Here is a 115,343-nt window from a genome sequence, read left to right as displayed (position 1 = left end):
TACAGGTGATATTGGTTATATGGACGAGGAAGGTTATTTGTTTGTAATAGATAGACGATCTGATTTAATTATTTCAGGTGGGGAAAATATTTATCCAGCTGAAATTGAATCAGTTCTGTCGGAACATCCAGCTATAAAAGAGGCAGGTGTTAGTGGCATTCATGATGACCAGTGGGGAGCTGTTCCGGCGGCTGCAATTGTTCCGGTTTTAGGTAGTCATTTAGATTCAAGAGAGGTTATCCAGTTTTGTGAATCGAGGTTGGCCGGTTATAAAATCCCTAAAAAAGTGGTAATGGTTAATGAGTTGCCCCGTAATGCTTCAAATAAATTAATGAGAAAAGAGTTAAATAAGTTTTTTTAGTTAATTCTGAATATTGGGTGTTGGACTTATTCAATTCAGCTTTCAAATCATGTATAATGAAAAAAAGACATAAGAAGGCGGGGAAGAAATGGCTCGTTCGAATAAGCAATACTTGATTGCTGAGATCTTGTTGCGTCGCGGACTCCCATTATCAGTTATTACCGCAATTACAAATGTGGCTGAAAAAGAAGTTGTTGAATTAATAAAAAAGAGTTTATAGAAGAAAAGCGCCCTGTATCATCGGGCGCTTTTCTTCATTCATTTTCCAGTAAACCCAATTCCAATCCGCGCTTTGCTATAAGATGGTCTACTTCCTTTGGTAATTCATCCAGGGAGCCGAATTCCGTACTCCAATAATTTGTAAAGGAATCCACGCAAATCGGAAAGGTTAAAGCATTGGTATCCTGTAAATCTTTTTGAAAATCATGGAGTTTGTGATTGATATCCATTTATGAATGACAGCCTTTCTTTTATAAAAAATCAGATGGACGAAAGGTTTTACACCCAGTATCGCCGCTTCTTAAAGCGCGTTCCTCAGAATACATATTTACTTGTATTTTTTCTGCTGCACATTTATTACCCTGTTTCCAAAAATGGCAGCTGTTTACGGAGCACTTAACACCATTAGGCATAGAAAAAATCCCTCCTTTACTTTGTATCATGTATCAATTGCTCTCTCATATGTAAAGTAAATATAGGAAGAAAAAAACCCGAATCATCAAGATTTCGGGCTATCACATATTATTAGTAGTTCAAGGCTTTTTGAAGGGAGTCTAGATTGTCTTTCGCAATAGAAAAATAATCGCGCCCTTTATCGATATCATCCTGTGTTAGAATAGATAAATTATGAATAGGCAATGATGTCAGTTTAGCCTCTTTTTGTATAATGTCAGTTAATTTACTGTTAACATTTTGTTCTACTAGTATATATTTAAGTTCATGTTCCTTGGCAGTATCCACAAGTTTCTCAAGTGATTTTTGAGTTGGTTCTTCAGAAGTGGATAGACCAGCCACGCTTATTTGTTCCGTACCGTACCGTTCTCCCCAGTAACCAAAAGCTGCATGAGAAACAAGGAATTCATTATGTTTTGACTTGCTGAATACGTTTGTATATTCTGTATTCAACTCATCAAATTTTTTAACTAATGCTTCGTAATTTTTTTCGAATGCTGGTTCTTGTTCTGGCATTTTCTCAATCAATGAATCTTTAATGTGTTTTGCCATTTCCTTTGCGTATAGCGGATCGATCCAAAGGTGTGGGTCGACTGTTCCGTGATCATGACCGTCATCTTCGTGTTCATGAGCATCAAGTTCTACCTTTTCGCCAATGGCAATCATTTCAACGTTTTCGTTAGCAAGTGTTTTGGTTACATTGTTTGCAAATCCTTCGAGATTATATCCAATGTAATAAAATAAATCAGATTCAGCGATATTAATAATATCCTGTTGTGTTGGTTCAAACGTGTGCTCATCTACACCTGCTGGATAAATAGATGAGACATTTACATAGTCTCCGCCAATCTGTTTGGTCATATATTCTAATGGATAGACAGTTGTATAAATGGAGAGTTGATTTTTATTTTGGGTGTTAGCCGTGCTATTGTCACCCTTGCATCCAGTAAGAAAAATAGATGCCCCAAGTATGAGGGCGAATATAAATGATGTTTTTTTCAAAGCAGTATCCTCCCATTAATCGTATTCATTACGATTTATTTAACAAAAAAATAAATCGAAAAGATTACGATTTACATATCTATAAAGTATGATACACGGCTTTTTCCGGTAAATCAAGAGTCTTTTTTTTCTTGTTTTGGAGGTACAGGATCAAAACCGCCAGCATGAAGAGGATGGCATTTAGATATACGTTTAATGGTGAGCCAGGTACCCTTCATTGGGCCGAAACGTTCAATTGCTTCTATGCCATATTGGGAACATGTTGGATAAAATCTGCAACTGGGCGGCTTTAAAGGTGAAATGGCTATTTGATAAAAGCGGACTATTTTTAATAATATTTTTTTCATTATATAGGCTTCCTTTTGGAGATTCATTTCATACAATCATATCATAATGCCTTATGTGGCAAACTTCAAACTTTAGGGATGAAATATCAAGCAATAAAAGGTAAAATAAGGAATAGTTGAAAGGGAGGTTTTATTATGCCATCTGTTGAAAGTTTTGAATTGGATCATAATGCTGTTAAAGCCCCGTATGTTCGTCATTGTGGAGTTCATAAGGTTGGAAGCGATGGAGTTGTTAATAAATTTGATATTCGTTTCTCCCAGCCTAATAAACAGGCTATGAAGCCGGATGCTATTCATACTTTAGAGCATCTATTAGCATTTAATATCAGGAAGTATTCTGAAGGTTATTCTCACTTTGATATAATTGATATTTCTCCAATGGGATGCCAAACAGGTTTTTATTTGGTGGTCAGTGGTGAACCAACAGTCGAGGAAATTATTGACGTACTCGATAAAACGATGAAAGAAGCTGTTGAGATCACAGAAATTCCAGCAGCAAATGAAAAGCAATGCGGTCAAGCTAAGCTTCATGATCTCGAAGGTGCAAAAAAGTTAATGAAATTTTGGTTAACACAAAGCAAGGAAGATTTGAAACAAGTATTTGCTTAAAAGAACTAGAATCCCCATTTAATATGGGGATTCTTTATTGTCATTTACTCCGGAGGTTCTAGATTGATGAATCTCTTCCCCGTCTATATGTGAATTTTGATCTAATGGGTCAATGGTGTGTTTGTATTCGTATGCTTTAGTCGTAACAAGTGCAGTAATTCCTATTACCAGCACGATTATAATTGAGCCTATCACAAATATACCTGTCATTCCCATGTGCTTCCCCCCAGTCTTTCATTTTCATTATACCATTGCCGTTAAAATCATCTTCCAATATGTAGATGTCCATGTCTGTTACTGATCGAGCTAGTAATGCTTTATAAATAGGAATCTTCAGAAATAAAAAAAACCTCCTGTACAGAAGGTTTGTCTATGTATTCGTTTATATTAATGTAAATATTTTGAGGTGGGTGATTGGATATCTTCCTTTGCAAATCGTTTTTTTAGGCTATCAATTATGTATATCCCCATTAGATTATAAAGCTCCCGATCTTCCAGTTCGTTAATTAATTGCATAACATCCTTACGATCGAGTTGTTCCAATACGGCTAAAGCTAGTATATCAATATCCTCGTCATCGCCAGTTAATTTATCACGATACAATTGGTACAATTCATCAATAAAATTCACTGAAAAGAACTCCTTTCAAATTTGAAAATCACGATTCATATAGTAATTATTTACCCCAACCTTTATAAATGTACTCTTGTTAAGTAGAAATTATTATCAATTCAATCTGTATGGGCCCAATATTTGATAATTGTTCAAGATTTCAGGAGATGAGAGTTAAACGCTTAGCTGACCAGCTCTGTAATAAATGAGTTACCTTTTTGATATAATTGAGCTAACTAAAACAAGAAAGGCGGAGAAACGGGATGGAAATATTTGAAGATAGTAACGGTAATGAGGTCCACTTCCATGAAGAACAAGGTCATTTTGAAAATGAAGCTGGCCATGTATTAGTCATATGCCGGTATAAAGGAAAATGGGTTCTTACTAATCATACCAAAAGAGGTATCGAATTTCCTGGAGGGAAGGTAGAAAAAAATGAAACCCCTGTTCAGGCTGCCCTTCGCGAGGTACATGAAGAAACAGGGGGAGAAGCAAATCAGCTGACTCCAATTGGTGAGTATAAAGTATTCGATCCAGCCGGTGCTTTTATAAAGGCTGTTTTTTATGCAGAGCTAACTGCTATTACGTCGAAAGAGGATTATATGGAAACGGATGGACCCGTTATACTGTCCGAACTGCCGTGTGAATTTCAAAAGAGCGCACGATTCAGTTTCATCATGAAAGACCAGGTAATTTTGATATGCCTGGATAAAATTAATCAATTACATTTACAGTAAACGGTCACGTATCAATTTAGCTTCGATAAACTCGACCATTTTATACATAATCGTTGCAAATACAGCTATAAGGAGTAAAGCCATTAAAACAAGTGTGAAATTAAACACCTGGAAACCATAGATAATTAAATATCCAAGTCCCTGAGAAGAAACGAGGAATTCTCCGACAATGACACCAACCCAAGCCAGACCGACATTTACCTTCAGTGTGGATATGATGACTGGAAAGGAATACGGCAAGACCGCTTCCTTAAAGATTTGCATACGGCCAGCATTAAATGTTTCCAGTACCTTTATATAATTAGAATCAATTTCCTTGAAGCTCGTGTAGACGACAATGGTTGTAACAATGACTGAGATAATGATTCCATTGGTGATGACAGATGACAATCCCGGTCCCATCGCTACAATAATAATAGGTCCAAGCGCAACCTTTGGCATAGCATTAAAGATAACTAAATAAGGGTCCAATACTTTGGATAGCATTGGAGACCACCACAAGGCAACTGCTAGAAGTGTCCCTAATAATGTTCCTAATATAAAGCTGACTACCGTCTCAAACAACGTCAATCCGAGATGGCTGAGCAGGCTGCCATCCTGTATTTTTTCAATCAGCATCTGGGCGATACTGGAAGGAGAGCTGAACAGGAGGGGGTCTATCCAGTTAAAGTGGCTTGCCATTTCCCAAAAGGCAAAAAATAAAACGAATATAACAGCCTGATAGAGCCAAACTTTATGTTGAGTGCTTTTTAATTGTTGGATATAGTTTTTGTGGAGAAGGTTTATTTTATGGTTATGATCCGCCAAACTGTTCCATCTCCTTCCATATAAGCTGAAATACATCTGAATAGTCTGGATGATTTCTTGCTTCAAATGGGGACAACGCTCTTAACTCTATTGGGATATCAAACTCCATATGAATCTTTCCCGGTTTAGGAGAAAGCAGGAAGACACGATCACTCATGGCTACGGCTTCTCCTATATCGTGTGTAACTAGAATGGCGGTTTTTTTAAAGGATTTCAATGTGCTTGCAACAATATCCTCGAGTTTGAGTTTGGTTTGCAAATCCAGAGCAGAAAAAGGTTCATCGAGCAAGAGAAGGGTTGGATTTGTTGCCAGGGTTCTTACAAGAGCGGCCCGCTGTCGCATTCCGCCTGATAGTTCTCTTGGGAATTTGTTTAATACATCTTTTAGGCCGATTTCATCTAATAAGGAGATTGCTCGTTCCTCTTGCTTCGGATCTAGCTGCTTTAATAATTTTAGTCCAATCAGAATATTTTCTTTAATCGTTTTCCATGGAAATAAATAATCCTGCTGCAGCATATATCCGATATCCTGACGATTAGTAAGGACATCTTTTCCATATAGCTTTACCTTTCCTTCGCTAGGCTTAAAGAGACCGGATATAATGGACAGCAATGTAGTTTTGCCACAGCCGCTTGGGCCAAGGAAAGAAATAAAATCTCCTTCCTCGACCGTTAGCGATATATTTTCTAACGCTATAGATGCTTGTGTTTTAGATAAATAGAGATGTGATACATTCTCTATTGTTAATAAAGGCATATCTTCTGCCTCCTTACCTTATTTGGAAACTTCCTCTGCAATTTTTGTATTGACCAGGGTTTTGTGATCAATAAATGAATCTATTTCACCAGCTTCTTTCATGATATCCTGTAGATTTAGCCATTCTTCTTCGTCGAGAATTGGATTTAGGGCAAAGGATTCCTGTGATTTATATCGATCAATAGCCATTTCAATAATTTCAACATCTGTATCTTCAAAATACGGATGGATCGCTTTTGCGACTTCACCGGAATCTGTTTCTTCAACCCATTTTTGTGCTTTATAAATTGCTTTTGTAAAACTTTTAACTAAATCTCCATTTTCCTTCAAATAGCTTTCTTTTGCCATAAAGGTGGTGTATGGCACATGCCCTGATTCTTTTCCGAAGGAAGCAACGATATGTCCTTTTCCTTCTTTTTCGAAAACACTTGCCTGAGGTTCAAATAACTGTACATAATCGCCTGTTCCTGAAGCAAAGGCATTGGCAATATTGGCAAAATCAATATTTTGAATTAATTTCAGATCTTTTTGAGGATTGATATCATGTTTTTTTAGCACATATTCTCCAACCATTTGCGGCATACCGCCTTTTCTCTGCCCGAGAAATGTACTGCCTTCTAGCATATTCCAGTCAAAGTTATCGATTTTCTCTCTTGAAACAAGGAAGGTGCCATCTGTTTGTGTAAGCTGGGCAAAATTAATAACAGGATCTCTTGAATTTTGTCCATGAACATAAATCGAAGTTTCCGATCCGACAAGCGCGATATCAGCGCCGCCAGAGAGAAGCGCAGTCATTGTTTTGTCACCGCCCCATGCGGTCTGCAGGTCTACGTCGAGTCCTTCATCCTTAAAAAAACCTTTTGCCAGAGCAACATATTCAGGTGCATAAAAAATGGAGCGAGTGACTTCTGATACTTTAACTTTTGTCATTTTTTCAGTTGGTTCACTATCTTTGCAAGCCGATAAGCTAAAGATAAGCAGAATAGAGATCATACAGAAGAAGCTGGTTTTAAGATAATGTTTCAAGGGAATTTCCTCCTTAGTAGGCAGTATGTATGCCAAAGTTTAGTTAATCGTATTGTATGTATAGGGTATATATGTGTGAATGCCCATAATACATCGTAGAGGAGTCCGGGTTATGCAGAAACTACAATCGTCACTGGGAAGTATCATAGATAAACGTCGATATCCATCACCGCATCCGGATATAGACTTATTTTTGGTCACCTATTTATCGAATGGGCTGCTGGTTAAGGGCCTCTTAGCTGAGCCTAAAGCAAATGAAATAATAGATGGATTTTTATATTTACGGGGAGGCATTAAAAACGTTGGAAAAGTCCGTCCAGGCCGTATCATTCAGTTTGCCAGTCAGGGATTTGTTGTGTTTGCTCCATTTTATCGTGGTAATCAGGGGGGAGAAGGAGAAGAAGATTTTGCCGGAGAGGATCGATGGGATGCCATTGCGGGATTCGAACTCTTGAAGCAGCACAAAAAAGTAAATCTAAAAAGGGTACATATCTTCGGCTTTTCTCGTGGAGGCATTATGGCATTGTGGACCGCTATATACTGCCAGGATGCAGCTTCACTTGTGACATGGGGAGGAGTATCAGATATGGTTTTGACCTATCTGGAGCGAATAGATCTGAGAAGAATGTTAAAAAGAGTCATTGGAGGTACGCCGAACAAGCTGCCGGATGAATATAAATATCGTACTCCCTTATATAATATTGATAAAATCACATGTGATGTTCTGATTATTCATGGTGAGAAAGATGAGAATGTTTCAATTGAACACGCCAATACATTGAGAACGCGGTTGAAGGATCAAGGAAAGAGTGTAGAGGCGTGGTACTTTAAGGATTATACTCATTATTTCCCTCCTAAAATGAATCGACAGATCGTAGCTGATTTGACGAAATGGATGAAAGAAGCAGCCTCAAATGGTACTATTGAAATAAAAACATGAAAGAGGGGAGTGGGAGACTTGGGTATGCCAATGGAATTGAATACACTCATTGTGACAAAGGCAAATGAAAAAAGAATCGGGGAGAATCTCTTTATTCTAAAAAAAGAAGGATATCGCTTATATCCAATCGAGATTCCGATAGAGGTCAGAAGAACGCTTGACGGAGAATCGCGAGGAACAGCGCTGATAAGAAAAGTAGAATGGGAAAAAAAGTATACAACTGTTACATATGAATTGATTTCTCTAAATTCCAGTAATTAAAATTCAATAAAGAATGCAATAACGAACCTTTCCCTGAACTTTGTTTGGCATAAGGTTTGTTTTTGTTTTAAGAAATTACCGGATCGTTAGTATTAAGACGTGAATAAAAAATGGTGCCTTGAAAGCCATATGTAATGACTTTAAGACACCATTGCTTATTAAATCGTAACCGGTCCGCCTTTTGATTCTATTTCAGGACTGATATTTTTGAATTCCTTGAAATTTTCTCTGAACTTATTAGCCAGCTCATTGGCTTTTGTATAATAGGCTTCTTGATTTTTCCAAGTTTTCTGTGGTTGTAAAACTTCATCAGGAACCCCAGGAACATGTAAAGGAATCGCGAGTCCGAATATACTGTCCTGAACCGTTTCGATATTGGTCAGTTCGCCCTCTAATGCAGCCTGAATCATCAATCGTGTATAAGAAAGCTTCATACGGCTACCGGTTCCATATTCGCCTCCGGTCCAGCCTGTGTTAACCAAATATACCTGAACTTGATGTTCCTCAATATTTTTACCCAGCATCTCAGCATACTTTGTTGGATGCAGCGGAAGGAACGGTGATCCGAAGCAGGTAGAAAAGGTTGCCTGCGGTGAAGTAATTCCGAGTTCAGTGCCGGCTAACTTACTTGTATAACCGCTTAGGAAATGATACATGGCCTGTTCCTTTGTTAATTTACTGATTGGAGGCAACACACCAAAAGCATCAGCTGTTAAAAAGATGATTGTATTAGGATGTCCTGCAATACTTGGTTTGACGATGTTTTGCATGGCTTCTATAGGGTAAGCTGCACGTGTATTTTCTGTCAGCATCCCATTATCATAGTCTGCAACTCTCGTATGTTCGTCCACAATTACATTCTCCAGCACAGAACCAAACCGGATTGCGTTAAATATTTGAGGTTCTTTTTCCTGTGAAAGATTAATGCATTTGGCGTAACATCCGCCTTCAATATTAAATACACCTTCAGGTGACCAGCCATGTTCATCATCACCAATTAAACGACGGTTTGGATCGGCTGATAAAGTGGTTTTTCCTGTCCCGGACAGACCGAAGAAAAGAGCAACATCGCCTTCGAATCCTACATTAGCCGAACAATGCATGGAAAATACATTCTTCTCTGGGAGCAAGTAATTCATAATAGAGAAAATGGATTTTTTCATTTCTCCAGCGTATTCAGTGCCTCCGATTAAAACGACCTTTTTCTCAAAAGAAATAATGATAAATGTTTCTGAATGTGTACCATCCACTAGAGGATCTGCTTTAAAGCCAGGGGCTGAGATAATTGTAAACTCAGGTGAATGATGACTGAGCTCTTCTTCAGTAGGTCGGATAAAAAGTTGATGAACAAATAAATTATGCCAGGCATATTCATTAATGACTTGAATGGGAAGGCGGTAATCTTTTGAAGCACCGGCAAATCCATTAAAGAGGAATAATTCATCTCTTTGTTCGAGGTAATCCATTACTTTCTCATATAGTTTTGAAAAAACAGCTTCTGATATAGGCTGATTGACGCTCCCCCAGGCTATTTTATCTTTAGTGGAAGCTTCTTCTACAATATATTTATCTTTTGGGGATCTACCAGTATATTTGCCTGTTTCTGCTTTAACAGCTCCGGTAGATGTAAGGATTCCCTCTTTTCGGGTTAATACTTTTTCAACTAACTGTGGCACAGAAAGCTGAATATGAATATTATCATGAGTAAGTGATTGCTTCAATTCATTGGAAACTCCTATATAGGTCATACGAGATCATCCTTTTCCAGAATTTTGGTAAGTATATTATATGAAAATTAGTATAACACATTTAATTTAATTATCCATACTAATTATATTATTTTTCAAGATAAAGGCTATATCATTATAATTGGATAATAAATAAAGTGTATAATGACGTATTTTTTGATAATTTATCTAAGAATGAAGCGGAATATATCTATCTGGTTATTTTGAATTTTCATAAATTAATTATATCAATATTATTTTTAGAATGCGAATTTTATACTTTGAGTTATTCTGTTCCTCGGTCATTCTAAATGCCATGTGTCAACCTAACAATATATTCCTATTTATTTATTGACAGGATTTATTGGATAAGATATCATATACATTTGATATGGATACTCTTATCAAGACTCGGTGGAGAGACGAGCTCTATGAAGCCGGGGCAACCTGCAGTTTGATTCATTTGTAATCACGCAAAGGTGCTAACTTGATGCAAGGTTATATTGCCTTGAACGATGAGAGTGAAAGGCAGATTTCTGAGACTTCGACCTTTCCTCTTTTTAAAGGAGGAAAGGTCTTTTTTTATATAATCAGGAGATAATTAATGATAATGAGTAGCCATTAAACAGGGAAGTTGAAGGAGGAAAAAATATGTCTAATAAAAGACATTTGTTTACATCAGAATCTGTAACAGAAGGTCATCCAGATAAAATTTGCGATCAGATCTCAGATTCTATATTGGATGAAATCTTAGCCAAGGATCCAAATGCAAGGGTAGCTTGTGAAACCTCTGTTACTACTGGTTTAGTTCTAGTTGCTGGGGAAATCACTACATCTACGTATGTTGATATTCCAAAAATAGTTCGCGATACCATCAAAGGGATTGGTTATACGCGAGCTAAATATGGATTTGATGCAGAAACTTGTGCTGTCTTAACCGCGATTGATGAACAATCCGCTGATATTGCCCAGGGTGTAAATCAGGCTTTGGAATCAAGAGAAGGTACAATGTCTGATGAAGAGATTGAAGCTATTGGAGCGGGGGACCAGGGACTTATGTTTGGATTTGCCTGCAATGAGACAGAAGAATTAATGCCTCTTCCAATCTCTCTTGCTCACCAATTATCCAGAAGGCTGGCTGAAGTTCGTAAACAGGATATTTTGCCATATTTGCGCCCGGATGGAAAAACACAAGTTACGGTAGAATATGATGAAAACAAAAAACCAGTTAGAATAGATACAATCGTTATCTCCACTCAACATGACGCGGAAACAACACTTGAACAAATTAAGAAAGATCTAAAAGAACAAGTGATCAAGCCGGTTGTTCCTGCTCATCTTATAGATGAAGAGACGAAATACTTTATTAACCCAACAGGCCGTTTTGTTATTGGCGGACCACAAGGGGATGCTGGCCTGACGGGACGTAAAATTATTGTTGACACATATGGTGGATATGCACGCCATGGTGGAGGAGCATTCTCTGGTAAAGATGCTACGAAGGTAGACAGATCTGCAGCTTATGCAGCCAGATATGTAGCTAAAAATATTGTCGCCGCGGGTCTTGCTGATAAAGCCGAAGTCCAATTGGCTTATGCAATCGGTGTGGCAAAGCCGGTATCTATTTCAATAGATACTTTCGGTACTGGTAAAATTGATGAGGAAAGATTAATTGAATTAGTACGTGCTAACTTTGATCTGAGACCTGCTGGCATCATTAAAATGCTTGATTTAAGACGTCCAATTTATAAGCAAACAGCAGCTTATGGCCATTTTGGTCGCAATGATTTGGATCTTCCATGGGAGAGAACAGATAAAGTGGCGGTTTTACGTACTGGGGCTGGTTTATAAGAAGTAGAATGAAAGAGGTAATATAATACCTCTTTCAGACTGTAGACAAAATCCTTATTTTAGGGGACCTTGTCTGCAGTTTTTTTGTTTTTGCTATTCTCTCCTTTCCGATTCATGCTCTTTTCCGCGGGCATACTGAAGATAATAGGACAAATGAATTCATAATATGGCACCTATAGAGCCATTCTGAATTCATTTTGTCTACAATCCGTAAGAGGCATAAAAATGCCTCTTTTTTTTTTTGTCGAACAGTGGTAGAATTTAGGTGTGTTATATTTTGGAAATTTAGTGGTTATATTTTCTATAAGTATTTTTACCGATAGAACTGTTTATAACATACTGTCTTTTGATAGGATTTTATTGTCTGAAAAGTATGAACTATCTTTAAGTGAAATGAGTAGGTGAAAAGTAATGTGTGGATTTGTTGGATGTATGCATGATCGACTGCTGAAAAATCAGGATGCCGAACTATTAAAGAGTATGAATGATTTAATTACACATAGAGGACCGGATGATGAGGGCTTTTATATAGATGAACATATTCAGCTTGGATTTAGAAGGTTGAGTATTATTGATATTGAAAGTGGTCATCAGCCTTTAACGTATGAAAATGAACGCTATTGGATTATTTTTAATGGGGAAGTTTACAACTACCTGGAATTAAAAGAAGTTCTGGTAAAAGAAGGTATGAAATTTTCTACAAACTCAGATACTGAAGTAATCTTGGCAGCTTTTGTTCAATATGGAGAGAAGGCAGTCGAATTGCTTCGTGGGATGTTTGGATTTGTAATATGGGATAAACAGGAAAAATCTGTTTTTGGTGCTCGTGATCCATTTGGTATTAAACCATTTTTTTATTTTGAAGATGGGGAAAAAACATATTTTGCGTCAGAGAAAAAGAGTATATTGCATGCACTGGAAAACTCTGAATTAGATCCCGTGTCTTTACAACACTATCTTACCTATCAGTTTACTCCAGAACCGGCTACTATGACGAAGAATATAAAAAAATTGATGCCTGGACATTGCTTTACCAAGAGCATTGGCAAGCCAATGAAAATTCGTCAATATTGGAAAGCTGATTTTAAACCGGTTCACCGCAGTGAACAGGACTGGATAAAAGAGATTCAGGATGTTTTGTATGACAGTGTTAAAATGCATATGCGCAGTGATGTTCCAGTAGGTTCGTTTCTCTCTGGAGGAATTGATTCTACGATTATCGCTTCTATTGCAAAAGAATATCATCCTGGAATAAAAACATTCTCTGTTGGATTTGAACAAAATGGATTCAGTGAAATTGATGTGGCGAAAGAAACAGCTGATAAACTAGGGGTAGAAAATATCAGCTATATCATTACGCCAGAAGAATATATGAAAGAATTGCCAAACATTATGTGGCATATGGATGATCCATTGGCAGATCCCGCATGTGTTCCTTTATATTTTGTGGCAAGGGAAGCGCGTAAGCATGTAACAGTGGTTCTTTCAGGTGAAGGGGCAGATGAATTATTTGGGGGCTATAATATTTATCGTGAGCCTCAATCCCTGGCTATGTTTAATAAAATACCTGTGTTTATGAAAAAAGCACTTAAACAAATTGCAACCATGATGCCTGAAGGAGTAAAAGGCAAGAGCTTCATCGAGCGCGGCTGTACTCCACTAGAAGAGCGTTATTTGGGAAATGCCAAGATGTTTATGGAGGAAGAAAAGAAGAGACTTTATAAGCTTTATAAAGAAGGTCGGGACTATACGAGCATTACACATCCGTTTTATGCAGAAACATCCGATTATGATGATGTGAGCAGAATGCAGTATATTGATATTCATACGTGGCTGCGCGGAGACATATTATTGAAAGCAGATAAAATGACGATGGCTCATTCCCTGGAGCTTCGTGTCCCATTTCTTGATAAAAAAATATTTGAGGTAGCGTCAGGTATACCTACGGATTTAAAAACGGCGCATGGAACAACAAAATATATTCTTAGAAAAGCGGCAGAAGGAATTATTCCGGATCATGTGTTGAATCGTAAAAAACTAGGTTTCCCAGTACCTATTCGTCATTGGTTAAAAAATGAAATGTATGATTGGGCAATAAAAATCATTAATGAAAGCCAAACTGATCATTTGCTTGATAAGCAAGTGGTTATGAACCTAATGAACGATCATGTAACAGGCAGGGCTGATAATAGCCGGAAGTTATGGACCGTTTTAGTATTCATGATATGGTACTCGGTTTATGTCGAAGAAAAATATCCTTTTCAGGCTGAAGCTGAAAAGGATATGCTGAGAGAGCAGTTCATTTAATTTTTATAGGTTATGGCTTGTTTACCCATTTGCACCCACGCTTCTTCAAAATCAGCGGCGGGTGCTTTTTTATTTTTGATTCCGGTCAATGGGTCATTAAAATAGATAAAATCCTGATCAAATCCTGTCACTACAACCGAATGCTCTTTATATGTAATAGATATTTTTCCATTTGGTGTTGTCCAAGTATGGAAGTACGATGGGTCTAATTTTCGATAAGCCGTATTAATGATGACCCACACAGGTCGTTTAGTTGAGAGATATTTTTTGATTTGATTGAAATCACTATTGGTAAAATCAATTATATTGCCGGGCATATAACTTTCTGCCAGTTCTTTAATGGGGGTATGATACACTCCAAGCCCGGGTTTATTAGTGGAATACATATCTCCAATAAATCCATCATTGGGATCACCGTAATAAATTTGTCCGTTTATATTTTTCATTTTGGCAGGATTCTTTTTTATTTGCTTGGCAAGCGTTAGTTTTTCCGCATCCATACCGGCGTACTGAAGAAGCATGGCCAAGCTGGTTACTTCACAGCCTCTAGGAAGCTCAGGCAACTGTTTGACTATAGGTACATCAAGCAGCACCTTGGTTTTTATGGATGGATTAGATGCCGGCAAATGATCTTTGGTTTTAGAAACTGTGTAATTTACCGGTTTTATCACCATTTTATAAAGCTGATTTGCAAATGAGAAACTAGAGTTATAGCTTTTCCAGCCTGTATACAATAAAATAATCATTATGAGAAAACTGATCGAGATTGTTAAAGGGCGAACTCTGCGTAGGAGATAAACACCTGTTGAAACGAGAATAAACAACAAGAACATTAAAATGAAGAGATTCATTATTTTACTCCTGATATTAGATTAATAAAGATTCACCATTTATAGCTAAACAAATGAGGGAAAGGGTATACAGTAAAGAGTATACCCTTTTCAAAAACGATAATTAGTTATTCTGTTTTAAAGGTTGTATACTTGAATAGTAGCGGGCTTTTTGTGCATATTCTTTGTTGATTCTTTCCATGTCTTTACGATCTTTATCCGTTAATTCACGAATTACTTTAGCAGGGCGGCCAAAAGCGAGTGTGTTGGGAGGGATTTTTTTATCCTGAGATACTAAACTGCCAGCACCGATAAAGGCACCTTCTCCAATTTCTGCTCCGTCAAGGATAATGGAGCCCATCCCAATTAAAGCATTTTTCTTTACATGACAACTATGTAGAATCACTTGATGTCCGATTGTAACAAAATCTTCAAGTATTAATGGGTTGTTTGGACTCTGATGGAGAACTGAATTATCTTGAATATTCACATTTCTACCTATTATAACAGGCGCGACATCACCTCTGATAACCGTGTTAAACCAGACACTTGAATTTTCGCCAATTGTGACATCGCCGCTGACAATTACATGATCAGCTAAATAAGCAGATTGATCGATAGAAGGAATTTTATCTATATATTGATATAATTTCATTACATAACCTCCGCTTTCTACTGTAAAATAGATAGTTAATCAAAGTGTACATATAAAGCGAGGATGTGTAAATAAAATATAGCTAAACATCATACAGGAGGAGTTCATCTATGAAAAAGTGGGAAGCTGAGGGGAAAGCCTATGGTGTAATCGTTATTGTTCACGGTGCCATGGAGCATTCAGGGAGATATAAATGGTTAGTTGAGAGCTGGCTGGCGGAAGGATATCACGTAATTATTGGGGATTTACCGGGGCAAGGCATGACTTCACGTACAAACCGCGGTCATATTAATTCATTTGATGAGTATATTGAAGAGGTCGATTCATGGGTGAATGAAGCTTATACATTTGGTTTGCCGGTATTTATGCTGGGCCATAGTATGGGTGGACTAATTATTATTAATATGCTGCAACATAAGGAGTACAATTTAGCAGGTATAATTCTGTCTTCGCCTTGCTTTGGAACATTAATTCACCCTCCAAAATTTCTCGAAACTATGTCTCGTGTGTTAAATCTTGTTTATCCTACATATAAAAAACCATCAGGTCTAACGGTTCAGATGGCAACGAGAAATCCTGAGGTCATTGAGTTTGATTTAAATGATTCACTTTACGTTACAAGTGTATCTGTCAGGTGGTATCGTGAATTGGTAAAAGCTATGAAGGATGCCTTTGATTTTTACGAGGATTTCCCGGATATACCTGTTCTGGTCATGCAGGCAGGTGAAGACAAAATAGTGGACAAGGCTATGGTAAGAGAATGGTTTAACTATTTTCCGGCATCCGAAAAGCATTATAAAGAATGGCCGAAGTTATACCATGAAATATTTAATGAGCCAGAGAGAGAAGATGTATTTCTATATGCAAAGAGTTTTATTGAAGCACGTTTGCGAAATATAGGGTATATCGTTTAAGGTTTAAGGAGATGGAACATACATGAAGTTACCCCAAAGTGATATTGGCCTGGTCAAGGAAGTATACCAAGGTATATTTCCTGTTGTTCATCGTGAACTTATGGGTTGGCAGTCAAAAGCTGAAAAAATCCCCAATGAAGAGCTGCGTACTCAGGCCCTCGCCAGTATCGCTCATAAAACGTTTCATTGCGAGGGAGGATCTATATTAGCTCTCGCGGCAGGTTCAGGAAAAGAGGATGTCATCCGTTTTATTGTAGCATACCAAACCATCAGTGATTATCTTGATAATTTATGCGACCGCAGTACATCTCTTGACCCTGAAGATTTTGCTTTATTACATCAATCCATGAAGGATGCCCTAAATCCGGAGAGCTTGACAAGGAATTATTATGAACTTAGAGAAGATCAGGATGATGGAGGGTATTTAACAGATCTGGTACATACCTGTCAGTCTATTTTAACGAAATTGGAGCATTACAGGTATATAGAGCCATATTTAAAAAAACTTTGCACCTATTATTGTGATTTGCAAATACATAAGCATGTTAAGTGGGATGAACGGGTACATAGATTAGAAACCTGGTTTAATGAAAATAAACGGGACCTTCCAGAAGATTTATCATGGTATGAATTTAGTGCCTGTGCAGGATCAACGTTAGGAATCTTTTGTTTAGTTTCTTATGCATATCGTAAAGAGTTTACGGAACAACTGGCAGAGAATATATATGAGTCATATTTTCCATATGTTCAAGGATTGCATATTATGCTGGATTATTTCATTGATCAGGAGGAAGATCGTCTTGGTAATGATCTAAATTTCTGCTTTTATTATGAAACCGAAGAGCAAATGATTGAAAGGCTCTGTTATTTTGTTGAACAAGCCAGTGAGAATGTCACGAAAATACCGGACAGTAAGTTTCATAGGATGATTAATCAAGGGTTAATGGGTATTTATTTAGCCGATTCCAAGGTTAAAAGTCAGAAGGCGGTTAATCAGTACACGAAAAAACTATTGAAACTGGCCGGCAGATCAGCGTATTTCTTTTATTGGAACAGTAAGCTGTATCATGCATTTAAGAGGATGAAAAAAAAGAGTCGAGTATAGCATTAAAACGTTAGGGGATGGTACGGATGGGATAAAGTTAAGTATTCTAGACCAATCACCACGCTCTGTCGGAGAACCTTCGGAGCAGACGCTTGCTAATACAGTCAACTTGGCAAGATTGGCTGAGGAGTTGGGGTATTCAAGATTTTGGGTGAGTGAACACCATGATAGCCAAGGATTGGCTGGATCGTCACCTGAAGTTCTTGCCGCATGGATTGCTGCTCAAACAAATAAGGTAAGAGTCGGAACAGGCGGAGTGATGCTCACTCATTACAGTGCTTATAAAGTGGCTGAAAATTTCAGGGTATTGTCCGGCTTAGCTCCAGGAAGAATAGATTTGGGTATTGGCAGAGCTCCTGGTGGGATGCCGAGAGCAACACAAGCATTACAGGAAGGCAGAGTACGTGATCTTCATCGGTTTCCTGAACAGGTGGATGAATTAACTTGGTATTTATATGATCACCTGCCTGAGTCACATCCTCTTTATGGATTATCTGCCACTCCTGTTATTCAAGATCCTCCGGAAATGTGGATGCTAGGGTCAAGTTCATCAAGTGCTGCTCTTGCCGCATATAAAGGCTTGCCTTATAATTTTGCCCTGTTTATTAACAGTGAATATGCTGAAGAAAATATGAAGCATTATTATGATACTTTTCGTCCATCTGATTTAAGACAGAGGCCATTGGGCATGGTTACCGTATTTACAGTATGTGCCGATACAGATGAAGAAGCAGAATATCTGGCTGGATCTTTGGATTTATCCTTACTATTTCTTTCACAGGGAATTATACGGGAAGGAACACCGCATCCGAAAGAAATCCATGAAATGGCTTTGTCTCAATTTGAAATGGCACGTATCGATTACAATAGAAGAAAAATGATCATTGGATCTCCGAAGACGGTTTTGCGAAAAATCGAAGAGCTTAGAAAACGGTTTAACGCGAATGAGATTATGCTCGTGACGATTACCCATTCATATGAGGCAAAAGTAAAATCTTTTGAATTAATTGCCAAAGAAGCTGGCTTATACAGGGACAATTGAAATTGCCAATAGTCAATCCTTCTATTATTATGAGAATAAAATTATATACTTTAAAAGTGCCTCGAGTCACGAGGATAAAAGGGAAAACGGTTCAAGACCGTTGCAGCCCCCGCTACTGTAATTACTAAATCAGGTTGATTAGTAAAAGCCAGGAAACCTGCTTTTAAAGTTTCAGTACTTATTTTTCGGTGGGAAAAGTAGGCTTATTGCATTCACAATGATAAAAAAGTGAATCCTTAGCTCAATACCTCCAGAGCTAAGGATTTTTTGTTTTAAAGTTATTTATCCGATTTTGAAAAAGTGTAAGAATAATCCGAGGTTCGCTGCCATTGGAGTAAAGAGGAATTGAAGTTTACAAATGAAAAATAAAAAAATAACAACCGGTATTTATGCAGTAAGTGTCCTTTTTATGCTGTTCGCTGCATTGCTCGGCCTGTTTATAGGCAGTGTGGACATGTCGATTAAGGATATTCTTGGAATCCTCTTAAAAAACATGACAGGTCAGGAATCCTTCTATACAGGACCCAAAAATATCGAAATGATTATTTGGAATATCCGCTTACCGCGGGTGTTGATTGCTTTATTTGTTGGAGCGGCACTCGCACTGGCCGGAGCTGCTTTCCAGGGGCTTCTGCAAAACCCGCTCGCTGATCCATATACTATTGGTGTTTCATCCGGCGCATCGGTTGGTGCAGTGGTTGTCCTATTTTTTAACATTGAAATAGCACTTTTTGGTTCTTTTACCTTACCGCTTGTTGCAATCTTATTCAGTTTTATAGCCTTGCTGATTGTGTTTGGTATCACAAAGGCGGCGAGTGTGACCTACGCAAATGAAACCATTATTCTTGCGGGAATTATTATGAATTCATTTATTGGAGCGGTAGTCTCTCTTATCATTGCCCTCTCATCAGGAGATCAGATGAGAGAAGTATTAAACTGGCTTATGGGCAGTGTTGCCATGAAAAACTGGGGACACTTCAGTATACTGATTCCTTTCTTTGTTATAGGGGCATCTATCATTATGTATCATTATCGAGAACTAAATGGGTTGGCACTTGGTGATCAATCTGCTCAATACAGTGGGATTAATGTAAAACGAAAAAAAATCATGATTATTATAGGTGCTGGCCTATTAACAGGAGCGGCAGTTGCCGTTTCAGGAGCAATCGGCTTTGTGGGATTGGTCATTCCTCATCTGGTTCGCCTTATATCCGGCGCTGATCACAGGCATCTACTGCCTTTATCCATGATTATCGGTGGTGGGTATCTGGTATTGGCTGACATGATTGCACGTATCATAATCAATCCCCAGGAGTTGCCAATAGGTGTGATTACAGCCTTAATTGGTGCACCTGTATTTACCATTTTACTGATTAAAGAACGGATAAAGAGAAGGAATATGACATGTTAAATGTAGAAAACCTCAGTGCAGGCTATCATAAAAATAAACGAGTTCTTCAGGATTTTTCTTTAAAGGTAGAAAGAGGAGAATTTTTTGCACTTCTTGGACCAAATGGAAGCGGAAAGACGACACTGATTAAGAGTATATTGGGGAAAATGGAATATAAAGAGGGAACCACAACAATTCAAGGTAGAAAAACATCATCCTATAAAGCTGGAGAATTAGCTAAAATAGCCGCAGTGCTAAGCCAGGAACATGTAGTGAGTTTGGATTTTACGGTGGAAGAAATTGTTTTACTGGGCCGATATCCATATCAGGGGAAAGGGTTCTTTAATCATTATCAATCTGAGGATTACTCTATTGTAGATAAGTGCCTTGCCCAGACAGACGCGCTGAAATTCAAACATGACTACTTTTCGTCATTGAGTGGCGGAGAGAAACAACGTGTTCTTTTAGCAAAAGCGTTAGCCCAGCAGCCCAAGCTCCTGTTTCTTGATGAACCTACGAATCATCTGGATGTAAAGCATACTATTGAATTATTGAATTTACTAAAGAGACTTCAGGTTGAGGAAGGACTGACGATTGTTGCCATCCTGCACGATTTAAATATGGCGGCTTTGTATGCAGATAGATGTGTATTGCTTAAAAATGGAAGGAAAGTGGCGGACGGAGGAATAGAATTACTCTTTGATGAAGCGTTGCTTTCATCTGTATATGAGGTAGAATTGGTGAGTCGCCCTCATCCAATCGCCGGAAAACCGCAAATCTTTTTTACTCCTGAGATCTATAAATGATTCTACAAAAAAGTGTGAGCTCTCGCAGCTCACACTTTTTTATCGTTTTTCGATGGCGATGATAAATGGCGGGTTGTTTTTTTGATTCATAAATCGGTATTCCAGCACATGTGCAGTATCCTGTGGAAGCTCTGTAACAAATTTAATTAATTCGTCACGCTCAATATCTCCACCCGGATGACCATGATAAATAACAAGGACAATAATACCCTCCGGTTCCATGACTTCGAGCAATTGAGTGACAGCCTGGATAGTCGTAGGTGCCGTGGTGATAATTTCTTTGTCACCGCCTGGCAAGTAGCCTAGATTAAAGATGGCACCTGTCACAGGCTTATCAGGTTGTTGGATAAATTCCTGTAAGCGTTCATGGCCAGCGTGAATCAATGTTACCTGATCCTGAAGCTCGTTTGTAATCAGCCTCTCGTTTGTTTTAAGCAAGGCAGACTGTTGAATGTCAAAGCTGTATACATGTCCATCTGGACCAGTTAAATTTGCTAAAAAAATGGTATCATGTCCATTGCCCATTGTACAATCAATGGCAATATCACCTGGTTTAACTGCTTTTTCCAGTAGAATTCTTGCAAAGGGGAGAATACGATCAAGCTTCATATGTCACAACAGCCTTATTAGGTATATAGAACTTTCCTTGATAGCTATTACGGCGTTTCAATTCAGCATCAATGGCATTCAACACTTCCCATTTATTAACGCTCCACATCGGTCCAACCATTAAATCAATCGGTCCATCACCTGTAATACGATGGATAATCATCTCAGGAGGAAGAATTTCCAACTGATCACAGACAAGTTTGACATAATCATCGAATGATAAAAATTCAAGCATTCCTTTTTCATATTGTTTTACCATCGGAGTACCTTTTAACAGATGCAATAAGTGGATTTTAATCCCCTGAACATCAAGTTTAGCTACTTCTTTAGCTGTCTCCATCATCATTTCAGGAGTCTCAAGCGGTAAGCCATTTATAATATGGCTGCAAATGCGTATACCGTGTTTGCGGAGCTTGTTTACACCTTCTACATATGTTTGATAATCATGTGCACGGTTAATGATATTAGCCGTTTTTTCATGAACAGTTTGCAGGCCAAGCTCAACCCATAGGTATGTTCGTTCATTTAATTCTGCGAGATATTCTACGACATCATCAGGAAGACAATCCGGTCGAGTGGCAATGGATAAACCCACCACACCTTCCTCATTCATAACGGTTTCGAATTTCTCCCGTAATACTGGGGCGGGAGCATGGGTATTTGTATAAGCCTGGAAGTAGGCCATGTACTTGCCATCTTTCCATTTTTGATGCATTTTTGCTTTTATATCGGCAAATTGTTTTTGCAAATCCTCGGCACGATTACCGGCAAAATCACCGGATCCTGCTGCACTGCAGAAGGTACACCCGCCAAATGCTACTGTACCGTCACGGTTTGGGCAATCAAATCCACCATCAAGAGCAACTTTAAATACTTTGTGGCCAAAATGATTGCGAAGATGATAATTCCATGTATGATAGCGTTTATCATCACTTGCATATTGAAAAGGGTTAACCTGACTCATTACAAAACCCCCTGTTTAGATTTCAAGAACATAAACTCCATTTTACCATGCTGATGTATACTTTCCAATTGACTATTATTAGCAGCTATTAAAATCACTAATCTTTTTAATTTCAAAGGGGCATAATGGATAATGGATGAGCTTTTGTAAACCAATCCAATGAAAAAAGGAGAGGGTATCTTTGGCTACACGAAAATCTATGGGTGAGTGTATGGAACGATGTGCTAATGCAATTGAATTCGCAGAAGAGCAATACAAGGAGTCTGCAAAACAGGAGCATTACAATGAAGCAGGATATACCGAGGCATTGGTCAGATTGGAAAACTCATTTAATGAGTTAGAGGCTATGGACGCCAGTGCAAATGATCAACAGCGTGATATGTTGAACCGTATGAAAATACAGGTTCAGGATATTCAGCATGCAATGGTTGTGCGCAGACGCTAAGGGGGTATTCACTATGCGATAACGTTCTAAACATAATCATCCGCAAAAGACTCGTAATGGAATTAATAATCAAGATATCGAGGCCGGTAAGATCAAGATATTATAAAGAGGGCTAAGAAGATGAACGAAGCATCTGGAGGCCAACAAACTAAAGCAACAGTTCATCCAAAGCAATATAAAAAAACAGCAGGCACAGTCTATATGGCTGTGCTTGTTGGTTTTTTTGTAAGAGGTGAGTGGTGGGGGAATGCGGCGGAATCTAGCTGAACGACAAGAGAATAGAGCAAAATCTGACCGATTACCAGCCGAATGAAGGATTATTCCGTCCAAAACTGAGATTAATCCAGCCCCCCAGTTTCCCCCTAAAATCACACATAAATTTTTATTAAACTGTATAATAAAAGCTCATCTTGTCAATGATTGAAAAAACAGACTGAATGGACTTGAACTTTTTACCTGATTTACATACAATGTATGTATATATCTTCTAAATAACATTGATAGGGATCAGTAGTAATTGTGTTTCTTTTAGAGAGTTGACGGGTGGTGCAAGTCAACAGAGCACATTATGAACTCACCCTGGAGTTGCAGACCTGAACTAAAAGTAAGGTTTGCCGTATATCTGCGTTAAAGAGTTGAGCCGGATGCGAATGTGTGCATCAATCAGGGTGGTACCGCGGGAAGTTAATGACAGCCTCTCGTCCCTTTCGTAGGGATGAGTGGCTTTTTTTATTGTTTTAGAAGCTTTAGGTACAACAAATTTTAAACAATGTAGGAGGAATTAGGATGAGTTTCAATCATGTAGAGATTGAAAAGAAATGGCAATCTTATTGGGAAGAACACAAAACATTCAAAACGACTGATCATGTAGGAAAGCGTAAATTTTACGCTTTGGATATGTTTCCTTATCCATCAGGAGCTGGCCTTCATGTAGGGCATCCTGAAGGATATACTGCAACAGATATTCTATCTCGCATGAAACGTATGCAAGGATATAATGTACTTCATCCAATTGGCTGGGATGCATTTGGTTTGCCTGCGGAGCAGTACGCTCTTGATACAGGAAATGATCCGGAAGAGTTTACGGCTAAAAATATTGGCACATTCACGCGCCAGATTAAATCACTTGGATTCTCCTATGACTGGGACAGGGAAATCAATACTACTGATCCAGAGTACTATAAATGGACGCAGTGGATTTTCTTGAAGCTATACGAAAAGGGACTTGCTTATATGGCTGAAATACCGGTTAACTGGTGCCCGGCACTGGGGACAGTTTTGGCTAATGAAGAAGTTATTGATGGAAAAAGTGAGCGAGGCGGACATCCAGTTATTCGTAAGCCTATGCGTCAATGGATATTGAGAATTACAGCGTATGCGGATCGTTTAATTGAGGACCTTGATGAATTGGATTGGCCTGAAAGCATTAAAGATATGCAACGTAACTGGATTGGACGTTCAGAAGGAGCATCTGTAACTTTTAAGATTAAGGATACAGAAGAATCCTATACGGTATTCACAACACGTCCAGATACATTGTTTGGGGCTACGTATTCTGTCTTGTCTCCTGAACATCCACTTGTGGATAAAATTACAACACCAGAGCAAAAAGAGGCTGTTGAAGCATATAAAAAGGAAATTCAATCTAAGAGCGATCTTGAGAGAACAGAGCTTTCTAAAGAGAAAACAGGTGTATTCACAGGAGCCTATGCTATCAATCCGGTAAATGGGGAAGAGATTCCAATCTGGATTGCTGATTATGTATTAATGAGCTATGGTACAGGTGCCATTATGGCAGTTCCGGCTCATGATGAACGTGACTATGAATTCGCTAAGAAATTTGAGTTGCCAATTCGTGAAGTTGTGGCAGGCGGGAATATTGAAAAAGAGGCTTATGCAGGAGAAGGAGAACATGTAAACTCTGAATTCTTGAATGGCTTAAATAAAGAAGAAGCAATTAGCAAAATGATCGATTGGCTTGAAGAAAAAGGAATCGGTGAGAAGAAAGTAACTTATCGCTTGCGTGACTGGAACTTCTCCCGTCAGCGTTATTGGGGAGAGCCTATTCCAATTATTCATTGGGAAGATGGTACGATGTCAGCTGTACCTGAATCTGAGCTTCCGCTTATGCTTCCGAAAACAACGGAAATTAAACCATCCGGTACAGGTGAATCTCCACTTGCCAATATTGAAGAGTGGGTAAATGTAGTGGACGAGAACGGCCGTAAAGGAAGACGCGAAACAAATACAATGCCTCAATGGGCGGGCAGCTGCTGGTACTTCCTGCGCTATATCGATCCGAAAAATCCAGAGGCAATCGCTGATCCTGAAAAGCTTAAGCATTGGATGCCGGTAGATACGTATATTGGTGGAGCGGAACATGCGGTACTTCACTTGCTTTATGCGAGATTCTGGTACAAATTCTTGTATGATATTGGTGTTGTTCCAACAAAGGAACCTTTCCAAAAGCTATTTAACCAAGGAATGATACTTGGGGAAAATAACGAAAAAATGAGTAAATCCAAAGGGAATGTAGTAAATCCGGATGATATCGTAGAAAGCCATGGGGCTGATACACTTCGTCTATATGAAATGTTCATGGGTCCGCTTGATGCATCGATTGCCTGGTCTGCAAACGGTCTTGACGGCTCCAGACGTTTCCTTGATCGTGTTTGGAGATTGTTTATCAACGATGACGGTACAGTAAATGATAAAATCACTGAATCCACTGATACTCATCTTGAGAAAATGTATCACCAAACTGTTAAAAAAGTAACGGAGGATTTGGAAGCTCTCCATTTTAATACAGCTATTTCACAGATGATGGTATTCATCAATGAAGCATATAAAGCGGAAATACTTCCAATTCAATATATGGAAGGCTTTGTGAAACTATTATCACCTATTTGTCCTCATATGACCGAAGAACTTTGGAGCAGACTTGGCAATAATGAAACACTTGCTTATGCTTCATGGCCTGCATATGATGAGTCCAAATTGGTTGATGATGAAATTGAAATTGTTATTCAAATAAACGGTAAAATGAGAGCTAAACTTCAGGTACCTGCCGGCATTACGAAAGAAGAGATGGAAAAAATCGTAATGGAAAATGGGAAGGTGCAAGAACAAATCGATGGCAAAACAATCCGCAAGGTGATTGCTGTTCCTGGAAAATTAGTTAATATCGTAGCAAATTAATGAATGTGGCCGTCTTACGATTATCATAAGCGTAAGGCGGCTTTTTAATAAGGGGGATTTTTAGATGGAAGATATAAAGATTATTAAACCGGAAGAGCTGCGGATAAGAATAGAAAATGGCGAAGAGTTATCCATCATTGATGTTCGGGAGGATTATGAAGTTATAAATGGAATGGTTCCCGGAGCAATTCAAATCAAAATGGGAGAAATACCAGATTGGCTTGGTGATCTTGATAAAGATATTGAACATATTCTCATCTGCCATGCAGGGGTCAGAAGTGAGGATGTAGCACACTATCTCAAGGAGAGAGGATACAAGGCAGCCTCTATGGAAGGCGGCATGATAAAATGGCAAGGGGAACTTGAATTCTGAATAGTATAAAAATAGAAAAACTCGGCAAAGATAGTTAAAAACAGGAGGTGTCTTTGCTGTGATCCAAGTAAAAATGTTTGATTATGAACACGAAAGAGATTTGGAAAAGGGTATGAACCATTTCCTTGAACATATAGATGATGACAGGATTGTAGATATCAAATATAATATTGCCGCTTTCGGTGAAGAGGATGAGGATGACCAAATATATTGTTTCAGTGCCATGGTCATTTATAAAAAATGAGTATAATAAAAGGGGTTTGATTCTTAGAGTCTAACTTTGATCTCATGAGTGCGCATTTCCTTGAAAATACGGCTATCTCCAATAAAAATTAAAAAACAGATAAAGAAAACCAGTCCGTTTTCTCTATCTGTTTTTAATTATGGTCTGCTTCAACAGAATTCCTCTTGCCTACTGGTTTACTGGTCTACTGGTCTTTTAGATAGCTTGTAAATAAGCTTGAAAACCAGGTATCCGAAGAAACCGCCGACTGTATTTAATAGAATATCATCCACATCAAAACCACCGACATGAAACGTTAGCTGCATCGTCTCCACAAATAAAGAAAACAGGAAAGACAGAAAAGTAATAAGCAGAAAATTCCTTAGCTTTTTAAAGGCAATTGGCAGAAAAAATCCAAATGGCATAAAAGCGAGAACATTCCCGAATAGATTCGTGAACCATACTTTGAAGTGGAAGTAATCAGCAAAAGTGATGTACATATTGATCGTTTTAAAAGGAACAAGATTATAAGATTCTATTCTATCCTCTTGTCTGTAATATCCAAAAAACAACAGATAGGAAAGGATGGCTAAATAGAGTATAAATATGGTATAAATAAGCGGACTAAACAGCTTATTATTTTTAATCGTTTGGGCTATATCCTGCATATGCACCATCCTTTCTATTTCTTTTAAATACTCATTTTTTCCCTGCAGCATTTAACCCTGCTAAGCGGCCCGTAACTAAAGCTGAAGTAATATTATAGCCGCCCGTATATCCATGGATGTCCAAAATCTCTCCGCAGAAATATAGGCCATTCATTAATTTACTGGCCATAGTTTTGGGTTCAACTTCTTTAACGGAAATTCCACCGCCTGTTACAAAAGCCTTCTCTAAAGGAAGCGTACCATTGATGCGGACAGGGAACTTTTTAATATCGCTGCTTAAAGCACGCCATTTCTCATGAGCTATAGTAGCACCTTGTGCGGAGGGATCAATTTGATTCCGCTCTAATAAGTATAATAAATACCTTTCAGGCAATAGACCTTTTAAGCTGTTCTTTATTGCTTTTTTGTCGTCAGATTTAATTGTTTTAATAATCTGCTGAAATATTTGTTCTTCATTTAGGTCAGGCAGAGCATCGATTTGAACAATAACCTCTTTAAGGTTCCATTTTTTTAGAGCTTTGACAACGAATTGGCTGCATCTGAGAATACCTGGACCAGATAAACCAAAATGTGTGAAGATCATATCCATTCGATGGGTAATTAAAGCTTTTCCTTTAGGATTAAGCACACTGATCGCAACGTCGCGCAGGGAGAGACCCTGCAATGTTTTTTGTCTGATAAAATCCTCAGCAGACGTTAGAGGGACTTCAGTTGGGAACAACTCTGTTACAGTATGTCCGGCTTTTTCAGCCCAGGCATAGCCATCCCCAGTTGATCCTGTGTGCGGAACAGATTTACCGCCAACGGCAATGACAACGGAGTCTGTCTCTATGATCTCGCCTGCTCTAGTCTGTATGCCTATTACTTTGTCGGAATCATACAGAACATCTGCTACTGGTGAGTCAGTGCGTATATCGGTCCCCAATTCCTTTAGACGACTGAGCATCGCATCTACAACAGATTGGGCTTTATCATTAACTGGGAACATTCTGCCATGGTCTTCCTCTTTTAATTCGACTCCCAGGTTTTTAAAGAAGGAAATAATTCCTTCATTATCAAATTCAGAGAATGCTCCGTACAAAAACTTACCGTTTCCGGGAATATGCTTGATAATTTCATCAATTGGCAGGCGATTGGTTACATTGCACCGGCCGCCGCCTGAAATGGCCAGTTTTCGGCCGAGTTTGGTTCCTTTATCTAGAAGTAAAGTGGAAGCACCACTTTCAGCAGCCGCAATCGCAGCCATTAAACCGGAAGGGCCTCCTCCTATAATAATCACATCATATCTCATTATTCCATCTCATTTCTAAAACATGCTAATATGGTTCTATTATAAGTGATTTTACTAATAAGGCAAAAGTCGTGAACAAATTGATGTTCAATTGTCAAAAAGAGAAGAAAAGAGTAAACTACAAAATAGTGAACAAATATATATAAAGAATCATAAAAATATATTTCTTACAGATTAAGGGAAAGAGTGAAAGGGATTGTTACATGTCATCGAAACTTATTAGAGGAACTTTTATACTAACAATTGGTATGGTTTTATCAAAAATGCTTGGACTGTTATATGTTATTCCTTTTAATAAAATCGTAGGGACGGAAGGGATGGCATTATATGGTTTTGCGTATACACCCTATACCATTTTTATCAGTATAGCAACAGCAGGTATTCCTTTAGCAGTCGCTAAATTTGTTGCTAAATATAATGCGTTGGGTGAATATGCGGTAGGGCGCAAACTATTTGAATCGGGCCGCAAGATTATGATGTTGACGGGGATTGCAGCTTTTCTCCTTATGTATGTGAGCGCACCGGGACTTGCAGCCATGATGGATACACAAAAATATTCCATTGAGGAAGTTACATCAGTTATTCGAGCGGTAAGTTTTGCCCTTATTCTGGTACCGTCGCAAAGTTTACTGCGTGGTTTTTTCCAGGGATATGAGTCTATGGGGCCGACAGCCGTTTCGCAGGTTATAGAGCAAATCATTCGGATTGTTTTTATGCTGGCAGGTGCATATATCGTCCTAAATGTAATTGGCGGGGATGTCGTACAGGCTATGAGTGTGGCTACATTTTCAGCTTTTATCGGAGCAATATCCGGATTGATGGTTCTATTGTGGTATTGGAAAAAGCGGAAACGCCATCTCGATTTACTAATGAGTGAAGGGAATAATGAAATAGATATATCCCTTAAGGAAATCTATAAAGAAATCATCGTTTCCTCCATACCATTTATTTTCGTAGGATTGGCAATGCCTCTATTCCAGATGGTCGATACGGTTACATTTAACAGAGCAATGGTTTCAATTGGAGAACAAGGAACGACGGATGTGGCATTTGGCGTTTTGAATGTGACAACACAAAAGCTTGTCCTTATACCGATGACACTGGCTACGGCATTTTCACTGTCGATTGTTCCAAGTGTAACGAAATCATTTTTTGAAAAGAATTGGAAGCTTTACAAACAACAATTAACAGAAACATTCCAAACGCTGTTGTTTATCCTGATTCCGGCTGTTGTCGGTATAAGTGTGTTATCTGATAGCGTATATGGTTCGTTTTATGGATTTTTTGATTTAGGATCCGAAGTACTAAAGGTCTATGCGCCGGTTGCGATTCTATTTGCTTTATTTTCTGTTACAGCAGCGATCTTGCAGGGTATTAACCAACAACGCTTTACAGTCCTTAGTTTACTAACAGGAATACTTATAAAGCTAAGCCTCAATATCCCTTTAATAAAAATGTTTGAAACAAGGGGAGCGGTTTATGCCACTGCTATCGGCTATGCGGTCTGTACGTTGATCAATTTATATGTTATCTATTACTTTACTGGTTATCGAATTAAAAGCGTGCTGAGAAGAGCGTTATTATCACTTATATTTGCCTTAATTATGGCTCTTGTTATATGGGGACTGGATTATATGCTGGCTGAATGGGTTGGTTCAAAAGGCCAAATGGTTGCCGTCTTCAGGGTGGCGATTACTGTTCCAATAGGTGTTCTGATTTACTTTTACTTATCCGTGAAAAGTGGATTATTACATGTTATTTTCGGAGAGCGGACGGATGGATTGTTACGCAGGCTGAAATTGAATCGCTTCAGCAGAAGCAAATAATTAAACGATAATGTTGAAATCTTTTTTGGAAGGCCTGCTTATTTTTAAAAGCAGGCCATTCTAATAATTAGTACCGCATTCCAAGTGCCCGTTCTATGCGGGATACACGTCTATCAAGTCGTTCAAATTGTCGTTCCAGACGCTCAAAGCGGTTTTCAAGCCGATCTATACGGGCATTAACTCCACCTAAACCAGGAAATATGCCTCCTGGACCAGGAAACCCGGCTGGTTGAGGTAATTGCTGTCTATTATCATGATCGTAAGGGGGTTGTTGCTGATAATCCATAAATTTCGACCACTCCTTAATTTCATATTCAGCAACAGTCTATTCAAAAAAGAAAAATAGGTGATTTATAGATGAGAATTGATAAATTATTGGCAAACTCCGGTTATGGAAGCCGGAAAGAGGTTAAACAATTGCTTAAATCTGGTTCTGTTCTTTGTAATGAAGTGAAAGTAACCGATGCTAAAAAGCATGTCGATCCGGATAAAGATTTCATTACGGTTTATGGGGAGCAAGTTATCTATAAGGAATATATCTATCTGGTAATGAATAAACCGGCTGGATATATCTCTGCAACAGAAGACGAAAGGCTCGAAACTGTACTTGATTTATTGGAGCCGGAAGATGCAATCAAAAAGCCGTTTCCAGTTGGAAGATTGGACCGGGATACTGAAGGGCTGCTGGTTCTTACGAATGATGGGCATCTCGCTCATGAGGTACTTGCTCCTAAGAAACATGTTCCTAAAACCTATTACGCCATCATTCAAGGGAATGTAACCGAAGAAGATATTGAACAATTTGCCAATGGAGTTACGCTGGATGATGGGTATATAACGAAGCCTGGAAAATTAACGATTCTCTCAAGCGGTCTTAAATCAGAAATAGAAGTCATTATTACAGAAGGAAAATACCATCAGGTTAAACGGATGTTTGAAGCTGTAGGCAAAAAAGTAGTATATTTGAAAAGGATTAAGATGGGCGAGCTTAGCTTGGATGAAGGATTAGAACTAGGAGAGTATAGGGAAATGACAGACGAAGAGATCAGATTATTAAATACACGTACTCCGGAAAAAGAAGACCGTTAAAAAGCGGTCTTCTTTTTTTAAGGGAAAACTGTGTAAATCATTACGAAGTTAATTTTACTTTCTTTTGAGTGGTGGTCCACTTTCCACGACTGGGGCTGACAACAAGTTCGTTATAAGCCAACACATTTAAGTCCCTCTGAATAGTACGTGGAGTGATTCCAAATTCATCCACTAACTCCTGAGTTGTTACTGTACCGTTATGAACGATAAACATATAAATGGACTTAATTCTGGTAAGCATACGGTTTGTTGAAGGTTTCAAAAAACCACTCCTTATGGATAGTTTCCAATGGCAACATCATCTAACCTACAAGGTATAAAGGTTGTTAACCATCCCACTTCTTTAAGTAATCACTTATACAGCACTCCTTTATCGCAGTGGACTTCAAAAAGTTAGTCCTTCTAGTAATATAATACCCCTCTCCACATTTTAAATCCATAATTTACAATAAAATTAAATGAAAATTCATTTAACTAATATCTATTTTTGCAATGCAGATGCTATGACAATCTCTGTGAAATTTTTCATCCCTTCAATCTATATGATAGAGAAAACGCAGTGATATGGACCAACAAAAAATGCTAATCATATGTAAATTAGCTATAATAACGGTAATGAGCACTATAAAAAATAGAAATGAGGATACATTGAATGGAATTTAATTGGAAAAAAGAAGTGGAACTAAGAAAAAATGATTTGATTGCGGACACTCAAAAACTTCTCCGGATTAAAAGTACGCTTGATGAATCCACAGCAACTCCTGATATTCCTTTCGGTAAAGGAATAAAAGAAGCACTTGATTTTATGCTTCAGCTCGGAGAAAAAGATGGATTTGTTACTAAAAATATTGATAACTACGGAGCCCATTTGGAAATGGGGAGTGGAGATGAATTACTTGGTATTCTTGGACATTTAGATGTAGTACCTGAAGGAGAAGGTTGGACAAGCAACCCTTACTCAGCAGAAATCCGAGATGGAAAAATATTTGCGCGCGGTGCTATCGATGATAAAGGTCCCACCATGGCTGCTTATTATGCTATGAAGATCATGAAAGATCTGGGAATTGATTTAAACAAAAGGGTTCGATTAATTTTGGGGACAGATGAAGAAAGTGATTGGCGCTGTATGGATCATTACTTCGAAAAAGAAGAAATGCCAACAGTTGGATTTGTGCCAGATGCAGATTTTCCAATTATCTATGCTGAGAAAGGAATAGCCGATTTCACCTTGGACATGATACCCAAAAAAGCAACTGCTGATTCCTTAGTGGTAAAAAGTTTTGAAGCAGGTCAGCGTTTTAATATGGTCCCTGAATCAGCAAAGGCAATCATTTCTCTAACTTCCGATGAAGCAAACGAATGGAAAGAAAAATTTCAACTTTACCTGAAAGAAAATGATTTAAAAGGTTCGTATGCTGGTTCAAACGAGGAATTAACATTTATAGTCGAAGGGATTTCTGTACATGGTATGGAACCTGATTTTGGACTAAATGCAGGTCTTAAGCTAGTGGATTTTCTTTTCACTATGCCTATACAAGGGGATGACCGTGTATTTTTCGAGTTCATCCATCAGTATTTAAGCGGTGAATCTAGAGGGAAAAAGCTGGGAGTTGCTTACTCTGATGATATTACCGGAGATTTAACAATCAATTATGGAATCATTGCCTATAAGAATGGGCAGTTCGGTAAGATTGCTTTTAATTTGCGCTATCCTGTTACATATGATTTTGAGAATGGATGGAAAACAATTGAACAGATTGCTGCCAAGCACCAGTTTACAGTCAATATGAAAACCCATTTGGGGCCTCACCATGTTGATTCTAAAAGCGAATTGGTTAAAACATTGCAAAAAATTTATCAGGAACATACTGGTGAGGAACCAGAATTACTGGCTATTGGCGGCGGAACGTATGCACGTGCGTTGAAAAATGCAGTCGCTTTTGGTCCTTTATTTCCTGGGAGAGAAGATGTAGCTCATCAAAAAGACGAATACATCCTGATTGATGATTTATTAAAAGCAACAGCTATGTATGCACAAGCCATCTATGAATTAACAAGATAATCTAACACAAGGGGAGTTGGGGAAATGGATTATATTGTTTACAATGGCACACTTTCAAAAAGAGAAACGATTGCAATTGATATAGAAGATCGGGGCTATCAATTTGGTGATGGTATTTACGAAGTTATTCGTGTTTATAATGGAAAGCTATTTGCGTGGGAGGGGCATAGTAGGCGTTTATATGAGAGTGCGCAAAAAATCAGTATAACGATTCCCTACAGCTCCGAGCAGGTTAAAGAGATTCTAGAAGAGCTGGTCTCAAAAAACGGATTACATTCAGGTACAATATACCTTCAATTTAGCCGGGGAGTATCACCGAGGAATCATGCTTTTCCAGGTAAAGACGTACCACCGACATTTGTAGCCTATACAAGAGAATCTGACCGCCCATCACTACTGATGGAATCGGGTGTTGAAGCCTGTATTATTGATGATAAACGTTGGCTTCATTGTGACATCAAAAGTTTAAATCTTCTTGGCAATATCCTCGCTTATGAAGATGCCGTTAGGCGAGGGTGTAGGGAAGCTATTTTACACAGAGATGGGATCGTAACAGAAGGCAGTCATACGAATGTATCAATCATTGTGGATGGCACACTGATTACACATCCTGCAAATAATTTGATTTTAAATGGAATTACCAGGCAGATGGTTTTGACACTTTGTGAGGATCTTTCGATTCCCTATAAAGAAAGGACATTTACGACAGAGGAATTATTGTCTGCAGATGAGGTTTTTTTGACCAGTACTACATTAGAAATTACACCTATTGTGAAGATCAATGGCCAAGTGGTTGGGAAAGAGACATATGGTACAACAAGAAAGCTTCAAGAAGCTTTTCTTGTTGAAATAGAGAAAGAATGTGGAGAACTGAAGTAAAGTGAAAAGAGTTTGGGGAATAATATCCCTGAACTCTTTTCAAATGGAAGTAACTTTCAGACGAGGATGAAAATTTATTCTAAACTGTCAAAACAGTTAAAATAGCATAGCTACCATTATGTTAAAATATAGGGGAGATGAACCGATGAATAGACAGAACCACTATTTTTTTGCGATTGAGTTACCTAGTGAAGTAAAAGAAGGGCTGAGTCATTGGGCCGATGAATTAAGTCGTATCTATTCATACAAAAGTTGGGTTCATCCGAGTGACTATCATATTACATTAGCCTTTCTCGGCAGTGCATCTCAGGAATTACTGGAGAATGCTGTACAACAAATGCAAACTAGGGTTAAACATCATACTTCATTCCCGCTAACCATAACAGGATTGGGTACTTTTGGCGTTGAGAAAAGACCAAGAATCCTATGGGCGAGGATGAGGAAGCAGTTGTCTTTATATGAAATGCAGAAGGATGTATGGCATGCCTGCTCAGAGATCGGTTTCAAGCTGGATACAAAGCCATTTAATCCTCATATTACGATAGCGAGAAAATGTCTTGAAGATATGGACAGAGATCGTTTTGGACAGGTTGAGAAATCTCTCCCTGTCCTACCGGAATTTAAGGTACAACATCTTGTACTTTATCAAACTAATAGCCACTCTGTTCCTAAATACGAACCTATTGTACGTTTTCCATTGACATAAAGGCATAATAATTAATTAGATCAATAATATTTGTGAAAGCTTTACAGCCTATTATACAAATCATTTTAGTCAAAAAAGACAAAAAGAGCATGGGGGGAAACGGGATGGCACAATTAATTAAACTGCAGGATTATGTATCCCGTTACGAACAGGATATTTATCATTATTCTTCTCAGTTTGTACGTTTAAAAAACCAACAGTGGATCAAATTGAAAAAAGCCTATGAAAATAGCGATATTAATGATTGGATAATTGGTGCTGAGAATTCTGACACCGATGAACAACAGAATGAACCAGTTAGAAAAAATCAGCTCTCGGAAAAGTTCATGAAAATTTTTAATAGAGTTAAGGGGATAGAGTCTGTCTCTCTTCAGGAAGAACAAACGATTGCAAAACCTGAACAGGAACTGGGGCGATTTTTAAAATCCGTTCCACGTACAGAAAATGATTTAAAACAGCAATTTTTAGACCGGATTTTTCATTTTCAACTGAAATGGGCCAGTTCTACACTGAGAGAGAAGTCCGTAGTGAATGCTAATTATATATATGACCAGAAGCTGCGTTATTTTTTGCAACGCTTTCCTGATAATTGCTTAATTCTATACAAGCCTGTCTTCCAGTTTGAAAATGCATCGGTTGAATTGGATATCCTGCTGATGACACCTACAGAAATATGGTGTTTAACATTTCTTGAAGCGGAAGAGGATGCTGTATTTCTGGCGGAAAAAGGAAGGTTCTGGACCAGAAGACATCATAATCGGGTTGACAAAAAAGTATTGAATCCGTATATATCCATAAATCGTATGGAGAAAATCATTAATCGGATTTTGAGCAGTAAGGGAATCGATATGCCTATCAGGAAAGGAATCCTTTGCCGTAATGGGTATATAGATGATGTAAACGCCATACATACAGAGATGATGATCGATAAGCGTTCTTATACAAAATGGTTTGAAGGTATGCGCAATAACCAGTCCCCTATTAAGAACAAACAGCTTAAGTCAGGGCAAACTTTATTGGACTATTGCAGCGCTTCCTACAAAATTAGAATGGATTTGGAAGAGGAGTTGGAGGAGCTTGATAGAGAGAGCGGTTTATAGGGAATCTTTAATGAGTAAGGAAAAGTTTCATTTCATTATAAATCCTGCCGCGAAGAATAAAGGAAGCTTGAAAATCTGGAAAAAGCTAAAGAAATATTTGGATCGGGAAAGAGTCGATTACCAATTTAACTATACAGAATATGAAGGGCATGCGCAGAGGCTTACAAAGGAAATTTTGGAGAAAAAGAATGATTCATTGATTATCGCTGTAGGGGGAGATGGGACGATTCATGAAGTAATAAATGGTGCTGCCGAATATAAAAATGCCAGAGTATCATATATTCCTGCAGGATCCGGAAATGATTTTTCGAGGGGATACCATATTGATAAAAATCCTATAAAAGCATGGAAGAAATTATGCCAAAATAGTGGGAAAACGACATCTATTGATCTCGGATTCTATAAAACTAATCAAGAGGGTTACTTTATTAATAGTTTGGGTATGGGATTGGATGCAGCTGTTGCGAAAGCTGTAAATGAGTCAAAATTCAAATATTACTTTAATAAAATAGGTGCTGGTAAGCTTGTTTATTTATATTTCTTTTTTATTAAATGGTTAACGTATAAACCGACTCATATTTCTCTTTCAATAGATGACAGGGACCACCATTTTACGAATGTTTGGCTTGTGACGATATCCAATCAGCCCTTTTTTGGCGGAGGAATAAAGATTTCACCAAACTCGAAACCGGATGACGGGCTTTTTCATATCATAATCGTACATAATATCTCCAAAATAAAACTTATTTTGATGTTCGTAACGGTATTATGGGGCGGTCATCTTAAAATAAAGGGAGTACAGGAGTTAAAAGGGAAACAAATAAAACTTTCATCTGAACAACCAGCACTTATCCATGCAGACGGCGATTATATAGGCACTAACAAGATAACCGTTGAGATGCATCATCACAAAGTAAATATTGCAGCTATAGGAGAGTGAGCATTGTGTATTCAGATAGGTTTTCAGCTTTTTTGGACAAATTAAATCAAATTACGATTTTAATTCCGCTAAATTATCGCAATAACGATACTCCCATATTTACGATCTTTTTCGAAGGTCAGAAAATTGGGGTATTAAAGGTTGAGGAAGTCATTCAACTAGAGCAATATATAAAATATATATGTATGGCTCCATTTGAAATACCGCTGGGTGAAGAATATCAAATAGAAGACGATAAAGGAATGGCTTTTAGCCTGCGTACAGGAGCTGTTATCAGAACTCCGGAATTTGATGAATATTATCATTATGATGGGGATGATCTAGGAGCTGTCTATACAAAAGAAAAGACGGTTTTTAAGCTATGGGCACCAACTGCTACCAGTGTAAAGGTTAAGCTGATTAATCATTTTGGAGCAGAAAAAGGAACAGTAGCTATGCAACGCGGTGAACGTGGCGTATGGTCATTAACTATTCATAATGATTTAAAGGATTATTTTTATTCCTATTTAGTTCGTGTCAATCATATTTGGAGAGAGGCAACCGACCCATATTCAAAAGCAGTATCTGTAAATGGTCAGTACAGTGCCATTATAGATCCGGAAGAGATTGAAAGACATACCTATCAAATTCCACCATTAGAAAGCCATGTGGATGCAATTATCTATGAAACGCATGTACGTGACTTTTCTCATCATCATAATAGTGGGATGAATGCTAAAGGAAAATACTTAGCGTTTACTGAAGAAAACACGAAAACAAATAAAGGCTATTCAACTGGGATTAGTTATTTGAAAGAACTTGGTGTAACCCATATCGAACTCTTGCCAGTCAATGATTTCTCCGGTATTGATGAGACCATCATTGGCAAAGAGTATAACTGGGGTTATAACCCCCGTCACTTTAACTCCCCTGTTGGATTCTATAGCACTAATCCGCATGTGCCATTTAATCGAATAGAAGAATTAAAGGAACTGATAAAAAGTCTCCATAAAAATGGTCTCGGTGTCATTATGGATGTGGTATATAATCATTTGTTCAAAAAAGAATTATCTAATTTCGAAAAAATAGTTCCAGGCTATTATTTCCGCTATGACGAAAATGGAATGCCAGCCAATGGAAGCGGATGTGGAAATGATGTGGCCTCAGAAAGATTTATGGTGCGGAAATTCATCGTATCATCTGTTAAATATTGGCTGGAATATTTTCAGGTAGATGGATTCCGTTTTGATTTAATGGGCTTAATTGACATTGACACAATGAAAGAAATCGAACAGGCTGTCAGGGAAGTTAAACCGGATGCAATCCTCTTGGGAGAAGGTTGGGATTTACATACTGCACTTCCAGCTGAACAAAAATCAACGATTGCAAATGCCTCTAAATTGAGAGGAATTGGATTTTTTAATGATCGATTCAGAGACACCATTAAAGGAAGTAATTTTGATTTAAAAGATGTTGGTTATATCTCAGGTAAAAAAGTTGAGCCAGGTGACTTCTTTCAGCTTGTCACCAATACAGGATCTGAATATCCATTAATGCCTGAACAATCCGTTAATTTTGTGGAATGTCATGACAATCATACATTATGGGATCGACTCCAGCTGGCCAATGGGATGGAATCAAATGAAATAAGGCAGAGCCGCCACAGGTTTGCGACAAGTATTGTCTTACTTTCACAAGGCATCCCATTTTTGCATAGTGGACAGGAGTTTTTTAGAACCAAACAAGGAATCGAAAACAGTTATTGTTCACCGGATTGGATTAATGAACTGAATTGGGATCTAAGAGAGCAAAATGATGAAACGATTTCCTATATAAAATGCTTGATACAGATTCGAAAAAGCCATGGTGCATTCCGCTTCCGGACACGTGAAGAAATTGAGCACTACACGAAAATAGTGGATATTGATCCAAATTGCCATGCGCTAATGTATGAGAATGTCGGAGATTATGGAAAGTGGAAAAATATATTGGTTATTTTCCATCATGCTGAAGCGGATACTACGATTACACTGCCAGGTGATACCGAATGGAATACTCTTTGTGATAGGTGTTATGAAGGGCAGGAAGACCTGGTAATCCAAAAGAGTATAAGAGAATATACCCTTAAACCATTAAGAACATATGTATTTGTACAGGAATAATAGTCAGGAACACTTGACGAATGTATCCTAAACCTACTAAAATTTAAAAAGATGGCTATTGGAGAGAAAAGCAGTCAATGGCTGTCTTTTTTATTTATACATACAACCATGCCACAAAAGAAAAGACTATTGAAGGTGAATACCATGGATTATTTAGGGCGAGAGTGGGAGATAACCCCTGCTGGAGGGGCAACAGGTGAAGCATTTATTGCCAGGCATGATGAGCAAAGGCTATTTTTAAAAAGAAATTCATCTCCTTTCTTAGCTGTGCTTTCAGCTGAAGGAATAGTACCAAAACTAATTTGGACCAAAAGGCTTGAAAATGGAGATGTGATTACGGCACAGGAATGGATGAATGGAAGGGAATTATCTCCTACTGAAATGAGTGAAGAAGCTGTTGCTGAATTACTTCAGAAAATCCATCTTTCCAAGCCGTTATTAAATATGCTCGAGCGCCTCGGTAAAACAGCCCAAACGCCTACACAAATCCTAATATCCGTAAAAAACTCCCTTGATACGGAATTAGGAAATCATCCAAGTATTCAAGATACGCTTGCGTTTATGGAAAGACATATACAAGAGGTCAATAGTGATCAGCAAGTGGTATGCCATGGTGATATTAATCATAATAATCTCCTCATAAACGACAATGGTGAGTTATATTTGATTGATTGGGATGGAGCAATCATTGCAGATCCAGCTATGGATTTTGGTATGCTTTTGTATTCTTATGTGAAACAAGAGGACTGGAAGGAGTGGCTATCCAAGTACGGATTGCAACTCACGGAAGACCTTAAGCTAAGAATGAAATGGCATGTGTTGGCGCAGATTATTCAAAATATAGTGTTGCACAAACGAAAAAACCGGTTACATGAAATGAACCGGTATATCGAGTATTTGAAATTTGCTCAGGAATATTGATCAATATCTTGAACCCAATCTGAAAGTTTTTGCTGATGTGCTTCTATATGACTTTCCAGGTTTGCGGCATGGATGCCGCTTTGGCTGTATTGGTAAATCTCATCGAGTACGGCTTTTGTATTATCATCAAGACCGGGTTGAACCATCAGGGATTTAACGGTTCTCTCCAGCTGTTCAACTTCAGATTGTGAACCGCAGCAATCCTCTTGATGGTTATTTAAAATATCTTTTACTAACATCCAGTGATGATTTTGTGATAATGGCAAATTATCCACAACCCTTCTCTTCATATTCAGTTCTAGGTTGTGAAGGTTTGGCTAAATTTATTCATATGTTAACCGGCATAGGCCGGTTTTTATTTTGTTTTAAAAGAAGAGTGGTATTTTATAAAATGTTATGCTACTCTTTTTTTACGTATTTTAGCGGAGGTGCACAAAATTGAGACAACGTTATAAACCATGGGCTAAGGATAAGCTTATGGCTAATCCTTATTATTGCATTCAGGAGCCAGCTACAAAAAAAGGTTCATGGAATGAAGTGTTTGGAAATAATAATCCCATTCATATAGAAGTAGGTACTGGTAAAGGGCAATTTATTAACGGCATGGCGGCACAGAATCCAACTATTAATTATATTGGTATTGAATTGGCAGAGCGTGTCATAGTAACGGCACTTGATCGATTGTTAGAATCCAATCTTCCAAATGTTAAGCTGCTGAATATTAATGCAGAAGAGCTGCCAAATATATTTGCAGAGGGAGAAGTTTCACGTGTCTATTTAAATTTCTCTGATCCATGGCCGAAAAAACGTCATGCGAAGAGAAGATTGACTTATAAGACATTCCTCGATCTTTATAAAGGAATTTTACCCGAACATGGCGAAATTCATTTTAAGACAGATAACAGAGGATTATTTGAATATTCTCTTGTAAGCTTCTCTCAATATGGAATGACATTAAAAGAGGTTAGTTTAGATTTACACAATAGTGATATGGAAGGAAATATCATGACTGAGTATGAACAAAAATTCTCAGCAAAAGGTAATCCCATCTATCGCTGTGAAGTATCCTTTTAACCATTTAATGGGTGGCACAATTTAAGATCTGTCCAAACACAATCGAAATAAGGGGGCTTAATAGTTTGGAGACTTTACGCTTTGGTAAGTTTACATTGACGTGGTTAAATGGCGGAGATACTCATATGGATGGTGGAGCCATGTTTGGCGTGGTTCCTAAACCGTTGTGGTCAAAGCGTTATCCTGTTAATGAATTAAATCAAATAGAGTTAAGGTCAGACCCCATCTTGGTACAGACAGAACATAGCAACTATTTAATTGAAGCTGGTCTTGGAAATGGAAAGCTATCGGAAAAACAAATTCGGAATTATGGTGTCGGTGAAGAGTCTAAACTTGAAGAATCCTTGAATCATCTTGGATTGACATACTCTGATATCGATACAATCTTGATGACTCACATGCATTTTGATCATGCATGCGGCTTAACCGGTTATCAGGAAGGCAGATTGGTCAGTTTATTTCCTAATGCAATGATTTATGCATCAAGAATTGAATGGGATGAAATGAAAAATCCTAATATTCGTTCTCGTAATACGTATTGGGAAGAAAATTGGAAACCGATTGTTTCTCAGGTTAAAACATTTGAAAATGAAGTGCATATTACAGAAGGACTGAGGATGATCCATACAGGAGGTCACAGCAATGGTCATAGTATTATCGTGTTCGAGGAAGGTAATGAGCGCTTGATTCACATGGGCGATCTTATGCCGACTCATGCCCATCAGAACCCTCTTTGGGTTTTGGCTTATGATGATTATCCTATGGACTCTATCAGTGCAAAAGAAAAGTGGATTAAACAAGGAATTGAAGATCAAGCTTGGTTTACTTTTTATCATGATTATGCGTACCGTGCGATTAAATGGGATGTCAGCGGAAAAGAAATCATAGAAAAAGTAGAGCACGAGCGAAATCATTAAAAAATAGCCTGCTTTCATTCAATTGAATGGTAGCAGGCTATTTTGTCCATTTATCTAACTTGTTCATAAAAATCAATGATAGTACCTGTTGTAGCATCAGCAATAAATTCATACTGCGTAGAATCAATACCTTCTTGCTTCGTAAGTCCACCTTTATATACATCATAATCCAATTCGTTTTTTGTATACTTTTCAGGTTTCATCATAATCCAGGAACCTCTGATTGTTTCTCCGTCCTGACCAAGCGTACTTTTAATGGTAGATAAAATCTTTTCAGGCGAGGCCATCTTGTTTTGATCTGTCAATTCTTTAACGACATAACCAGCTGCAAAACCGGCTGCAACACCTGAAATAAGTGTTTTCCAATTCATGTGTATTCCTCCAATCAAATCGGTAATAGCTTTGTTCTTACATTTGCTAGGTTAATCTATTCCCATTCATTATACATTTTAAGCATAAATGATGCTATCTTTTAACCAGGAACAACCATCTCTATAGTATTTAGTAGTACGGTTTTGTAGAATGGAATATATATAATAGAAAATAATAGGGTAAAGGGGATACATATATGAAGCAGTCTACTTTAGATTTATTTAAAACTCTTACCGAACTTCCGGGAGCACCTGGATTTGAGCATGATGTACGGGCCTTTATGAAAAAAGAATTATCAAAATATACAAATGAAATCATCCAAGATGGCCTTGGCAGTATTTTTGGGGTTAAACGCGGGAATGAACAAGGCCCTAAAATTATGGTGGCGGGGCATATGGATGAAGTTGGGTTTATGGTAACATCTATTACCCCTGAAGGTTTGCTTCGTTTTCAAACTCTCGGAGGCTGGTGGGGGCAAGTATTACTTGCGCAAAGAGTACAGGTATATACAGAGACGGGTCCTATTATTGGGGTAGTCAGTTCCATCCCGCCGCATTTACTGAGTGATGCCCAAAAGTCTAAACCTATGGAAATCAGCAATATGCTGATTGATATTGGTGCAGATGATAAAGAGGATGCAGTCGCAATGGGAGTAAGACCGGGTCAGCAAATTATTCCATACAGTAAATTCACGCCGATGGCGAATCCTAAAAAAATCCTTGCCAAAGCATGGGATAATCGGTATGGATGTGGATTGGCAATTGAATTATTGGAAGAACTTCAAAATGAGACTTTACCTAATATTCTCTACAGCGGAGCAACCGTTATGGAAGAGGTTGGAACACGCGGCGCCGGGACTGCTGCGACTATGATTGATCCTGATATCTTCTTTGCGTGTGATGCCAGCCCTGCTAATGATATGTCAGGCAGTAAATCTGTTTTCGGATATATTGGAAAAGGTCCCTTACTGAGAATCTATGACCGTTCCATGGTTATGCATAAAGGGATGAGAGAATTTATATTGGATACAGCGGAATCCAACCAAATCCCCTATCAATATTTTGTGGCTCCGAATGGTGGAACAGATGCAGGGAAAGTCCATATTACAAATCGTGGTATACCAAGTGCTGTTATAGGTGTATGTTCACGATATATCCATACACATGCATCCATTTTGCATGTTGATGACTATGCCGCAGCCAAAGAACTAATGGTTAAATTGGTTAAGAGCTGCGATAAAACAACAGTTGAAACAATCAAACAAAACGGTTAATACAAGGTTCTAGGGAAGACAGAGGCAAAGATCTGTCTTCTTTTTTAAGGAAAGGATGCAGATTTATATGGTTAAAATCGCTATTGGTTCTAAAAATCCAGCGAAAATGAAAGCTGGAGAATTAGCTGGCCGGGAACTATCAGCTGATCTTATTTCAATTGATGTACCATCTGAAGTAAGTGAGCAGCCTTTTTCGGATGAAGAAACGATAGAGGGTGCTCTTAACAGAGCCAGGAATGCCATGAAAGAAAGTCAGTCTGATTTTGGACTGGGACTTGAAGGAGGAGTAGTGAAAACTCCTTATGGGTTGTTTATTTGCAATTGGGGTGCACTGGTCACTAAAGAGGGTGAAAGATATGTAAGTGGCGGTGCACGAATTAAATTGCCTGATGAAATAGCTGATGAGATTTACTCTGGTAGAGAGCTTGGGCCAGTTATGGATGAATATACAAAGAAACAGGATATCCGGAAATCAGAAGGAGCCGTAGGTATCTTTTCAAATGGTCGCATTACTAGAGCACAAATGTATGAACATATTGTTGAATTATTGGTTGGCCAATATGAGTATCAAATAAAAGAACAAAGAAGATAGCGGCGGGTTTGTGATGTATTAGTATTTCTCATCCTTTGCTATAAGGTGGATTTCCTCATGTTCCTTTATTTTGGAAGAGAAAAGGATTCTGATAACAAATACAATCAGGGAAACGAGACGTTTTTTCATACTAATTCTCACCTTTTCTCTAATGATTTTACTAGAATGATAACATTGGCGATAAGATAAAACCCGTAGAATCTATAGAAGACCGCCGAATTAGATTGAATGGCGGTCTTCCTTCATGTTTAATCCTCTAGTATATACTCAAGTATAGATATAGCCTGATCAACGTCTGTGACTGTGACATTTGCTTTTCTGGAAAGTTCTTTAAGAGGATGGTGAAGAGATTCAGGCCTAATGAGGATGAGCGGCTTGCCTAACGTTACAGCCATACTTGCATCCATTGCTGTGTTCCACTGTTTATATTTCTCTCCGAATAAAGCAATCACCATATCAGCTTTGTTGATCCAAAGCTCCGTCCTTAAGTTATTAATAGAGGAAGCTGCCTGGTCTTTGAAAATAGCATTGGGTTGAATTCCTAAAATTTTCTCTCCTATTTCATCTGAGAGGGAATGATTTTCATTAGGCCCTTTGAAATGAACAGGAAGCTGTTTTTTTGCAGCCTTTTCCTTGATTTCTTCTCTCCATTGACTATGGATTTCTCCGGCGAGATAAATGGTTAAGGTCATCATTATGCTCCTTCCAACTTTCAATATTTCTATTCATTTTATCAAAGAAAGCGATTGCTTGAAATGTAAAAGTGACTGGTGTCAATAAAAGAAATGTATTACAGTGCAACAATTGAAGCTCATTTAATATGTAAATAGTTATTGACAGGTGTCTTGACAGAAGTTAATCTACTGGATAGAGATAAAAAAATTACAACTTATGGAAAAGATGTGATTTAGGGAGGATAACGGTATGGAGAAGGGGAAAAAGAAAGAACGTAAATTGCTTGGAATAGCTGGAATGGCATGGCTTTTTGATGCTATGGATGTTGGTATGCTTTCATTCATTATTGCAGCCCTGCAAATAGAATGGAATTTAAATTCAGAACAAATGGGATGGATTGGCAGTGTGAATTCAATAGGAATGGCAGTAGGGGCTCTTGTGTTTGGGATTTGGGCTGACAGGATTGGGCGAAAAAAAGTATTAATTATTACGCTATTATTATTTTCATTAGGAAGCGGATTTTCTGCATTGACTACAAGCTTGTCGGTTTTTCTTATTTTCAGATTCATCATTGGATTGGGACTTGGTGGTGAATTGCCGGTTGCTTCCACTTTAGTTTCTGAAAGTGTGGCGGAAAACAGAAGAGGAAGAATTGTCGTGCTCCTCGAAAGTTTTTGGGCTGCAGGCTGGCTGGTCGCTGCACTTATTTCATACTTTGTCATACCGACATATGGCTGGCAAATTGCTTTATTAATTAGTGCACTTCCGGCTTTATATACCATTTATTTAAGAATACACCTTCCTGATTCTGAGAAGTTCCAAATGGTGAGGAACAAGGAGACACTATCTGTTGCAAATTCGCTTAAGGCATTATGGACTAAAGAATACGCTGTAAAGACGCTTATGCTTTGGATTCTTTGGTTCTGTGTCGTATTTTCTTATTATGGAATGTTTCTATGGCTTCCAAGTGTTATGGTCTTAAAAGGGTTTACTCTGATCAAAAGTTTCCAATACGTTCTCATTATGACGTTATCACAATTGCCAGGATATTTCACGGCTGCCTGGTTTATTGAGAAAATCGGCCGCAAATTTGTATTGGTGACCTATTTGTTCGGTACAGCTGTTAGTGCCTATTTCTTTGGTAGTGCAGAAACGTTACCAGCGTTGATGATCTCAGGGTGTTTGCTTTCTTTCTTTAACCTAGGTGCGTGGGGAGCGTTGTATGCTTATTCTCCGGAACAGTATCCAACTGTTATACGCGGTACCGGAACAGGTATGGCTGCAGCAGTGGGAAGAATAGGAGGAGTCCTTGGTCCTCTCGTTGTAGGAAATTTACTCGCTGCCAATACTTCTATTGATAAAATATTCTTCCTTTTTGGTATTTCTATCATTATTGGGATGTTATCGGTTCTTATTCTTGGCAAGGAAACTAAAAATACGACTTTAGAATAGAAATTCTTTGCCTATTTGGGTATGATAATTCATACAAGAGAATATTGAGAGGATGAGGATGTATATGAAAAAGTTAGAAAGTATGGAGCAGTATAATGAATTGATGTCGAATGGGAAAGTTATGCTCTTATTTTCTGCCGATTGGTGCCCGGATTGCAGATACATAGAACCATTTATTGGAGACGTTGAGGCAGCAAATAACGAGTACACCTTCATTTATGTCGATCGGGATAAATTTCTTGATTTATGTATCAAGCTAGATGTATTTGGAATACCAAGCTTTATTGCTTTTGAAAACGGAAAAGAGCTTGGGCGATATGTAAATAAAGATCGTAAAACACAGGAGCAAATTGAAGATTTCATTGCATCATTATGATAAACTATTATACTGCCCCCTATATGGGGGCTTTTTTTTATCCCATTCTCACTGGCGCTTAGACTCTCACTTCGAACCGGGAGCTGCAGTTTAAGGTTAAGTGAGAGATAAGCGCCAGATGGAATCCAATTAGTACACCTAATGCTCAGTGGGGATGAAAGAAACACTCCATAGAGCAAAGTATAACTTTATTTAGCAGCATGGGTTTATTTAAGCTATAGTAATGGTAAGGAGGAATCCCTATGAAAATGACAACTATTAAAATGAAAACTCTATTGATGGAAAGTTTGGCTGATAGAAATCTAAGCTTTACCTATAATCGTGATAAAGAGGAATTAAGAATTGAAAATAAAGAGACGGGCAAGGGAATAACAATTGGATTATCACCACTTGTATCAAAATATGAGCAATCCGGTCAAAAAGCAATTGATGAAATCCTTTATTATATTAAAGAATCAACGAAAGTGATGGGAACTGAACAATCATTAAAGGGCAATGAGAAATTAATTTATCCAGTTATCCGTTCTACCTCATTTCCTTTGGAGTCCCGTGAAAATATACCATTTATCACGGATGAGCATACTGCTGAAACAAGGGTTTATTATGCTTTAGATTTGGGTAGTACGTATAGGTTAATTGATGAAGAGTTAATGAGTAAAGAAGGATGGAATCAGGACTCTATTCGTTCCATGGCTATGTTTAATGTAAGGTCATTACCGATTAGCCCCAAAAAAGACAGTGTGCGGGGAAATGACTTTTATTTTATTAACCATAATGATGGATATGATGCTTCAAGAGTACTCATCGATTCACAAATGAAAAGATGGAAGGAAGATCTGAAAGGGACAATGGCAGTGGCTATTCCACATCAGGATGTACTAATCATTGCAGATGTTCAAAATGATGCAGGGTTTGACATTTTGGCACAAATGACTATGCACTTTTTCACGAATGGGAATGTGCCGGTTACAGCTCTTCCATTCTTATATGATAATGGCGAATTAGAGCCTATCTTTATTTTAGCAAAGAATAGGCCGGAAGAAGGTCAATAAAGACAGGGAATTCATACCAATTAAAAGAGATGTACCTTAAAAAAACGAATCTTTTGATAAAATAGTAATAGTAATTTATAACAACAATAGAAAGTGTGAGGAAGGCTATGAGCTTTTTCAAAAAAATCGTTGATTGGTTCTATGAGGACGTAGAGGAGGAAGTAAAACCTCCTAACAGCCATCAAACCATCCAACAAGTACCTAAACAAGTAACAAAACAAAGTAAAATGCAAAAAAAACAAATTGATGTTGAAGCTAAAATTCAATATAAATATCCAAAGAATAATTTTAAATTCCCATTAATTTCTGATGAAGAGTTATTGAAATTAAAAGACCAAAAAAAGAAACAAAAAGAATTGGGCGAGAAGAAGGAAAGGTTTTTGAGAGAAACTGTACATTCTCCGGTTGCTTCTTCTGGACAGTCTCCTTTTAAAAGAGTAGTCATAGAAAAACCAGAACCTAAACAAAACAAAATTATGCAGAATAAAATACCTTTTAGACGAACAGAAATCCCATCACCAATCTATGGATTTCAAAATAGACAGACTGGAACTAAAAACCCTAAAGCGGTCGAATATGAATTACCATCCGAAACGACACTGGATTCAGTACTTGCTATTATGCATGGAAAGAAAGAAGGCCCTTTGCAAGCAAAACAAGAGCATCCAATTGATAATGCAGGACAGACTCATTTAACGCTAAATTCTGAGCATGAGCAGACAGTGGAAGATCAAAAAACTGTTCAACCATATGCATCTAACCTTGATGGTATTATAGGGTCTAATCCGGAAGAAATGAAGGATAAAAATGATCAGGGATCTATCAATTCCACTTCTGCAGAAAATGGAGAGGTAGCTGCCACTAATGAAATTCAGTGGGGATCAGCAGATGAAGATCAGATTATAGAAGAAATGAATAAGGCAGTTTTGAATGTTGATTATGCCTTGGAAGATAAAGCAATCCCGGAAGATGTGATCTTAATAGAAGAAATTTTGGAAGAAGATTTGCCGGTATTGGATACTGACTTCCAGGCGGAAGAGCAGATGGATAGCCCATCCATACCACTCATTCATCAAGATATTGATGAACAAGTTGATGTTAATAAGCTGGAGTCCGAATCTCTTCTGGAGAAATCAGAGCCGGTTTACTTAATACAACCTTCAGACAATGAGGTACCAGAAAATATAGAAGTATCTGATTCCCAGACGGAGAAGACAGTATCCTTTGAATCGGAAATGAATGTTGAAGAAAATCAGCAGGAAAGTGAAAAATACAGAGAAGATATAGAAATTATGGATTCTGAGAAAGATAGACAGAATATCAGTCCGCTTGGCAGATTAGATGAAGAGCGTTCCATCTATGAAGATCCAAAGGACGAACCTATTGTTACAGAATCCATAATTCCGTTTGAAGAACAATCAATGAATAAAATCAATGGCCTAGACAGCTCTAATCCATCTGTGGATAGTGAAAATTCATCTGAACAGGAAATGACTCTATCAGAACAAAATAGAACAGTAGCAGAAGAGCCAACTATTGTTATGGATGAAGAAGAGAGACGCAGAATAGAAAGGGAAAAACGCATTAAAGAACGTAGAAAACATATACCTTTTAACGTATTAATGCTAAAGAATGATAAAGATCCCAGAGCTGCCAATCGCTATCCGAAAACAGATACGAAAACAGTTACGAATACGGATAAAGAGGTAGAAATCCAGGAGACGCCTAAAAAAAAACTGATTGAATCCTATCTGTATCCAGATATATCTATCTTGAATCCAAGAGTGGATATCGAGGAAGATGCTGATTGGCTCGCCGAACAAGCAGCTTTGCTTGATGATACGCTTGAACAATTTAATGTCAAGGCCAGAGTATTCACGTATTCTCAGGGTCCTTCCGTAACACGATTTGAAGTTCAGCCTGAACCTGGTGTTAAAGTCAGTAAAATCACAAATTTAAGTGATGATTTGAAATTAAGCCTGGCTGCAAAAGATATTCGTATAGAAGCACCAATTCCTGGAAAAAGAATGATTGGGATTGAAATTCCCAATATAAATACGAGACCTGTTTATTTGCGTGAAGTTTTAGAGGAAAAATCCTTTATTGAAAATCCTTCGCCACTTGCGGTCGCAGTTGGGTTGGATATATCCGGCAACGCGATTGCAACTGATTTAAAGAAAATGCCTCATGGTTTAGTAGCAGGCTCAACGGGATCCGGGAAAAGTGTTTTTATTAATTCAGTATTAATCAGTTTATTATATAAATCCCATCCCTCAGATGTCAGACTTTTATTGATTGATCCGAAAATGGTGGAACTTGCACCATACAATCATATCCCTCATTTGGCAGCGCCAGTTATTACGGATGTAAAAGCTGCGACTGCGGCCCTGAAATGGGCGGTGGAAGAAATGGACCGGCGATATGAGCTGTTTGCCCATTCAGGTTCGAGGGATATTGTCAGATATAATGAAAAGGTACTGGCATCCGGGCAAATTGAGCATAAGCTTCCGTATTTAGTTATTGTAATTGATGAATTAGCTGATTTAATGATGATGTCTCCGGCTGACGTAGAAGAAGCAATCTGCCGAATTGCACAAAAAGCAAGAGCGTGTGGGATTCATTTACTGGTGGCGACACAACGACCATCCGTAGATGTCATTACAGGTTTGATAAAAGCAAACATTCCTACGAGAATTGCCTTTTCGGTTTCCTCTCAGGTCGATTCACGTACAATTCTTGATCAAAGTGGAGCTGAAAAACTGCTGGGTCGAGGCGATATGCTGTTTTTAGAAAATGGCACATCTAAAGCAGTTCGACTGCAAGGTACCTTTGTAACGGATGATGAAATTGAGAATGTAGTGAAACATGTAAGTAATCAAGCAAAACCATCCTATATGTTTGAGCCGAATGAATTGGTAAAAACAAGTGAACATATAGAAGAAAAGGATGAACTTTATTATGAAGTGTGCGAATTTGCAGTTGAGATGGGTGGAGCATCAATATCCAGTCTGCAAAGGCGTTTTAGGATAGGTTATAATAGGGCAGCGAGGCTGATTGATATGCTTGAGAGGGAAGGGATTTTATCAGAATCAAGAGGAAGCAAACCTCGTGATGTTCTCATATCTGAATCTGATTTAGAAGCTATCCATGAATCTCAACCCCCTTTATAAATAAGGGAGAAAGTATTTTATAATTTAATTATGAGTATTCGCCAGGGAAGGCAATACTATATATATGAGAAAATGAGTGATAAAAATTGTACGAAATTGATATATAGGTTTATAATCATACAAGTTATATCTTTAACGTAATGAAGATATACATTGGTTGTTTCGTTCCTACAGTTTATTTCACTTCTTTACCTACAAATAAGCTTTAGTAAAGCCTAAAAAGGCGATGCAGGGAAACTGCAAATAGCAAAAAATAGAGACCGTCATATACTGTTGTACAGCATTGACGTTTGTTGGAGGTTCATTCTATGACAGTTTATCACTTCGTAGGCATAAAAGGATCCGGGATGAGCGCGTTAGCCCAAATCCTGCATGATATGGGATATCAAGTACAGGGATCTGATTATGAAAAACGTTTTTTTACTCAAATTGCGCTTGAAAATGCCGGCATCAACATATTGCCATTTAATAAAGAGAATATTAAGCCAGGCATGACGATTATAGCGGGTAATGCATTTCCAGACAGTCATGATGAGATTGTTCAAGCTTTGGAACTTGGTTTGCCAGTCATTCGCTACCCACGTTTTCTTGGAGATTTTCTTAAAAAGTTCGTAAGCATAGCAATCACAGGGGCACATGGAAAAACCTCGACTACAGGCTTAATGTCTCATGTAATCAGCGGAGCTGAGCCGACTTCATTTTTAATTGGTGATGGAACAGGTAAGGGAGAGGCAGATTCTAAATACTTTGTATTTGAAGCTTGCGAATATCGACGTCACTTCTTATCCTATGAACCGGACTATGCCATCATGACCAATATCGATTTTGATCATCCGGATTACTTTGCGAATCTTGATGATGTGTTCTCTGCTTTCCAGGAGATGGCACTTCAAGTAAACAAAGGGATTATTGCTTGTGGTGATGATGAGCAATTGCAAAAAATCCAAGCGAAAGTACCAGTCATTTTTTACGGATTTAACGAAGAAAATGATTTTCAGGCTAAGAATATTATTACGTCAGAGGCTGGGACAACATTCGATGTACATGTAAGAAACAATTACTATGAGACATTTACGATTCCTATGTTCGGTCGTCATACCGTTTTAAATGCTCTAGCTGTCATTGCGCTTTGTCAATATGAGAACATTGATGTAGAAATCATTAAAGATCGATTAATGTCGTTTACTGGCGTTAAAAGACGTTTTTCCGAAAAAAAAGTTGATCAGCAAATTTTAATTGATGACTATGCACATCACCCGACAGAAATTAAAGCAACAATTGATTCAGCTCGCCAAAAATATCCGGACCGGGAAGTTGTAGCTGTATTCCAGCCTCATACTTTCTCCAGAACTCAAAAGTTTTTGGATGATTTTGCTGAAAGCTTAAAAGAAGCGGATAAAGTATACCTTTGCGAAATTTTTGGATCAGCAAGAGAGCTGAATGGAAAGCTAACAGTGAAAGACCTTTGCAATAAGGTGGAAGGTGCCGAGATTATACAGGAAGAAGATCCCTCAATCTTGAAAAACCACAAAAATGGTGTGTTACTATTTATGGGTGCTGGAGATATTCAAAAAGTGCAGGCTGCCTATGAAAATTTTTTAACAAAATAAATGTATTAAAAAACCCTTCAAGAGGACACTAATGAGCTCTTGGAGGGTTTTTGGTTTATTTGAGATTTTCAGGATTGAGTTTTTCTAATTCCGGGATGACGAATCTGCCATCTTTCCTGATCAAGCGATCATCGAAATAAATTTCTCCGCCTCCATAATCTTTACGCTGGATATTCACTAAATCCCAGTGGATACTGGAATGGTTTCCATTAGGTGCCTCGTCATAGCTTTGGCCCGGTGTGAAGTGGAAGCTGCCATCAATTTTTTCATCGAAAAGAATATCCTGCATAGGCTTGGTTATATATGGATTAACTCCAATTGCAAATTCACCAATATAACGTGCACCTTCATCGCTATTGAATACTTTGTTAATTCTCTCAGTGTCAGTGGCTGTTGCTTTTATAATTTTTCCATTTTCAAATGTTAAGCATACATTTTCGTATGTAAATCCTTGATATGGCGAAGGGGTATTGTACGTAATGGTTCCATTTACAGAATCACGTACAGGAGCAGTATATACTTCACCGTCTGGAATATTGCGCTCACCTGCACACTTAACAGCTGGAATGTTTTTGATGGAAAAATGTAAATCGGTCCCTGGACCTTTGATATGCACCTTATCTGTTTGATTCATTAAATCTACGAGACTGTTCATCGCTTCAGACATTTTAGCGTAATCTAAATTACACACGTTAAAATAGAAATCTTCAAAACCTTCTGTGCTCATTTTGGCAAGCTGAGCCATTGAATTCGTTGGATAGCGAAGGACTACCCATTTAGTTTTCGGTACCCGGATATCTCTGTGTACTTGATTTTGAATAGTTTGTCCGTATATTTTCATTTTTTCGGCAGGTACATCAGAATGTTCAGAAATATTATTACCTGCACGCAGACCAATATAAGCATCCATTTTATTCATAACCTGTGCTTCGAATTCTGCTATTAAGCTATAGTGCTCTTCGGTTGCACCCAATAAAAGCTGTCTTTCTATGGTTTGATCTTTTGTGGAGACGAATGGGTATCCACCAGCTTGATAGGCTTCTTGTACCAATGCTTTTACTAATTCTGGCTGAATGCCAAAATTCTCGATAAGCACTCTTTCCCCTTTTTGCAACTTTACGGAATAGTTGATTAAATTATGAGCTAATTGTTGAATTCTTGGATCCCTCATATAATTCTCCTTTTAACTTTATTATAATTATATTGTATCTTACTTTATCTATAATATTAAGACGAATTGAAGAATGTAGGAATAAGAAACCCTTATATAGTTTAAAAGTGTCAATAAAGGGTAAAAACTAATTATAATCTAGAGATGGAGTGAAGACGATGGAAATTATCTTATATTTAAGTGTGGCTGTAATCGCCATTGCGTTCCTGGTTCTTGTTATTTATCTTTCAAGAACATTGAAATCCCTTCAAACAACAATGGAGAGCGTTTCCAGTACGCTAACAGGATTGGAAACTCAAATGCAGGGCATTACAACAGAAACAACATTGTTATTGCATAAAACGAACGCTCTGGCGGAAGATATTCAGCAGAAATCAGAGAATTTAAATACTGTTGTAGATGCTGTAAAAGGTGTAGGAGGCTCGATTCATCGAGTGAATCAAACAATTGATCAGGTTACAAATCGCGTTCAATTGGCAGCGAGTCAAAATAACGAAAAAATCACCCAAGTAGTACAATGGGGGAATGTATGCATTGAACTCGTGAATAAGTGGAAAAAGCATAAAGCTGAACAGAATATGGAAGTATATTCTGACACTGAAGTTGAAAGAAATATAAGTTTACCGACACAAGAAACTAGATATCAACGTTCTCAATCTTAATCACCAAATAAAAAGGAGATGTTAAAGAATGAATAATAAAAATGAAAATCTTAATCAAGATAATGGTATGTCTACAAAAGATTTTGTAGTAGGAGCTATCGTAGGAGGACTTGTTGGAGCAGCAACAGCGCTGTTTTTAGCTCCTAAGTCGGGAAAAGAGCTTCGCAGTGAGTTATCTGAACACGGCAGTGCATTAATGGAAAAAGGTGCGCCTTTGATGGAAAAAGGGAACGCTCTAAAACAAACGGCTACTGAAAAAGGGACTGCTTTAAAACAAACAGCTACTGAAAAAGGAATCGCCCTTAAACAAACAGCTACTGAAAAAGGAACAGGATGGATTTCTGTAGCTAAAGAAAAAAGTGCGCCATTAACAGAGGCAGTCAAGAAAAAATTTGGAAACAGTGCAAGTGAAGACAGTGATAGCCAATCTTCTGCTACAGATGAAAAACAAACGGATAAAACGGCAGATAGCAATGTTGTAGTTGATTCTCCGGATGACGTGTATGAAGGTAAAGAAAACATAGACAATAAAAATACAGCTAAAAAAGAAACATATGCTTCTGAAAAAACTGGATTCAATTCGACAGCCAGTGGAAATACTACGTCTGGTAAAACTCCTTCTGGCAGTTCAAATAATACAGTGAAAGTTGAATATGGTTCAAATTCATCTAAATCAAATGGTAATAAAGGCAATTCATCATCCAATTCAAAAAATCCATCAAATAAAAAATAATTATGGTTTCAGAGAATAATAAAATGGGGTGAAGAATGATGAAGAAGGTTGAAAGTCAAGTGGAATTTCAGCAACTTTTAGAACATAATGTTTTTCTGCTTCTGAAACATAGCCTTACGTGTCCTATTAGCGGAGAAGCTTTTAATGAATATACGAAGTTTGTTGAGGAGCATCCTGCTGTCAAAACAGCCTATTTGGCTGTACAGGAAGCTAAACCACTATCTGAGTATGTCCGAGATTTGACAGGAATCAAACATGAAACGCCCCAAGCTATTTTGTTTAAAAATGGAAAGGCCGTGTGGAACACCTCACATGGAAGAATTACAAATGAAAATCTCGAACAAGCGATTAAAGAGTATAGCTAAATAGAAACCGGTAAGGAAATTAATTCCTTACCGGTTTATTTATTGGTGATGGATTAGTATGAAACCAGACAATTTCAAGGTGGTCACCGTTTCGGATTTCATCGTAAAACGTAACTTCATGTTTATTTCGAATAAGGTGAAACCCACCTGGATTGTCCTTGGGTAATTCTATATCAATGTATCGAAAAAGATCCTGAAATATAAAAGAGGAGGTTTTTTCAAATCTTACTTGAATTAACTCTCTATTTAAAAGAATATCAGTTTCACTTAAGGCAGTATTTCCCCGATAAACCGAATAGGATTTATTTGTTAAGGTAAGTGGTTTATCATTAAATGTAACAGAGATTTGATTCATATTACCGGTGCTATATACGGCTATCAAATCTTTGACAGTTACTGGCTTTCTGCGGATTAAGGTAAGGTGATCATTATCGGATATCCGATAATTGAATGACACAGCTTTACCGTTAACATATACGGCACCTGAAAATGAAGGAAAGCTTTCCTGCTGGCCATTGATAAATAGATTGAACGACATAAGTTCTTCTAATATAGAGTTCAATCCGGCAAATAACAATGCATCTTGTACGGTTTCAGGCATTCTAAATATAATCTGATCACCATCATGAACTTTCTCATGACCGTCAGCAGGAAATCCATTAACGAATAAGGTACAAGGTATTTCGTATTTTTCCTCATTTATATAAATCTTCCTGTTTGGCAGTTCATCAAGTAATTCACTTAAAATAACAGAAGTTTCTTTGCCATCTTTTCCTTTTTCTATCCACACTTGATCCCCCGGAGTTAATGCCGCATCAAGTGGGCAATTCTCATCATTCTTTCTGATAAGCGGTGGCTCGCCATGACTGCCTGGTATTGTAATATTTCTCCCATTAATACTTACGATCTTTGCATTACCGGGTTTACCGTAAAGTTTTGTTAAATGCAGTCCTGCTGCTAGCAAAGCATCTCCTATTGTCAGTTGTTTTAAATCAAATAAACGAACAGGAATGCCATTAACCTCGACAGAAACATAGTGAATAGGATTAACCTCTGATGAAATGGCAATTCCGATTGGGGTAACCAATTCAGGTCCCTTCTTAAGATCAGACTCCATTTCTAAATTTTTAATGGCATCTATTCCGCGTATAGCGACTCTATTGGCAGGCAGATTTAATTTATCTGCTAGAATATCTGGTAGACGAGGTGTTAAGCTACCTCCACCAATAAGCATAACTGCTTGAGGGGCCTTATCATTGTTCAATCGTAAAATTTCCTGACAAATGGAATCTGCTAATTTTTCAATGGCTGGCTGGATGGCCATAAGCATTTCTTCTTTTGGTATCTCTGATTCAAAACCCAAGATATCTTGAACGTTAATCAAGTCATTTTCATTAATGGATCGCTTAACTTCTTCTGCGTTTGGAAAATCTAGTAGATACTGGTCGCTGATCTCTTCCGTTATCTCATCTCCGGCAACAGGGACCATTCCGTAAGCGATAATGGTTCGTTCATCTGTTAGTGCTATATCAGAGGTACCGGCTCCAATGTCAACTAGACAAATATTAAGTCTTCTCATAGAAGGGGGAATAAGGACATGAATGGCAGCAATTGGTTCAAGAGTAAGAGCTTCAAGTTCCAAATCAACCCTTTTCAGAGCAGCAAATAGCGATTCAACAACGACTCTTGGAAGAAAAGTGGCGATAATTTCTGCCTCAGCTAAGTCACCTTTTTGATCAAGCAAATTTCCGATTTCCTGCCCATCCAGATAATAGTGAAGAACAGAATATCCTACACAGTAATAATGATAATTATTTTGGATTTCTTCTTTGTCAGCTACTCTAAATTGGGCTTGTTGTACAGCCGCTAGTTCAAGATGAATGCGATCATCGGCAGAAAGGATGGGTTTTCCGGTTATGTTTATAGACGATTTCCCGATTTCTGTGCGTAAAGCACGTCCTGCCGCTGCTACACATACTTTAGTAAGAGGTCCGTGCTTTTTTTCTAATGATAGCTTAATATTAAGTATAACGTTGGAGACGGAAACGACGTCATGAATTTGCCCATCCAGCATCGCGCGCTCTGTATGCTCCCTTACCAATACATCTGTAACCACATATTTATCTTGGCGTATTTCTAATATGATTCCTACAACTGAGCGTGTCCCGATATCAAGAGCAAAGATTTTTTTGGTCAAGGATTTACCTCTCCTTTTACGCTTTAATGCTTAAAAGCGTTTTATTAATAAAGGTTTTAATAGTGACAATATGAATTTAATCCGTTATAATAGTTTCAATTATATACTGAAATGTAAAATATTTTACTAAGGGAATTCGAAATTTTTATAATTTTAAATAACCTGTGCCAAAGTGTTAAAACTCGGGAAGCAGAAACAGAGAGGATGAGTGATATTGAGTAATAAAGAACTAGATGTATTAAGAGAACAACTGGATAATTTAAATCTGCAATTATTACAGCTTATTAATGAACGAGGTAAAGTTGTACAACAAATTGGTGAATTAAAAGGAAAACAAAGTCAATATCGTTATGATCCTGTGAGAGAAAGAGAAATGCTTAATACACTTATCCAAAATAATGATGGACCATTTGAAAAATCAACCATTGAACATATATTTAAAGAAATATTTAAAGCCAGTCTTGAATTGCAGGAAGATGATCATCGTAAAGCGCTGCTTGTTTCCCGTAAGAAACATCCAGAAGATACAATCATTGATATAAAGGGCGAGAAGGTTGGAAATGGACAACCATCTTTTGTTTTTGGCCCTTGTGCGGTAGAATCTTATGAACAAGTAGCGACAGTGGCAAAAGCTGTTAAAGATAAAGGATATAAATTACTTCGAGGCGGAGCGTATAAACCACGGACATCTCCTTATGACTTCCAGGGATTGGGTGAAGAAGGATTAAAGATTCTGAAACGGGTCGCTGATGAATTTGACTTGGCTGTCATAAGTGAAATTGTAAATCCAGCCGATATTGAGAAGGCGGTTAAGTATATTGATGTTATTCAAATCGGTGCCCGTAATATGCAGAACTTTGAGTTACTTAAAGCCGCAGGAGCGGTTAATAAACCTGTTCTTCTAAAAAGAGGGCTGGCGGCAACGATTGAAGAGTTTATTAATGCGGCTGAATATATAATGGCACAGGGAAATGGAAATATTATATTATGTGAACGCGGTATTCGAACGTATGAAAAGGCTACACGGAATACACTTGATATTTCAGCGGTGCCTATACTAAAAAAAGAAACTCATTTACCGGTGTTTGTTGATGTAACGCATTCTACAGGTCGTAGAGATCTATTAATTCCAACTGCTAAGGCCGCTTTGGCGATAGGTGCAGACGGGGTCATGGCTGAAGTTCATCCGGATCCGGCGGTTGCGTTGTCTGATTCAGCACAACAAATGGATCTCAACCAATTTGATACGTTTGTAAAAGAGATTAATCAATTCACTCAAAATACAGGAATCAGAGTATAATAGTAAGGGCTGCTACCTGGCAGCTCTTTTTCATTCATTTATTCTTATAAAAGGCTTTTTTAGAGTTCATTGTTGATTTATTAGCTGGTTGATAGTTGTGGATGGCCTGAGACTCCTTGCTTAGAAAAGAAAGGCCAAGGGAAACCCAACAGGCGTAAATCCCAAGGAGGCTCCCGGACCGCCGGAAATCGAAGGCCAGAGCTAGGGACGGATAACAACATTTAAGTTTAACAGAGCTGCAAAAAAAGATGGGAAGAACCCATTTTTTGAATAATTAAAGGAAAATCCCGCTATCATGTGATTGGCATAGGGATGTTTTAACGGATATTGTCTTGCAAAGAGATGAAGAATCACTCTTGGTTGAAATTAGACTGACTGTTTAGTTATATAAACAATAGTAAGAAAATTGATAAAGTGTTTATTTGCACGAATTTAGAGGGTAGAGTATTATTATAATAACATACTAAATGGTACTTAAATTCAATACTATTAGGGTAAGATAAGAGAGAGTTGGGCGGTGTAAAAAATGAATATTACAATTTATGATGTAGCTCGAGAGGCTAGTGTCTCTATGGCTACTGTATCACGTGTTGTCAACGGTAATCCAAATGTTAAACCGGCAACGCGTAAAAAAGTAAATGAAGTGATTGAAAGACTTGGCTACAGACCAAATGCGGTAGCTCGTGGACTGGCAAGTAAAAAAACAACAACAGTTGGAGTAATTATTCCGGATATCTCCAGTATCTTTTTTGCAGAGCTTGCAAGAGGCATAGAAGATATTGCTACAATGTACAAATACAACATTATTTTAAGCAGCTCTGACTCAAATGAAGACAAGGAAATGCATTTGATTCAAACAATGCTTGGTAAACAAGTGGATGGACTTGTATTTATGAGTTCAAATATGACAGATCAACATATTGAAGAGTTTAAGAAATCATCGGTTCCAATTGTATTGGCTGGAACAATTGAAGATTCAAATCAAATCCCATCTGTAAATATTGATTATGAACAAGCCGTTATAGATGCAATAACATCCTTTGCTAAAAATGGACACAAGAAAATTGCCATAGTTACAGGTTCTTTACAGAACGCAATTATAAAGGAAAAAATGATGCCGGGATATCGTAAAGCATTAGAAGCGGCTAATCTTCCATTCAATGAGGACTATGTAGTGGAGACAGATACAACTTATGATGATGGTATTGAAGCTCTGAACCAATTGATGGAATTGGAGAATAAGCCGACCGCTATTTTTGTATGTTCAGATGAAGCTGCTCTTGGTATCATCCATGCAGCACAGGATAAAGGAATCTCTATACCGGATGATCTTGAGGTAATAAGCTCTGACAATACGAGATTATCTTTAATGGTACGCCCTCGTCTAACGACGGTTGTTCAGCCATTATATGATATCGGTGCTGTTTCGATGCGCTTGCTGACAAAGCTTATGAACAAGGAAGAGGTGGATGAATCCACTGTGATTCTTCCATACAGAATTGAAGAGAGAGACTCTACAAAATAAAAATTAAAAAAGCTGAGCCATTTTGTGAACATTCATACAAATGGGTCAGCTTTTTTTTATATAATTAATTGTATTCATAATATCTTTGTCCTCATCTTTAGTTGTATAACATGTTGTTTGTGACGGTTTAATAAGAATTTTTAGTAATAAAATAATTTTGTATGAGTACTACTCCATAAAATAGATTCCTCATCTGATCAACAGGGTTATGAAATCGTGTAAAGTGCCTTTTTAAGGGTTTTGGCGTTCTTTTCCGTAATCTCGCCTTTCCTAGGGATAGGCGTATACATATCAGGTGGATCCTCCCATGTACTTGGTAAAGTGACAGGTGCCAATGCAGACCAATAATTAGTCCATTCTTTTGGCAACTGACCTGTGCGATTCGGGTTATTGGTCATTTCAAGCCATACTAACGACCAGGCTCGAGGTACCACCCTCCATATATCATACCCTCCGCCTCCGACTGCGATCCATTTTCCTTGGCAGTACTTGTGTGCTAGCTTATGGGCAAGCTTGGGTATATATTGATAGATAGCTGTAGTAGCGGAAAGGTGTGTTAATGGGTCATAGTAATGGGCATCCGCACCATTTTGCGTTAAGATAACGTCTGGCCGGAAAAATTCGATAACAGCCTGAAAGGATTTCTCATAGCAATCGAGCCATGATTCATCTTCCGTAAAGGCATCAAGCGGGATATTAAACGAAAATCCATATCCTTTGCCGCTTCCCCGTTCAGTAATATTCCCGGTACCTGGGAATAGGTAACGCCCGGTTTCATGGATAGAAAGGGTACAAACAGAAGGGTCATCATAAAAAGTCCATTGAACCCCATCTCCATGATGTGCATCCGTATCAACATAAAGTACTCTGGCATTATATTTCTTCTGCATATACTTAATGGCAACAGAACTGTCATTATAGATACAGAATCCAGAGGCTTTGCCTCTAAATCCATGATGCAAACCCCCACCAAGATTCAATGCATGTTGAGCACGCCCTTCCATAACTTCATCCACGGCAGATAATGTCCCTCCGACAAGCCAGGCACTTGCCTCGTGCATACCCGGAAATATGGGGGTATCTTCGGTGCCAATCCCATAATTTAATGCTTTGTCAGGGTCAAGTTTACCTTGTCCAGCCAATCTGATTGAATGGATGTATTCGAGGTCATGCACGAGGTTTAACTCTTCATCTGTGGCCATTCTGGGTTTGATACAGTCTTCCTCTTTCAGAGCATCCATTTTTTTTAATAAATCCACTGTTATTTGCAGACGTTTTTGGTTAAATGGATGCTCATCATTAAATTTATAGGAAAGTAAATCGGTTGAATAAACAAATGAAGCTTCCTTCATAGGGTGCTCTCCGGAACATTTGGCCACACTACTTCATATCCGGCCGATTTCAGCCCCTGAACAATCTTCAGAGGGTTCATTGTTTGAATTCTCAGGACGAGAATTTTAAAAGCGGGGTCTTCTTTATACGGATAAATGAAAATGCTATTCACATTTTGTCCTTTAATAACTTCCGCAATTTCACTAAGCGTACCTGGTTTATTGGTGACTTTCACTTCAATTTGAGAGGCAGGCTGATTGGCCCCTGTAAGTTCAACATACGTATGCAGAAGATCGGTTTCCGTAACAATCCCGACCAATTTGTTCTCACTGATTACAGGCATACAGGATATCTTTTGTTCATAGAACACAAAGGCAACCTCTTCTACGAAATCAAGAGGGTGTGCTGTATAAACATCGGTAATCATGATATCGCTTATTGGTTTTAAAAGGTCTTCCTTATATTCCTCTACATGGAAGATAGATGGAGTTGCAGAGCGGATATCCACATCACATAATAGGCCAATTAATTGCTGTTCATCATCTATGATTGGTATATGCCTAATTTTCTTTTGTTTCACCAGATCAATTGCCTGCTGGAGTGTGGCATTTTTTTGCAGCGTAATCACATCTTTAATCATGATATCCTCAATAATCACAAGTAGCCCCCCTCGAAAAGTCGACAAACGGTAATCGTTAATACATATACCGATTCATGAATCTTAATTGATCGAATCTTTGAACGCTCTCTTTATCTACATTTTTTCCTATTCTGGCCATTAAACAATTAGCCGGATGGGAGCATATTTCAGGGTCATCAGTAGCATACCATTCCAATCCACCGGCACTCATCATTTTCTCCATCATTTTTCGATACTCCCATACATTTAAGCCGCTGCCTTTTAAATCCCAATGCCAATAATATTCTGTCGTAATAATGATGTAATTTTCCATCCACTCATCCATCATGGCCACTCGAAGTAGATTTTTACCGACCGAACAGCCGCGGTATTCACGAATGACTTCAATAGCACCGAGTTCAATCAAATCATCCATCTTTCCCTCTGACCAGCGTTCCAAAGGGTCAGGATATAAATACGTAACGTATCCAACAATTACGTCGCGATTCCTCGCAATAATAATTCGGCCTTCAGGAAGGCTACTGATTTGTATGAGAGCCTTGTGCTGTTTTTCGGGAACTCTAAAGGCAACAAGGCCTTCATGAAATTGGAGATCCTCCAATTGATTATGTGAGACTGGACCCTCAATAACAAGCGGCCCGCGAGGCGTTTTAAATTCTTTCGAAAAATACGTTTTCTTATGTTCCATTCATACACCACCCAGGTCACATTTTAAAGCTATTATACAGTACTTTAAAATAAGTAAACGTTCCATGATATGAACTTTTTAGGTCAGATGTAGTGGAAATTCAGAGTTCTTATTCTGCTATTTTAAAATGAATAGGTATGTTTATCTTAAAAGTCACTACAATTATAAAGATTGTACCATATTGTTTTAATTTAATAAAATATTTAAAAAATTGAGATAAATTGGATTTTGTACTATACTATCAATATATTATCATGATCAGGGGGGGAATAATTATGAAACTGGAAGCGCTTTCTGTTGAAAAAGGGGATTATAATTTAGCAAACTATGAGGGTACTTATAAATCATTTGACTGGAAGGATGTAGAAAAGGAATTCTCTTGGCATACCACAGGAAAAGTGAATGCAGCATACGAATGTATTGATAGACACACTGAAAATTTCAGGCGCAATAAGGTAGCATTATATTATAAAGACCCTAATCGCTATGAGAAGTATACATATAGTGATATGAAAGATTTATCGAATAAGGCAGGAAATGTACTGAAGGAATCCGGCAATGTAAAAAAAGGTGACAGGGTATTTATTTTTATGCCAAGATCACCGGAATTGTATTTTATTGTTCTTGGTGCCATTAAATTGGGAGCGATTGTGGGACCTTTATTTGAAGCCTTTATGGAAGGAGCGGTTAAAGATCGCTTAGAAGACAGTGAAGCCAGTGTAATCGTCACAACGCCTGAATTAGTATCCAGAATACCTGCGGATGATCTTCCGGCTTTAAAGCATATCTTTGTAGTGGGAGATCAAGTAGAGGAGACTGGCAAATATATAGATTTTAACAGTAAATATGAAAATGCGTCGAAAAAATTAGAGATAGAATGGGTGGACCGGGAAGATGGGTTAATTCTCCATTATACATCGGGTTCAACGGGTAAGCCTAAAGGTGTCTTGCATGCACATAATGCAATGATCCAACATTTGAAAACCGGTCAATGGGTACTCGACTTAAAAGAAGAGGATGTATATTGGTGTACAGCAGATCCAGGGTGGGTCACAGGAACGTCTTATGGGATATTTGCTCCTTGGCTAAATGGTGCCTCTTCTGTGGTCACTGGAGGACGGTTTAGCCCGGAGGCTTGGTACCAAACCATTGAAGATTTCCATGTAACCGTTTGGTACAGTGCTCCTACAGCATTCCGCATGCTCATGGGAGCTGGCGATGAGCTGGTAAAACAATATGATTTATCCAGTCTCCGCCATGTGCTCAGTGTTGGGGAGCCTTTAAATCCTGAAGTCATTAAGTGGGGGCAAAAAGTATTCTCAAAACGAATCCACGATACATGGTGGATGACAGAGACCGGTGCACAGCTTATTTGTAATTATCCATGTATGGAGATTAAACCAGGCTCTATGGGGAAACCGATCCCTGGGGTGGAGGCTGCTATAGTGGATGATCAGGGGAATGAATTGCCTCCATATCGGATGGGCAATTTAGCAATCAAAAAAGGCTGGCCATCTATGATGAGACAAATCTGGAATAACCAGCAAAAATATGAATCCTACTTTATGCCTTCCGGATGGTATGTTTCGGGGGACTCTGCCTACATGGATGAAGATGGGTACTTTTGGTTCCAAGGCAGAATCGATGATGTCATTATGACATCCGGAGAACGGGTAGGACCGTTTGAAGTTGAAAGCAAGTTGGTTGAACATCCAGCAGTTGCTGAAGCAGGAGTAATAGGCAAACCGGATCCGGTACGCGGCGAAATTATTAAAGCGTTTATTGCTCTCAGGTCCGGATACGAGCCTTCGGATGAGCTTAAAGAAGAAATCAGGCTATTTGTTAAACAAGGGCTTGCTGCTCACGCTTCACCAAGAGAGATTGAGTTTAAGGAAAAGCTGCCGAAAACACGAAGCGGTAAAATTATGCGAAGAGTATTGAAGGCCTGGGAGCTTGAATTGCCTACAGGTGACTTATCAACAATGGAAGATTAAAAACAAAGGTGTTTATAAGGTTTCGATGACCTTATGAACACCTCTTTTTATTTTCTATTATGCCTCAGCATATATATTTTTAATTATAGGGAAAGGGAGAAGGTAATGAAAATTAAACTAGTAAAGGTTCAAGAAAACGATTTTATGGATTATTATAGCCTTGTAAGGAATGAGAAGGTTATGGCTCAAATAACAGTACGTTCGATTTCTTTTGAGGAAGCTTAAGTAAATTTTCATAAGTTAGTAGAGCGTAATGAGAAATATAAAAACGAAAATTTCGGTACATATAAAATCTTTGACAATGTTGGTGAATTTATTGGACTGGGTCATGTAACAAAAATGAAGAATGGCTTAAAGAAGCTGAAATTGGATATATGATATAGCCAAAATATTGGGGTTTAGGTTATGGAACGGAAATGGCCAAAACATTAATCGAAAAAGCTAAAGAATCAAAATTGAAGAAACTAAAGGTAATTATCGATCCAACTAATATCCATTCGAGAAAAATTTTAATTAACTTGGGATTTTGAAGCGAAAAGGTTTGTACGATCGATGAATTACAAGGGGAAATCATGTGTAAAAATTTGATATAGATTTACTATCTTGTGTTTGTATACCTGTATATATAAAACTTTTCAGCCAAAAAGCTTGTTATTAAACCGATAAGGATGGGTACAAATGACCCTATTGAAAGATAGAACTCATTTGAAACATTTCTGTATTCATAGTGCATCTGTAACCAAGATATATTAAACATTTCACCAAGAAAATAAAGTATGATGGTTGTCACTATAAATGATCCAAAAGTCACGATAAAACTTTTTATCTGCACATCATTATCCTCCAATCGAACCTTATACATATTTTACCTATTATTGTTTGTGTATACAAGCCGAAGCTTACTATTTTGTAGCGAGAGTTTTGGATGGACAAAGTAATAATTTAAGTTCCTACTATATAGTCTATGTATACGATTATAATAGGATGTAGAAAAGGCTGTTCCAAGTCTGGTTAAACAACCTGGAACAGCCTTTTATTTTATTCTTCTTCTGAATTTTCTACAGGTACTGGCTCTTTTTTATCTGTAGTTTTCTTCTTATCATTTGTTTCTTTCTTATCTGTAGAGGTTTCTTTTTTAACTTCTTTAGCCTTAGTCTCTGCTTTATATTTAATCATGGAGGATGGGGCAGATTCCTTACCTGCTATATCTACCGCAGTAATGTAATACGATCCTTTACCATCTGTTTTATAGCTTAGCGAATTATTTCCTTTGATGCTGGCTACTTTGCTGCCATTTACGTATACGCGGTAGCCGACGATATCAGAATCTCCAGGAGAACTCCAGCTAATAACATTCTCTTTTGAAGTAACTGATGGTGCTCCAGGAGCCTTTCCATTATCATTCATTTTCGATCCGCCCACGAACGAATTCTCAAAATCAGAGCCTTTTGGCGTAATAGTTGATTTATCAATAAGGTATTTTGCACCTACAATGTTAGAGAAGTCAGCATTGATAACAAGACCAGTTTCTGTGAATTCCTCCGGAGTAGAATCCAGTGCTACATATTTATTTCCATTTATAAATACATATCTTTCACTTGATGTCGGAAGGTTGCCATTCTCAGATGAAGGAAGATACTTGGCATTGAAATAATCAGATTTTGCGAGTCCCGCATCTGCACAGGCTTTAGATGCTAATGAGCCGCTCAACGAACAATAGGATCTGGATACAATTCCGCCTGGCATTTGGTGCCGCTTTGAAGGCCCAACTATGTTTGGTGCAACATCATAAGCGGAATTTATTAACTGTGCCCATAAGGTTTGATTTCGCTGTGAATAACTCATTCCATATGTATCCACAGATGCATTTGAATCATATCCCATCCAAACCCCAAATGTAACATTTGGATTTGTAGCAACCATCCAGGCATCATGGTACTTCTGACTTGTACCTGTTTTGCCGGCCCAGTCCGATGAAAACTTCAATTTACTGTTTAAACCGGCTGCTGTTCCGGAACTGATGACATCTCTCATCATATCGATTGTTAAATAAGCTGTCTGCGGACTGAAGACATTCGTCTTCGTCTTTTTATGTTGGTAAATAGTTTTTCCGTTTGAGTCTACTATTTTTTCAATCATATAGCTATCTACGAATTGTCCGCCATTTGCAAATGTTGCATAGGCATTCGTATTTTCTTCTACGGTTACGCCTCTGGCCAATGCACCCAAAGAAGTGGCTAGGTTTGTATAATCTTGCTCTTCTAAAGAAGTGAAGCCCATTTTTTCGAGAAATGTTACCGGTTTACGATTTAAAATTTCTGCATATTGAACCGCTGCCGGTATATTATAAGATCTCTTTAGCGCTTCACGTGCAGAGGTTATTCCGGTAATCCCACCGCCGGCATAGTTTCCTGGACTCCAACCGCGAATATTCACAGGAGCATTGACCAAAGTTTTACCTGGATAAGAAACTCCATACTCCATCGCTGGTGCATATACAAGTAGTGGCTTCATCGTTGATCCATTGGAACGGACAGCAGCTGTGGCATGATTAAGCTGCTCTCGCTCAAAATCACGGCCTCCAACGAAGCTAAGTATTTTTCCGGTTGAGTTTTCAATGAGCATAGCGCCAACTTCAATTGGTTCATTCTCTATATAGGTTTTCCCCGTTTCAGGATCTGTTTTCGTTACCTGTCGAGTACCCTGATAATAAGGAAAATTTTTAGTGACTTTCTGCATATTGTCATACATTTTTTGGTTAATGGTTGTATGGATTTGATAGCCGTTTTGTCGAATGGCCTGATCAGCCAAAGTATAATATTGTTTATAAAGATCGTCGTCTTTTTCTAAATCTTTGCTTGAAAGACCATCTTGCTTTGCCAATATTGGCATCATGAGTTCAATTGCTCTTTTTTCTACTTCATAGGTTAAGTATGGGTACTTTTCAGTAGGGTATGACTGTTTCTTGGCAAAATCTTTCGTAATATCATATTTTAACGCAGCTTCATACTCTTTTTTTGTAATGGCACCATTTGTATACATTCTTTTCAGGACCGTTTTCATCCGGTTGATACCAGGAGTAACATCCTCCTTCACTTCACCAGATTGAGTAAATGGTGTATAAAGGTATGGATTTTTGGGCATTCCTGCAATAAAGGCTGCTTGTGGTAGAGTTAAATCTTTGGCATTTACGCCAAATATACCGTCCGCTGCTGCCTGGACGCCGGCAATATTACGGCCGGAGGAATTTCGGCCAAATGGCGAGATATTAAGATAGGCTTCTAGAATCTCATCTTTTTCCATGAATTTCTCAAGGCGAAGTGCCAGCAGGATTTCCTTGGCTTTACGATCAAAGGAAACCTCATTTGTTAATATTTGTTGTTTAATTAATTGCTGTGTCAGTGTGCTTCCCCCTGATTGGACAGAAGCATTTGTCACTTCTTGAAGTAAAGCTCGAATAATGGCTTTTGGTACAACACCTTTATGCTCATAAAAATAGGAATCCTCAGTGGAAATCAATGCTTTCTTGACATGATCTGAAACATTTTCCAGTTTAACTTCTTTTCGCTCTAGATCTGACCGCATCTTCCCCATATATACATTGCCTGCAAAATAAATCTCAGATGTTTCTTCATAATTGGACATACTGGATAGGAGCTGCTCTTTGCTCCTGATCGGTTCATCCTTTACCATTGACGCAAAGTAACCGGCCCCAACGCCTCCTGCAAAAGCAATCCCTATGATACATACAATCAGAAAGATTAATAAATAATTCCAAATTACCTGATAGGAAATTCTTGCTTTTCGCTTTACAGTTGGTGTGGTTATATAGTTATAAAATGGTGTGAGTCTTTCTTTAAGTTTTATAAACATATCTTTCATTCATTCACTCTCCCAACAAATCACATACATTATAGCATAAGCAAGGGTTCTGGTAGATATAGTTTCTTCTTAATAACAAACAATACAATTATTGGGTTTGACAAGGAGTATGCTGTTATGGTAAAAAAAGCATAACATTTAATTTTATAGTTGATGCGATTACAGGAACCCAGTAGTTAGTCCGCCAATGTTATAGAGAGCCGGTGGTTGGTGCAAACCGGTACAAGCGGAATAATGAATTACCTCCTCGAGCAGTATTCGGGAAAGCTTTGTATAAAGCTGTGTAGCGAATGCCGGAACCTTTCCGTTAAAAAGATAAGCGGCGAGACAATTGTCATGTTTCGCAAGTTGGGTGGTACCGCGATAGTTAATCGTCCCTTCATTTTAATGAAGGGGCGTTTTTTTATATTATTTTAAATAATAAGAGGTGGAGAATAATGAATATTTTAGATGATTTGCGTTTCAGAGGTCTGGTAAATCAATTTACTGATGAAGAGGGTTTGGAAAAATTATTACAGGAAGAAAGCGTGAAATTATATGCCGGTTTCGATCCGACTGCTGATAGCTTGCATATTGGCCATTTGCTGCCTATTTTAATCCTGAGACGCTTCCAGTTAGCTGGGCACCAGCCAATCCCATTAGTTGGCGGAGCAACAGGAATGATTGGAGATCCTAGTGGTAAAAAGGCAGAGCGTACGTTAAACACGGAGGACGTTGTTCATCAATGGACTGCACGTATCAAAGATCAACTTTCCCGTTTCCTTGATTTTGAAACTGGCGAGAATAAAGCAATCATGGCCAATAACTATGACTGGATTGGCAATATGAACTTAATTACTTTCCTAAGGGATATTGGTAAAAACTTTGGTCTTAACTACATGCTTGCAAAAGATTCGGTACAATCTCGTATTGAATCAGGTATTTCATTTACCGAATTTAGCTACATGATTATGCAATCTCTTGATTTCCTTAAGTTATACGAAACACAAGGCTGCCGTTTGCAAATCGGTGGAAGTGATCAGTGGGGAAATATTACAGCGGGGCTGGAATTGATTCGTAAAACGAAGGAAGATGCAAAAGCTTTTGGTTTAACGGTTCCTCTTGTTACGAAATCCGATGGAACTAAATTTGGTAAAACAGAAGGCGGAGCGATTTGGCTTGATCGTGAAAAAACATCTCCGTATGAGTTCTACCAGTTCTGGATTAATACAGATGACCGCGATGTCATTAAATACATTAAATACTTTACATTCTTAAGCAAAGAAGAGATTGAAGCGCTTGAGAAAGAGGTTGCTGAAGCTCCGGAAAAACGTGCGGCTCAGAAGGCACTTGCTGAAGAAGTAACAAAGCTTGTGCACGGGGAAGAAGCTTTACAGCAAGCCATCAATATCTCTAAGGCTTTATTCAGCGGGGATATTAAACAATTATCAGTAGAAGAAATTCGCCAAGGCTTCAAGGATGTTCCGAGCTTTGAAGTTGGCAGCAACGAAGAATTACTATTAGTAGATTTACTTGTAAATGCAAAAATCTCTTCGTCTAAGCGCCAGGCACGTGAGGATATCACAAATGGAGCCATTTACATCAACGGAGAAAGAGTCACAGACCTCGCTCATACAATGGCAGAAGCTGATAAATTAGAAGGACAATTCACGGTAATTCGCCGCGGTAAAAAGAAATACACGCTTATTAAGTACGTATAATATATATGTGTGAGGGGCTGTCTGAATTAGGCAGCTCTTTTAATGTAGGGAAAAGGTTCCGATGATTTTCAAAAAATGCATAATGGTCAATTTGGTGGAAATAATTGGGACTTTCCGTAATTAATGATGCTTCAGTGCTAAAACTAATCCAATGCACATCCAGATGCGAGAAACTTTGTCGTAGATTCATCAAAAAAATACACCGCCAGCAGGTAGGAAATCTGAAGGCGGTGTATTTTTCTTTCAAGAGTTATACTTACATTCGAAATTAGTCTAATTTCTTAATAACAACAGAAGCATTTACGTTTGCTTGTGTGCCTCCGACTACGCTCGCAAGACCAATCGCTGAAGCAGAAGAATGATTGCGAAGAGTAAGAGTTTGGCCAGCTGCTATGGCAAAAATTGCTTGCCCGCTATTTTGCTGTGTACCAGCACCTGAACCGTAGACTGTTCCAGGAACCTCCGTACCATTTAAAAATAGTGCAAATTGGTTTGGTTCTGTACCAGACACGGAAAAAGTGACCTCATATAGACCTGGCACGGAAAATAGGATTGAAGGGGTTCCTGGAGCATGTGTAATACCAGCAGTAAGAACTCCATTTGAATCAAAAGGAACATCCGCTTCTATTGCAACCGTTTGAGCAGTTAGGTTATAAATATACGCGAATTCTGCTAATCCTGTCCCCGTAGCCCCCGTAGCGCCAGTAGCGCCGGTAGCTCCAGCAGGACCAGTGTCGCCGGTAGCGCCGGCAGGACCAGTGTCGCCCGTGGCACCTGTAGCTCCAGCAGGACCGGTGTCGCCCGTGGCACCTGTAGCTCCAGCAGGACCAGTGTCGCCCGTAGCCCCCGTAGCGCCGGCAGGACCAGTGTCGCCGGTAGCGCCTGTAGCTCCAGCAGGACCGGTGTCGCCCGTGGCACCTGTAGCTCCAGCAGGACCAGTGTCGCCAGTAGCCCCAGTAGCGCCGGCAGGACCGATGTCGCCGGTAGCCCCCGTGGCACCAGTAGCCCCAGTGTCGCCGGTAGCCCCCGTCGCGCCAGCAGGACCGATGTCGCCAGTAGCGCCCGTGGCACCCGTAGCTCCCGTCGCGCCAGCAGGACCGATGTCGCCGGTAGCGCCCGTGGCACCCGTAGCTCCCGTCGCGCCAGCAGGACCGATGTCGCCGGTAGCGCCCGTAGCACCAGTAGCTCCAGTGTCGCCGATAGCACCCGTGGCACCCGTAGCGCCGGCAGGACCGATGTCGCCGGTAGCGCCCGTGGCACCCGTAGCTCCGGTCGCGCCAGCAGGACCGATGTCGCCGGTAGCGCCCGTAGCACCAGCAGGACCGATGTCGCCGGTAGCGCCCGTAGCACCCGTAGCTCCAGTGTCGCCGGTAGCGCCCGTAGCACCAGTAGCTCCAGTGTCACCGGTAGCCCCCGTGGCTCCAGTAGCCCCAGTGTCGCCAGTAGCACCAGTAGCTCCAGTAGCGCCGGCAGGTCCGGTGTCGCCGGTAGCCCCCGTGGCACCAGTAGCTCCAGTAGCCCCAGTGTCGCCGGTAGCGCCCGTAGCTCCAGTAGCGCCGGCAGGTCCGGTGTCGCCGGTAGCGCCCGTTGCACCTGTAGCTCCAGTGTCGCCTGTTGCACCCGTAGCTCCAGTAGCCCCAGTGTCGCCGGTAGCGCCCGTTGCACCCGTAGCTCCAGTCGCGCCAGCAGGACCGATGTCACCGGTAGCGCCCGTAGCTCCAGTAGCGCCGGCAGGACCGATGTCGCCGGTAGCGCCCGTGGCACCAGTAGCCCCAGTGTCGCCAGTAGCGCCAGTAGCCCCAGTAGGTCCAATGTCGCCTGTAGCTCCAGCAGGTCCAGTAGCGCCGGTAACCCCGGTAGGTCCAGTAGGTCCGATGTCGCCGGTAGCGCCAGTAGCGCCGGTAACCCCAGTAGCGCCGGTAACCCCAGTAGCGCCGGTAACCCCAGTAGCGCCAGCAGGTCCAGTAGCCCCCGTAGCGCCGGTAACCCCAGTAGTGCCAGTAACCCCAGTAGCGCCAGCAGGTCCAGTAGCCCCCGTAGCTCCAGTTGGTCCACTTCCAGTAGTAATTTCAGTCACTTGCCTTAATTTGCTGTCTAGTAATATCTCCTTTTTCATTGCTAATTCCAGCGTATCTTGGACGCTGGTATTCACTTGCAAGATATCGTCTAACGAAGCTAGTGGAGTCAAACCAGGTATTGTACCCAGTGCATATTGTAGTTTTTCTCCTTCGGCATTAATGATATGGGCTAACCCTAATTCTTCCATCGCAATGGAAGCTAAAAGTAGGTTGATGGCATCATCCCTTGTAAGTGTAATGTCAGGGGAAATATTAGGAATGTTTGGTTGTGACATATGATTTCTCCTTTACTTTTTTTGAACAGTCCCTCATATTACGTAAATGATAAAAAAGGTTTGCTCTGTTTACATTCTATTCAGGTGAGGAGAAGCTGGTAAGTCAAATGTCCCTTAAGTTTTAAATAAAGCGGAAGTATTGACAGTTCTTTCATTAAAAAATAAGCGAGCAGATTCTTTATCTGAATATGGGAAGTGAGTACGCAGCCTATTTGAAAAGATAGGATTACTTGTATCTTTATTAGAGTTTACTTACCACTAAAAAAGGTATTGCTTAGGGGTGGATCTCAAAAGAACATCAAGAAACATAAGAAGACTCCAGAGAATAATGCTGGAGTCAGATTTTCATGGTAAAGGAATAATTCTGATTACTTCTTTTAATTTATTTTCTAACAGCAGTTCTTTTTTTATTACCAAATCCAGCATATCTTCAACGCTGTCATTCACTGCTAATATTTGTGCTAATGTAGCTGTTGGAGTCAATCCAGGTAAGGTTCCAAGAACATATTGAATTTTTTCTGCTTCCGCATTAATGATGTGAGCGAGCCCTAATTCTTCCAATGCAATGGAAGCAAGGAGCAGGTTAATTACATCATCCCTATCGATTGTAATTATTGGTGTAATATTAGGAATATTTGACTGGGACATACATCAAAACATCTCTCTTTCTCCTTTTAATTTAACAACCAAGTTTAGTTAACTAGCGTTATGAGAAGTACTTAGTTGTTCTATTTAGACTATTCAAGGTACAAAGAAATGGTTTGTATTATTGCGTTCTTTTTTGATTTAACTTGCATAAGATATTTAACTTGGTTTCCAAATATTTTAAAACACCATATATTATTATAAATTTCCAATTGGTGGTGATGGATAATGTATACAATATCTCTTTGTATGATTGTGAAAAATGAAGAAGAAGTATTACATCAATGTTTAAGCAGTGTAAAGGAAATTTGTGATGAAATAATTATTGTTGATACAGGTTCGACAGATAAGACAAAGGACATTGCAAAAGACTTCACGGAAAAAGTTATTGATTTTCCATGGATTAATGATTTTTCTGCTGCAAGAAATTTTGCTTTCAGCCATGCAACAATGGACTATATCTTATGGTTAGATGCGGATGACATTCTCCTTAAAGAGGATCTGCAAAAATTTAAAAGTTTAAAAAATAAACTTGATCTTTCCATTGATGCAGTATCAATGATTTATCATATTGCGTTTGATGAATATGGAAATCCAAGCTTTAGTTTTAGAAGAAATCGTCTAGTTAAACGGAAAAACAACTTTAAATGGATTGGTCCTGTCCATGAATATTTAGAAGTTGGTGGCAATATTTTTTTTGCTGACATAGCGATAACACACAGAAAAAATGAAAAGTCGTCTCAATCTATTCAAAGCGACCGCAACCTTAAAATTTATGAGTATCGCTTGGAAAGCGGAGAAGAATTCACACCAAGAGATATTTATTATTATGCAAATGAATTAAAAGACCATGCTCAGTTTCACAAATCAATTCTTTATTATCAAGCATTTTTAGCGACAAAAAAAGGCTGGGTTGAGGACGAAATCCGAGCATGTATAAATATGGCGGAATGTTATAGAAATCTCGGCAATTTAGAGAAAGAAAAAGAAGCATTAGTAATGTCGATCTGTTATGATGTTCCACGCCCGGAAGTTTCTTGTAGACTAGGAGATTACTATAAAGGCAAAAGGAAATTTAGAGAGGCCATAATATGGTATCGCTTAGCCATTGAAATAGAGGAAGGTGATCACCAAGGATTTAAGCAAGAGGCTTACTCAACCTGGTATCCACATCTTCAGTTATGTGTGTGCTATTGGGAAATAGGCGACATTAGACTTGCGGAAGAACATAATAATCAAGCTAAAAAGTTTCGGCCGAATGACGCTAAAGTAAAATATAATGAGGAGTTTTTTAAAAATATTAATCAATGAGATATAGATACATTGAGTAAAGAAGAGTTATAGTTTCAAGGTTCGATGGTCATATTTGCCATCAATCTGAGTTGAGTTATGATTTCATGAAAGAAACAGGATTAAATTGGACCATGAATAAAGGCTGCTTTGCGTTCAATGACGAACGGAAAGCAGCCTTTTTAGCTTTGCATCAGATTTATGAAATTTTTTCAGCACTCTCGGATAGACTTAAGAAAAGTTATTTTAAAAGGAAAAGAGTAGATGAAAAATCAATGAAGACTCTGGATGGAATAAAGAGTCTTCATTTTGAAAATTTTTGGGTTGTAATATTAAAAACATATTTTAATGCAACACTAATTCATCTTTGTATTCTTTTCGCACAGATATGCTTCTTGTGCCTCATCTAACTTGCCCAGTTGTTCAAGACACAATCCTTTGTATCTCCATGCTCTAAAACTTCCCATCCCTTTTAAAACAAGATGTTTTGTATGATCATCTCCTAGTTCCAAGCATTTTTCAAATGCTTGTAATGCTTCGGTGTATTTTTCCATTTTATATAGAATATAGCCCATATAAAAATGTAAATCTACATAATCTGGATAGAGAAGAAGCGCCTTCTCAATACTTGGCCACGCACCTTCCAGACTATTTGTTTCTATTAATATCGCATATTTCATTTTGTAAAGTAGGGAAGGCGGCATCTGGTTGTTTTGCAAAAAAAGTAAAATGGATTGGTTTACTAACTGAAATGCTTGTTGATAGTTTTCCTGCCTATAAAACTCACTTGCCAAATGGTATTCTATCCAAGGACTGTGCACAGGATCAGATAATTCTTGTTGCAAAATTTGAATGTTTCGTTTTCCCTTTTGTTTCGTTTCCGTTACTTCCAGCATATAACCGTAATGATGAATAGGCACTGCAATGTTTTCAATATCTTTCTCCGTTACTTCAGGCGGTAGAACAATTGTCTCGTGTATCCGATTCTGAAAGGTAATATTTATATGATTACGAAACAGCCGCAATTGGTATATCAAATAGGCATCATTGTTATCAACAGGTTTTGTTTTTCCATAATAATTTAGGACAGGTAGAGAAAGTAGTTGGGCATTCGTCTTTGCTAAAATCTCTGGAATTTGGGCTTTTTTAGCGGCATCTAATTCTTCATCTGCATCTAACCATAAAATCCAATCTCCTGTTGAAAAAGATAATCCATAATTCCGTGCATCCGAAAAATCGTTTTTCCACTCATAAGCATATACTTTCGCACCATGATTCTCACATATTTCAATTGTTTGATCTGTAGAACCTGTATCTACAATGATAATCTCACTAACTATTCCTTTGACACTTTCTAAACAATCCTTAATGCAATCAGCTTCATCTTTCACAATCATACAGAGAGTAATTGATGGATAATTATTCATAAACTCACTTCCTAAAGATGTCCTATAAGGTGTTCTAATTATAACCATCCTGTTTAAAAGTTCTTTAATAACCAGGGAGGAGGAGCTTTAAGATTTGATTCTACTATGATAGATGTGGCAGTAGATTTTAAATGATAATATTGAAGAATTTGTTCTAACATATATTCGCATTGGATCTTATAACTTTTATTAAAAAAAGGATATTGTTCAATTTCTTTCTTTAATTGTTGAAGAAGAGGCATAATCGTTTCTGATTGATTTTCATCAAAGGTTTGTAGGATTGATTTTTCGTGTGAAACTTTAGAATTTAATATTCTTTTGGAAAAAATGGATACATGCAAAGTCCACAATAAAGAGAGGGAGGTCATAACATTCCGTTCCATTTGATTGCTTTCTTTGAAAGGTAAAGATTCATGAGTTAAAATGGAGTCGAATGTTTTAGTTAGAAATAGTAAAAAAGAATGAAAGAAATTTATATACTCTAATTCTCCATTTTTATGAGCTATGACATCATCCATTTTCAATTGCTCTCCTTTCTTTATGAGGTAGTATTTAATAATATGGAGAATTTTTATATAGGCTCACATCACATCTTAAACATCTCATCCCAGTGTTCCGTCTTTACAATGATTACAAGAATTCTTGTGTATGATGTTTACTATGATTCTTACGACAATCCTCGCAATATTCATCTTTAGTATGGTGTTTACCACGATTCTTACGGCAATCCTCACAATATTCCTCATAATATTCCTCACAACATTCATCTACAGGATGATGTTTTCTATGATCCTTACCGCAATCCTCACAATATTCATCTTTATTATGATGTTTTCTGTGATCCTTATGACAATCCTCGCAATCTTCATCTTTATTATGGTGTTTTCTATGATGCTTATAGCAATCATCGCCACATTCATCTTTACAATGTGCTTTTCTAGCTAGATCAATAACGTCATCTAGTTTAAATTCCAGCAAAATTTGAGATTTCACAACTGTACGAAGTGTCTTATTTACGCTTTCATTAATGTCCAAAAAATCATTTGAATTTTTGGGGGAACATTTAAGAAATGCTTGAAGTTTTTCTCCTTCTGCATTTAGTATATGGGACAAGCCAATCTCCTCTAAAGCTATAGAAGATAGAAGTAAATTAATAGTGTCGCAGCGATTTAGTGAAATTACTGGTGTAATATTCGGTATATTAGGGAGAGACATAAATTTCACCACTTTCTTTATTTTGTCTTGTTCAGAAATAGCCAGGTTAAACGATCAAGTTATTTCTAGTAGCGACATTCTATTATTATTTAGAAATATTAAAGTTCATTACAAAGATTACAAAATATAGTGATCTCTAAAGAACCATGATGTGATAACCACCTAACTATATAACATTGTATTCAAGGCAAATAATTAGGTGCTAGTTCGGGAAAGGATTCATCCGTTCATCCGTAGAAAGTTTTCTCTCCCTCTATTTAAAATTGTGTAGTTTTCATGTTTAATTATCTAGATAATTAAAAAAGGAATACCACCAGCTAAGGTGATATTCCTAGAGTTTCAAATAAATTCAATTCTTATTAATGGGATTAACTAATTACAAGACCCGCACTTCCATAACCTAAGACAGTATTTATTAAAGAAAGACCAGTAGCCGTGATAGAGAAAACCAATAGTAGACGATCTTCTGGTGCAACCGGAATCGATAATCCTGTAGTAAGACCATTGCTAATCTCACCAATTGCAACTAAACCTGTGAGTGATGGGGCTAATGTTACTAAAGCTCCAGGAATTGGACTAAAGATATTATCTGGAGTGGTTGATCTATATAACTGTGCTGTAATCGTTATAGAAGATCCTACAAGAGCCAGTGCCGCTGTAGTGCTGAAGTAAGCTGCAATTGATGTGATAATTCCGTCACGCGGAACTGAAAAGGATAAGTTTAGGAGAGTTCCAGTTCCACCAGTACCTGTGAGATCGATAAGCCCTCCAAGAAGGCTAATCCCGGCTACTGAATTTCCAAACCCTACAAGACCTGTCGTATCAGCTACTCCGCCTAGTGCAGTAGTGAGTATCAAAGGTATGCCAGAGGCAAATGGAATGATAGCACCAGGTCCAGTAGCGCCAGTGTCGCCGGTCGGTCCAGAAGGTCCAATAGGTCCAATGTCGCCGGTCGGTCCAGAAGGTCCAGAAGGTCCAGTAGCGCCAGTGTCGCCAGTAGGTCCCGTAGCACCGGCAGGTCCGATGTCACCGGTAGGTCCGATGTCGCCGGTAGGTCCAGTAGCACCGGTAGGTCCAATGTCGCCGGTAGGTCCCGTGACTCCAGTAGATCCAGTAGCGCCCGTAGGTCCAGTAGCCCCAGTAGGACCGATGTCGCCGGTAGGTCCAGTAGCCCCAGTAGGTCCGATGTCACCGGTAGGTCCAGTAGCGCCGGCAGGTCCGATGTCGCCAGTAGGTCCAGTAGCACCGGTAGCTCCAATGTCGCCAGTAGGTCCAGTAGCGCCGGTAGGACCGATGTCGCCAGTAGGTCCAGTAGCACCGGTAGCTCCAATGTCACCAGTAGGTCCAGTAGCACCGGTAGCTCCAATGTCGCCAGTAGGTCCAGTAGCACCGGTAGCTCCAATGTCACCAGTAGGTCCAGTAGCACCAGTAGGACCGATGTCGCCAGTAGGTCCAGTAGCACCGGTAGCTCCAATGTCGCCAGTAGGTCCAGTAACACCGGTAGCTCCAATGTCGCCGGTAGGTCCGATGTCGCCAGTAGGTCCAGTAGCGCCGGTAGGTCCAGTGACTCCAGTAGGACCGATGTCGCCGGTAGGTCCAATGTCGCCAGTAGGTCCAGTAGCGCCGGTAGGTCCAATGTCGCCGGTAGGTCCAGTAGCGCCAGTAGCACCAGGATCGCCGGTAGGTCCAGTGACTCCAGTAGGACCGATGTCGCCGGTAGGTCCAATGTCGCCAGTAGGTCCAGTAGCACCGGTAGGTCCAATGTCGCCGGTAGGTCCAGTAGCGCCGGTAGGTCCAGTAGCACCGGTAGCTCCAATGTCGCCAGTAGGTCCAGTAGCGCCGGTAGCTCCAGTAGCACCGGTAGGTCCAATGTCGCCAGTAGGTCCAGTAGCGCCGGTAGCTCCAATGTCGCCAGTAGGTCCAGTAGCGCCGGTAGGACCGATGTCGCCAGAAGGTCCAGTAGCGCCGGTAGGACCGATGTCGCCAGAAGGTCCAGTAGCACCAGTAGCACCAGGATCACCGGTAGGTCCAGTAGCGCCAGTAGCACCAGGATCGCCGGTAGGCCCAGTAGCACCAGTAGCACCAGGATCGCCGGTAGGTCCAGTAGGTCCAGTAGCACCAGGATCGCCGGTAGGTCCAGTAGGTCCAGTAGCACCAGGGTCGCCAGTAGGTCCAGTGACTCCAGTAGCCCCCGTAGCGCCCGTAGGCCCATTTCCATCCGTAATTTCAGTCACTTGCCTTAATTTGCTGTCTAGTAGTAGTTCTTTTTTTATCGCTAATTCCAGTGTATCTTGCACACTGGTATTAACTTGCAAGATATCGTCTAAGGAAGCTAGTGGAGTCAAACCAGGTAATGTGCCAAGTGCATACTGAAGTTTTTCTCCTTCGGCATTAATAATATGGGCGAGCCCTAGTTCTTCCATGGCAATGGAGGCTAAGAGTAGGTTAATGGCATCATCCCTTGTAATTGTAATAGCAGGGGAAATATTGGGGATGTTTGGTTGTGACATATGATTTCTCCTTTATAATTTCTTGAACAGTCCTTCCTAACTCGAATGATAAAACAAGGATTGTCCTGTATATAATCTATTCAGGTAAGAAGAGAGTGTATAAGCTAAATGCCTCTTCTATTGTTAATAAAGTATAGAATTTACTCCAAGAGCAACAATCTTAACGAAAAGAGCCTTTCAAAAACAATAACACCTGGGTATACCCTCTGAAGGAAGCTATTCTTCTATAAACAGAGGTTAGTCTAATAATCATGAGACAAGTTATGGAAACATACACTTAGGAGGAGAGCGTGTGGAGGTGTAAGATGCTCATAGCTAGTTTATGCATGACCGTAAAAGATGAAGAAGCTACTACGGAAAAATTTAAAGATGCTTATAATTTTGCGGAGCGTAGAACTTAAGCTTTTCGACTAAAGAGGAGGTGTAAATTTGCCGACAAGTTGGTATCAAGCAGTTCCAGCTATCATTGATTTAGTTTTTATGGATGGTCCTCAATCGATCCTCGATATAGGTGTGGGATTTGGTAAATACGGTGTCTTACTGCGTGAAAGCATTGACATACCATACGAACGTTATGATAAGGAAACCTGGCATCTGCAACTGGATGGGATCGAAGGGTTTGAAGGCTATAATAACCCAATTCATGATTATGTATATAATAAAATGTATTATGGTGATATTCATTCTGTGTTACCTACCTTAATACAGAAATATGACACACTCTTATTAATTGATGTTTTAGAACATTTTGATAAGGAAGAAGGCTTACGCATAATCGATAAATTATTGGAAGTTACAAATAAATCTTTAATTGTATCTACTCCGATTATGCCGGCACCCCAAGGAGAATACTTAGGAAATATACTCGAAACACATAAAAGTCGATGGAATATAGTCGATTTTATTGATTATGATTTTCAATTCAGTCAAGTGATGGTTGGCAATAATGGTGCCAATATCTTTAAATTTTATCCTACGAATAGGAGGAAGTCTTTTAAAGGAAAGAATAGTCCCATGAAAATCGGCTACCTGTTGCCTCATCGAAATTTAACTGGTGGACTTAAAATGTTATTGGCTCAGATGGAAATGCTGAGAAGTAAAGGTCACCATGTTACAGTCTATTATCGAGGAAACCTGGAAGGGCAAAGAGCATTGCCGCCATGGACTGATATAGAAGTAGATCGTGAAGTGATTATTCCACCTTATGAACATTTTAAAAAATATGTGGATGACTGTGATGTTGTAGTCGCAGGCTGGTATCCACAACTATTAGAATTAAAAGATATAAATACACCTGTTTTCTATTATGAACAAGGGCATGAATTGTTGTTTGGCGATGTTCCAGAATACAACAAATTTAATAATATAAAATTGTACTTGGAGTCATGTTATAGGTCAGATATACCTATTGCAAGTATTTCGAAATTTGTATCTCGTTCGTTAAAGGCCCGATTCGGGATTACATCCGAGGTCATTCCGATTGGAATAGATGTCAATGTATATAAACCAATTGAAAAAAAGGAAGATAAAGATTTATTGACCGTGTTATTAGTTGGGAATCCACATTTACGTTTTAAATCTTTTATCGATGCAATTAATGCCCTGCAATTAGTTTGGGATCGAGGATTGCGTTTTCACGTGAAGTGGGTGTGCCAATCACCTCCATCTAATCATACGACTTTTCCAATTGAAACAATTGTACATCCAAGTCAAGAAGTGCTCATTCAAAATTATCAGGAAGCAGATTTACTTTTATTTACATCATGGTATGAGGGATTTGGATTGCCTCCTTTAGAAGCAATGTCATGCGGAACGCCTGTCATCTCGTCAGATTGTGGAGGAGTAAGGGATTATGCGGTATCCGAGCATAATTGTCTATTAGCAGATCCAGGGGATGTTGAACAATTCGCTAATCATTTAGAAAGACTACTAAAAGATAAAGAACTACGGAAATCTTTAAGTGAAAAAGGAAGGGAGACAGCACTGTCGCTGCGGTATGAAGATTCTATTTTAAAAATTGAAGAATACATGCGGAATTTGATTTAGGGTACTATTTTTTTGCGCTTCCTTTATTTTTTTATTTGTAAGTCACTTTAATAGAAAGACAATGTTAGATGCTTTAAAGGTTAAATTCAGCAAGTAGGTACCAGTCTGGAAATTTGGAAAAGTACATGATTAATAATGCATACTCTTAAAGCCTTCTTTTCATAGTGGGCTTTTTCTTGTTGAGAAAAATATATTGGGATTGTTTCACTGCAAAATGATCAACATTTTTCAATTGGCTACAACTTGTCCTTATTAGGAATACCAACTCAACATTATTTAATCTTATATGAGCAGAGGATATTGGTATGTAATTAAAGTTCAAAAGGCTACTGTCCTGTTATTCTTCCAGAAGGACTATTTACAAATTCATTGGCAACTGATTAAAAAATAGATAAGCGTCTGTCTATCCATTTTAAGTAGTCGGTTAACAATTCCGACCTCGGCAAGCATTGGGGGAGAATCACATATTCTATAATACAGAAAAAAATAACCCTAGAACCAATGATTGAACAAGGTTTCTAGGGTTATTACTTACGCTATTTACAAAGCGTATTAATTAACGAGAGTAGAACTCAACGATAAGAGCTTCGTTAATTTCAGCTGGTAATTCAGAACGCTCAGGTAAGCGTGTGAATGTACCTTCTAACTTGTCAGCATCGAAAGTTAGGTAGTCAGGTACGAAGTTGCTTACTTCGATTGCTTCCTTAATGATATCAAGGTTGCGGGATTTTTCACGTACGCCAATAACTTGGCCAGGAGCTAAACGGTAAGATGGGATGTCTACGCGACGTCCATCAACCAAGATATGTCCGTGGTTTACAAGCTGACGTGCTTGACGACGAGTACGTGCTAAACCTAAACGGTAAACAATGTTATCAAGGCGAGAATCTAAAAGAATCATGAAGTTTTCACCTTGTTTACCAGGCATTTTAGCAGCACGATCAAACATTGTGCGGAATTGACGTTCGTTCACACCGTACATGTGACGAAGTTTTTGTTTTTCTTGCAATTGCAAACCGTATTCGGAAATCTTTTTGCGTTGGTTAGGACCGTGTTGTCCTGGAGCGTAAGGACGCTTTTCTAATTCTTTACCTGTACCGCTTAGGGAAATACCTAAACGACGGGATAATTTCCAGCTTGGACCTGTATAACGAGCCATAAGAGGACTCCTCCTTGAAATGTTTTTATTTTTGTAAAATAAAAACCGCTGTTTACAATCATTACTGCCATTTCATTTTCATGTACCTTCGCCCTAGCAGCAGCGGGTTACAAGATACACCTCTTGTAAGAGGAATGAAATGAACAAATAATGAAGCGAACATAAGCTGCGATATTTTACACAAAGATTATTGTATAACTTAGTGGGGTATAAGTCAAGAACTTCTTTAGGTTGGGATAACTATAAAAGATATATCCCTCACTGGTTAAAATAAATAAATATAAATATATTGAAAGAAAGTAGTGATTATTTTAGTATATATTGGTAAAATAGGTATAAAGTATCACTTTTTTAAAAAATCTATCTAATTCCATCTAATTATGGGATGAAAGATAACCACAGGTGTTGATTAATTTGATGATAGATAATCAATTGAGTCAGAGTTGGGAATTAAAAATAAAAAGCATATTTGTAAACTGCATGATTAAAGATGATAATGATCTCTTTTTAGAAAGATTTACGGATAAAATGATAGAATTCTTGATGGAATTGTTAATGGTGGATGAGATTGCCTGTTACTTTAACGATCCATGGAAACAAAGGGTTTGCCTTGAAAAGATAGCTTCGAAGACAGATCGTCACAATCACTTTGTCAACAATATTTCGCTTGATACTGTGCTCGAATCATCGCGAAAAGAATTGTGCGAGGGGGCTTGTTTATCATTAAATGAAACCTCACATGCACTTGGAATTCCTTTGCATCATGATGGAGAAATGATGGGACTGTTTGTCGTTCTTTCAGAAAATAAAGGGATAAAAAAAGATAATTGGATTGATTATTCAGAATTGAGGGCAGTGATAGGCGAATTGTTTTATAAGGCAATTGACATTTCTAATAGGAAAAAAGAAGAAAAGCGTTATAAACTATTGCAACGGATTACGACTGAGTTTCACTCCTCTATGAATATGCATTCCGTTTTGGCTGAAGTAATTGATACGCTGCGTGAAGTATACCCGTCCTTTGTGTATTATTTATTAATGTCACAAGATAGTGATAACACATTAAATCTTCCAATTAAAAGCCTTGAAATGGATGGAGAAAATTTATCTGCCATGCAGGCTTATGTATCTGGCAGTGTTCAATTTGAAAATACGGCAGAAATGAATAATTCTGTTTTATATGCACCATTATTAGGTAAGCAGGGAGTTTATGGGGTTTTACAGGTCATTGCACCAGAAACAGTCATATTCCCGGATAATGAGATTGAATTTATCTCGCTGTTGGCTAATACGGCTGGAGGGGCACTTGAAAACGCTCAATTATATGAGCAATCGAAACGTTTAATTGCAGATTTACGTCTGATTAATGAAACCTCACATCGCCTCAATTCTACTTTAAGGCTTAGTGAAACGGTTAGTTATATGAAACAACAAATTAATAAATCTTTCCTGGCGGAAGAAGTGGGATTTTTTATGATTAATAATGGACAGACAAAACTTGTGCCGGGAAGTTCACCTTTTTTCAATGATGATGCATCCGAGGGTTATATTCAATATGTTAAAGACAGTTTGGAACAGGATCGGGAAGCTTTGTACATCGGAGACATGGATTTTGATAAAGTCGGACAGGATGGCTACTATAAATCACTGATGGCCTTTCCAATGATACATAGTGGAAAACTGGATGGCTTTTGTATCGTCCTTCATCGAACAGCGTATCATTTTACATTTGATATGTTTAAATTAATGCAATCTCTTATTCATCATTCCTCTATGTCTTTTGTTAACTCTATTTTAAGAGAAGAACTTGAAAAAATGGTGATTACAGATTATTTAACAGGCCTTTATTCAAGGAATTATCTTGAAGAAAGAATGCTTGAATTAATTAATTCTGAAACTGAGGGAACTTTTATATTAATTGATATCGATGACTTCAAATTGACAAATGATACATATGGACATCAAACAGGCGATGAAGTCCTTATTCAGGTGGCAGATTTAATTAAGAACAGTATTAGAGACACGGATATAGGTACTAGGTGGGGAGGAGAAGAGTTAGCTATTTTTCTTCCAAAGGCAACGAGAAGTGTTGGGGAAGCAGTTGCAGAAAGACTAGTTGAAACAGTAAGGAAAGAAACCAAACCCCCGGTTACCATCTCGTGCGGTGTATCTTATTGGGAATCAACCAAGGACAAAAACAATACAATCAAAAACCTTTTCCAGCAGGCTGACGATGCCCTGTATTCAGCGAAGAGATCAGGTAAAAATCAAGTAGTAGTATCCAATTAAATTAAATGGGGCTAAGCCGGTTCCGCACACCAAAAGTTAGAGTGAAAACTAACTTTTGGGGGTCACATCATTACCAGCTTAGCCCTATTATTTATTTGATGGATTGAACAAGTGTATCAACAAATTGTTTTAAGCCATTTTCATCCTCTTCATCAAACCGGTTCTTTGATGGACTGTCTATATCGAGTACGCCAATAAGACGGTCATCTTTCAGTATTGGGAGAACAATTTCTGATTGGGATGCAGCATCACAAGCGATATGTCCGGGAAATTGATGAACATCCATTACCCTGATTACTTCTCTTTTTTCAGCTGCTGTTCCGCATACTCCCCGGCCTAAAGGAATTCGTATACAGGCTGGAAGACCCTGAAATGGACCAAGAATAAGCTGATCTTCTTCATAAAGATAAAAGCCGACCCAGTTTACATCATCTAAAAATTGATTTAATAAGGCTGATGCATTGCTTAAATTGGCGATTAAATTGGTTTCCCCCTCCATAAGTGCTTTAAGTTGTTTTGCCACTAATTGATAGTTTTCCGCTTTTGGTTTGGTATATTTTTCGGCTTGAAACATCATCATTCTCCTTTCCTTGTCATTCTCATTTGAAAATAATATCTAACCATAGTCAGTACGTGCTTTTTGTCGATAAGTTATAGGAGGATAAGTCCCTTAAAAGAAGAAGTACTTCATATAAGGGGATAATCCAGGTGAAAGACCTGTTTGGCATGTTAAGACAGTTGTATCATCTAATATTTCCTGAAAATGTCCATCATAGGGGGAGATGAATTTATGGATAAACTATCTACTAAAAAAGATGACATTTTTGAAGCTGCTGTCTATTTATTCTATATGAAAGGTTACTCGGCAACTTCAATCCGAGACATCGCCCGTCGTGCCGGAGGTAACTCTGCTAATATCGCGTATCACTTTCAGCATAAACAAGGTCTTCTTGAATATTGCTTTACAGATTTTTTTGAAGGCTATACGAAAGGAATTGAGAATATAGCTGAGCAGCTCCCAATAATTGGTCCTAAGGAATGCATCTTAAAGTATACCAAATTTTGTTTGCGGTATTATAGAGATAAATATTGGTTAACTCGACTGGTATTAAGAGAAATTTCGGTAGACTCAAGTTTAAACAGGGAAATTTATACAACTTATTTATCGAAAGAAAAATATTTTATCAATTTATTCCTTGATACAGGTATGGATTGTGGTGAATTAAAAAAGGTTAATCGATCTATGTTTGTTATGAAACTAAAAGCCTTGCTGAATGAACCATTTATTCAGGCCCAGTATTTCATAGAGGTTTGGCAATTGTTCCCAAACGAATTATATTTTATAAACACCTATCAATTAGAAATTGAACGTTTCCTTAAAGACTGTCTATTTGAAGATCGTATTTGTCCTGTTCCCATCTAATCAGATGCTAAACATTTTAACTTTAAGTTACTATTTGCGGTGTCCCAGTGTATCTAAACCTCTTCCAAGATCGGTTGGATGGTGAGCATCAGACCCATAACAGAGGGGAATCCCCATATTCATGGCTGCTTCAATTATGGGAAGAGGGGGATATGTTTCACCACATAAAGATTTAAAAAGACCAGCCGTATTTACATCCAGTTCATATCTATGTCTTTTAATTAATGAAAGGATTGGCAGTAAATAGGTTTCTAAATCCACTTTGCTTGGAAACTTTTTCTGAAATTTTGTTATTAAAGAGATATGACCGATTCTTCTAGGCTTAAATGGTCCCAAATCACTTATGATCGATTTTTGAAGCGTATGGAAATAGGCTTTATACAATAAATCGACAGACGTGTACTGTTTAATCATAGAAGCGAATTCCGTTTCACTGTAATCGAGGCAAAACCATCGGTCATTATTGTTTAAAAAATGAACAGATAGGATGGAATCATCCAAATAAGGGCCAATTTCATTCAAGAATGTTTTCGTCTCGTTTTCCCAGCCTTCTATATAATCGACTTCCAGTCCGATATTAATGGTAATCTTCGCTTTATACTTCTGTTTACAGCGCTTTATCTCCTCTATATATAGGAATAACTGTTCCATTTGTATGGCACTATCACGTGTAGGTGCTGGATCTAGGAATCCCTTGGGTAAAGGTGCGTGTTCTGTAAATGTGATTTCTTCATATCCCAAATCAATCGCTTTTTCGATATAAGCAGTAATAGGTTCATCGCTTCCGTGCGGACAATAAGAGGTATGTACGTGTCCGTCCTTCATTCTCATTAAAAAAGACCTCCTTTTCGACATAATTATCGTATTCTTAATAATTTCTGGACACTAAAAGAGAGCATTGGACAATTTTTTGCAGAAAAAGTAGATTTTATTAGTTAAAAATACTTTATACCATGTTATCATTAAATCATTGATATGAACTTATTTAGATATTATTTGTCTCGTGTTGAATAGGAGGCTTCATATGAAGTATGTGATAGGGATACTGGTGATTATCTTCATTGCTTTTATTGTTGGAATATTAGCAAGGAAGAAGCACTACAGAGAAATAGATCGACTTGCAGATAAAAAAATAGACATCATGAACAGGCCAATCGCAGAAGAACTGGCCCGGGTAAAAAGCTTGAATATGACTGGGCAAACAGAAAGAATGTTTGAAAGATGGCGCAATGAATGGGATATCATTCAAACTGATCGCCTTGCCGAGGTTGAGACGTTGCTGTTTGATGCAGAAGAATATGCAGACAAGTATCGGTTTAATAAATCTGTACAGGTTCAAAGGCAAATGGAGCACGTTATGGATGAAATAGAAATAACGCTCTCAGCCATGCTCCATGAACTGAATGAACTTGTGGGCAGCGAGGAACAAAATAAAAAACTGGTTGAAGAGCTTTTACTAGCATACCGTGAAGAAAAGAAACGACTATTGGCGCATCGTCATAGTTACGGAGAAGCAGCGGAAAAACTTGAAGAGGAATTTGACAAGCTTGCTCAAGATTTCGAAATATTTACTAATCAGACAGAATCGGGAGATTATTTGGAAGCCAGAGAGCAAGTCCTTGGAATACAGGCTAAATTGCAAAATCTAAAAGAGAAATTAGATGTCATTCCCGATTTAATTGGACATTGCCAAATACATATACCAGGACTTTTACATGAACTGAAAATGGGATATGCGGAAATGTGTGAGCAAGGATATCCGCTGGGCCATATGTATTTTGAGACAGAAATCGAAAAAATGGAACAGGATTTAGAGACATACAGGAATAATATTGTGGAAACCAATATCGAAGAAGCCGCAAAAGGGATTGAAGAATTAAACGTATCCATTCAATCCTATTATGACCTTCTGGAAAAAGAGGTTATGGCCCGTCAGTATGTCTTATCCGTTAAAGATTTATATCAGCAAAAGCTGGATAATTCAATTGACCAGCTCGATAGGCTTGATGAAGAGACCGATTTGGTTAAACAAATTTATCAAATGCCTGAAAAAGAACTGGAAGCACGATCTAATATAGACAAAACGCTGATTACCTTAAAATCAAAATGGGAAATGCTCAAAGAAAAAATAGTAGAAAAAGAGACCGCTTATACTGCATTGAAAGAGGACATCATAGGGCTTGATTCCAAATTGGATGAACTGGAAGGCTTGCAAAAAGAATTTGAAGAGAAATTAAATACTCTTCGTAAGGATGAAATGGAATCAAGAGACTTGATCAGAAAGCTGCAAAAAAACATGTCGGAATCCATACGTATCATTAAAGCAAGCAATATTCCAGGTCTACCGACTTCCTATGAATTAATGGTCGTTCAGGCAAAGGAAAGTATTGCGGAAGTAGTGGGGAAATTAGAAGAAAAACCATTGAATATGAATGCGGTCATGCATCATCTTGATATCGCAAGTGTTGCGGTTAGTCGTGTTCAGGAGGCTACTGTTGAATTGACTGAACAAGTGCTGCTGGCTGAGAAGGTGATCCAATATGGAAACCGATACAGAAGCCAATACCCAACAGTCGCTGTTGCCCTGACTGAAGCAGAAAAGCAATTCCGTAATTATCAATACCAGGATGCTTTAGAGCAAGCTGCTGAAGCGATTGAAAAAGTAGAACCGGGTTCACTAAAAAAAATTCAGGAGTTTCTTGAACATAGCCATGTATAGACCAGTCTGGACTTACCAGTCTGGTCTTTTACTTTGTCATTTCGGCATAAGATGAAGCCAATAGAGAAAATTACTTTATAAACAGAATGGGATATGCTACATTTTCTTATTGATAGGAAGGGGAAAAAGCATGATTTATTTAGATAATAGCGCAACAACAAAACCTTATAAGGAAGTTATTGATTCTTTTACAAAGGTTTCAGAAGATTATTGGGGCAATCCATCTTCTTTGCATGGTTTCGGAAACAAGTCTGAGAAGCTGTTGACACAGGCAAGGGAGCAGATTGCAAGTCTTCTGGGAGTAAAGGGTACTGAAATTATCTTTACCTCGGGAGGGACTGAGAGCAATAATCTAGCTATTAAAGGGATAGCAGAAAATTATCGAAATAGAGGGAAGCATATTATTACGTCCTCCGTGGAACATCCTTCCGTAACAAAACCATTTGAACAGTTAAAGAAGATGGGATACGAGGTAACCTATCTGCCGGTCAATCAAGATGGCAGAGTGGAATTACAACAAGTAAAGGAAGCAATACGTGAAGATACCATTTTAGTGTCGGTCATGCATGTTAATAATGAAGTAGGCACTATACAGCCAATTTATGAAATCGGTGATTTACTAAAGAATTATCCTAAAATACATTTTCATGTAGATGGAGTCCAGGGATTTGGTAAAGTTGAACTATCTTTACGTGATGCTTATATCGATTTATATTCTTTATCAGGACATAAATTTCATGGACTGAAAGGAACCGGAATTCTTTACGCAAGGGAAGGGGTTACACTTTCGGCCTTAATGTCAGGGGGTAACCAGGAAAGAGGGCTGCGCAGCGGCACTGAAAGTTTGGCTGGTGCTGTATCGTTAGCTAAAGCAATGAGATTGGCTAAAGAAAAGAGCAATGACGGCATTGTCAAAATGAGCGAGTGGCGTTCCAGGATTCTTCATGGTCTATCCAGCATAGAAAATGTTGTGATTAATTCACCCAAAGAACATGCAGCACCGCATATTATTAATTTTTCCATTCCTGGACTTAAATCAGAAACCTTCGTTCATACTTTGGAGGAGTTTGGGATCTATGTATCAACAAACAGTGCTTGTTCCTCAAAGAAAAAAACGGTTAGCCAAACACTTCTCGCTATGGGGAAAAATGAGAAAATAGCCGGTAGTTCTATAAGAATCAGTTTGGATTATGATCATTCACCCGAAGAGATAGACAAAGCGATTATGGAAATTGAAAGAGCCATCCAAATGTTAAGTGAGGTAAGAAAGAAATGACAAAATTTGATCATATTGTAATCCGCTATGGTGAGATTACATTAAAGAAACGAAATCGTAAAGGCTTTATTGCTCAATTACGTAAAAATATAAAAAATGCATTGGTAGATTATCCGGAGGTACGTATTGAGGCGCAGCATGAGAGAATGTACATCCACTTACAAGGTGCAGATCACCAACCAATTATTGATATTGTTAAAAAAATATATGGGATTTCATCCGTAAGTCCGGCATTGAAAGTAGATAAAGAAATTTCTGCAATCCAGGAATCTGCTTTGTTTTATATCAATCATTTAACAAGGAAAATCAGTACATTTAAAATTGATGCTAAACGTGCTGATAAGACATTTCCGTATTCGACGTATGATTTAAATGGATTAGTGGGGGGCTATTGTTTGCAGCATGTGGACGGATTAACAGTAGATGTCCATAATCCGGATTTGAAGTTGAGGGTGGAAGTCAGAAAAGATGCAGCTTATATAACTGGTGAAAAAATCATTGGAGCTGGAGGATTGCCAATTGGAAGCAGTGGTTCAGCTATGCTTATGCTTTCAGGAGGGATAGATAGCCCAGTCGCCGGTTATTTAACCATGAAGAGGGGAGTGGAGATAGAGTGTGTGCATTTTTACAGTCCTCCCTTCACAAGCGAACGCTCGAAACAAAAGGTAATAGATCTGGCTAATAAGCTGGCAGAAGTGAATGGGCGAATGGTGTTACATGTTGTACCATTTACCGAAATTCAAAAGTTGATCCAGAAACAAATACCAGATAATTATACAATGACGACTACACGAAGATTAATGCTAAAAATCACAGATGCAATCAGGGAGAAACAAAATGGGCTTGCGATTGTAACGGGAGAAAGTTTAGGGCAGGTAGCCAGTCAAACGATGGAAAGTATGTATACCATAAATGAGGTAACAAATACTCCGATTCTTAGGCCGCTTGTAGCAATGGATAAAACCGAAATTATCGAGATTGCTGAGAAAATTGATACCCATGATATATCAATCCGCCCTTATGAGGATTGCTGTACAGTGTTTACACCTTCCAATCCAAAAACAAAGCCAAAAAGAGAAAAAGTCGGTCATTATGAAAGCTATGTCGATTTTGATCCTCTGATAAGTGAGGCCCTTGAGAATTCGGAAATGCTGATTTTCACAGGTAAAAAGGAGAAATCCGAAACAGAAGAATTATTCTAAACCTATTTGTGAACAATTACCATTCTTAATCTGGAATGAAGATATGTGTTTTTACACACTCTATTATCACAAGGAGGTGAAAAACACATGTCAAACAACACAAACAATCTGTTGGTACCAGGAGTTGAACAAGCTCTTGATCAAATGAAATACGAAATTGCTTCTGAGTTTGGTGTACAACTTGGAGCAGAAACAACAGCTCGCGCTAACGGTTCAGTTGGTGGAGAGATCACAAAACGTTTAGTACAAATGGCTGAACAACAATTGGGTGGAGGATACTCCAAATAATTAAATAACATGGCTACAGAAAGCGGATCTAGGTCCGCTTTCTTTTTTTTATAGGTTAAAATCTCTACTTGCCCGTCTCTTGTTCTTACTCAATGAGAAATCCACCTGCAATAATTTGATTTTTCTGACTTTTTCCTTATATGGATGTATAATGAAGGTTGATTACCATTATTTGTATAAGGGAGGAAAGAGAGTTGGAAAATCACAGCCTAATCGCACCGGAACAATATAATCTAGTCAGTGAAGTGGAGAAATATAAAAAGGATGGCATGAGAACAGCTTTAATTTGGGAGGATGAATCTGGAGAGAAGCAACAGATTACGTATGGAGAATTAATGAAAAAAGTGAATAAGGTTGGTAATATTTTGATGGAGGAAGGGCTGAGTGAGGGGGACAAGGTATTAGTAATGATACCTCGTTTAATTGAAGCTTATGTAATCTATTTAGCTATATTAAAAATTGGAGCAGTGGTCATACCATGTTCGGAAATGCTACGAAAAAAGGATCTTGCGTATCGAAGTACACATTCAGAAGCCAAGGCTATCATTGTCCATAAACCCTATACCGCTTTATTTACAGAAATTATAGCGAAGAAATCTTTTGTCATTAATGGCAATGAAGAAGGATGGATTCAGCTGGATGAAAAAATGGTACATGCATCTGGGGAGTTAAAAATAGCAAAAACAAGCAGAAATCATATAGCTTTTTTATCCTATACATCTGGTACTACGGGGCAACCGAAAGGAGTAGTTCATACTCATGGCTGGGCATTTGCACATCTCAGGACCGCAGCATCAAATTGGTTGTCAATCAGTGAAAAAGATGTTGTATGGGCAACAGCAGGTCCTGGTTGGCAGAAGTGGATTTGGAGTCCATTTTTATCTGTCCTTGGTTCGGGTGCTACGGGTTTTGTTTACCATGGCAAATTTGAAGCAGATAAATATTTATCACTAATTGATGAGCATTTGATAACGGTTTTATGCTGTACGCCTACAGAATATCGATTAATGGCAAAGGTAGATCATCTTAACAGGTATAGCCTTAGAAGCTTACACAGTGCGGTTTCAGCGGGTGAGCCGCTTAATAGAGAAGTGATTGATACGTTTCAAAAACATTTTGGAATTACTGTACGTGATGGATATGGGCAAACAGAAAATACCCTTCTTGTGGGTGTCATGAAGGGGATGAAGGTAAAGGCAGGATCCATGGGAAAGCCAACTCCGGGAAATATAGTAGAAATCATTGATGATGAGGGACGGATCTGCCAAAATGGCGAAGTTGGCGACATAGCTGTCCATATAACTACCCCTGCATTATTTAAAAATTATTATAAGGATCCGGAACGTACAGCTATGCAGTTTAGAGGTGAATTTTACATAACTGGAGACAAAGCGAAAAAAGATGAAGACGGGTATTTTTGGTTTGAAGGACGACGTGATGATATCATCATTAGTTCTGGGTATACAATAGGACCATTTGAGGTGGAAGACGCCTTGGTTAAGCATCCATATGTAAAAGAATGTGCTGTTGTTGGGAGTCCGGATGATGTGAGAGGACAAGTGGTAAAGGCATTCATTGTTTTACAAAAAGGGGTGGATCCTAATCACCCTCAACTAATTAAGGATCTCCAAGACCATGTGAAGCAACTGACTGCTCCCTATAAATATCCAAGAAAAATTGCCTTTGTGGAGGAATTGCCCAAAACAATCAGCGGCAAAATCATGCGTGTCAACTTAAGAAACAAGGAATCCGAATTATATAAAATGCGCTAGTCATACCAACAAAAAGGATGATCCTCAGTAGAATCATCCTTTTTGTTTAGTGTAGAAATCTCTTAGAGGAATGTTCTTTGTACTTTTTCCCAAAAAGAATTATGGCGTAATTTAACTGTCTTAATATATTTTCCGCTCAATTTAAAATCCAATCGATCGATTGCTTGAATACTCATGGCTTCATTGTCCATCCCAATAATCGGGTAATCGTTTTCAATATCTTTAACTTGAAGGGAGAGCGTGCGATTCGGCCCCAGAATGAAAGAGGAACCAAGAGTACGATAATGGTTATTATTCATTGATGCTATTTCACTCACCTGCATACAGTCAAGCAAAGGATCTACAACTGCACCATTGACTGACTTATTGTAGGCTGTACTTCCTGTCGGTGTGGATATAATCATACCATCGCCACGGAATGTCTCAAAGAAGATATCATCAATGTGAACATCTATAGCAAGTGTTTTGACTAATGCCGAACGGAATGTACATTCATTTAAGCACTCAAAACGTATTTCATGATCGATTGTTCCTTCAATAGTAGGATATTTTCTTACTTCAATGACGGGCTTAGTGACGGCTTCTACCATGCTTTCAGTATCATTGATATAAAAATCGCAATACATATTTAATTGTTTATTCAGTGAAATGCCTGCATATAGACAATCCTCTCTAAACCCCGTTTTACGTACTGCCTGTAGAAATGTACCATCATCTCCAACACTAACAATAATGTTGGCATCTTTATGTTCATCAACTGTAGTAAATCCAAAGTTGACTATTTTTTCCTTTAATGTGTTGATTCTTTCAACTATTTCGTGCCCTTGTTTGTAATAAAAAAAGATATTTCTGCGTTCTCCCATTTTGTACCCTCCTTGTAGGTTTAGGTAAATCTAATACTAATTTTACCCAATATGGTGATATAATCATTCTATCATGAATTATAAGAACATTTGAATTACTTAAGTAGATTGGGGGACAAAATAGTATGAGCAAAAAAAGATGGTTGGCACTTGGAATAGCAGCAGTAGTATTTTTTGTATCCATTCTCATGAATACAGTCTCATCACTTTCTAGTGAAGAATCTGTTATGACAGACTTATTTGAAGATGCCTTATATGAGGAGGACATCATTGAAGAAGGGGATGTGAACAGTCAAATTGTAGTCATGGATGTAGAAGGGGTCATTCAGGACACAGGCGAGGAAGAAAGCTATTTTACAACTGAAGCCTATAATCACCGATCCTTTATGGAAAGATTAAATGCTATCAAGGACAATGATAAGGTGAAAGGAATTATTTTACGAGTCAACAGTCCTGGTGGCGGTGTTGTGGAAAGTGCAGAAATCCATAATAAATTAATGCAAATTAAAAAAGAAACAAAAAAACCAATTTATGTATCTATGGGTGCACAGGCTGCGTCCGGTGGATACTATATTTCAACACCGGCAGACAAGATATTTGCCAGCCCGGAAACATTGACAGGATCACTTGGAGTCATTATGCAAAGCTATAATTTCGAAGGTTTGGCAGAAAAGTATGGAATTGATATGGTCACCATTAAAAGCGGTAAGTTTAAGGATCTTATGAACCCATTCAGAGAAGTAACGGATGATGAAAAGGAAATTCTTCAATCCATGGTTACTAATTCCTATGATCAATTTGTGAAGGTCATTGCAGAAGGTCGGAATATGTCTGAGGAAGAAGTAAGAAAAATTGCCGATGGCCGAGTATATGATGGACGCCAGGCAAAGGAAAATCATTTAATCGATGAGTTTGGCTATTTAGAGGATGTCATTACCAATATGAAAGAGAATGAAAATTTAAAAGAGGCACAAGTGGTTCGTTTAGCCGAATCAGGTAGCCTAGGCTCATTATTTACTATGAAAATGCAACAATGGATCGGTTCTCCCGATGAGGTAAGCACAATTAAAAATATAATGACTGAAAATCAATCACCACGGATGATGTATTTATATTCTGCGGATTAAGGAGGATACAAGTATGACCGATTATCAAGAAGAGATGACTTTAACTGAACAAGTACAGCCTCCTGACTCTGTTCTGGGTCATCAACGTGCGGGTTTTTGGATGAGGTTTTGGGCATATCTCATTGATTTAATTGTAATAGGTAGTTTAAGTCGATTATTTATTAAACCAATCTTTAGGATATTTGATATTCCTATGGAAGATACAGGAATCTTATCCATCTATCTAATTGTGGATTCCATAGTATTTTTCGGTTACTTCGTTCTTACTACCAAATTATTATCTCAAACTCTCGGGAAAATGATTATGGGCCTTCGAGTTGTTATGCTGAATGGAAAGCCTTTGGATTGGAAATCGGTGATCTTTAGGGAATGGATTGGCCGATATATTTCAGCCGTGTTCATGCTCGGCTACATCGTCATTGCCTTTAATCCGAAGAAACAAGGCTTTCATGATATGTTCAGTGATACGGTAGTTGTGTTAGAAAAACGAAATGGATGAATTAAATTTATAAAAAAACTGCTCCTTCAATTTTTTTGAAGGAGTCTTTTTTTTTAACCTTAAAAACTCATTTTATTTAAATAAGTTTAAATAGCGCCATTCCTGACTATACTGTTTGTTTGAAAACATATTGGGAGGGATATAAACGATGAAGCTTATATTACTGATTAGTTTGGTTGTGCTGATTCTTATATCCATCTTTTTACTATCGAAAGTAACCATACATATTGAATACTATCACGGTCAAGAAAGGGATAGAGCAGTTATTAATATTCGGTTATGGAGAGGGCTTATTAGCTATTCTAAAGAAGTACAGTTGTCTGATAAAAAATTTCAACCTTCTTCTTACCAAGAAAGTACCTATCGGCAAGTTAATCAATCGCCCCATCGAGCCTCTGCTAAAACAGAATCTATATCAATGGAAGATATTCAGGTTGCCTTTCAACAGCTGAAGGAGATATTGGCTCAATTAAGAATTTATCAATCGGACACAAAGAAGTTTACCTCTAAAATCGAATTATCAGACTTACAAATGGAAATCCATTATGGCACTGGAGAAGCATCCACTACAGCTTTGGCAACAGGAGTATTATGGGGCTTATCTGGTGGGATTATCAGCATCATCAGCCAATATTTTTTATTAACAGTACTTCCTGAAATTGAAATCATTCCGCATTTTTCGGTTAAGAAGCCATTTGAAACTAAAATCGAATGCATAGCCCGTCTGCGAATGGCAAAAACTATTCATACAGGTTGGAAACTGGCACGTCTATTACTGAGGAAATGAAAGTACAAAATGCGGATATACAGGAGGTTTTAAAATGTCCAATCATCCAATCGAAGGCCTAATGAATTCGGCTATGGAAAACTTAAAAAGTATGATTGATGTCAATACAATAATTGGTGATCCTGTAGAAACCCCTGATGGCAGTGTGATTATGACAGTGTCAAAGGTTGGTTTTGGCTATGCAGCCGGCGGAAGCGACTATCAAATTAGCCGGAGTACCCAGGGAACTGGCGAAGAGCATCGTCATCCATTTGGCGGAGGAAGTGCAGGTGGAGTTTCGATTACGCCGATTGCTTTTCTGATTGTAAATGCACAAGGGGTGAAAATGCTTCATCTAGATGAAAGCACACATCTTATTGAGAAAATACTCGAGTCAGCGCCGATTGCAATGGATAAAGTAGGATCTATGATTTCCAAGATGGGAGATGGCAATAAAAAAAATAACTCCAATCCGTCTTCATCTGACTCGTCTACAGGTGATTCAGAGAACAATTTCATGTAAATGGTAGTAAGAATTTTAATGTAACCACATTTCATATGCGAATGTGGTTATTTTTTTACAAAAAGTATGAATATCTCTATACTTAAAATTGAAGAGATAATATCGGGACATAAGGAGGAATTGGTGTGGCAACAGTAACATTTAAAGGAAATCCGGTTACTTTGATTGGTAAAGAATTAAAAGCAGGTGATTCTGCACCAGATTTTACAGTGCTGGCAAATGACTTATCCCCAGTAACCCTGAAGGATACAGACGGGAAAGTAAGAATTATCAGTGTTGTACCATCTTTGGATACAGGTGTTTGTGATGCACAAACTAGAAAATTCAATGAAGAGGCAGCAAAATTAGAGGATGTTGTTGTACTGACGGTTAGCATGGATCTTCCTTTTGCTCAAAAACGCTGGTGCGCAGCAGCAGGTTTAGAAAATGTGATGACGGTGTCTGATCACCGTGATGGTTCTTTTGGAGAAGCATATGGTGTATTGATGAAAGAATTACGTTTATTGGCCCGTTCTGTCTTTGTTATCGACAGCGCTAATAAAATAACATATGTGGAGTATGTTCCTGAAGGCACTACTCATCCGCAATATGAAGCGGCACTTGAAGCGGCAAAAGCTGCGAAATAAATTTTAAAATAAAAGAAATGAACTGCCCCTTGAAGTTAGACAGAGATTCTAACATTAAGGGGCGTTTTTTTGGCGTGAGATAAGTCTTCTTTGTTTTATGAATGAATTAGACTTGTTCTTTAGGAAACGTAATACTACAATGGGGAAAGTAAATGTGCAAAAAGCTGGAGGAAATGATAATGATTACAACAAATGTTGAAACAATATACGAATTGATAACATCAACAGCGAAGATAATACAAGAGGAACTAGGAATTACCGAAATGGAAGCAATTGCGGATACGGGAGAAAATTGGTTCCACGATGCCGTACTTCAGGAGGAATTGAGTGAACTGGCAGTCAAACGATTAAAGAAAAGCTATCAGGATAAACCTTTAGATCAGTTTAGTAAAGAGGATATCCGAAAAGGTTGGCAATTAGCCGTATTGAAGTCCATGAGAACCAATGTTCAGGCTAATCATCAAATGACTCCGGATGCATTGGGATTCTTATTTGCTTACCTGCTTGAAAAGTTCACAAAAAAACAAGAATCATTAACCATAACAGATCTGGCAGTTGGAACAGGCAACCTTCTGTTTTCTGTGTTGAATACGATAGATAATAAAGAAGTAGATGCTACAGGTGTTGAAGTAGATGATACGTTAATAAGGTTGGCTTATTGCGGAGCTAATTTAATTGGACATCCGATCCAATTTTTACATCAGGATAGTTTGCAGCCATTATTTATTAATCCCGCTGATGCAATTGTTTGTGATTTGCCAATTGGCTATTATCCAAACGATCAACGAGCGGCAGAGTTTAAATTAAAATCAGAAAACGGAATGTCCTATGCCCATCATTTATTAATAGAACAAAGTTTTACGTACGCAAAAGAAGGGGCTTATTTATTTTTCTTAATTCCTAATGATCTATTCAACACATCAGAGGCTAAAGCACTCCATCAGTTTATTCATGAAGAGGGGTATATTCAAGGGATGATTCAGCTGCCTGAGAGTTTATTCCAGTCTAAGCAATCGTCAAAAAGCATTCTTATCCTGCAGAAAAAAGGGAATGATATAAAAGCACCAAAACAGGTATTGCTCGTTAATATGCCAAAACTATCTGACCGGGAAGCTACAGCCTCCATGTTAAATAAAATAGATGCATGGATAGAAGAAGAAAAGTAAATATAGGTAATCGATGACCATCACTGCTTTTTTTGACAAGTAGGAATTATTAGAATAAAATAATATTATTGTGAAAACGGTAACAAAGTAATTTCGGCTTGCGAGAACGCTGTTTCAATGTTTTAATTGGAATCGAGAACCTCTAAATAAACAGTTATCGTGTAACATCTACGTCTATTCACAAATGTAAGGAGCAGAGAATATATGTCAAAAATAATCGCGATTAATGCAGGAAGTTCCTCTTTAAAATTTCAATTATTTGAGATGCCTGAGGAAACTGTAATCACTAAAGGGATTGTAGAAAGAATCGGACTTCAAGATTCCATTTTTACAATTACGGTAAATGGTGAAAAGAAAACAATGGTTACAGAAATACCTGACCATTCTGTTGCCGTAAAGCTTTTGCTTGAAAAGCTTACTGAATATAAAATCATCAATTCTCTTGAAGAAATTGAAGGAATTGGACACAGAATTGTACATGGTGGAGAAATCTTTAAGGATTCTGCTGTTATTACAGATGAAGTGTTAGAACAAATTGAAGACTTGGCTGAATTAGCGCCGCTTCACAATCGTGCTAACGCAACTGGTATCAGAGCTTTCCGTGAAGTATTACCAAACGTACCGGCGGTTGCTGTTTTCGATACAGCATTCCACCAAACAATGCCTGAAAGCTCTTATCTATACAGCTTGCCATATGACTACTATAAAGATTACGGAATCCGTAAATATGGTTTCCACGGAACTTCTCATAAATATGTATCCGAGCGTGCAGCAGAGTTATTAAAACGTCCTCTTGAGCAATTGCGCTTAATCTCCTGCCACTTAGGAAATGGAGCAAGTATTACAGCAATTGAAGGCGGAAAATCAATCGATACAACAATGGGATTCACTCCATTGGAAGGTTTAACAATGGGAACTAGATCTGGAAGCTTAGATCCTGCTTTAATCCCATTCTTAATGTCTAAAACAGGCAAAACAGCTGAAGATGTAATCAATATTCTTAATAAAAAATCCGGTATGCTTGGTGTTTCCGGTTTCTCCAGCGATTTGCGTGATATTGAACAAGCTGCTGAAGAAGGTAACGAGCGCGCTGAATTGGCTATATCTAAATTTGCAGATGGAATTCACAAATACATCGGTTCCTATGCAGCAAAAATGAATGGCGTAGACGCAATCATCTTCACTGCAGGTATCGGTGAAAATAGTTCTGAAATTCGTGCGCGTGTATTAAAAGGCTTGGAATTCATGGGCGTATACTGGGATCCAGCTTTAAATAACGTACGTGGAAAAGAACAGTTTGTAAACCACCCATACTCACCGGTTAAAGTTATTATCATCCCAACAGATGAAGAAGTAATGATTGCCCGTGATGTAGTACGTTTAACACATTAATAACTGGCTATAAAAAGGAAAATCACTTTGGTGTTTTTCCTTTTTAGCTATTTGAAAGGGAATTCAGAAATGGCATTAGGCCCCATATTCTGAATTCCTTATTTATTTATGAATATGAAAATTTTACGATATTTGCTTTTTTATTATCGTGACATACATAACTGCTATGTTTGATTACTGACACCACTAATCTCCCCTGCTTAATCTATTTAATTCCTCTCTTTATGTATCAATATTTATAAGTGAATTTTACCCATTTAATTCATCTATACAAATCAGATATGACTAAATGTAATGATATTTTGCGGAAGGAAGAAATTAGGTTGATATGTGATATACTTTTTATAATAGACCATTTAAAGAGGTGATTATATGGCATTTACGAAACGAGATCAGGAAATTTGGATGGAATTAAAAGAATGGGAAGCAGAAATGAAAGCAAGTGAACCAACCGATTTTGAAACGTATTATGATCGATGGATTGAGAATATGTTTAGGCTGTTGCCGGAAAGTACACAACAGGAATTTTTCTCTAGAATGGATAATTGGTTATTTCACCTGCATGCCATGATTCATGAATCCCAATTTCAAATAGATGCACGGAATCGAATAGTCACAAATGCGCGTATTTTTAATGAAAATATCTCTACCTTGAGTGACTTAAAAGATCTTTCCATTGATCAGCTCTCCTATATTGCTGAACAGCAAGTAGCCAGACATCGGCTTTATTCTTTCGTACAGGGGGGATTTTCGGCTATTAATGGTGGCTTAGTATTGGCAGCAGATTTGCCGGCTCAAATGGTAATCAACTTAAGAAGCATTCAGTTGATTGGTATTTCATATGGTTATGAAATGAATACACCTTATGAGATTATGCTTTCATTAAAGGTATTCCATGCAGGTACAATGCCTGATCGAATGCAAAAATATTTCTGGGAAACACTAATGGAAGATCTGGAACATCCCCCATCTTATTTTTATGAAGGGGAGGAAGAGATGAGTAATATATTTTGGTTTGACCAGCCTATTAAACAAATGATGAAGGCAATGGCTATTTATTTCTTTCGGAAAAAGGTATTTAAAGGATTCCCGGTTATCAGTGCGGCGATTGGTTCAAGTGCAAATTACCGCTTAACTAAAAGAGTGACGGATTTCGCAGATAAATTTTATAAGTACCGATACTTAAGTGAGAAAGAGAGCCTTTCATCATGAATGAAGGTATAGTTCAACAAAGTTGTTAAACCTCTTGGTACATTGAAAAATGCATAATAAGTGAATAAAATAATGAGAGCCGTCCTGAAAAAGGGCGGTTTTTTAATTGATTTATCCATTATGAATGAGTCTTACTTGTTATATCCTGGTTGGTTCGGTACCAAATCCATAAATCATTAATGATTGAGGCATGTTCAGCGATTTCATAATTAAGAGTACATGCTGCTTCAAAATCGTCCTCATTATTTAAGAGATTTAATTTATGATGAATCAGTCTTTCTAATTGTGTTATACGTTCCGGAATTGTCCCTCTAATCTGTTCCCAGTGAACAAGAATAGCTTGCTGCATGGCTAATGGATAGACAAAGAAGTCTTGCTTTAAACGAGGAATCGGTATACCGAGGCGTTCATTGTAAATAAAAAAATCGTCCATCTTGTTTCACTCCCCAAAGTTTAATTCATAAAAATAGTTTACACAAGTTGACAGTTATATACTAATTTCTTTTTTTATCAAGGTGTTACATCTATGGTAAAACAATTCAATTAAAAATAAATTTTCAGTTAACACTTGAAAAAGTAACATATTGTTGGTAAAGTGAATAACATATTCTAATGCATAAAAATATTATTTATTGAATAAATATACATCGGAGGGGATCGTTCATGAATAAAGATAAAGTAGTTCTTGCCTATTCAGGGGGATTAGATACATCGGTTGCTATATCCTGGTTAAAACAGAAGGGGTATGACATTGTGGCATGCTGCCTGGACGTAGGAGAAGGTAAAGATTTAGATTTTATAAAAGAAAAGGCTATAAAGGTTGGTGCCTGTACTTCTTATGTTATAGATGCAAAGGAAGAATTCGCGAATGATTTTGCTTTGATAGCGCTTCAGGCGCATGCGATGTATGAAGGAAAATATCCGTTGATATCAGCTTTATCGAGACCGTTAATAGCTAAAAAGCTGGTAGAAGTAGCGGAAAAGGAAAATGCGGTAGCTGTTGCACATGGCTGTACAGGTAAAGGGAATGACCAGGTACGTTTTGAAGTGTCTATTCAGGCATTAAATCCTGATTTAAAAGTATTTGCTCCTGTCAGAGAATGGGGCTGGTCTCGTGAAGAGGAAATTGAATATGCTAAACAAAACAATATACCAATTCCAATCAATTTGGATAGTCCATATTCTATTGACCAAAATTTATGGGGGCGCAGCAATGAATGCGGTGTTCTTGAGGATCCCTGGGCAGCTCCTCCGGAAGGAGCATATGATTTAACAGAAGCTTTAGAACATACTCCTGATGCCCCGGATATGGTAGAAATTACTTTTAAAGAAGGAGTTCCTGTTGCCTTAAATGGAATAGAGTATCCATTGTCCACATTGATTCTAAATCTTAATGATCTTGCCGGTAAACATGGTGTTGGCAGAATTGATCATGTAGAAAATCGACTGGTTGGAATTAAATCAAGAGAAATATATGAGTGTCCAGGTGCGCTGACATTAATTAAAGCGCATAAGGAGCTTGAAGATTTAACAATGGTAAAGGAACTGGCACACTTTAAGCCGGTTATTGAGAAGAAACTAACAGAGCTTATCTATGAAGGCCTATGGTTCTCGCCTCTAAAAGACTCTCTGATAGCGTTTTTGAAACAATCTCAAAGCTTTGTTACAGGTGTTGTGCGCGTTAAACTATTTAAAGGGCATGCCATTATAGAAGGTCGAAAATCTGAATACTCTCTATACAATGAAAATCTGGCAACTTATACATCAGCAGATGAATTTGATCATGAAAGTGCGGTTGGCTTTATCAATTTATGGGGACTGCCTACAAAAGTAAATAGTCAGGTTCATAATCAAAAGAAGGTGTCTGTGTGAAAAAACTATGGGGAGGCAGATTTACTAAAACCGCCGAAGAATGGATTGATTCTTTTGGTGCTTCCATCTCTTTTGACCAGGAGTTGGTCATGGAAGACCTTGAAGGAAGCCTCGCCCATGTGACGATGCTTGGTGCATGTGAAATCCTGGCGGAAGAAGAAGTTGATATCATTAAAAAGGGATTGAACTCTTTAAAAGCAAAGGCTGAAAAAGGAGAGCTATCTTTTTCTGTAGAATATGAAGACATCCATTTAAATTTAGAGAAATTACTTATAGATGAAATTGGTCCTTTGGGAGGTAAATTGCATACAGCCAGAAGCCGTAATGATCAAGTGGCAACCGATATGCATTTATATTTACGTGCTCAGGTCTCTGAAATCATCGATGGAATTACGGAATTTCAAAAAACGCTGATTCAGGTGGCTGAGAAACATATTGAGACAGTTGTTCCGGGATATACCCATTTGCAAAGAGCTCAGCCTATATCACTGGGTCATCATTTCATGGCCTATTTTTGGATGCTGCAGCGTGATAAGGATCGTTTGCAGGACAGCTTAAAGAGAATTAATTTATCGCCTCTTGGAGCAGGTGCTTTGGCTGGTACCACATTTCCGATTGACCGTGAACTGACGGCTGAGTTAATGGGGTTTGATGGAATATATAAAAATAGTTTAGACGCGGTAAGTGATCGGGACTTCATTGCAGAATTCCTGAATAATGCCTCCTTAATCATGATGCATTTGTCCAGATTCAGCGAAGAAATTATACTATGGTCCAGTCAGGAGTTTCATTTTATAGAGTTGGATGATACGTTTTCAACCGGTTCAAGTATAATGCCGCAAAAGAAAAATCCAGATATGGCTGAGCTGATTCGCGGTAAAACCGGCCGAGTATATGGAAATGCGTTTGGATTATTAACACTCTTAAAAGGCTTGCCGCTTGCTTACAATAAAGATATGCAAGAGGATAAAGAAGGGATGTTTGATACAGTCATAACGGTAAAAGGATCTTTAAAGATTTTTAATGGAATGATAGAAACCATGAAAGTTCATACCAATGTGATGAAGGAAGCGGTGTATAATGATTTTTCAAATGCGACCGAACTGGCGGATTACTTGGCAGCAAAGGGTATTCCTTTCCGCGAAGCACATGAAATTGTCGGTAAATTAGTACTCTTTTGTATACAAAAAGGGTATTACCTTCTCGATATTCCATTCGAAACATTAAAAGAAGCATCCGAACTTATCGAAAAAGATGTATATGAAGCACTGAAACCAGAAGAGGCTGTGAGAAGAAGAAATAGCTCGGGGGGAACAGGCTTTAACCAAGTGAGACTGGCCATTGATCAAGCAAAGAGTTTACTTGATTAATAGCTATCATACAGCAAAATCCCATGTGCCAAAGACATGGGATTTTTGCTGTTTAAATCGGATTACTCTGTTACTTTTTATTAAGCTGGTTTCTCGTCGGAACGAATAACCATTACATCACATTTTGCATAACGGATAATATGTTCTGAAACGCTTCCGATAAAGAAACGTTCAACGGCATTTAAACCAGTTGCGCCACATATAATCAAGTCCACATTATAGGATTTGGCGATATCTTTAGGAATTTTCACTTTTGGAGAGCCAAATTCAATACAGACGGCAACATCTCTGACGCCTGCATCAAGTGCCATTTGTTTATATTCTTCTAAAAGGTCTTTTGCATATTGTTCAGCACTCTCAGAAATGGAAATGCTGTACGCTTCAACTGCGGCAAAGGTACGGTTGTCGACAACATGAGCTAATACTAATCTGGCATCATTTCGTTTAGCCACATCAATTGCTTTTTTAAACGCCCATTCTGCTTCCTGTGAACCGTCTACTGCCACAAGGATATTATTATAGGATATTGCCATATTAATCTCCTCCTTTAAGTATATTTATATTATACTACAAATTACACGAAAAGTCGGAAAATTATATGAACATATTATGAAAAGAAGTTTAATTTCACAAAAATACTACAAATCCAAATATATTATTATTTGAATTATTATTATAAAATAACTATTGGAGTCGCATATAAATTGAAATTTTCTTACCCCGGCTAGATGTTTCTATTTTTAATCATATAAAAAACAGCGAGTGATCCTCGCTGTCTGTTGACTATTAAATGGTTACCAGTTCTTTAGGGAATTTAGTGAGTATCTCCACACCGTTTTCTGTCACATACAAATCATCTTCAATCCGTACACCGGCTTTGCCAGGCACGTATATACCAGGTTCGATTGTAAAGACCATTCCTTCCTGAAGAGGCAGAGTGTTTATTTCAGTCAAGGAAGGATATTCATGCACGCTGATGCCAAGTCCATGGCCAAGGCGGTGAGGGAAGTAGTCACCATACCCTTTATCTCTGATAATAGTACGGGCTGTTAAATCAATTTCGGCGCACGTTTTACCAGGTCGACATGCTTGAACAGCAGCAATTTGAGCCTCGAGTACAGTATCGTAGATTTCCTTTTGGACCTCATTTATTTGCCCGTAAGCAACTGTACGTGTGATATCAGAACAATATCCATCCACGACTACACCTAAGTCGAAGAGGACCAAATCACCCTTTTTGACTTTTGTCTGTCCTGGAACTCCATGAGGGGAAGCGGCATTGTCACCAGTCAGTACCATTGTGGCAAAAGACATTTCCGATACGCCTTCTTTTTTTAATTGATACTCTAATGCAGCCAGTATTTCCATTTCAGTTTTACCTTCTGCAATTTCTTCAGTTCCAATTTTTATGGCATAATCAGCAAGGCGACACGCTTCTTTAATGATTTTTAGTTCAGATGGACTTTTTATCATACGCATTTGGCGCATTTTTTCTTCCGCTGATAAATATGTAGGATGATTTAAAATGGAATTAAGTCCTTCAAGACGTTCCATCGTTAAATGTTCTTTTTCTACTGCTAAGGCTTGAATAGTAATGTTCCGTTTATTCAATGCTTCCTTAATGACTTCCCAAGGATTTTGTGTATCGGATATCCCTAGTACTTCATAACGCCAGCCAGCCTGTTTTACATCTGGAACCTCCATTTGTGGGCATATTAATATAGGTTCTTCAGTAGGAAATGCGAGTACAGCCAATAAGCGTTCATGAGGGTCGCTATAGAACCCGCTAAGATAAAATACATTTTCTGTAGATGTAATAAAAGCAGCATCAGCCTGTTTTTCGGTCAGCCAATTTGCCAATTGGTTCAATTTACTCATATCGTACCTCCATTAAAATTTATGTAAATGTTACTATGACAGTAGATTATCAATTATATAGTATAAAGTAAATTGTTAGATAACTTAAGAAAAAGGGTATTTATTAAAAAAAACAGAGAAAGGGCTGAATTAAATGAAAGTATCTTTCCATGGCCATTCCGTTGTAAAAATTGAAACTAGAGGAAAGCAGCTGCTGATCGATCCGTTTATTACAGGAAATGATCTCACTGATTTAAAAGTTGGAGATCTAAAGCCTGATTATATCTTAATTACCCATGGACATGATGATCACTTAGGGGATACGGTTCAGTTAGCAAAAGATCATGATGCGCTTGTTATTTGTAATTTTGAATTAAGTACATACCTGGGATGGAAAGGTGTAAAAACACATGGCATGTCCATTGGAGGAGCATATGACTTTGAGTTTGGAAGAGTTAAACTTACCCAAGCTTTTCATGGAACAGGATTCGAGGAAAATGGTCAAATGATTTATGGCGGAATGCCTGCTGGACTATTGATTACAGCTGAGGATAAAACAATTTATCATGCTGGAGATACAGGGTTGTTCTCGGATATGAAGCTGATTGGTGATCGTCATCCTATTGATTTAGCCTTCTTGCCGATAGGAGACAATTTTACTATGGGGCCGGAGGATGCTGCCTTGGCTGCAGAGTTTCTACATCCTAAACTAGTAGTTCCTATTCACTATAATACGTTTCCTCCTATTAAGCAGGATCCTTATTATTTTGCCTCCTTATGTGGGAAGAATCTTGTTCAAGTAATGAATCCGGGAGAGTCTATTGAATTATAAAGAATTGAAGCACGCATGAAGCATAGAGCTATATGTGTGCTTCTTTTTTTTTCGTTTATTCATATATTTATTCTATAGGAGGGATGAATCAATGAAAATCCGTTATGGAATATGTCTGGTCAGCAGTTTAGCCATGATGATATGGGCGCTTCCCTATTTATCATTTGAAGGGAATCTGGAAGAAAGTCTTTTTTCATCCGCATGGCTTGCACTGGTCTTTAGTGTAATGGGAGGGAATCTATCAGCTATTCTTTATAATGAAGGCAAAAAAGGGACAACCGTACAGGCAAAAAAAGCAGAAAAACCCCTTATTTCCAAGCAATATAAAAGGTCACGTTGATTGATTGGAGCGTTTCCCATTATAATAGTAATAATGGATAACGAAAAAGGGTGAATAGTTTGGCTACTAAGCATGAACAAATACTAGCATATATTGATGAACTTCCGATCGGTCAAAAAATCTCGGTACGGCAAATTGCAAAAGCGCTAAGCGTTAGTGAGGGGACCGCCTATCGAGCAATTAAAGAGGCAGAAAATAAAGGGTATGTCAGTACGATTGAAAGAGTTGGAACGATTCGTATTGAACGCAAGAAAAAAGAAAATATAGAGAGATTGACATTTGCTGAGGTAGTCAATATAGTGGATGGTCAGGTACTCGGAGGCAGAACAGGGCTTCATAAAACCCTGAATAAATTTGTCATCGGAGCTATGGAACTGGAAGCCATGATGCGTTACACAGAGGCGGGCAATCTTCTAATTGTCGGGAACCGTGTTAAGGCGCATGAACTTGCATTAACAGCAGGAGCAGCTGTTCTCATTACCGGCGGGTTTGATACAGCTGAATCCGTAAAAAGGCTGGCTGATGAGTTACAAATGCCCGTAATTTCTACATCCTATGATACCTTTACGGTTGCTACAATGATTAATAGGGCAATTTATGATCAGCTTATCAAGAAAGAAATTTTACTTGTTGAAGATATTCTTATTCCAATTCAGCAAACAGAAGTCCTGAAAGTGGGCAACACAATCGAAAGATGGACGGAGCTGAATAGAACAACAAAACACAGCCGCTTTCCGGTAGTGGATGAAAGTCTTCGTTTGCAGGGAATGGTTACATCCAGGGATATTCTGGGTCATGACGCTTCCGTGCAGATTGAAAAGGTGATGACTAAGAATCCTATCTTTGTAGGTGAAAAAACAAGTGTGGCTTCAGCTGCCCATATGATGGTTTGGGAAAGTATTGAATTACTGCCGGTCGTAGATAATCGTAATCTGTTGATTGGAATCATTAGCAGACAAGATGTCCTGAAGGCACTGCAAATGAGCCAGCGTCAGCCGCAGGTTGGAGAAACAATTGATGATGTCATAGCGAATCAAATGACTGTTGTTCAAGGTGAGGATACGTATCAGTGTGAAGTGACGCCGCAAATGACTAACCAGTTGGGTACCATTTCTTATGGCGTATTCACGGCTATGGTCATTGAAGCGACGAACAGAGTGATGAGAGGATATAAACGCGGGGATTTAGTTGTTGAAAATATGACAATTTATTTCCTTAAGCCTGTACAGCTGGAGAGCAGACTCAAAATCGTTCCAAAGGTTCTGGAAATTGGCCGGAAGTTTGGAAAAGTTGATATAGAAGTCTTCAATGAGGGCAAATTGGTTGGAAAAGCGATGATGACATGCCAATTATTAGAGAGAACGTAATCTGTTATAAAAAAATTGCCTTTATAGTTACTATAAAGGCAATTTGCTTATTTTTTGGTATTTCCGTGATACATTATTTCATAGCTGCATGATATTCTTCTTCAGCCAGGGGAGCATAGTATTTATACATTTTTATACCGTTATAAACACTCATTCCACCTACTAGGATGAAGATTGCAGCAACGATAAAGGTAACAGTCGATTGAAATAGGAATAGCTGATTAAGGCCAAACAGAGTTACAAACAATCCTAAAGAGATTGATGATTTACCGGTTAGATGTGCTCGCTGCATAGGTAGCTTGGTTCTGAAATATTTTGTCTTATAATAAATAAAAAAAGAAAAAGACATGACAATCAAAAATACGAATATAATCATACATTGTGCCTCCAAATGGTTTGTATCCCTATATTGTACAAGATTTTGAAAAAATGTACCAATATGGATTTTAGCAGACCTTTCTATATCCTTTACTAGGGATAGCAGATGCATTGTATACATAAATAAGCAACTTAAAAGGAGAAGAGCGATGAAAGAACAGATTATAGAAGCAATAAAAACATATAATACGATTATTTTGCACAGGCATGTTCGTCCGGACCCTGACGCCTATGGATCACAATGCGGATTAGGAGAAATGATTAAGTATTCGTTTCCGGATAAACGTGTTTTCATGGTTGGGCAAGAAGAGGAGTCTTTACACTTTTTAAAGAGGCTTGATGTCATTTCTGATGAAGTATATAAAGGGGCATTGGTTATTGTTTGTGATACAGCCAATCAGGCAAGGGTCTGTGATCAGCGTTACACGAAAGGCGATATGCTCATTAAAATAGATCATCATCCGAATGAGGATCCTTATGGAGATCTTTTATGGGTAGATACATCAGCCAGTTCCTGCAGTGAAATGATTTATGAATTATTTGAGTATGGTAAAGATAAAGGGTTCCGTATGAATCAAGAAGCAGCACGCTTATTGTATGCGGGGATAGTTGGTGACACGGGAAGATTCCTTTACCCAAGCACGACTGACAAAACATTCCTGTATGCGGGTGAGCTTATTCAGTATGGATTTAATCGCTCCGACATATACAATGGCATGTATGATGTGGATGAATCGGTCGTTCGCCTGAATGGGTATGTATTTGAAAACTTCAAAATAATTAATCCAGGAGTAGGCGTAGTCGTTATTAGGCAGGAGACGATGAACAAATTCGGTGTGAAACCCTCTGAAGCCTCTTTACTCGTTAGTACATTAGGTTCAGTAAAGGGAATCAATGCATGGGTATTTTTCATAGAAGAAGATGAGGAAATTCGTGTTCGCCTCAGATCCAAAGGACCTGTTATTAATAAGGTGGCTATGAAATACAATGGAGGGGGTCACCCTATGGCATCAGGCGCGACCATTTACAATTGGGAAGATATGGATCATGTGCTCGCTGATCTCGTCCAGGTTTGTTCTGACTACTTAGTCTAAATAAATTAATAACAGCCAGGTATGAGGTGCCCGGCTGTTATTATATTTGTTTAATCGATAAATCAATCTCGATATGTGTATAAATAATTAATTCCTTAATTTCCACTTGGTAGTGCCTGCCGTTTAATTTGATATCCTTATTAATAATGGCTCTTTTAAGGAGCTCTTTTCCGCGGCTGACACTTTCCAAATCTTTGCCTAATAAACTGTCAAAGTCCTTCTTAATGCTTTGCTCTACTTCAAAAATACTGAGGGGATCCAATCTGTATTTTTTATAGTTTATTATACGGATAGATATATCCTGCACAAGTAATTTACTTTCATTTTTTTTGTTTAAAATTTCATATTCATTTTGCCATATCTCAAGCTCATCGTGTAAATCTTTAATGGCATCTTGTTGCGTTTCAATCAATTGAATCTGTTTTTCCTGCAAGTCCCCAAACATATACAAAAAAAGACCCCAGCCTATAATGGCCCCCATAATCATTCCTGCAAAAAAACGCTGCCACAGGGGGTTTCTATAATACGGAGGGATTCTCATGGATTCAGTTGCTCCTGTGTCAACCATTGGATAATAAGTGCGCCCGCCTGTGCTCCTCCAAGTGCAGAAATAATTATTAAAATTTGTTTGAATAAATCTTTGGTCGCGCCGTGAAAGATGCCTCGTTCAAATGAATAGACCGCATCAAATGTCCCGCCGATAGCTGCTACTATAGCCCAAATTCTCAATCCTTCTGAAAGCCGGTATACATGAGTTAATGGGGGTTGACCGGTTATGAAAGCAGCCAATCCACCAATTAACGACCCGCCTAGTAAAACGCCAAATGATATGAAGAAACTGTTTATAAAAGCTGGTAAAAAAGCTTGGTTCATCATCCTCGTCCTTTTTGTTTTTTTACATATATATGAGGGTGTAGTACTTAATATGTAACTTAGAAAAAGTTATCAAAACTTTACCGAACATATTTTCTTTTTTTGCATGGGACTTCTATAATAGATATAAGAGAAAATTTCTACTGATTAATAAAATGTTAACAAGGATGTGACTTGTAATGTCATTAATCCATCTTCATGTATATAGCGCTTATAGTCTTCTAGAGAGTACGTTATCAATAAGGGATATCGTTACCTCAGCGAAGAATAATGGTTTCAGCAGTATAGCACTAACAGATCGTAATGTTATGTATGGGGCTGTGTCTTTTTACAAGGAATGTATGGCACAAGGAATTAAGCCTATTATCGGTTTGACTGCAGATATATTTGATGATGAAGAAAAGGAAAGCTACCCTCTGATTTTACTGGCGAAGGATAATGAGGGCTATCACAATCTGATGAAAATATCGAGCGCGATTCAAACGAAATCTCCAAATGGTTTGCCTTTCAGATGGTTGAAAGGATATTCAAGAGGGTTAATTGCAATCTCTCCTGGGAGAGAAGGGGAAATCGAGAGTGCGCTTATATACCGTGTCAGTGAGGCAGAGAAAATCCTTCTGAAATATAAAAAATTGTTTGGTGATCTTTCTTTTTATCTTACACTGCCTGAATCGCATGCAGACAACATGGCACGTGAGGCGGTCAAGCAATTGGCTGATCAAACAAACACCCAGCTTGTCGCTGCTCACCATATCTGCTATTTGAAAGAGGAAGACTCACTCGCTTATCAGGCTTTGATGTGTTTAAAAAATAATATAAAGATAGAAGAACTGGATTATACTGAATTGCCTAAGGGTGAAAGGAAGCATTTTGCAAGCCGATCGGAAATGATGGAATGGTATTCATCCGATGTAGATGCACTCGAAAATACTGTCCGAATAGCTGAACAATGCCAAGTAACCTTAGAATTTAATCAAAGATTACTTCCGAAGTTCCCAGTACCAAATGATTTGTCAGCTCAACAGTATTTGACGGAAATTTGCAAGAAAGGATTCGCGAAACGTTATTCTAATCCTGATAAAAAGCATTATGAACGTTTGGAATATGAACTGTCTGTTATATCATCTATGGGATTCAGTGATTATTTTTTGATCGTTTGGGACTTTATGAATCATGCCAATAGACAAGGAATTTTAACAGGGCCGGGACGTGGTTCGGCTGCAGGGTCAATGGTTGCCTATGTACTGGGAATCACGAATGTAGACCCTATCAAATATAACCTCTTATTTGAGAGATTCTTGAATCCGCAGAGGGTTACAATGCCTGATATTGATATTGATTTTCCGGATAACCGCAGAGAAGAAATAATCCGTTATGTAGCAAATAAATATGGGCCTATCCATGTGGCTCAAATTATCACATTTGGTACATTTGGAGCAAAGGCAGCCTTGCGTGATGCAGGAAGAGTATGTGGTTTAAATACGAAGGAGCTGGATATGCTTTCCCGCTCCTTGCCTTCCATCAACGGGTTAACCATACAATTGGCTGAATCTGAATCCAGTCGTTTTCGTTCATGGAGGGACGAATCGGCCCTTCATAAACAAATCTATGAAATTGCAAGGAAATGGGAAGGCCTCCCGAGACATACATCCATTCATGCGGCAGGTGTGATTATAACGGATCAGCCGCTGACAGACTTAATACCGATCCAGGATGGACATGAAGGTGTTTATTTAACTCAATTCCCAATGGAGATTTTAGAAGAAATCGGCCTTTTGAAAATGGATTTTCTAGGCCTGCGGAATTTAACCTTACTTGATCAAATTATAAAACAGATTAATCGGATGCCTGGTAAAAGGATTACATTAAATCAGATTCCATTGGATGATAGGAATACATTTGAATTATTAAGCAAGGGTTTAACTTCTGGGATTTTTCAATTCGAATCTGCGGGCATGCAAAATGTCCTCAAAAAACTAAAACCAACCGTCTTTGAAGATTTAGTAGCAGTTAATGCATTGTACAGACCGGGTCCAATGGACAATATCCCTGCTTTTATAAATCGTAAACATGGGAGTGAGCCCATTGCATTTCCTATTCCCGAATTGGAAACGATTCTGAAATCTACCTACGGGATTATCGTGTATCAGGAGCAAATTATTCAGATTGCTTCCACGATGGCCGGCTTCAGCTTAGGAGAAGCGGATTTACTTAGACGAGCTGTGAGCAAAAAGAAAAAGGATGTGCTGGATGAACAAAGAGCTCATTTCGTAAAAGGAGCTATTTCTAAAGGATATGAACATCATATAGCTAATGAAGTGTATGATTTAATCGTCCGGTTTGCAAACTATGGATTTAATAGAAGCCATGCGGTCGCTTACAGCTTAATTGCTTATCAGTTGGCGTATTTAAAGGCAAATTATTTTCCAAGCTTTATGGCTGGATTAATGACTTCGGTGATTGGAAACGATGAGAAAATAGCTCAGTATGTCCAGGAATTAAAATCAAAAGAGTATACTGTTTATCCACCATCAATCAATAAAAGCCACTTCCCTTTTGTTCTTGAAGGAGAGCAAGGCGTACGTTATAGCCTGGCAGCCGTGAAAGGAATTGGAGCGTCTGTCTTA

110 protein-coding genes, 1 pseudogene, 2 riboswitches and 2 other annotated features (2 of these 115 running past the window's edge) are annotated in these 115,343 nt (G+C 38.3%); of the genes and pseudogenes, 68 read left to right on the top strand and 43 right to left on the bottom strand.

Annotated elements, in window-relative coordinates:
• Together AC4G3L_RS06800 and AC4G3L_RS06795 are read left to right on the top strand one after the other, a co-directional pair.
• On the top strand, nucleotides 1-361 hold the 3' portion of the coding sequence (locus tag AC4G3L_RS06800; protein ID WP_491076198.1) for an o-succinylbenzoate--CoA ligase. Its footprint begins 1,091 nt before the window's first position; only the last 361 of its 1,452 coding nucleotides appear in the window; the start codon falls outside the window, past its left edge; its stop codon occupies nucleotides 359-361.
• A gap of 88 nt (nucleotides 362-449) precedes the next feature.
• Nucleotides 450-581, top strand: a complete 132-nt coding sequence (locus AC4G3L_RS06795) for a hypothetical protein (RefSeq protein ID WP_491076197.1) — start codon at nucleotides 450-452, stop codon at nucleotides 579-581.
• Between the two features lie 34 nt (nucleotides 582-615).
• Here AC4G3L_RS06795 and AC4G3L_RS06790 read toward each other — a convergent pair whose 3' ends face one another.
• The 4 genes from AC4G3L_RS06790 to yidD all read right to left on the bottom strand — a co-directional run bounded on the left by AC4G3L_RS06790 (nucleotide 616) and on the right by yidD (nucleotide 2,382).
• Nucleotides 616-810, bottom strand: coding sequence for a hypothetical protein (locus tag AC4G3L_RS06790; protein ID WP_491076196.1), 195 nt, complete (start codon nucleotides 808-810; stop codon nucleotides 616-618).
• 21 nt (nucleotides 811-831) lie between these two features.
• A complete protein-coding gene (locus tag AC4G3L_RS06785) occupies nucleotides 832-993 on the bottom strand; it encodes a DUF1540 domain-containing protein (protein ID WP_491076195.1) in 162 nt (53 codons plus the stop codon).
• A gap of 112 nt (nucleotides 994-1,105) precedes the next feature.
• Nucleotides 1,106-2,035, bottom strand: coding sequence for a metal ABC transporter solute-binding protein, Zn/Mn family (locus tag AC4G3L_RS06780; RefSeq protein WP_491076194.1), 930 nt, complete (start codon nucleotides 2,033-2,035; stop codon nucleotides 1,106-1,108).
• Nucleotides 2,036-2,148: 113 nt separating this feature from the next.
• On the bottom strand, nucleotides 2,149-2,382 hold the full coding sequence (gene yidD, locus AC4G3L_RS06775) for a membrane protein insertion efficiency factor YidD (RefSeq protein ID WP_491076193.1): 234 nt from the start codon (nucleotides 2,380-2,382) through the stop codon (nucleotides 2,149-2,151).
• A 135-nt stretch (nucleotides 2,383-2,517) separates the two neighbouring features.
• Between yidD and AC4G3L_RS06770 the strand changes: the two genes are divergently transcribed.
• Nucleotides 2,518-2,991, top strand: coding sequence for an S-ribosylhomocysteine lyase (locus AC4G3L_RS06770; protein WP_491076192.1), 474 nt, complete (start codon nucleotides 2,518-2,520; stop codon nucleotides 2,989-2,991).
• Nucleotides 2,992-3,009: 18 nt separating this feature from the next.
• Here AC4G3L_RS06770 and ytzI read toward each other — a convergent pair whose 3' ends face one another.
• Both ytzI and AC4G3L_RS06760 read right to left on the bottom strand, forming a co-directional pair.
• The gene (gene ytzI / locus AC4G3L_RS06765; protein ID WP_491076191.1) at nucleotides 3,010-3,207 is read right to left on the bottom strand and encodes a YtzI protein; all 198 of its coding nucleotides are present in this window, start codon (nucleotides 3,205-3,207) and stop codon (nucleotides 3,010-3,012) included.
• 171 nt (nucleotides 3,208-3,378) lie between these two features.
• Nucleotides 3,379-3,621: a DUF6154 family protein gene (locus tag AC4G3L_RS06760; RefSeq protein WP_491076190.1), complete on the bottom strand. Its 243-nt coding sequence runs from the start codon at nucleotides 3,619-3,621 to the stop codon at nucleotides 3,379-3,381.
• A gap of 245 nt (nucleotides 3,622-3,866) precedes the next feature.
• Between AC4G3L_RS06760 and ytkD the strand changes: the two genes are divergently transcribed.
• Nucleotides 3,867-4,340, top strand: a complete 474-nt coding sequence (ytkD, locus tag AC4G3L_RS06755; RefSeq protein ID WP_491076189.1) for an RNA deprotection pyrophosphohydrolase — start codon at nucleotides 3,867-3,869, stop codon at nucleotides 4,338-4,340.
• Here the strand turns inward: ytkD and AC4G3L_RS06750 are convergent.
• From AC4G3L_RS06750 to AC4G3L_RS06740, 3 genes are read right to left on the bottom strand one after another with little or no spacing between them, the layout of a single operon-like run.
• A complete protein-coding gene (locus AC4G3L_RS06750) occupies nucleotides 4,332-5,147 on the bottom strand; it encodes an ABC transporter permease (protein WP_491076188.1) in 816 nt (271 codons plus the stop codon). The two genes, ytkD and AC4G3L_RS06750, sit on opposite strands and share 9 nt — an antisense overlap.
• Nucleotides 5,134-5,904: an ABC transporter ATP-binding protein gene (locus AC4G3L_RS06745; protein ID WP_491076187.1), complete on the bottom strand. Its 771-nt coding sequence runs from the start codon at nucleotides 5,902-5,904 to the stop codon at nucleotides 5,134-5,136. Before AC4G3L_RS06745 ends, AC4G3L_RS06750 begins: the two co-directional genes overlap by 14 nt.
• A gap of 18 nt (nucleotides 5,905-5,922) precedes the next feature.
• Nucleotides 5,923-6,897, bottom strand: coding sequence for an ABC transporter substrate-binding protein (locus tag AC4G3L_RS06740; protein WP_491076261.1), 975 nt, complete (start codon nucleotides 6,895-6,897; stop codon nucleotides 5,923-5,925).
• Nucleotides 6,898-7,042: 145 nt separating this feature from the next.
• On the opposite strand from AC4G3L_RS06740, the gene AC4G3L_RS06735 reads away from it, so the two are divergent.
• On the top strand, nucleotides 7,043-7,870 hold the full coding sequence (locus tag AC4G3L_RS06735) for an alpha/beta hydrolase family protein (protein WP_491076186.1): 828 nt from the start codon (nucleotides 7,043-7,045) through the stop codon (nucleotides 7,868-7,870).
• Between the two features lie 18 nt (nucleotides 7,871-7,888).
• Entirely contained in the window at nucleotides 7,889-8,131 is a 243-nt protein-coding gene (locus AC4G3L_RS06730; protein WP_491076185.1) for a DUF2584 domain-containing protein, read from the top strand.
• Nucleotides 8,132-8,289: 158 nt separating this feature from the next.
• On the opposite strand, the gene pckA is transcribed toward AC4G3L_RS06730, so the two are convergent.
• Entirely contained in the window at nucleotides 8,290-9,879 is a 1,590-nt protein-coding gene (gene pckA, locus AC4G3L_RS06725; protein WP_491076184.1) for a phosphoenolpyruvate carboxykinase (ATP), read from the bottom strand.
• Between the two features lie 377 nt (nucleotides 9,880-10,256).
• Nucleotides 10,257-10,380, top strand: a riboswitch (SAM riboswitch).
• 129 nt (nucleotides 10,381-10,509) lie between these two features.
• Between pckA and metK the strand changes: the two genes are divergently transcribed.
• Nucleotides 10,510-11,709, top strand: a complete 1,200-nt coding sequence (gene metK, locus AC4G3L_RS06720; RefSeq protein WP_491076183.1) for a methionine adenosyltransferase — start codon at nucleotides 10,510-10,512, stop codon at nucleotides 11,707-11,709.
• Nucleotides 11,710-12,120: 411 nt separating this feature from the next.
• On the top strand, nucleotides 12,121-14,016 hold the full coding sequence (asnB, locus tag AC4G3L_RS06715) for an asparagine synthase (glutamine-hydrolyzing) (protein ID WP_491076182.1): 1,896 nt from the start codon (nucleotides 12,121-12,123) through the stop codon (nucleotides 14,014-14,016).
• Here the strand turns inward: asnB and AC4G3L_RS06710 are convergent.
• Both AC4G3L_RS06710 and AC4G3L_RS06705 read right to left on the bottom strand, forming a co-directional pair.
• Nucleotides 14,013-14,867 carry a C39 family peptidase gene (locus AC4G3L_RS06710; RefSeq protein ID WP_491076181.1) on the bottom strand — a complete coding sequence of 285 codons (855 nt, stop codon included), beginning with the start codon at nucleotides 14,865-14,867 and terminating at the stop codon, nucleotides 14,013-14,015. The two genes, asnB and AC4G3L_RS06710, sit on opposite strands and share 4 nt — an antisense overlap.
• A gap of 103 nt (nucleotides 14,868-14,970) precedes the next feature.
• Nucleotides 14,971-15,501, bottom strand: coding sequence for a gamma carbonic anhydrase (locus tag AC4G3L_RS06705; protein WP_491076180.1), 531 nt, complete (start codon nucleotides 15,499-15,501; stop codon nucleotides 14,971-14,973).
• A 110-nt stretch (nucleotides 15,502-15,611) separates the two neighbouring features.
• On the opposite strand from AC4G3L_RS06705, the gene AC4G3L_RS06700 reads away from it, so the two are divergent.
• The 5 genes from AC4G3L_RS06700 (at nucleotide 15,612) to AC4G3L_RS06680 (ending at nucleotide 20,758) form a co-directional block, all read left to right on the top strand.
• The gene (locus tag AC4G3L_RS06700) at nucleotides 15,612-16,415 is read left to right on the top strand and encodes an alpha/beta hydrolase (protein WP_491076179.1); all 804 of its coding nucleotides are present in this window, start codon (nucleotides 15,612-15,614) and stop codon (nucleotides 16,413-16,415) included.
• A 22-nt stretch (nucleotides 16,416-16,437) separates the two neighbouring features.
• Entirely contained in the window at nucleotides 16,438-17,520 is a 1,083-nt protein-coding gene (locus AC4G3L_RS06695; protein ID WP_491076178.1) for a tetraprenyl-beta-curcumene synthase family protein, read from the top strand.
• 31 nt (nucleotides 17,521-17,551) lie between these two features.
• Nucleotides 17,552-18,562, top strand: coding sequence for an LLM class flavin-dependent oxidoreductase (locus tag AC4G3L_RS06690; protein WP_491076260.1), 1,011 nt, complete (start codon nucleotides 17,552-17,554; stop codon nucleotides 18,560-18,562).
• Nucleotides 18,563-18,599: 37 nt separating this feature from the next.
• Nucleotides 18,600-18,741: riboswitch (cobalamin riboswitch) on the top strand.
• Between the two features lie 179 nt (nucleotides 18,742-18,920).
• Nucleotides 18,921-19,973, top strand: coding sequence for a FecCD family ABC transporter permease (locus AC4G3L_RS06685; protein WP_491076177.1), 1,053 nt, complete (start codon nucleotides 18,921-18,923; stop codon nucleotides 19,971-19,973).
• Nucleotides 19,967-20,758 (top strand): ABC transporter ATP-binding protein, encoded by a 792-nt coding sequence (locus AC4G3L_RS06680; protein ID WP_491076176.1) that lies wholly within the window; start codon nucleotides 19,967-19,969, stop codon nucleotides 20,756-20,758. The genes AC4G3L_RS06685 and AC4G3L_RS06680 overlap by 7 nt, the downstream gene beginning before the upstream one ends.
• Nucleotides 20,759-20,797: 39 nt before the next feature.
• On the opposite strand, the gene mnmM is transcribed toward AC4G3L_RS06680, so the two are convergent.
• Both mnmM and mnmL read right to left on the bottom strand, forming a co-directional pair.
• Entirely contained in the window at nucleotides 20,798-21,367 is a 570-nt protein-coding gene (gene mnmM / locus AC4G3L_RS06675) for a tRNA 5-(aminomethyl)-2-thiouridylate-methyltransferase MnmM (protein WP_491076175.1), read from the bottom strand.
• On the bottom strand, nucleotides 21,357-22,331 hold the full coding sequence (mnmL, locus tag AC4G3L_RS06670) for a tRNA modification radical SAM protein MnmL/YtqA (protein WP_491076174.1): 975 nt from the start codon (nucleotides 22,329-22,331) through the stop codon (nucleotides 21,357-21,359). Before mnmL ends, mnmM begins: the two co-directional genes overlap by 11 nt.
• 181 nt (nucleotides 22,332-22,512) lie before the next feature.
• Here mnmL and AC4G3L_RS06665 point away from each other — a divergent pair, with 181 nt between their 5' ends.
• The 5 genes from AC4G3L_RS06665 (at nucleotide 22,513) to AC4G3L_RS06645 (ending at nucleotide 26,591) form a co-directional block, all read left to right on the top strand.
• The gene (locus tag AC4G3L_RS06665) at nucleotides 22,513-22,776 is read left to right on the top strand and encodes a YtzC family protein (RefSeq protein WP_491076173.1); all 264 of its coding nucleotides are present in this window, start codon (nucleotides 22,513-22,515) and stop codon (nucleotides 22,774-22,776) included.
• A 120-nt stretch (nucleotides 22,777-22,896) separates the two neighbouring features.
• Nucleotides 22,897-23,043: a hypothetical protein gene (locus AC4G3L_RS06660; protein ID WP_491076172.1), complete on the top strand. Its 147-nt coding sequence runs from the start codon at nucleotides 22,897-22,899 to the stop codon at nucleotides 23,041-23,043.
• 221 nt (nucleotides 23,044-23,264) lie between these two features.
• Nucleotides 23,265-23,485 (top strand) — a binding site (T-box leader).
• 77 nt (nucleotides 23,486-23,562) lie between these two features.
• Complete coding sequence (gene leuS / locus AC4G3L_RS06655; protein WP_491076171.1) at nucleotides 23,563-25,974, top strand: leucine--tRNA ligase; 2,412 nt, start codon at nucleotides 23,563-23,565, stop codon at nucleotides 25,972-25,974.
• Nucleotides 25,975-26,038: 64 nt separating this feature from the next.
• The gene (locus AC4G3L_RS06650; protein WP_491076170.1) at nucleotides 26,039-26,347 is read left to right on the top strand and encodes a rhodanese-like domain-containing protein; all 309 of its coding nucleotides are present in this window, start codon (nucleotides 26,039-26,041) and stop codon (nucleotides 26,345-26,347) included.
• Between the two features lie 58 nt (nucleotides 26,348-26,405).
• Nucleotides 26,406-26,591 carry a sporulation protein Cse60 gene (locus tag AC4G3L_RS06645; protein WP_491076169.1) on the top strand — a complete coding sequence of 62 codons (186 nt, stop codon included), beginning with the start codon at nucleotides 26,406-26,408 and terminating at the stop codon, nucleotides 26,589-26,591.
• Nucleotides 26,592-26,767: 176 nt separating this feature from the next.
• Here AC4G3L_RS06645 and AC4G3L_RS06640 read toward each other — a convergent pair whose 3' ends face one another.
• Nucleotides 26,768-27,289, bottom strand: a complete 522-nt coding sequence (locus AC4G3L_RS06640) for a VanZ family protein (RefSeq protein ID WP_491076168.1) — start codon at nucleotides 27,287-27,289, stop codon at nucleotides 26,768-26,770.
• On the bottom strand, nucleotides 27,270-28,529 hold the full coding sequence (locus AC4G3L_RS06635) for a BaiN/RdsA family NAD(P)/FAD-dependent oxidoreductase (protein ID WP_491076167.1): 1,260 nt from the start codon (nucleotides 28,527-28,529) through the stop codon (nucleotides 27,270-27,272). Before AC4G3L_RS06635 ends, AC4G3L_RS06640 begins: the two co-directional genes overlap by 20 nt.
• A gap of 203 nt (nucleotides 28,530-28,732) precedes the next feature.
• Between AC4G3L_RS06635 and AC4G3L_RS06630 the strand changes: the two genes are divergently transcribed.
• On the top strand, nucleotides 28,733-30,355 hold the full coding sequence (locus AC4G3L_RS06630; RefSeq protein WP_491076166.1) for a putative polysaccharide biosynthesis protein: 1,623 nt from the start codon (nucleotides 28,733-28,735) through the stop codon (nucleotides 30,353-30,355).
• Between the two features lie 67 nt (nucleotides 30,356-30,422).
• Here AC4G3L_RS06630 and AC4G3L_RS06625 read toward each other — a convergent pair whose 3' ends face one another.
• Nucleotides 30,423-30,641, bottom strand: a complete 219-nt coding sequence (locus AC4G3L_RS06625) for a hypothetical protein (protein ID WP_491076165.1) — start codon at nucleotides 30,639-30,641, stop codon at nucleotides 30,423-30,425.
• 71 nt (nucleotides 30,642-30,712) lie between these two features.
• On the opposite strand from AC4G3L_RS06625, the gene AC4G3L_RS06620 reads away from it, so the two are divergent.
• Nucleotides 30,713-31,444 carry a pseudouridine synthase gene (locus tag AC4G3L_RS06620; protein WP_491076164.1) on the top strand — a complete coding sequence of 244 codons (732 nt, stop codon included), beginning with the start codon at nucleotides 30,713-30,715 and terminating at the stop codon, nucleotides 31,442-31,444.
• A gap of 40 nt (nucleotides 31,445-31,484) precedes the next feature.
• Here AC4G3L_RS06620 and AC4G3L_RS06615 read toward each other — a convergent pair whose 3' ends face one another.
• Nucleotides 31,485-31,706: a DeoR family transcriptional regulator gene (locus tag AC4G3L_RS06615; protein ID WP_491076163.1), complete on the bottom strand. Its 222-nt coding sequence runs from the start codon at nucleotides 31,704-31,706 to the stop codon at nucleotides 31,485-31,487.
• A 390-nt stretch (nucleotides 31,707-32,096) separates the two neighbouring features.
• On the opposite strand from AC4G3L_RS06615, the gene pepV reads away from it, so the two are divergent.
• From pepV to AC4G3L_RS06580, 7 genes are all read left to right on the top strand, one after another.
• The gene (pepV, locus tag AC4G3L_RS06610) at nucleotides 32,097-33,506 is read left to right on the top strand and encodes a dipeptidase PepV (RefSeq protein ID WP_491076162.1); all 1,410 of its coding nucleotides are present in this window, start codon (nucleotides 32,097-32,099) and stop codon (nucleotides 33,504-33,506) included.
• Nucleotides 33,507-33,530: 24 nt separating this feature from the next.
• Nucleotides 33,531-34,385, top strand: a complete 855-nt coding sequence (gene dat / locus AC4G3L_RS06605; protein WP_491076161.1) for a D-amino-acid transaminase — start codon at nucleotides 33,531-33,533, stop codon at nucleotides 34,383-34,385.
• A 145-nt stretch (nucleotides 34,386-34,530) separates the two neighbouring features.
• Nucleotides 34,531-35,091 (top strand): RNA 2',3'-cyclic phosphodiesterase, encoded by a 561-nt coding sequence (gene thpR / locus AC4G3L_RS06600; RefSeq protein ID WP_491076160.1) that lies wholly within the window; start codon nucleotides 34,531-34,533, stop codon nucleotides 35,089-35,091.
• Nucleotides 35,092-35,195: 104 nt separating this feature from the next.
• A complete protein-coding gene (locus AC4G3L_RS06595; RefSeq protein WP_491076159.1) occupies nucleotides 35,196-36,191 on the top strand; it encodes an NERD domain-containing protein in 996 nt (331 codons plus the stop codon).
• A gap of 10 nt (nucleotides 36,192-36,201) precedes the next feature.
• Nucleotides 36,202-37,131, top strand: coding sequence for a diacylglycerol/lipid kinase family protein (locus tag AC4G3L_RS06590; protein WP_491076158.1), 930 nt, complete (start codon nucleotides 36,202-36,204; stop codon nucleotides 37,129-37,131).
• Nucleotides 37,132-37,136: 5 nt separating this feature from the next.
• Nucleotides 37,137-39,272: a type I pullulanase gene (pulA, locus tag AC4G3L_RS06585; protein ID WP_491076157.1), complete on the top strand. Its 2,136-nt coding sequence runs from the start codon at nucleotides 37,137-37,139 to the stop codon at nucleotides 39,270-39,272.
• A gap of 144 nt (nucleotides 39,273-39,416) precedes the next feature.
• Nucleotides 39,417-40,193: a phosphotransferase gene (locus AC4G3L_RS06580; RefSeq protein ID WP_491076156.1), complete on the top strand. Its 777-nt coding sequence runs from the start codon at nucleotides 39,417-39,419 to the stop codon at nucleotides 40,191-40,193.
• On the opposite strand, the gene AC4G3L_RS06575 is transcribed toward AC4G3L_RS06580, so the two are convergent.
• A complete protein-coding gene (locus tag AC4G3L_RS06575) occupies nucleotides 40,181-40,459 on the bottom strand; it encodes a YtzH-like family protein (RefSeq protein ID WP_491076259.1) in 279 nt (92 codons plus the stop codon). The two genes, AC4G3L_RS06580 and AC4G3L_RS06575, sit on opposite strands and share 13 nt — an antisense overlap.
• Before the next feature lie 172 nt (nucleotides 40,460-40,631).
• Here AC4G3L_RS06575 and trmB point away from each other — a divergent pair, with 172 nt between their 5' ends.
• Together trmB and AC4G3L_RS06565 are read left to right on the top strand one after the other, a co-directional pair.
• Entirely contained in the window at nucleotides 40,632-41,267 is a 636-nt protein-coding gene (gene trmB / locus AC4G3L_RS06570) for a tRNA (guanosine(46)-N7)-methyltransferase TrmB (protein WP_491076155.1), read from the top strand.
• Nucleotides 41,268-41,332: 65 nt separating this feature from the next.
• Nucleotides 41,333-42,184, top strand: a complete 852-nt coding sequence (locus AC4G3L_RS06565; protein WP_491076154.1) for a YtnP family quorum-quenching lactonase — start codon at nucleotides 41,333-41,335, stop codon at nucleotides 42,182-42,184.
• A 50-nt stretch (nucleotides 42,185-42,234) separates the two neighbouring features.
• Here AC4G3L_RS06565 and AC4G3L_RS06560 read toward each other — a convergent pair whose 3' ends face one another.
• Nucleotides 42,235-42,555 (bottom strand): hypothetical protein, encoded by a 321-nt coding sequence (locus AC4G3L_RS06560; protein WP_491076153.1) that lies wholly within the window; start codon nucleotides 42,553-42,555, stop codon nucleotides 42,235-42,237.
• 197 nt (nucleotides 42,556-42,752) lie between these two features.
• Here AC4G3L_RS06560 and AC4G3L_RS06555 point away from each other — a divergent pair, with 197 nt between their 5' ends.
• Both AC4G3L_RS06555 and AC4G3L_RS06550 read left to right on the top strand, forming a co-directional pair.
• Nucleotides 42,753-43,829 carry a M42 family metallopeptidase gene (locus tag AC4G3L_RS06555; RefSeq protein ID WP_491076152.1) on the top strand — a complete coding sequence of 359 codons (1,077 nt, stop codon included), beginning with the start codon at nucleotides 42,753-42,755 and terminating at the stop codon, nucleotides 43,827-43,829.
• Between the two features lie 67 nt (nucleotides 43,830-43,896).
• On the top strand, nucleotides 43,897-44,421 hold the full coding sequence (locus AC4G3L_RS06550) for a DUF84 family protein (protein ID WP_491076151.1): 525 nt from the start codon (nucleotides 43,897-43,899) through the stop codon (nucleotides 44,419-44,421).
• Between the two features lie 248 nt (nucleotides 44,422-44,669).
• On the opposite strand, the gene AC4G3L_RS06545 is transcribed toward AC4G3L_RS06550, so the two are convergent.
• Nucleotides 44,670-45,113 carry a YtoQ family protein gene (locus AC4G3L_RS06545; protein ID WP_491076258.1) on the bottom strand — a complete coding sequence of 148 codons (444 nt, stop codon included), beginning with the start codon at nucleotides 45,111-45,113 and terminating at the stop codon, nucleotides 44,670-44,672.
• A gap of 232 nt (nucleotides 45,114-45,345) precedes the next feature.
• Here AC4G3L_RS06545 and AC4G3L_RS06540 point away from each other — a divergent pair, with 232 nt between their 5' ends.
• The 5 genes from AC4G3L_RS06540 to murC all read left to right on the top strand — a co-directional run bounded on the left by AC4G3L_RS06540 (nucleotide 45,346) and on the right by murC (nucleotide 52,756).
• Nucleotides 45,346-46,548 (top strand): MFS transporter, encoded by a 1,203-nt coding sequence (locus AC4G3L_RS06540; protein ID WP_491076150.1) that lies wholly within the window; start codon nucleotides 45,346-45,348, stop codon nucleotides 46,546-46,548.
• Between the two features lie 43 nt (nucleotides 46,549-46,591).
• Nucleotides 46,592-46,924 (top strand): thioredoxin family protein, encoded by a 333-nt coding sequence (locus AC4G3L_RS06535; RefSeq protein WP_491076257.1) that lies wholly within the window; start codon nucleotides 46,592-46,594, stop codon nucleotides 46,922-46,924.
• 242 nt (nucleotides 46,925-47,166) lie between these two features.
• Complete coding sequence (locus AC4G3L_RS06530) at nucleotides 47,167-47,976, top strand: DUF1444 domain-containing protein (RefSeq protein WP_491076149.1); 810 nt, start codon at nucleotides 47,167-47,169, stop codon at nucleotides 47,974-47,976.
• Between the two features lie 107 nt (nucleotides 47,977-48,083).
• On the top strand, nucleotides 48,084-51,146 hold the full coding sequence (locus tag AC4G3L_RS06525) for a DNA translocase FtsK (protein WP_491076148.1): 3,063 nt from the start codon (nucleotides 48,084-48,086) through the stop codon (nucleotides 51,144-51,146).
• Between the two features lie 308 nt (nucleotides 51,147-51,454).
• Nucleotides 51,455-52,756 (top strand): UDP-N-acetylmuramate--L-alanine ligase, encoded by a 1,302-nt coding sequence (murC, locus tag AC4G3L_RS06520; protein WP_491076147.1) that lies wholly within the window; start codon nucleotides 51,455-51,457, stop codon nucleotides 52,754-52,756.
• 55 nt (nucleotides 52,757-52,811) lie between these two features.
• Here murC and AC4G3L_RS06515 read toward each other — a convergent pair whose 3' ends face one another.
• Nucleotides 52,812-53,927 (bottom strand): aminopeptidase, encoded by a 1,116-nt coding sequence (locus AC4G3L_RS06515; RefSeq protein ID WP_491076146.1) that lies wholly within the window; start codon nucleotides 53,925-53,927, stop codon nucleotides 52,812-52,814.
• Between the two features lie 158 nt (nucleotides 53,928-54,085).
• On the opposite strand from AC4G3L_RS06515, the gene AC4G3L_RS06510 reads away from it, so the two are divergent.
• From AC4G3L_RS06510 to ytxJ, 3 genes are read left to right on the top strand one after another with little or no spacing between them, the layout of a single operon-like run.
• On the top strand, nucleotides 54,086-54,589 hold the full coding sequence (locus AC4G3L_RS06510; protein ID WP_491076145.1) for a DUF948 domain-containing protein: 504 nt from the start codon (nucleotides 54,086-54,088) through the stop codon (nucleotides 54,587-54,589).
• A gap of 28 nt (nucleotides 54,590-54,617) precedes the next feature.
• Entirely contained in the window at nucleotides 54,618-55,322 is a 705-nt protein-coding gene (locus AC4G3L_RS06505) for a YtxH domain-containing protein (RefSeq protein WP_491076144.1), read from the top strand.
• A gap of 35 nt (nucleotides 55,323-55,357) precedes the next feature.
• On the top strand, nucleotides 55,358-55,687 hold the full coding sequence (ytxJ, locus tag AC4G3L_RS06500) for a bacillithiol system redox-active protein YtxJ (RefSeq protein ID WP_491076143.1): 330 nt from the start codon (nucleotides 55,358-55,360) through the stop codon (nucleotides 55,685-55,687).
• A gap of 19 nt (nucleotides 55,688-55,706) precedes the next feature.
• Here the strand turns inward: ytxJ and AC4G3L_RS06495 are convergent, their stop codons facing one another.
• Nucleotides 55,707-57,884 carry a cell division protein FtsA gene (locus AC4G3L_RS06495; RefSeq protein WP_491076142.1) on the bottom strand — a complete coding sequence of 726 codons (2,178 nt, stop codon included), beginning with the start codon at nucleotides 57,882-57,884 and terminating at the stop codon, nucleotides 55,707-55,709.
• 214 nt (nucleotides 57,885-58,098) lie between these two features.
• On the opposite strand from AC4G3L_RS06495, the gene AC4G3L_RS06490 reads away from it, so the two are divergent.
• Complete coding sequence (locus tag AC4G3L_RS06490; protein WP_491076141.1) at nucleotides 58,099-59,184, top strand: bifunctional 3-deoxy-7-phosphoheptulonate synthase/chorismate mutase; 1,086 nt, start codon at nucleotides 58,099-58,101, stop codon at nucleotides 59,182-59,184.
• Between the two features lie 526 nt (nucleotides 59,185-59,710).
• The gene (gene ccpA / locus AC4G3L_RS06485; protein WP_491076140.1) at nucleotides 59,711-60,709 is read left to right on the top strand and encodes a catabolite control protein A; all 999 of its coding nucleotides are present in this window, start codon (nucleotides 59,711-59,713) and stop codon (nucleotides 60,707-60,709) included.
• A 206-nt stretch (nucleotides 60,710-60,915) separates the two neighbouring features.
• Here ccpA and AC4G3L_RS06480 read toward each other — a convergent pair whose 3' ends face one another.
• The 3 genes from AC4G3L_RS06480 to AC4G3L_RS06470 are packed head-to-tail and all read right to left on the bottom strand — an operon-like array spanning nucleotide 60,916 to nucleotide 63,369.
• Nucleotides 60,916-62,061: an acetoin utilization protein AcuC gene (locus AC4G3L_RS06480; protein ID WP_491076139.1), complete on the bottom strand. Its 1,146-nt coding sequence runs from the start codon at nucleotides 62,059-62,061 to the stop codon at nucleotides 60,916-60,918.
• The gene (locus AC4G3L_RS06475; RefSeq protein WP_491076138.1) at nucleotides 62,058-62,699 is read right to left on the bottom strand and encodes an acetoin utilization AcuB family protein; all 642 of its coding nucleotides are present in this window, start codon (nucleotides 62,697-62,699) and stop codon (nucleotides 62,058-62,060) included. Before AC4G3L_RS06475 ends, AC4G3L_RS06480 begins: the two co-directional genes overlap by 4 nt.
• Before the next feature lie 37 nt (nucleotides 62,700-62,736).
• Complete coding sequence (locus AC4G3L_RS06470) at nucleotides 62,737-63,369, bottom strand: GNAT family N-acetyltransferase (RefSeq protein ID WP_491076137.1); 633 nt, start codon at nucleotides 63,367-63,369, stop codon at nucleotides 62,737-62,739.
• A gap of 275 nt (nucleotides 63,370-63,644) precedes the next feature.
• Here AC4G3L_RS06470 and acsA point away from each other — a divergent pair, with 275 nt between their 5' ends.
• Nucleotides 63,645-65,363, top strand: coding sequence for an acetate--CoA ligase (gene acsA, locus AC4G3L_RS06465; RefSeq protein WP_491076136.1), 1,719 nt, complete (start codon nucleotides 63,645-63,647; stop codon nucleotides 65,361-65,363).
• Nucleotides 65,364-65,468: 105 nt separating this feature from the next.
• A pseudogene (locus AC4G3L_RS06460) lies at nucleotides 65,469-65,893 on the top strand (GNAT family N-acetyltransferase).
• Between the two features lie 508 nt (nucleotides 65,894-66,401).
• Here the strand turns inward: AC4G3L_RS06460 and AC4G3L_RS06455 are convergent.
• Nucleotides 66,402-69,245 carry a transglycosylase domain-containing protein gene (locus AC4G3L_RS06455; protein WP_491076135.1) on the bottom strand — a complete coding sequence of 948 codons (2,844 nt, stop codon included), beginning with the start codon at nucleotides 69,243-69,245 and terminating at the stop codon, nucleotides 66,402-66,404.
• 149 nt (nucleotides 69,246-69,394) lie between these two features.
• Nucleotides 69,395-69,627 (top strand) — a binding site (T-box leader).
• Between the two features lie 52 nt (nucleotides 69,628-69,679).
• On the opposite strand from AC4G3L_RS06455, the gene tyrS reads away from it, so the two are divergent.
• Nucleotides 69,680-70,945: a tyrosine--tRNA ligase gene (gene tyrS / locus AC4G3L_RS06450; RefSeq protein WP_491076256.1), complete on the top strand. Its 1,266-nt coding sequence runs from the start codon at nucleotides 69,680-69,682 to the stop codon at nucleotides 70,943-70,945.
• A gap of 268 nt (nucleotides 70,946-71,213) precedes the next feature.
• On the opposite strand, the gene AC4G3L_RS06445 is transcribed toward tyrS, so the two are convergent.
• Entirely contained in the window at nucleotides 71,214-73,298 is a 2,085-nt protein-coding gene (locus tag AC4G3L_RS06445) for an alpha-helical endospore appendage domain-containing protein (RefSeq protein ID WP_491076134.1), read from the bottom strand.
• Nucleotides 73,299-73,643: 345 nt separating this feature from the next.
• Nucleotides 73,644-73,946 (bottom strand): alpha-helical endospore appendage domain-containing protein, encoded by a 303-nt coding sequence (locus AC4G3L_RS06440; protein ID WP_491076133.1) that lies wholly within the window; start codon nucleotides 73,944-73,946, stop codon nucleotides 73,644-73,646.
• 225 nt (nucleotides 73,947-74,171) lie between these two features.
• On the opposite strand from AC4G3L_RS06440, the gene AC4G3L_RS06435 reads away from it, so the two are divergent.
• Nucleotides 74,172-75,254, top strand: a complete 1,083-nt coding sequence (locus AC4G3L_RS06435; RefSeq protein ID WP_491076132.1) for a glycosyltransferase family 2 protein — start codon at nucleotides 74,172-74,174, stop codon at nucleotides 75,252-75,254.
• Between the two features lie 335 nt (nucleotides 75,255-75,589).
• Here AC4G3L_RS06435 and AC4G3L_RS06430 read toward each other — a convergent pair whose 3' ends face one another.
• The 4 genes from AC4G3L_RS06430 to AC4G3L_RS06415 form a co-directional block, all read right to left on the bottom strand.
• Nucleotides 75,590-76,660 (bottom strand): glycosyltransferase family 2 protein, encoded by a 1,071-nt coding sequence (locus AC4G3L_RS06430; RefSeq protein ID WP_491076131.1) that lies wholly within the window; start codon nucleotides 76,658-76,660, stop codon nucleotides 75,590-75,592.
• Between the two features lie 53 nt (nucleotides 76,661-76,713).
• Nucleotides 76,714-77,178, bottom strand: coding sequence for a hypothetical protein (locus AC4G3L_RS06425; protein WP_491076130.1), 465 nt, complete (start codon nucleotides 77,176-77,178; stop codon nucleotides 76,714-76,716).
• Nucleotides 77,179-77,290: 112 nt separating this feature from the next.
• Nucleotides 77,291-77,875 (bottom strand): alpha-helical endospore appendage domain-containing protein, encoded by a 585-nt coding sequence (locus tag AC4G3L_RS06420; RefSeq protein ID WP_491076129.1) that lies wholly within the window; start codon nucleotides 77,873-77,875, stop codon nucleotides 77,291-77,293.
• 368 nt (nucleotides 77,876-78,243) lie between these two features.
• Entirely contained in the window at nucleotides 78,244-80,385 is a 2,142-nt protein-coding gene (locus AC4G3L_RS06415) for an exosporium glycoprotein BclB-related protein (RefSeq protein WP_491076128.1), read from the bottom strand.
• A 429-nt stretch (nucleotides 80,386-80,814) separates the two neighbouring features.
• On the opposite strand from AC4G3L_RS06415, the gene AC4G3L_RS06410 reads away from it, so the two are divergent.
• Nucleotides 80,815-82,431, top strand: coding sequence for a glycosyltransferase family 4 protein (locus AC4G3L_RS06410; RefSeq protein WP_491076127.1), 1,617 nt, complete (start codon nucleotides 80,815-80,817; stop codon nucleotides 82,429-82,431).
• 556 nt (nucleotides 82,432-82,987) lie between these two features.
• On the opposite strand, the gene rpsD is transcribed toward AC4G3L_RS06410, so the two are convergent.
• On the bottom strand, nucleotides 82,988-83,590 hold the full coding sequence (rpsD, locus tag AC4G3L_RS06405) for a 30S ribosomal protein S4 (RefSeq protein ID WP_491076126.1): 603 nt from the start codon (nucleotides 83,588-83,590) through the stop codon (nucleotides 82,988-82,990).
• Between the two features lie 417 nt (nucleotides 83,591-84,007).
• Here rpsD and AC4G3L_RS06400 point away from each other — a divergent pair, with 417 nt between their 5' ends.
• Nucleotides 84,008-85,879 (top strand): sensor domain-containing diguanylate cyclase, encoded by a 1,872-nt coding sequence (locus AC4G3L_RS06400; protein WP_491076255.1) that lies wholly within the window; start codon nucleotides 84,008-84,010, stop codon nucleotides 85,877-85,879.
• 91 nt (nucleotides 85,880-85,970) lie between these two features.
• Here AC4G3L_RS06400 and AC4G3L_RS06395 read toward each other — a convergent pair whose 3' ends face one another.
• A complete protein-coding gene (locus AC4G3L_RS06395) occupies nucleotides 85,971-86,453 on the bottom strand; it encodes a GAF domain-containing protein (RefSeq protein ID WP_491076254.1) in 483 nt (160 codons plus the stop codon).
• A 216-nt stretch (nucleotides 86,454-86,669) separates the two neighbouring features.
• On the opposite strand from AC4G3L_RS06395, the gene refZ reads away from it, so the two are divergent.
• Nucleotides 86,670-87,302: a forespore capture DNA-binding protein RefZ gene (gene refZ, locus AC4G3L_RS06390; RefSeq protein WP_491076125.1), complete on the top strand. Its 633-nt coding sequence runs from the start codon at nucleotides 86,670-86,672 to the stop codon at nucleotides 87,300-87,302.
• A 30-nt stretch (nucleotides 87,303-87,332) separates the two neighbouring features.
• Here refZ and hisJ read toward each other — a convergent pair whose 3' ends face one another.
• Nucleotides 87,333-88,127: a histidinol-phosphatase HisJ gene (hisJ, locus tag AC4G3L_RS06385; RefSeq protein WP_491076253.1), complete on the bottom strand. Its 795-nt coding sequence runs from the start codon at nucleotides 88,125-88,127 to the stop codon at nucleotides 87,333-87,335.
• A gap of 199 nt (nucleotides 88,128-88,326) precedes the next feature.
• Here hisJ and ezrA point away from each other — a divergent pair, with 199 nt between their 5' ends.
• The 5 genes from ezrA (at nucleotide 88,327) to mbcS (ending at nucleotide 94,559) form a co-directional block, all read left to right on the top strand.
• The gene (gene ezrA / locus AC4G3L_RS06380) at nucleotides 88,327-90,021 is read left to right on the top strand and encodes a septation ring formation regulator EzrA (RefSeq protein WP_491076124.1); all 1,695 of its coding nucleotides are present in this window, start codon (nucleotides 88,327-88,329) and stop codon (nucleotides 90,019-90,021) included.
• Between the two features lie 130 nt (nucleotides 90,022-90,151).
• Nucleotides 90,152-91,297 carry a cysteine desulfurase family protein gene (locus AC4G3L_RS06375; protein WP_491076123.1) on the top strand — a complete coding sequence of 382 codons (1,146 nt, stop codon included), beginning with the start codon at nucleotides 90,152-90,154 and terminating at the stop codon, nucleotides 91,295-91,297.
• Nucleotides 91,294-92,499 (top strand): tRNA uracil 4-sulfurtransferase ThiI, encoded by a 1,206-nt coding sequence (gene thiI / locus AC4G3L_RS06370; RefSeq protein ID WP_491076122.1) that lies wholly within the window; start codon nucleotides 91,294-91,296, stop codon nucleotides 92,497-92,499. The genes AC4G3L_RS06375 and thiI overlap by 4 nt, the downstream gene beginning before the upstream one ends.
• An 87-nt stretch (nucleotides 92,500-92,586) precedes the next feature.
• Nucleotides 92,587-92,787, top strand: a complete 201-nt coding sequence (locus AC4G3L_RS06365; protein ID WP_491076121.1) for an alpha/beta-type small acid-soluble spore protein — start codon at nucleotides 92,587-92,589, stop codon at nucleotides 92,785-92,787.
• Nucleotides 92,788-92,981: 194 nt separating this feature from the next.
• Entirely contained in the window at nucleotides 92,982-94,559 is a 1,578-nt protein-coding gene (gene mbcS / locus AC4G3L_RS06360; RefSeq protein WP_491076120.1) for an acyl-CoA synthetase MbcS, read from the top strand.
• Nucleotides 94,560-94,621: 62 nt separating this feature from the next.
• Here the strand turns inward: mbcS and AC4G3L_RS06355 are convergent, their stop codons facing one another.
• Complete coding sequence (locus AC4G3L_RS06355) at nucleotides 94,622-95,422, bottom strand: NAD kinase (RefSeq protein WP_491076119.1); 801 nt, start codon at nucleotides 95,420-95,422, stop codon at nucleotides 94,622-94,624.
• Nucleotides 95,423-95,547: 125 nt separating this feature from the next.
• On the opposite strand from AC4G3L_RS06355, the gene sppA reads away from it, so the two are divergent.
• From sppA to AC4G3L_RS06315, 8 genes are all read left to right on the top strand, one after another.
• The gene (sppA, locus tag AC4G3L_RS06350) at nucleotides 95,548-96,549 is read left to right on the top strand and encodes a signal peptide peptidase SppA (protein WP_491076118.1); all 1,002 of its coding nucleotides are present in this window, start codon (nucleotides 95,548-95,550) and stop codon (nucleotides 96,547-96,549) included.
• A gap of 13 nt (nucleotides 96,550-96,562) precedes the next feature.
• Nucleotides 96,563-97,048, top strand: a complete 486-nt coding sequence (locus AC4G3L_RS06345; RefSeq protein ID WP_491076117.1) for an RDD family protein — start codon at nucleotides 96,563-96,565, stop codon at nucleotides 97,046-97,048.
• A gap of 148 nt (nucleotides 97,049-97,196) precedes the next feature.
• A complete protein-coding gene (locus tag AC4G3L_RS06340; protein WP_491076116.1) occupies nucleotides 97,197-97,835 on the top strand; it encodes a DUF2953 domain-containing protein in 639 nt (212 codons plus the stop codon).
• A 34-nt stretch (nucleotides 97,836-97,869) separates the two neighbouring features.
• Nucleotides 97,870-98,337, top strand: coding sequence for a GerW family sporulation protein (gene ytfJ, locus AC4G3L_RS06335; protein WP_491076115.1), 468 nt, complete (start codon nucleotides 97,870-97,872; stop codon nucleotides 98,335-98,337).
• 125 nt (nucleotides 98,338-98,462) lie between these two features.
• The gene (gene tpx / locus AC4G3L_RS06330; protein ID WP_491076114.1) at nucleotides 98,463-98,963 is read left to right on the top strand and encodes a thiol peroxidase; all 501 of its coding nucleotides are present in this window, start codon (nucleotides 98,463-98,465) and stop codon (nucleotides 98,961-98,963) included.
• Nucleotides 98,964-99,142: 179 nt separating this feature from the next.
• Nucleotides 99,143-100,129 (top strand): class I SAM-dependent methyltransferase, encoded by a 987-nt coding sequence (locus AC4G3L_RS06325; RefSeq protein ID WP_491076113.1) that lies wholly within the window; start codon nucleotides 99,143-99,145, stop codon nucleotides 100,127-100,129.
• 204 nt (nucleotides 100,130-100,333) lie between these two features.
• The gene (locus AC4G3L_RS06320) at nucleotides 100,334-101,521 is read left to right on the top strand and encodes an acetate kinase (RefSeq protein WP_491076112.1); all 1,188 of its coding nucleotides are present in this window, start codon (nucleotides 100,334-100,336) and stop codon (nucleotides 101,519-101,521) included.
• A 372-nt stretch (nucleotides 101,522-101,893) separates the two neighbouring features.
• A complete protein-coding gene (locus AC4G3L_RS06315) occupies nucleotides 101,894-102,733 on the top strand; it encodes an EcsC family protein (protein ID WP_491076111.1) in 840 nt (279 codons plus the stop codon).
• Between the two features lie 118 nt (nucleotides 102,734-102,851).
• Here the strand turns inward: AC4G3L_RS06315 and AC4G3L_RS06310 are convergent, their stop codons facing one another.
• Nucleotides 102,852-103,166 (bottom strand): hypothetical protein, encoded by a 315-nt coding sequence (locus AC4G3L_RS06310; protein ID WP_491076110.1) that lies wholly within the window; start codon nucleotides 103,164-103,166, stop codon nucleotides 102,852-102,854.
• 230 nt (nucleotides 103,167-103,396) lie between these two features.
• Here AC4G3L_RS06310 and AC4G3L_RS06305 point away from each other — a divergent pair, with 230 nt between their 5' ends.
• Together AC4G3L_RS06305 and argH are read left to right on the top strand one after the other, a co-directional pair.
• Complete coding sequence (locus AC4G3L_RS06305) at nucleotides 103,397-104,605, top strand: argininosuccinate synthase (protein ID WP_491076109.1); 1,209 nt, start codon at nucleotides 103,397-103,399, stop codon at nucleotides 104,603-104,605.
• Nucleotides 104,602-105,975: an argininosuccinate lyase gene (argH, locus tag AC4G3L_RS06300; RefSeq protein WP_491076108.1), complete on the top strand. Its 1,374-nt coding sequence runs from the start codon at nucleotides 104,602-104,604 to the stop codon at nucleotides 105,973-105,975. The genes AC4G3L_RS06305 and argH overlap by 4 nt, the downstream gene beginning before the upstream one ends.
• 80 nt (nucleotides 105,976-106,055) lie before the next feature.
• On the opposite strand, the gene AC4G3L_RS06295 is transcribed toward argH, so the two are convergent.
• Both AC4G3L_RS06295 and AC4G3L_RS06290 read right to left on the bottom strand, forming a co-directional pair.
• Nucleotides 106,056-106,508: a universal stress protein gene (locus tag AC4G3L_RS06295; protein ID WP_491076107.1), complete on the bottom strand. Its 453-nt coding sequence runs from the start codon at nucleotides 106,506-106,508 to the stop codon at nucleotides 106,056-106,058.
• 253 nt (nucleotides 106,509-106,761) lie between these two features.
• The gene (locus AC4G3L_RS06290; protein WP_491076106.1) at nucleotides 106,762-107,853 is read right to left on the bottom strand and encodes a M24 family metallopeptidase; all 1,092 of its coding nucleotides are present in this window, start codon (nucleotides 107,851-107,853) and stop codon (nucleotides 106,762-106,764) included.
• A 133-nt stretch (nucleotides 107,854-107,986) separates the two neighbouring features.
• On the opposite strand from AC4G3L_RS06290, the gene AC4G3L_RS06285 reads away from it, so the two are divergent.
• The 3 genes from AC4G3L_RS06285 (at nucleotide 107,987) to AC4G3L_RS06275 (ending at nucleotide 110,371) form a co-directional block, all read left to right on the top strand.
• Nucleotides 107,987-108,664, top strand: a complete 678-nt coding sequence (locus tag AC4G3L_RS06285; RefSeq protein ID WP_491076105.1) for a metal-dependent hydrolase — start codon at nucleotides 107,987-107,989, stop codon at nucleotides 108,662-108,664.
• A gap of 91 nt (nucleotides 108,665-108,755) precedes the next feature.
• Nucleotides 108,756-109,004 (top strand): hypothetical protein, encoded by a 249-nt coding sequence (locus tag AC4G3L_RS06280; protein WP_491076104.1) that lies wholly within the window; start codon nucleotides 108,756-108,758, stop codon nucleotides 109,002-109,004.
• Between the two features lie 59 nt (nucleotides 109,005-109,063).
• Nucleotides 109,064-110,371: a DRTGG domain-containing protein gene (locus AC4G3L_RS06275; RefSeq protein WP_491076103.1), complete on the top strand. Its 1,308-nt coding sequence runs from the start codon at nucleotides 109,064-109,066 to the stop codon at nucleotides 110,369-110,371.
• A 73-nt stretch (nucleotides 110,372-110,444) separates the two neighbouring features.
• Here the strand turns inward: AC4G3L_RS06275 and AC4G3L_RS06270 are convergent, their stop codons facing one another.
• On the bottom strand, nucleotides 110,445-110,747 hold the full coding sequence (locus AC4G3L_RS06270) for a YtpI family protein (protein ID WP_491076102.1): 303 nt from the start codon (nucleotides 110,745-110,747) through the stop codon (nucleotides 110,445-110,447).
• A 151-nt stretch (nucleotides 110,748-110,898) separates the two neighbouring features.
• Here AC4G3L_RS06270 and AC4G3L_RS06265 point away from each other — a divergent pair, with 151 nt between their 5' ends.
• Complete coding sequence (locus tag AC4G3L_RS06265) at nucleotides 110,899-111,843, top strand: DHH family phosphoesterase (RefSeq protein ID WP_491076101.1); 945 nt, start codon at nucleotides 110,899-110,901, stop codon at nucleotides 111,841-111,843.
• A gap of 40 nt (nucleotides 111,844-111,883) precedes the next feature.
• Here AC4G3L_RS06265 and ytrI read toward each other — a convergent pair whose 3' ends face one another.
• Together ytrI and ytrH are read right to left on the bottom strand one after the other, a co-directional pair.
• A complete protein-coding gene (gene ytrI, locus AC4G3L_RS06260; RefSeq protein WP_491076100.1) occupies nucleotides 111,884-112,384 on the bottom strand; it encodes a sporulation membrane protein YtrI in 501 nt (166 codons plus the stop codon).
• On the bottom strand, nucleotides 112,381-112,716 hold the full coding sequence (gene ytrH / locus AC4G3L_RS06255) for a sporulation membrane protein YtrH (RefSeq protein WP_491076252.1): 336 nt from the start codon (nucleotides 112,714-112,716) through the stop codon (nucleotides 112,381-112,383). The genes ytrI and ytrH overlap by 4 nt, the downstream gene beginning before the upstream one ends.
• Before the next feature lie 179 nt (nucleotides 112,717-112,895).
• On the opposite strand from ytrH, the gene dnaE reads away from it, so the two are divergent.
• On the top strand, nucleotides 112,896-115,343 hold the 5' portion of the coding sequence (gene dnaE / locus AC4G3L_RS06250) for a DNA polymerase III subunit alpha (protein WP_491076099.1). Its footprint extends 909 nt past the window's final position; only the first 2,448 of its 3,357 coding nucleotides appear in the window; it begins with the start codon at nucleotides 112,896-112,898; its stop codon lies beyond the right edge, outside the window.

The sequence above is a fragment of the Bacillus sp. z33 genome, assembly GCF_058313615.1.
The sequence above is the reverse complement of the archived record's forward strand: the minus strand, read 5'-3'. Positions and strand labels throughout refer to the sequence as shown.

What these genes read in the sequence shown, in the direction of transcription:
- AC4G3L_RS06505 (WP_491076144.1), top strand. Translation starts at nt 54,618, where the DNA reads ATGAATAATAAAAATGAAAATCTTAATCAAGATAATGGTATGTCTACA.
- AC4G3L_RS06680 (WP_491076176.1), top strand. Translation starts at nt 19,967, where the DNA reads ATGTTAAATGTAGAAAACCTCAGTGCAGGCTATCATAAAAATAAACGA.
- AC4G3L_RS06435 (WP_491076132.1), top strand. Translation starts at nt 74,172, where the DNA reads ATGTATACAATATCTCTTTGTATGATTGTGAAAAATGAAGAAGAAGTA.
- yidD (WP_491076193.1), bottom strand. Translation starts at nt 2,382, where the DNA reads ATGAAAAAAATATTATTAAAAATAGTCCGCTTTTATCAAATAGCCATT.
- ytrH (WP_491076252.1), bottom strand. Translation starts at nt 112,716, where the DNA reads ATGAACCAAGCTTTTTTACCAGCTTTTATAAACAGTTTCTTCATATCA.
- AC4G3L_RS06530 (WP_491076149.1), top strand. Translation starts at nt 47,167, where the DNA reads ATGAAAATGACAACTATTAAAATGAAAACTCTATTGATGGAAAGTTTG.
- AC4G3L_RS06270 (WP_491076102.1), bottom strand. Translation starts at nt 110,747, where the DNA reads ATGATTATATTCGTATTTTTGATTGTCATGTCTTTTTCTTTTTTTATT.
- AC4G3L_RS06540 (WP_491076150.1), top strand. Translation starts at nt 45,346, where the DNA reads ATGGAGAAGGGGAAAAAGAAAGAACGTAAATTGCTTGGAATAGCTGGA.
- ytrI (WP_491076100.1), bottom strand. Translation starts at nt 112,384, where the DNA reads ATGAGAATCCCTCCGTATTATAGAAACCCCCTGTGGCAGCGTTTTTTT.
- AC4G3L_RS06545 (WP_491076258.1), bottom strand. Translation starts at nt 45,113, where the DNA reads ATGACCTTAACCATTTATCTCGCCGGAGAAATCCATAGTCAATGGAGA.
- AC4G3L_RS06525 (WP_491076148.1), top strand. Translation starts at nt 48,084, where the DNA reads ATGAGCTTTTTCAAAAAAATCGTTGATTGGTTCTATGAGGACGTAGAG.
- mnmL (WP_491076174.1), bottom strand. Translation starts at nt 22,331, where the DNA reads ATGAGTCAGGTTAACCCTTTTCAATATGCAAGTGATGATAAACGCTAT.
- AC4G3L_RS06290 (WP_491076106.1), bottom strand. Translation starts at nt 107,853, where the DNA reads ATGAGTAAATTGAACCAATTGGCAAATTGGCTGACCGAAAAACAGGCT.
- AC4G3L_RS06395 (WP_491076254.1), bottom strand. Translation starts at nt 86,453, where the DNA reads ATGTTTCAAGCCGAAAAATATACCAAACCAAAAGCGGAAAACTATCAA.
- ytzI (WP_491076191.1), bottom strand. Translation starts at nt 3,207, where the DNA reads ATGGGAATGACAGGTATATTTGTGATAGGCTCAATTATAATCGTGCTG.
- leuS (WP_491076171.1), top strand. Translation starts at nt 23,563, where the DNA reads ATGAGTTTCAATCATGTAGAGATTGAAAAGAAATGGCAATCTTATTGG.
- pepV (WP_491076162.1), top strand. Translation starts at nt 32,097, where the DNA reads ATGGAATTTAATTGGAAAAAAGAAGTGGAACTAAGAAAAAATGATTTG.
- thpR (WP_491076160.1), top strand. Translation starts at nt 34,531, where the DNA reads ATGAATAGACAGAACCACTATTTTTTTGCGATTGAGTTACCTAGTGAA.
- AC4G3L_RS06265 (WP_491076101.1), top strand. Translation starts at nt 110,899, where the DNA reads ATGAAAGAACAGATTATAGAAGCAATAAAAACATATAATACGATTATT.
- AC4G3L_RS06365 (WP_491076121.1), top strand. Translation starts at nt 92,587, where the DNA reads ATGTCAAACAACACAAACAATCTGTTGGTACCAGGAGTTGAACAAGCT.
- dat (WP_491076161.1), top strand. Translation starts at nt 33,531, where the DNA reads ATGGATTATATTGTTTACAATGGCACACTTTCAAAAAGAGAAACGATT.
- AC4G3L_RS06510 (WP_491076145.1), top strand. Translation starts at nt 54,086, where the DNA reads ATGGAAATTATCTTATATTTAAGTGTGGCTGTAATCGCCATTGCGTTC.
- AC4G3L_RS06320 (WP_491076112.1), top strand. Translation starts at nt 100,334, where the DNA reads ATGTCAAAAATAATCGCGATTAATGCAGGAAGTTCCTCTTTAAAATTT.
- mnmM (WP_491076175.1), bottom strand. Translation starts at nt 21,367, where the DNA reads ATGAAGCTTGATCGTATTCTCCCCTTTGCAAGAATTCTACTGGAAAAA.
- refZ (WP_491076125.1), top strand. Translation starts at nt 86,670, where the DNA reads ATGGATAAACTATCTACTAAAAAAGATGACATTTTTGAAGCTGCTGTC.
- AC4G3L_RS06595 (WP_491076159.1), top strand. Translation starts at nt 35,196, where the DNA reads ATGGCACAATTAATTAAACTGCAGGATTATGTATCCCGTTACGAACAG.
- AC4G3L_RS06280 (WP_491076104.1), top strand. Translation starts at nt 108,756, where the DNA reads ATGAAAATCCGTTATGGAATATGTCTGGTCAGCAGTTTAGCCATGATG.
- acsA (WP_491076136.1), top strand. Translation starts at nt 63,645, where the DNA reads ATGAAACTGGAAGCGCTTTCTGTTGAAAAAGGGGATTATAATTTAGCA.
- AC4G3L_RS06745 (WP_491076187.1), bottom strand. Translation starts at nt 5,904, where the DNA reads ATGCCTTTATTAACAATAGAGAATGTATCACATCTCTATTTATCTAAA.
- murC (WP_491076147.1), top strand. Translation starts at nt 51,455, where the DNA reads ATGACAGTTTATCACTTCGTAGGCATAAAAGGATCCGGGATGAGCGCG.
- ezrA (WP_491076124.1), top strand. Translation starts at nt 88,327, where the DNA reads ATGAAGTATGTGATAGGGATACTGGTGATTATCTTCATTGCTTTTATT.
- AC4G3L_RS06710 (WP_491076181.1), bottom strand. Translation starts at nt 14,867, where the DNA reads ATGAATCTCTTCATTTTAATGTTCTTGTTGTTTATTCTCGTTTCAACA.
- AC4G3L_RS06295 (WP_491076107.1), bottom strand. Translation starts at nt 106,508, where the DNA reads ATGGCAATATCCTATAATAATATCCTTGTGGCAGTAGACGGTTCACAG.
- AC4G3L_RS06735 (WP_491076186.1), top strand. Translation starts at nt 7,043, where the DNA reads ATGCAGAAACTACAATCGTCACTGGGAAGTATCATAGATAAACGTCGA.
- hisJ (WP_491076253.1), bottom strand. Translation starts at nt 88,127, where the DNA reads ATGAAGGACGGACACGTACATACCTCTTATTGTCCGCACGGAAGCGAT.
- AC4G3L_RS06625 (WP_491076165.1), bottom strand. Translation starts at nt 30,641, where the DNA reads ATGGATTATCAGCAACAACCCCCTTACGATCATGATAATAGACAGCAA.
- AC4G3L_RS06470 (WP_491076137.1), bottom strand. Translation starts at nt 63,369, where the DNA reads ATGGAACATAAGAAAACGTATTTTTCGAAAGAATTTAAAACGCCTCGC.
- AC4G3L_RS06700 (WP_491076179.1), top strand. Translation starts at nt 15,612, where the DNA reads ATGAAAAAGTGGGAAGCTGAGGGGAAAGCCTATGGTGTAATCGTTATT.
- AC4G3L_RS06340 (WP_491076116.1), top strand. Translation starts at nt 97,197, where the DNA reads ATGAAGCTTATATTACTGATTAGTTTGGTTGTGCTGATTCTTATATCC.
- AC4G3L_RS06740 (WP_491076261.1), bottom strand. Translation starts at nt 6,897, where the DNA reads ATGATCTCTATTCTGCTTATCTTTAGCTTATCGGCTTGCAAAGATAGT.
- AC4G3L_RS06630 (WP_491076166.1), top strand. Translation starts at nt 28,733, where the DNA reads ATGTCATCGAAACTTATTAGAGGAACTTTTATACTAACAATTGGTATG.
- metK (WP_491076183.1), top strand. Translation starts at nt 10,510, where the DNA reads ATGTCTAATAAAAGACATTTGTTTACATCAGAATCTGTAACAGAAGGT.
- rpsD (WP_491076126.1), bottom strand. Translation starts at nt 83,590, where the DNA reads ATGGCTCGTTATACAGGTCCAAGCTGGAAATTATCCCGTCGTTTAGGT.
- thiI (WP_491076122.1), top strand. Translation starts at nt 91,294, where the DNA reads ATGACAAAATTTGATCATATTGTAATCCGCTATGGTGAGATTACATTA.
- AC4G3L_RS06440 (WP_491076133.1), bottom strand. Translation starts at nt 73,946, where the DNA reads ATGTCCCAGTCAAATATTCCTAATATTACACCAATAATTACAATCGAT.
- AC4G3L_RS06430 (WP_491076131.1), bottom strand. Translation starts at nt 76,660, where the DNA reads ATGAATAATTATCCATCAATTACTCTCTGTATGATTGTGAAAGATGAA.
- AC4G3L_RS06445 (WP_491076134.1), bottom strand. Translation starts at nt 73,298, where the DNA reads ATGTCACAACCAAACATTCCTAATATTTCCCCTGACATTACACTTACA.
- AC4G3L_RS06515 (WP_491076146.1), bottom strand. Translation starts at nt 53,927, where the DNA reads ATGAGGGATCCAAGAATTCAACAATTAGCTCATAATTTAATCAACTAT.
- AC4G3L_RS06420 (WP_491076129.1), bottom strand. Translation starts at nt 77,875, where the DNA reads ATGTCTCTCCCTAATATACCGAATATTACACCAGTAATTTCACTAAAT.
- AC4G3L_RS06790 (WP_491076196.1), bottom strand. Translation starts at nt 810, where the DNA reads ATGGATATCAATCACAAACTCCATGATTTTCAAAAAGATTTACAGGAT.
- AC4G3L_RS06480 (WP_491076139.1), bottom strand. Translation starts at nt 62,061, where the DNA reads ATGAAGGAAGCTTCATTTGTTTATTCAACCGATTTACTTTCCTATAAA.
- AC4G3L_RS06415 (WP_491076128.1), bottom strand. Translation starts at nt 80,385, where the DNA reads ATGTCACAACCAAACATCCCCAATATTTCCCCTGCTATTACAATTACA.
- ytkD (WP_491076189.1), top strand. Translation starts at nt 3,867, where the DNA reads ATGGAAATATTTGAAGATAGTAACGGTAATGAGGTCCACTTCCATGAA.
- AC4G3L_RS06795 (WP_491076197.1), top strand. Translation starts at nt 450, where the DNA reads ATGGCTCGTTCGAATAAGCAATACTTGATTGCTGAGATCTTGTTGCGT.
- AC4G3L_RS06785 (WP_491076195.1), bottom strand. Translation starts at nt 993, where the DNA reads ATGCCTAATGGTGTTAAGTGCTCCGTAAACAGCTGCCATTTTTGGAAA.
- AC4G3L_RS06400 (WP_491076255.1), top strand. Translation starts at nt 84,008, where the DNA reads ATGATAGATAATCAATTGAGTCAGAGTTGGGAATTAAAAATAAAAAGC.
- AC4G3L_RS06345 (WP_491076117.1), top strand. Translation starts at nt 96,563, where the DNA reads ATGACCGATTATCAAGAAGAGATGACTTTAACTGAACAAGTACAGCCT.
- AC4G3L_RS06650 (WP_491076170.1), top strand. Translation starts at nt 26,039, where the DNA reads ATGGAAGATATAAAGATTATTAAACCGGAAGAGCTGCGGATAAGAATA.
- AC4G3L_RS06550 (WP_491076151.1), top strand. Translation starts at nt 43,897, where the DNA reads ATGGTTAAAATCGCTATTGGTTCTAAAAATCCAGCGAAAATGAAAGCT.
- AC4G3L_RS06590 (WP_491076158.1), top strand. Translation starts at nt 36,202, where the DNA reads ATGAGTAAGGAAAAGTTTCATTTCATTATAAATCCTGCCGCGAAGAAT.
- AC4G3L_RS06555 (WP_491076152.1), top strand. Translation starts at nt 42,753, where the DNA reads ATGAAGCAGTCTACTTTAGATTTATTTAAAACTCTTACCGAACTTCCG.
- AC4G3L_RS06305 (WP_491076109.1), top strand. Translation starts at nt 103,397, where the DNA reads ATGAATAAAGATAAAGTAGTTCTTGCCTATTCAGGGGGATTAGATACA.
- AC4G3L_RS06425 (WP_491076130.1), bottom strand. Translation starts at nt 77,178, where the DNA reads ATGGATGATGTCATAGCTCATAAAAATGGAGAATTAGAGTATATAAAT.
- AC4G3L_RS06640 (WP_491076168.1), bottom strand. Translation starts at nt 27,289, where the DNA reads ATGCTGCAGGGAAAAAATGAGTATTTAAAAGAAATAGAAAGGATGGTG.
- AC4G3L_RS06705 (WP_491076180.1), bottom strand. Translation starts at nt 15,501, where the DNA reads ATGAAATTATATCAATATATAGATAAAATTCCTTCTATCGATCAATCT.
- AC4G3L_RS06770 (WP_491076192.1), top strand. Translation starts at nt 2,518, where the DNA reads ATGCCATCTGTTGAAAGTTTTGAATTGGATCATAATGCTGTTAAAGCC.
- asnB (WP_491076182.1), top strand. Translation starts at nt 12,121, where the DNA reads ATGTGTGGATTTGTTGGATGTATGCATGATCGACTGCTGAAAAATCAG.
- AC4G3L_RS06660 (WP_491076172.1), top strand. Translation starts at nt 22,897, where the DNA reads ATGAACGAAGCATCTGGAGGCCAACAAACTAAAGCAACAGTTCATCCA.
- AC4G3L_RS06455 (WP_491076135.1), bottom strand. Translation starts at nt 69,245, where the DNA reads ATGAAAGATATGTTTATAAAACTTAAAGAAAGACTCACACCATTTTAT.
- AC4G3L_RS06580 (WP_491076156.1), top strand. Translation starts at nt 39,417, where the DNA reads ATGGATTATTTAGGGCGAGAGTGGGAGATAACCCCTGCTGGAGGGGCA.
- AC4G3L_RS06285 (WP_491076105.1), top strand. Translation starts at nt 107,987, where the DNA reads ATGAAAGTATCTTTCCATGGCCATTCCGTTGTAAAAATTGAAACTAGA.
- AC4G3L_RS06355 (WP_491076119.1), bottom strand. Translation starts at nt 95,422, where the DNA reads ATGGGAGAACGCAGAAATATCTTTTTTTATTACAAACAAGGGCACGAA.
- AC4G3L_RS06560 (WP_491076153.1), bottom strand. Translation starts at nt 42,555, where the DNA reads ATGAATTGGAAAACACTTATTTCAGGTGTTGCAGCCGGTTTTGCAGCT.
- ytxJ (WP_491076143.1), top strand. Translation starts at nt 55,358, where the DNA reads ATGATGAAGAAGGTTGAAAGTCAAGTGGAATTTCAGCAACTTTTAGAA.
- AC4G3L_RS06310 (WP_491076110.1), bottom strand. Translation starts at nt 103,166, where the DNA reads ATGGACGATTTTTTTATTTACAATGAACGCCTCGGTATACCGATTCCT.
- AC4G3L_RS06685 (WP_491076177.1), top strand. Translation starts at nt 18,921, where the DNA reads ATGAAAAATAAAAAAATAACAACCGGTATTTATGCAGTAAGTGTCCTT.
- AC4G3L_RS06620 (WP_491076164.1), top strand. Translation starts at nt 30,713, where the DNA reads ATGAGAATTGATAAATTATTGGCAAACTCCGGTTATGGAAGCCGGAAA.
- sppA (WP_491076118.1), top strand. Translation starts at nt 95,548, where the DNA reads ATGAGCAAAAAAAGATGGTTGGCACTTGGAATAGCAGCAGTAGTATTT.
- AC4G3L_RS06375 (WP_491076123.1), top strand. Translation starts at nt 90,152, where the DNA reads ATGATTTATTTAGATAATAGCGCAACAACAAAACCTTATAAGGAAGTT.
- ccpA (WP_491076140.1), top strand. Translation starts at nt 59,711, where the DNA reads ATGAATATTACAATTTATGATGTAGCTCGAGAGGCTAGTGTCTCTATG.
- AC4G3L_RS06325 (WP_491076113.1), top strand. Translation starts at nt 99,143, where the DNA reads ATGATTACAACAAATGTTGAAACAATATACGAATTGATAACATCAACA.
- ytfJ (WP_491076115.1), top strand. Translation starts at nt 97,870, where the DNA reads ATGTCCAATCATCCAATCGAAGGCCTAATGAATTCGGCTATGGAAAAC.
- AC4G3L_RS06315 (WP_491076111.1), top strand. Translation starts at nt 101,894, where the DNA reads ATGGCATTTACGAAACGAGATCAGGAAATTTGGATGGAATTAAAAGAA.
- AC4G3L_RS06695 (WP_491076178.1), top strand. Translation starts at nt 16,438, where the DNA reads ATGAAGTTACCCCAAAGTGATATTGGCCTGGTCAAGGAAGTATACCAA.
- AC4G3L_RS06635 (WP_491076167.1), bottom strand. Translation starts at nt 28,529, where the DNA reads ATGAGATATGATGTGATTATTATAGGAGGAGGCCCTTCCGGTTTAATG.
- pckA (WP_491076184.1), bottom strand. Translation starts at nt 9,879, where the DNA reads ATGACCTATATAGGAGTTTCCAATGAATTGAAGCAATCACTTACTCAT.